At 72.2% G+C, this 115,343-nt stretch carries 98 protein-coding genes and 1 pseudogene (2 of these 99 only partly in view); 79 read left to right on the top strand and 20 right to left on the bottom strand.

What is annotated here, in order from left to right; all coding sequences use genetic code 11:
* From SKED_RS11850 to cofC, 6 genes are all read left to right on the top strand, one after another.
* Positions 1-446: the 3' portion of an ABC transporter substrate-binding protein gene (locus tag SKED_RS11850; RefSeq protein WP_012867398.1), read on the top strand. 703 nt of this gene lie to the left of the window's left edge; the window shows 446 of its 1,149 coding nt (coding positions 704-1,149); its start codon lies beyond the left edge, outside the window; it ends in the stop codon at positions 444-446.
* A gap of 155 nt (positions 447-601) precedes the next feature.
* Positions 602-1,963 (top strand): aspartate aminotransferase family protein, encoded by a 1,362-nt coding sequence (locus SKED_RS11845; RefSeq protein ID WP_012867397.1) that lies wholly within the window; start codon positions 602-604, stop codon positions 1,961-1,963.
* A 134-nt stretch (positions 1,964-2,097) separates the two neighbouring features.
* On the top strand, positions 2,098-2,898 hold the full coding sequence (locus SKED_RS11840) for an SDR family oxidoreductase (protein ID WP_012867396.1): 801 nt from the start codon (positions 2,098-2,100) through the stop codon (positions 2,896-2,898).
* 9 nt (positions 2,899-2,907) lie between these two features.
* The gene (locus tag SKED_RS11835) at positions 2,908-3,906 is read left to right on the top strand and encodes a TIGR03557 family F420-dependent LLM class oxidoreductase (RefSeq protein ID WP_012867395.1); all 999 of its coding nucleotides are present in this window, start codon (positions 2,908-2,910) and stop codon (positions 3,904-3,906) included.
* Positions 3,903-4,772, top strand: coding sequence for a coenzyme F420-0:L-glutamate ligase (locus SKED_RS11830; RefSeq protein WP_012867394.1), 870 nt, complete (start codon positions 3,903-3,905; stop codon positions 4,770-4,772). The genes SKED_RS11835 and SKED_RS11830 overlap by 4 nt, the downstream gene beginning before the upstream one ends.
* Complete coding sequence (gene cofC / locus SKED_RS11825; RefSeq protein ID WP_012867393.1) at positions 4,769-5,623, top strand: 2-phospho-L-lactate guanylyltransferase; 855 nt, start codon at positions 4,769-4,771, stop codon at positions 5,621-5,623. The genes SKED_RS11830 and cofC overlap by 4 nt, the downstream gene beginning before the upstream one ends.
* Positions 5,624-5,645: 22 nt before the next feature.
* On the opposite strand, the gene SKED_RS11820 is transcribed toward cofC, so the two are convergent.
* A complete protein-coding gene (locus SKED_RS11820; protein WP_012867392.1) occupies positions 5,646-6,989 on the bottom strand; it encodes an MFS transporter in 1,344 nt (447 codons plus the stop codon).
* A gap of 130 nt (positions 6,990-7,119) precedes the next feature.
* Between SKED_RS11820 and SKED_RS11815 the strand changes: the two genes are divergently transcribed.
* Entirely contained in the window at positions 7,120-7,542 is a 423-nt protein-coding gene (locus SKED_RS11815) for a MerR family transcriptional regulator (protein ID WP_012867391.1), read from the top strand.
* A 210-nt stretch (positions 7,543-7,752) separates the two neighbouring features.
* On the opposite strand, the gene SKED_RS19040 is transcribed toward SKED_RS11815, so the two are convergent.
* From SKED_RS19040 to SKED_RS11780, 7 genes are all read right to left on the bottom strand, one after another.
* Positions 7,753-8,658, bottom strand: coding sequence for a hypothetical protein (locus tag SKED_RS19040; protein ID WP_012867390.1), 906 nt, complete (start codon positions 8,656-8,658; stop codon positions 7,753-7,755).
* Between the two features lie 182 nt (positions 8,659-8,840).
* Positions 8,841-9,482 (bottom strand): SatD family protein, encoded by a 642-nt coding sequence (locus SKED_RS11805; protein WP_012867389.1) that lies wholly within the window; start codon positions 9,480-9,482, stop codon positions 8,841-8,843.
* 139 nt (positions 9,483-9,621) lie between these two features.
* Positions 9,622-10,680 (bottom strand): 2-phospho-L-lactate transferase, encoded by a 1,059-nt coding sequence (gene cofD / locus SKED_RS11800; RefSeq protein WP_012867388.1) that lies wholly within the window; start codon positions 10,678-10,680, stop codon positions 9,622-9,624.
* Positions 10,681-10,749: 69 nt separating this feature from the next.
* On the bottom strand, positions 10,750-16,221 hold the full coding sequence (locus SKED_RS11795; RefSeq protein WP_012867387.1) for a DUF3320 domain-containing protein: 5,472 nt from the start codon (positions 16,219-16,221) through the stop codon (positions 10,750-10,752).
* Positions 16,218-18,458: a HelD family protein gene (locus tag SKED_RS11790; RefSeq protein ID WP_052293889.1), complete on the bottom strand. Its 2,241-nt coding sequence runs from the start codon at positions 18,456-18,458 to the stop codon at positions 16,218-16,220. Before SKED_RS11790 ends, SKED_RS11795 begins: the two co-directional genes overlap by 4 nt.
* 283 nt (positions 18,459-18,741) lie before the next feature.
* Positions 18,742-19,326, bottom strand: a complete 585-nt coding sequence (locus tag SKED_RS11785) for an HhH-GPD-type base excision DNA repair protein (protein WP_012867385.1) — start codon at positions 19,324-19,326, stop codon at positions 18,742-18,744.
* On the bottom strand, positions 19,323-19,826 hold the full coding sequence (locus tag SKED_RS11780; protein ID WP_012867384.1) for a hypothetical protein: 504 nt from the start codon (positions 19,824-19,826) through the stop codon (positions 19,323-19,325). Before SKED_RS11780 ends, SKED_RS11785 begins: the two co-directional genes overlap by 4 nt.
* 283 nt (positions 19,827-20,109) lie before the next feature.
* Here SKED_RS11780 and SKED_RS11775 point away from each other — a divergent pair, with 283 nt between their 5' ends.
* The gene (locus SKED_RS11775) at positions 20,110-21,174 is read left to right on the top strand and encodes a glutathione S-transferase family protein (RefSeq protein ID WP_012867383.1); all 1,065 of its coding nucleotides are present in this window, start codon (positions 20,110-20,112) and stop codon (positions 21,172-21,174) included.
* Between the two features lie 89 nt (positions 21,175-21,263).
* On the opposite strand, the gene SKED_RS11770 is transcribed toward SKED_RS11775, so the two are convergent.
* The 5 genes from SKED_RS11770 to proC all read right to left on the bottom strand — a co-directional run bounded on the left by SKED_RS11770 (position 21,264) and on the right by proC (position 27,532).
* Entirely contained in the window at positions 21,264-22,823 is a 1,560-nt protein-coding gene (locus tag SKED_RS11770; protein ID WP_081448088.1) for an HNH endonuclease signature motif containing protein, read from the bottom strand.
* 336 nt (positions 22,824-23,159) lie between these two features.
* Positions 23,160-23,927, bottom strand: a complete 768-nt coding sequence (locus SKED_RS11765) for a putative F420-0 ABC transporter ATP-binding protein (RefSeq protein ID WP_342626439.1) — start codon at positions 23,925-23,927, stop codon at positions 23,160-23,162.
* A 248-nt stretch (positions 23,928-24,175) separates the two neighbouring features.
* On the bottom strand, positions 24,176-25,285 hold the full coding sequence (locus SKED_RS11760) for a putative F420-0 ABC transporter permease subunit (protein ID WP_012867380.1): 1,110 nt from the start codon (positions 25,283-25,285) through the stop codon (positions 24,176-24,178).
* A 10-nt stretch (positions 25,286-25,295) separates the two neighbouring features.
* Positions 25,296-26,480, bottom strand: coding sequence for a putative F420-0 ABC transporter substrate-binding protein (locus tag SKED_RS11755; protein ID WP_012867379.1), 1,185 nt, complete (start codon positions 26,478-26,480; stop codon positions 25,296-25,298).
* A 224-nt stretch (positions 26,481-26,704) separates the two neighbouring features.
* Positions 26,705-27,532 (bottom strand): pyrroline-5-carboxylate reductase, encoded by an 828-nt coding sequence (gene proC, locus SKED_RS11750; RefSeq protein ID WP_012867378.1) that lies wholly within the window; start codon positions 27,530-27,532, stop codon positions 26,705-26,707.
* A gap of 138 nt (positions 27,533-27,670) precedes the next feature.
* On the opposite strand from proC, the gene SKED_RS11745 reads away from it, so the two are divergent.
* From SKED_RS11745 to SKED_RS11590, 32 genes are all read left to right on the top strand, one after another.
* Positions 27,671-28,513, top strand: coding sequence for an SDR family oxidoreductase (locus tag SKED_RS11745; protein WP_012867377.1), 843 nt, complete (start codon positions 27,671-27,673; stop codon positions 28,511-28,513).
* Between the two features lie 307 nt (positions 28,514-28,820).
* Positions 28,821-29,027 (top strand): hypothetical protein, encoded by a 207-nt coding sequence (locus SKED_RS11740; protein WP_012867376.1) that lies wholly within the window; start codon positions 28,821-28,823, stop codon positions 29,025-29,027.
* Positions 29,028-29,310: 283 nt separating this feature from the next.
* Positions 29,311-32,679 (top strand): isoleucine--tRNA ligase, encoded by a 3,369-nt coding sequence (gene ileS, locus SKED_RS11735; protein WP_012867375.1) that lies wholly within the window; start codon positions 29,311-29,313, stop codon positions 32,677-32,679.
* On the top strand, positions 32,676-34,076 hold the full coding sequence (locus SKED_RS11730) for a bifunctional folylpolyglutamate synthase/dihydrofolate synthase (protein ID WP_012867374.1): 1,401 nt from the start codon (positions 32,676-32,678) through the stop codon (positions 34,074-34,076). The genes ileS and SKED_RS11730 overlap by 4 nt, the downstream gene beginning before the upstream one ends.
* Before the next feature lie 160 nt (positions 34,077-34,236).
* Positions 34,237-35,232 (top strand): dihydroxyacetone kinase subunit DhaK, encoded by a 996-nt coding sequence (dhaK, locus tag SKED_RS11725; protein WP_012867373.1) that lies wholly within the window; start codon positions 34,237-34,239, stop codon positions 35,230-35,232.
* 153 nt (positions 35,233-35,385) lie between these two features.
* On the top strand, positions 35,386-36,093 hold the full coding sequence (gene dhaL / locus SKED_RS11720) for a dihydroxyacetone kinase subunit DhaL (protein ID WP_042439137.1): 708 nt from the start codon (positions 35,386-35,388) through the stop codon (positions 36,091-36,093).
* A complete protein-coding gene (gene dhaM / locus SKED_RS11715; protein ID WP_012867371.1) occupies positions 36,090-36,785 on the top strand; it encodes a dihydroxyacetone kinase phosphoryl donor subunit DhaM in 696 nt (231 codons plus the stop codon). The genes dhaL and dhaM overlap by 4 nt, the downstream gene beginning before the upstream one ends.
* Positions 36,786-36,900: 115 nt before the next feature.
* Positions 36,901-37,542, top strand: coding sequence for a TetR/AcrR family transcriptional regulator (locus SKED_RS11710; RefSeq protein WP_012867370.1), 642 nt, complete (start codon positions 36,901-36,903; stop codon positions 37,540-37,542).
* Positions 37,543-37,556: 14 nt separating this feature from the next.
* On the top strand, positions 37,557-39,275 hold the full coding sequence (locus SKED_RS11705; RefSeq protein ID WP_012867369.1) for an MDR family MFS transporter: 1,719 nt from the start codon (positions 37,557-37,559) through the stop codon (positions 39,273-39,275).
* 5 nt (positions 39,276-39,280) lie between these two features.
* A complete protein-coding gene (locus SKED_RS11700; RefSeq protein WP_245534560.1) occupies positions 39,281-39,748 on the top strand; it encodes a DUF4233 domain-containing protein in 468 nt (155 codons plus the stop codon).
* 79 nt (positions 39,749-39,827) lie between these two features.
* On the top strand, positions 39,828-40,265 hold the full coding sequence (ndk, locus tag SKED_RS11695) for a nucleoside-diphosphate kinase (protein WP_012867367.1): 438 nt from the start codon (positions 39,828-39,830) through the stop codon (positions 40,263-40,265).
* A 124-nt stretch (positions 40,266-40,389) separates the two neighbouring features.
* Positions 40,390-44,031, top strand: a complete 3,642-nt coding sequence (gene smc, locus SKED_RS11690; protein ID WP_012867366.1) for a chromosome segregation protein SMC — start codon at positions 40,390-40,392, stop codon at positions 44,029-44,031.
* A 110-nt stretch (positions 44,032-44,141) separates the two neighbouring features.
* The gene (locus SKED_RS11685) at positions 44,142-44,501 is read left to right on the top strand and encodes a hypothetical protein (RefSeq protein WP_143755722.1); all 360 of its coding nucleotides are present in this window, start codon (positions 44,142-44,144) and stop codon (positions 44,499-44,501) included.
* Between the two features lie 71 nt (positions 44,502-44,572).
* Positions 44,573-45,790: a signal recognition particle-docking protein FtsY gene (ftsY, locus tag SKED_RS11680; RefSeq protein WP_012867364.1), complete on the top strand. Its 1,218-nt coding sequence runs from the start codon at positions 44,573-44,575 to the stop codon at positions 45,788-45,790.
* Positions 45,791-45,970: 180 nt separating this feature from the next.
* Entirely contained in the window at positions 45,971-47,281 is a 1,311-nt protein-coding gene (locus tag SKED_RS11675) for an ammonium transporter (RefSeq protein ID WP_042438013.1), read from the top strand.
* Positions 47,278-47,616 carry a P-II family nitrogen regulator gene (locus tag SKED_RS11670; protein WP_012867362.1) on the top strand — a complete coding sequence of 113 codons (339 nt, stop codon included), beginning with the start codon at positions 47,278-47,280 and terminating at the stop codon, positions 47,614-47,616. Before SKED_RS11675 ends, SKED_RS11670 begins: the two co-directional genes overlap by 4 nt.
* A 143-nt stretch (positions 47,617-47,759) precedes the next feature.
* Positions 47,760-49,682, top strand: a complete 1,923-nt coding sequence (locus tag SKED_RS11665; RefSeq protein ID WP_012867361.1) for a [protein-PII] uridylyltransferase — start codon at positions 47,760-47,762, stop codon at positions 49,680-49,682.
* A 39-nt stretch (positions 49,683-49,721) separates the two neighbouring features.
* Positions 49,722-51,305, top strand: coding sequence for a signal recognition particle protein (ffh, locus tag SKED_RS11660; protein WP_012867360.1), 1,584 nt, complete (start codon positions 49,722-49,724; stop codon positions 51,303-51,305).
* 13 nt (positions 51,306-51,318) lie between these two features.
* Positions 51,319-52,455: an amidohydrolase family protein gene (locus SKED_RS11655; protein WP_012867359.1), complete on the top strand. Its 1,137-nt coding sequence runs from the start codon at positions 51,319-51,321 to the stop codon at positions 52,453-52,455.
* Between the two features lie 190 nt (positions 52,456-52,645).
* On the top strand, positions 52,646-53,095 hold the full coding sequence (rpsP, locus tag SKED_RS11650; protein ID WP_012867358.1) for a 30S ribosomal protein S16: 450 nt from the start codon (positions 52,646-52,648) through the stop codon (positions 53,093-53,095).
* On the top strand, positions 53,095-53,334 hold the full coding sequence (locus tag SKED_RS11645; protein ID WP_012867357.1) for an RNA-binding protein: 240 nt from the start codon (positions 53,095-53,097) through the stop codon (positions 53,332-53,334). Before rpsP ends, SKED_RS11645 begins: the two co-directional genes overlap by 1 nt.
* A gap of 110 nt (positions 53,335-53,444) precedes the next feature.
* A complete protein-coding gene (rimM, locus tag SKED_RS11640) occupies positions 53,445-54,089 on the top strand; it encodes a ribosome maturation factor RimM (RefSeq protein WP_012867356.1) in 645 nt (214 codons plus the stop codon).
* Positions 54,090-54,866 carry a tRNA (guanosine(37)-N1)-methyltransferase TrmD gene (gene trmD, locus SKED_RS11635; RefSeq protein WP_012867355.1) on the top strand — a complete coding sequence of 259 codons (777 nt, stop codon included), beginning with the start codon at positions 54,090-54,092 and terminating at the stop codon, positions 54,864-54,866.
* 279 nt (positions 54,867-55,145) lie between these two features.
* Complete coding sequence (gene rplS, locus SKED_RS11630; RefSeq protein ID WP_012867354.1) at positions 55,146-55,502, top strand: 50S ribosomal protein L19; 357 nt, start codon at positions 55,146-55,148, stop codon at positions 55,500-55,502.
* A 172-nt stretch (positions 55,503-55,674) separates the two neighbouring features.
* Entirely contained in the window at positions 55,675-56,409 is a 735-nt protein-coding gene (lepB, locus tag SKED_RS11625) for a signal peptidase I (RefSeq protein WP_425358115.1), read from the top strand.
* On the top strand, positions 56,406-57,146 hold the full coding sequence (locus SKED_RS11620) for a ribonuclease HII (RefSeq protein WP_012867352.1): 741 nt from the start codon (positions 56,406-56,408) through the stop codon (positions 57,144-57,146). Before lepB ends, SKED_RS11620 begins: the two co-directional genes overlap by 4 nt.
* 7 nt (positions 57,147-57,153) lie before the next feature.
* Complete coding sequence (locus SKED_RS11615) at positions 57,154-57,453, top strand: DUF2469 domain-containing protein (protein ID WP_012867351.1); 300 nt, start codon at positions 57,154-57,156, stop codon at positions 57,451-57,453.
* Positions 57,454-57,644: 191 nt separating this feature from the next.
* Positions 57,645-58,028 (top strand): YraN family protein, encoded by a 384-nt coding sequence (locus SKED_RS11610; protein ID WP_012867350.1) that lies wholly within the window; start codon positions 57,645-57,647, stop codon positions 58,026-58,028.
* Positions 58,028-59,566, top strand: a complete 1,539-nt coding sequence (locus SKED_RS11605; RefSeq protein WP_012867349.1) for a YifB family Mg chelatase-like AAA ATPase — start codon at positions 58,028-58,030, stop codon at positions 59,564-59,566. The genes SKED_RS11610 and SKED_RS11605 overlap by 1 nt, the downstream gene beginning before the upstream one ends.
* Positions 59,563-60,837, top strand: a complete 1,275-nt coding sequence (locus tag SKED_RS11600; RefSeq protein ID WP_245534557.1) for a DNA-processing protein DprA — start codon at positions 59,563-59,565, stop codon at positions 60,835-60,837. Before SKED_RS11605 ends, SKED_RS11600 begins: the two co-directional genes overlap by 4 nt.
* Positions 60,838-61,035: 198 nt before the next feature.
* Positions 61,036-61,968 carry a tyrosine recombinase XerC gene (locus tag SKED_RS11595; RefSeq protein WP_012867347.1) on the top strand — a complete coding sequence of 311 codons (933 nt, stop codon included), beginning with the start codon at positions 61,036-61,038 and terminating at the stop codon, positions 61,966-61,968.
* Between the two features lie 17 nt (positions 61,969-61,985).
* Positions 61,986-63,023 (top strand): FliA/WhiG family RNA polymerase sigma factor, encoded by a 1,038-nt coding sequence (locus tag SKED_RS11590; protein WP_012867346.1) that lies wholly within the window; start codon positions 61,986-61,988, stop codon positions 63,021-63,023.
* A 60-nt stretch (positions 63,024-63,083) separates the two neighbouring features.
* On the opposite strand, the pseudogene SKED_RS19545 reads toward SKED_RS11590, so the two are convergent.
* Positions 63,084-63,698: pseudogene (locus SKED_RS19545) on the bottom strand (M23 family metallopeptidase); the annotation flags it as partial.
* 479 nt (positions 63,699-64,177) lie between these two features.
* Between SKED_RS19545 and rpsB the strand changes: the two are divergent.
* The 12 genes from rpsB (at position 64,178) to SKED_RS11530 (ending at position 76,852) form a co-directional block, all read left to right on the top strand.
* Complete coding sequence (gene rpsB, locus SKED_RS11585; protein ID WP_012867345.1) at positions 64,178-65,131, top strand: 30S ribosomal protein S2; 954 nt, start codon at positions 64,178-64,180, stop codon at positions 65,129-65,131.
* 89 nt (positions 65,132-65,220) lie between these two features.
* Positions 65,221-66,060, top strand: coding sequence for a translation elongation factor Ts (gene tsf / locus SKED_RS11580; protein ID WP_012867344.1), 840 nt, complete (start codon positions 65,221-65,223; stop codon positions 66,058-66,060).
* Between the two features lie 90 nt (positions 66,061-66,150).
* Positions 66,151-66,900, top strand: a complete 750-nt coding sequence (gene pyrH, locus SKED_RS11575; protein WP_012867343.1) for a UMP kinase — start codon at positions 66,151-66,153, stop codon at positions 66,898-66,900.
* Positions 66,901-66,974: 74 nt separating this feature from the next.
* Positions 66,975-67,532 (top strand): ribosome recycling factor, encoded by a 558-nt coding sequence (gene frr, locus SKED_RS11570; RefSeq protein ID WP_012867342.1) that lies wholly within the window; start codon positions 66,975-66,977, stop codon positions 67,530-67,532.
* Positions 67,532-68,386 (top strand): phosphatidate cytidylyltransferase, encoded by an 855-nt coding sequence (locus SKED_RS11565; protein WP_012867341.1) that lies wholly within the window; start codon positions 67,532-67,534, stop codon positions 68,384-68,386. The genes frr and SKED_RS11565 overlap by 1 nt, the downstream gene beginning before the upstream one ends.
* Positions 68,387-68,558: 172 nt before the next feature.
* Positions 68,559-69,653, top strand: coding sequence for a dual-specificity RNA methyltransferase RlmN (rlmN, locus tag SKED_RS11560; protein ID WP_012867340.1), 1,095 nt, complete (start codon positions 68,559-68,561; stop codon positions 69,651-69,653).
* The gene (locus SKED_RS11555; RefSeq protein ID WP_012867339.1) at positions 69,650-70,201 is read left to right on the top strand and encodes a DivIVA domain-containing protein; all 552 of its coding nucleotides are present in this window, start codon (positions 69,650-69,652) and stop codon (positions 70,199-70,201) included. Before rlmN ends, SKED_RS11555 begins: the two co-directional genes overlap by 4 nt.
* Positions 70,191-71,378, top strand: coding sequence for a 1-deoxy-D-xylulose-5-phosphate reductoisomerase (dxr, locus tag SKED_RS11550; RefSeq protein ID WP_012867338.1), 1,188 nt, complete (start codon positions 70,191-70,193; stop codon positions 71,376-71,378). The genes SKED_RS11555 and dxr overlap by 11 nt, the downstream gene beginning before the upstream one ends.
* A 117-nt stretch (positions 71,379-71,495) precedes the next feature.
* A complete protein-coding gene (locus tag SKED_RS11545; RefSeq protein WP_012867337.1) occupies positions 71,496-72,812 on the top strand; it encodes a M50 family metallopeptidase in 1,317 nt (438 codons plus the stop codon).
* 106 nt (positions 72,813-72,918) lie between these two features.
* Positions 72,919-74,052, top strand: a complete 1,134-nt coding sequence (ispG, locus tag SKED_RS11540) for a flavodoxin-dependent (E)-4-hydroxy-3-methylbut-2-enyl-diphosphate synthase (protein ID WP_012867336.1) — start codon at positions 72,919-72,921, stop codon at positions 74,050-74,052.
* A gap of 130 nt (positions 74,053-74,182) precedes the next feature.
* Positions 74,183-75,022, top strand: coding sequence for a GNAT family N-acetyltransferase (locus tag SKED_RS11535; protein ID WP_245534556.1), 840 nt, complete (start codon positions 74,183-74,185; stop codon positions 75,020-75,022).
* A gap of 54 nt (positions 75,023-75,076) precedes the next feature.
* Positions 75,077-76,852, top strand: coding sequence for a proline--tRNA ligase (locus SKED_RS11530; RefSeq protein ID WP_012867334.1), 1,776 nt, complete (start codon positions 75,077-75,079; stop codon positions 76,850-76,852).
* A gap of 108 nt (positions 76,853-76,960) precedes the next feature.
* On the opposite strand, the gene SKED_RS11525 is transcribed toward SKED_RS11530, so the two are convergent.
* Positions 76,961-78,163, bottom strand: coding sequence for a ferritin-like domain-containing protein (locus tag SKED_RS11525; protein WP_143755721.1), 1,203 nt, complete (start codon positions 78,161-78,163; stop codon positions 76,961-76,963).
* 191 nt (positions 78,164-78,354) lie between these two features.
* Between SKED_RS11525 and SKED_RS11520 the strand changes: the two genes are divergently transcribed.
* The 12 genes from SKED_RS11520 (at position 78,355) to SKED_RS11470 (ending at position 92,652) form a co-directional block, all read left to right on the top strand.
* Positions 78,355-78,900: a ribosome maturation factor RimP gene (locus SKED_RS11520; RefSeq protein WP_012867332.1), complete on the top strand. Its 546-nt coding sequence runs from the start codon at positions 78,355-78,357 to the stop codon at positions 78,898-78,900.
* A gap of 1 nt (position 78,901) precedes the next feature.
* Positions 78,902-79,999 carry a transcription termination factor NusA gene (nusA, locus tag SKED_RS11515; protein WP_012867331.1) on the top strand — a complete coding sequence of 366 codons (1,098 nt, stop codon included), beginning with the start codon at positions 78,902-78,904 and terminating at the stop codon, positions 79,997-79,999.
* A gap of 10 nt (positions 80,000-80,009) precedes the next feature.
* Positions 80,010-80,417: a YlxR family protein gene (locus SKED_RS19540; protein WP_012867330.1), complete on the top strand. Its 408-nt coding sequence runs from the start codon at positions 80,010-80,012 to the stop codon at positions 80,415-80,417.
* A 91-nt stretch (positions 80,418-80,508) separates the two neighbouring features.
* Positions 80,509-83,370, top strand: a complete 2,862-nt coding sequence (gene infB, locus SKED_RS11510; RefSeq protein ID WP_042438005.1) for a translation initiation factor IF-2 — start codon at positions 80,509-80,511, stop codon at positions 83,368-83,370.
* A 127-nt stretch (positions 83,371-83,497) separates the two neighbouring features.
* Positions 83,498-83,962: a 30S ribosome-binding factor RbfA gene (gene rbfA, locus SKED_RS11505; RefSeq protein ID WP_012867328.1), complete on the top strand. Its 465-nt coding sequence runs from the start codon at positions 83,498-83,500 to the stop codon at positions 83,960-83,962.
* A gap of 22 nt (positions 83,963-83,984) precedes the next feature.
* The gene (gene truB / locus SKED_RS11500; RefSeq protein ID WP_012867327.1) at positions 83,985-85,016 is read left to right on the top strand and encodes a tRNA pseudouridine(55) synthase TruB; all 1,032 of its coding nucleotides are present in this window, start codon (positions 83,985-83,987) and stop codon (positions 85,014-85,016) included.
* A gap of 140 nt (positions 85,017-85,156) precedes the next feature.
* Complete coding sequence (locus tag SKED_RS11495) at positions 85,157-86,146, top strand: bifunctional riboflavin kinase/FAD synthetase (protein WP_012867326.1); 990 nt, start codon at positions 85,157-85,159, stop codon at positions 86,144-86,146.
* An 18-nt stretch (positions 86,147-86,164) separates the two neighbouring features.
* Positions 86,165-86,851 carry an ABC transporter ATP-binding protein gene (locus SKED_RS11490; RefSeq protein ID WP_143755720.1) on the top strand — a complete coding sequence of 229 codons (687 nt, stop codon included), beginning with the start codon at positions 86,165-86,167 and terminating at the stop codon, positions 86,849-86,851.
* Positions 86,852-86,854: 3 nt separating this feature from the next.
* Positions 86,855-88,456, top strand: a complete 1,602-nt coding sequence (locus tag SKED_RS11485) for a DUF6297 family protein (protein ID WP_012867324.1) — start codon at positions 86,855-86,857, stop codon at positions 88,454-88,456.
* Between the two features lie 168 nt (positions 88,457-88,624).
* Positions 88,625-88,894: a 30S ribosomal protein S15 gene (rpsO, locus tag SKED_RS11480; protein WP_012867323.1), complete on the top strand. Its 270-nt coding sequence runs from the start codon at positions 88,625-88,627 to the stop codon at positions 88,892-88,894.
* A 223-nt stretch (positions 88,895-89,117) separates the two neighbouring features.
* Complete coding sequence (locus SKED_RS11475; RefSeq protein ID WP_012867322.1) at positions 89,118-91,325, top strand: polyribonucleotide nucleotidyltransferase; 2,208 nt, start codon at positions 89,118-89,120, stop codon at positions 91,323-91,325.
* 1 nt (position 91,326) lies between these two features.
* A complete protein-coding gene (locus SKED_RS11470; RefSeq protein WP_012867321.1) occupies positions 91,327-92,652 on the top strand; it encodes a M16 family metallopeptidase in 1,326 nt (441 codons plus the stop codon).
* A gap of 61 nt (positions 92,653-92,713) precedes the next feature.
* On the opposite strand, the gene SKED_RS11465 is transcribed toward SKED_RS11470, so the two are convergent.
* On the bottom strand, positions 92,714-93,160 hold the full coding sequence (locus tag SKED_RS11465; RefSeq protein WP_012867320.1) for a hypothetical protein: 447 nt from the start codon (positions 93,158-93,160) through the stop codon (positions 92,714-92,716).
* 58 nt (positions 93,161-93,218) lie between these two features.
* Between SKED_RS11465 and dapB the strand changes: the two genes are divergently transcribed.
* Both dapB and SKED_RS11455 read left to right on the top strand, forming a co-directional pair.
* On the top strand, positions 93,219-93,992 hold the full coding sequence (gene dapB / locus SKED_RS11460; RefSeq protein WP_281042664.1) for a 4-hydroxy-tetrahydrodipicolinate reductase: 774 nt from the start codon (positions 93,219-93,221) through the stop codon (positions 93,990-93,992).
* Positions 93,989-94,447, top strand: coding sequence for a hypothetical protein (locus SKED_RS11455; RefSeq protein ID WP_012867318.1), 459 nt, complete (start codon positions 93,989-93,991; stop codon positions 94,445-94,447). Before dapB ends, SKED_RS11455 begins: the two co-directional genes overlap by 4 nt.
* A gap of 44 nt (positions 94,448-94,491) precedes the next feature.
* On the opposite strand, the gene SKED_RS11450 is transcribed toward SKED_RS11455, so the two are convergent.
* Both SKED_RS11450 and SKED_RS11445 read right to left on the bottom strand, forming a co-directional pair.
* On the bottom strand, positions 94,492-95,007 hold the full coding sequence (locus SKED_RS11450; protein WP_012867317.1) for a GNAT family N-acetyltransferase: 516 nt from the start codon (positions 95,005-95,007) through the stop codon (positions 94,492-94,494).
* 23 nt (positions 95,008-95,030) lie between these two features.
* Positions 95,031-96,503 (bottom strand): NAD-dependent succinate-semialdehyde dehydrogenase, encoded by a 1,473-nt coding sequence (locus tag SKED_RS11445; protein ID WP_012867316.1) that lies wholly within the window; start codon positions 96,501-96,503, stop codon positions 95,031-95,033.
* A 112-nt stretch (positions 96,504-96,615) separates the two neighbouring features.
* Here SKED_RS11445 and SKED_RS11440 point away from each other — a divergent pair, with 112 nt between their 5' ends.
* The 8 genes from SKED_RS11440 (at position 96,616) to SKED_RS11405 (ending at position 105,136) form a co-directional block, all read left to right on the top strand.
* Positions 96,616-97,446, top strand: a complete 831-nt coding sequence (locus tag SKED_RS11440) for a thymidylate synthase (RefSeq protein WP_042438003.1) — start codon at positions 96,616-96,618, stop codon at positions 97,444-97,446.
* The gene (locus tag SKED_RS11435; RefSeq protein ID WP_052293888.1) at positions 97,443-98,027 is read left to right on the top strand and encodes a dihydrofolate reductase; all 585 of its coding nucleotides are present in this window, start codon (positions 97,443-97,445) and stop codon (positions 98,025-98,027) included. Before SKED_RS11440 ends, SKED_RS11435 begins: the two co-directional genes overlap by 4 nt.
* 51 nt (positions 98,028-98,078) lie before the next feature.
* Complete coding sequence (dapA, locus tag SKED_RS11430; RefSeq protein ID WP_042438001.1) at positions 98,079-98,999, top strand: 4-hydroxy-tetrahydrodipicolinate synthase; 921 nt, start codon at positions 98,079-98,081, stop codon at positions 98,997-98,999.
* A gap of 130 nt (positions 99,000-99,129) precedes the next feature.
* Positions 99,130-100,278 (top strand): hypothetical protein, encoded by a 1,149-nt coding sequence (locus SKED_RS20315; RefSeq protein WP_012867312.1) that lies wholly within the window; start codon positions 99,130-99,132, stop codon positions 100,276-100,278.
* A gap of 114 nt (positions 100,279-100,392) precedes the next feature.
* Entirely contained in the window at positions 100,393-103,191 is a 2,799-nt protein-coding gene (locus SKED_RS11420) for an FtsK/SpoIIIE family DNA translocase (protein WP_081447978.1), read from the top strand.
* Positions 103,192-103,263: 72 nt separating this feature from the next.
* On the top strand, positions 103,264-103,923 hold the full coding sequence (gene pgsA, locus SKED_RS11415; RefSeq protein ID WP_012867310.1) for a CDP-diacylglycerol--glycerol-3-phosphate 3-phosphatidyltransferase: 660 nt from the start codon (positions 103,264-103,266) through the stop codon (positions 103,921-103,923).
* Positions 103,920-104,435, top strand: a complete 516-nt coding sequence (locus SKED_RS11410; RefSeq protein WP_012867309.1) for a CinA family protein — start codon at positions 103,920-103,922, stop codon at positions 104,433-104,435. The genes pgsA and SKED_RS11410 overlap by 4 nt, the downstream gene beginning before the upstream one ends.
* A 260-nt stretch (positions 104,436-104,695) precedes the next feature.
* On the top strand, positions 104,696-105,136 hold the full coding sequence (locus tag SKED_RS11405; RefSeq protein ID WP_425358128.1) for a helix-turn-helix domain-containing protein: 441 nt from the start codon (positions 104,696-104,698) through the stop codon (positions 105,134-105,136).
* A gap of 141 nt (positions 105,137-105,277) precedes the next feature.
* On the opposite strand, the gene SKED_RS11400 is transcribed toward SKED_RS11405, so the two are convergent.
* Both SKED_RS11400 and SKED_RS11395 read right to left on the bottom strand, forming a co-directional pair.
* Positions 105,278-106,060, bottom strand: a complete 783-nt coding sequence (locus SKED_RS11400) for a DNA-formamidopyrimidine glycosylase family protein (RefSeq protein ID WP_012867307.1) — start codon at positions 106,058-106,060, stop codon at positions 105,278-105,280.
* Positions 106,053-110,954, bottom strand: coding sequence for a DEAD/DEAH box helicase (locus tag SKED_RS11395; protein WP_042439120.1), 4,902 nt, complete (start codon positions 110,952-110,954; stop codon positions 106,053-106,055). Before SKED_RS11395 ends, SKED_RS11400 begins: the two co-directional genes overlap by 8 nt.
* A gap of 102 nt (positions 110,955-111,056) precedes the next feature.
* Between SKED_RS11395 and SKED_RS11390 the strand changes: the two genes are divergently transcribed.
* From SKED_RS11390 to miaB, 5 genes are all read left to right on the top strand, one after another.
* Positions 111,057-111,290 (top strand): DUF3046 domain-containing protein, encoded by a 234-nt coding sequence (locus SKED_RS11390; RefSeq protein ID WP_042438000.1) that lies wholly within the window; start codon positions 111,057-111,059, stop codon positions 111,288-111,290.
* Between the two features lie 286 nt (positions 111,291-111,576).
* Positions 111,577-112,656 (top strand): recombinase RecA, encoded by a 1,080-nt coding sequence (gene recA, locus SKED_RS11385; RefSeq protein WP_012867304.1) that lies wholly within the window; start codon positions 111,577-111,579, stop codon positions 112,654-112,656.
* Complete coding sequence (locus tag SKED_RS11380) at positions 112,653-113,306, top strand: regulatory protein RecX (protein ID WP_012867303.1); 654 nt, start codon at positions 112,653-112,655, stop codon at positions 113,304-113,306. Before recA ends, SKED_RS11380 begins: the two co-directional genes overlap by 4 nt.
* A 50-nt stretch (positions 113,307-113,356) precedes the next feature.
* Positions 113,357-114,823 (top strand): ribonuclease Y, encoded by a 1,467-nt coding sequence (rny, locus tag SKED_RS11375; RefSeq protein ID WP_012867302.1) that lies wholly within the window; start codon positions 113,357-113,359, stop codon positions 114,821-114,823.
* A 120-nt stretch (positions 114,824-114,943) separates the two neighbouring features.
* Positions 114,944-115,343, top strand: the start of a protein-coding gene (gene miaB, locus SKED_RS11370; protein WP_012867301.1) for a tRNA (N6-isopentenyl adenosine(37)-C2)-methylthiotransferase MiaB. Its footprint extends 1,274 nt past the window's final position; only the first 400 of its 1,674 coding nucleotides appear in the window; the start codon lies at positions 114,944-114,946; the stop codon falls past the right edge of the window.

The following is a 115,343-nucleotide window of genomic DNA, read 5'->3' as shown; positions in this document are numbered from 1 at the left end:
ACGCCGTCTGGGCTGACACCGAGCGGCTCGAGTCCGACCCGGCGTACGAGGAGACCACCGTCAAGTTCCTCACCGCGACCCTCAAGGGGTGGGCCTACGCCCGCGACAACCCCCAGGAGGCCGCCGACATCGTGACGGCCGCCGGGTCCACCCTCGGGACGAGCCACCAGCTGTGGATGGCCAACGAGGTCAACAAGCTCATCTGGCCCAGCACCACCGGTGGCATCGGCCTCGTCGACCCCGCCGCGTGGGACAAGACCGTCGAGCTCGCCATGTCGACGCAGAACGAGACCGGCTCGAGCATCATCACCGAGGCACCGCCCGAGTCGGCCTACACCTCCGAGTACGTCCAGCAGGCCATCGACGCGCTCACCGAGGAAGGCGTCGACGTGGTCGGCGCCGACTACGCGCCGATCGACGTCACCCTCGCCGAGGGCGGCAACTGAGCACGGAGCCCCAGAACCACCGGGCACCGGAAGAGGGGGGGCGGGGCGGTCACCTGCCGGGATCGCCCCGCCCCCTCCTGCTACGTCTCATCTGCTGCGTCCTCCCGCACACCTGCCGCTCACGCACTCCCCTCCACCCACCCACGAGGAGCCCCATGCCCCCGCCCTCCCCGGCCGCCCCGTCACAGGGCTCGGCTCGTCAGACCGGTATCTCGTCTCCCAGCACAGCCCTCGAGCTCGACCGTGCCCACGTCTTCCACTCGTGGTCCGCGCAGGGGTCCCTGCAGCCCATGACCATCGAGGGCGGGCTCGGGTGCGAGGTGTGGGACGACACGGGACGCCGGTACCTCGACTTCTCGTCGCAGCTCGTCAACGTCAACATCGGGCACCAGCACCCCCGGGTCGTCGAGGCCATCGCGGAGCAGGCGCACCTGCTGACGACCGTCGCCCCCGGCCACGCCAACCTCACGCGCGGCCGCGCCGCACGGCTCATCACCGAGCGCGCCCCGGACGGGCTGGACAAGGTGTTCTTCACCAACGGCGGTGCCGACGCCAACGAGAACGCGATGCGCATGGCCCGCCTGCACACCGGGCGCTCCAAGGTCCTCTCGGCGTACCGCTCGTACCACGGCAACACCGGCTCGGCCGTGGTCGCCACGGGCGACTGGCGACGCATCCCCAACGAGCTCGCGCACGGGCACGTGCACTTCTTCACCCCGTACCTGTTCCGCTCCGACTTCTGGGCCTCGACCCCCGAGGAGGAGTGCGCCCGCGCTCTCGAGCACCTGGCCCGCGTCGTGGAGTGCGAGGGGCCGTCGTCGATCGCCGCGATCCTCCTCGAGACGGTGCCGGGCACCGCAGGGGTCCTCACCCCACCGCCCGGCTACCTCGCCGGGGTGCGCGAGATCGCCGACAGGCACGGCATCCTGCTGATCCTCGACGAGGTCATGGCCGGCTTCGGCCGGACGGGGCACTGGTTCGCCTTCGACGACCACGCCGTCCGCCCCGACCTCGTCACGTTCGCCAAGGGGGTCAACTCCGGGTACGTCCCCGCTGGCGGGGTGATCATCGACGCCCTCGTCGCCGCGACCTTCGACGACCGGGTGTTCCCCGGCGGCCTCACCTACTCCGGTCACCCCCTCGCCATGGCCGCGATCGTCGGGACCCTCGAGGCGATGGCCGACGAGGGCATCGTCGAGAACGCCCGCACCGTCGGCTCCGAGCACATCGGCCCGGGCCTGCGGGCGCTCGCGGACGCGCACCCGATGATCGGTGAGGTCCGGGGGAGCGGTGTCTTCTGGGCGCTCGAGCTCGTCGCCGACCCGGCGACGCGCCAGCCCGTCGCCCCGGCCGTCGTCGGTGCCGTGAAGAAGGGCTGCCTCGACCGCGGGCTGCTGCCCTTCGTCGCCGACAACCGCCTGCACGTGGTGCCGCCGTGCGTCGTCACACCCGCCGAGGTCGCGCGAGCGCTCGCGGTGTACGACGAGGTGCTCACCGAGGTCGAGGCGGGACTCTGACCGAGACGCTCGTCTGCACCGCCAGCACCCAGACCCGTCCCGCCACCCGTCTCAGCGAGACCGGACCCCTGCGGCCTGCCGCACCGGTCCGGCACCGACCGTCTGCCTCTCACCCCACATCCAGGAGCAACCCCATGCCTGACCAGCCCGTCAGCCCGTCCCAGCCCACCCCTCCGACCCCACGCCGCATCGTCGTGACCGGTGCCTCGTCGGGCATCGGCGCCGCGACCGTCGAGCTGCTCCGCGCGGAGGGCCACGACGTCGTCGCCGTCGCCCGCCGCGAGGACCGCCTGGAGGAGGTCGCGGAGCGTACCGGCGCGACCTACGTCGTCGCCGACATCACCTCGGACGACGACGTCGCGCGTCTGGTCTCCGAGGTCACGGCCGCCGGCCCGGTCGACGCGGTCGTCAACAACGCGGGCGGCGCGCTCGGCGCCGACCCCGTCGGTGCGGCCGACCTGGACCTCTGGCGCCGGATGTACGAGCTCAACGTCATCGGCACCTTCCGGGTGGTCAACGCGTTCCTCCCGGCGTTGCGGGAGGCGGAGGGCGACATCGTCGTCATCACGTCGACGGCCGCGCACGAGCCCTACGAGGGAGGCGGCGGGTACGTCGCCGCGAAGTTCGCCGAGCGGGTCGCGACACGCACGCTGCGCCTCGAGCTCGTGGGCGAGCCGGTGCGCGTCGTGGAGATCGCGCCGGGCATGGTGCACACCGAGGAGTTCTCGCTGACGCGCTTCGGCGGGGACTCGGCCAAGGCCGCCGCCGTGTACGACGGGGTGCCCGGGCCGCTGCTCGCGGGCGACGTCGCGGAGGCGGTGCGGTGGTCCCTCGCGCAGCCGCCGCACGTGAACGTCGACACCCTCATCCTGCGGCCGCGCGCCCAGGCGGCCTACACGAAGACGCACCGGGTGCCGTCCGGTGCTCAGGGATAGGGTGGACTCATGGACCTGACCATTGGCTATGCCGCCATGCTCGAGCAGTTTCACCCGACGGACATCATCAGCTACTCCGAGTACGCGGAGCAGCACGGTTTCTCCGGTGTGATGGCCGCGGACCACTTCCAGCCGTGGGTGCCTCAGCAGGGGCAGAGCGCCTTCGTGTGGAACGTGCTGTCGTCCCTGGGTGAGCGGACCCGCGGGGACATCGGCCCCGGCGTGACCGCCCCGACGTTCCGCTGGCACCCGGCGATGGTGGCGCAGGCGTCCGCGACGCTCGCCGCGATGTTCCCGGGACGCCACTGGCTCGGCCTGGGCTCCGGCGAGGCGCTCAACGAGCACATCATCGGGCAGTACTGGCCCGAGGCGCCCGAGCGCATCAACCGCATGTTCGAGGCGATCGACGTCATCAAGAAGCTCTTCGCGGCGTCGCTCGCCGGCAAGGACGTCAAGCACTCGGGGCCGTTCTACAAGCTCGAGTCGACCCGTCTGTGGACGATGCCCGAGGTCGCCCCCGAGATCCTCGTGGCGACCGCCGGGCCTGTCACGGCGAAGCGGGCCGGCAAGCACGCCGACGGCCTCATCACCGTCGGTGCTCCGCTCGAGAAGATCTCGATGCTCTTCGGCAAGTTCGACGACGGCGCCCGGGAGGTCGGCCGCGACCCCGAGGGTATGCCCAAGGTCCTGCAGATCCACCTGTCGTGGGCAGAGACCGACGAGGAGGCCCTCGCGAACGCCATGACCGAGTGGCCGAACGGTGGCATGAAGTTCCCGAAGGCCGACATCCGCTCGCCCTTCGAGTTCGAGCAGATCGCGAAGCTGGTGCGCCCGGAGGACTTCGAGGGCCGCATGGTGATCTCCTCCGACCCTGACGTGCACCGCGCGAACATCCAGAAGTACGTGGACCTCGGCTTCGACCGCATCTACCTGCACAACGTGGGACGCAACCAGCGCGAGTGGATCGACGTGTTCGGCCGCGACGTGCTGCCCAAGCTCGTCCGATGACCGGAAGCACGACCGGGGGCACGGCTGTGCCTTCTCCCTCTTCCGTCTCCGCGCCAGAGCTGCGCGTCTGGGCCCTCGACGGCATCGGCGAGGTCGTCCCGGGTGACGACCTCGTCGGCCTCGTGGCCGGTGCTCTGGGCGACCGCCCGCTCGAGGACGGCGACGTGGTCGTCGTGACGAGCAAGATCGTCTCGAAGGCCGAGGGGCGCGTCGTCTCGGCGGACGACCGCGAGCAGGCCATCACCGACGAGACCGTCCGGGTGGTCGCCTCGCGCGTCCACCCCGGCGGTGTCACCCGCATCGTGGAGAACCGCCTCGGCCTCGTCATGGCCGCGGCGGGCGTCGACGCGAGCAACACCCCGGACGGCACGGTCCTGCTGCTGCCCATCGACCCTGACGCCTCGGCGCGCGCGCTCCGCAGCGGACTCGCGGAGCGGCTGGGTGTCCAGGTGGGCATCGTCGTGACCGACACGGCCGGGCGCCCGTGGCGCGCTGGCCAGACCGACATCGCGATCGGTGCTGCGGGCGTGCAGGTGATGGACGACCTGCGCGGCCAGACCGACGCCCAGGGACGACCGCTGACGGTCACCGTCGCGGCTGTCGCCGACGAGATCGCCGCCGCCGCCGAGCTCGTCAAGGGCAAGACGAGCGGGCGGCCCGTCGCGGTCGTCCGCGGTCTGGCGCACCTCACCCTCGACGAGGACGGACCCGGCGCCCGGGCGCTCGTCCGCCTCGGCGACACCGACATGTTCGCCCAGGGGAGCGCCGAGGCCTACGAGCAGGGGTGGAAGGACGCCGTGGGTGCGGAGCCCGGGAGCGAGCGTCCGGGCGCCGCGCCGCACGGGACGCAGAGCCCGGCGTCATGAGCGCCGAGCAGCAGGCGGTGGTGAGCGCCGAGCAGCAGGCGGTGGTGAGCGCCGAGCAGCCTGCGGTGGTGAGCGCCGACCAGCCGGCGGTGACCTGGACCGTCGTCGTCCCGGTCAAGGTGACGTCGCAGGCGAAGACCCGCCTGGCCGGTGACCTCAGCCCGACGCAGCGCGTGGAGCTGGTCCGCGCGATGGTCGTCGACACGGTCGCCGCGGCGCGTGCGACGCCCACGGTCGACCGCGTCGTCGTGGTGACCGACGACCCGGACGTCGTGGCGGACCTGAGCGCCGACGAGCCTGCAGGCACCGACGCCGAGCGCCGTGCAGATCCCAGTGCCGAGAACCGTGCATCCACCAGCGCCCAGCATCCCTGCTTGCGCGCGCACCTCGACGTCGTCCCCGAGCCGTCGCCCGCGGCGGGTCTCAACGCCGCGATCCGCGCCGGGGTCGCCAGCGCGCGCTCCGGCGGCGGCCTGGCGGCTGTGTCGGTCGCCGTGCTGCTCGGCGACCTGCCGGCCCTGCGCCCGGGAGACCTGGGCGCTGCCCTCGAGGCAGCCTCCGCGCACCACCGCGCGGTCGTGACCGACGCCGACGGGTCGGGCACCACGTTGCTCACGGCGCGGTCCGGCGTCGAGCTGTACCCGGCCTTCGGGCCCGGGTCGGCGGCCGAGCACGCGGCCCGGGGTCACGTGGTGCTCGACGTGGCCGACGTGCCAGCGGTCTCAGGGCTGCGCCAGGACGTCGACCTGGCGAGGGACCTCGCCGCGGTCGCGGCCCTCGGTCCAGGACCTCGCACCACGGAGGTCCTGGACCGGTGGGCGAGGCTCGGGGAAGGCTCCTCCGCAGCCTGAGCCCCCGTGCTGGCTTCTGGGCTCAGCGCGGGAACGCGTGCCGTCGACCGACGACCACCACGGTGGCCGCGACGACCGCGAGCGGCACGCTGGCGAGGGGCAGGGTCGCTGCGCCGCTGACGGCGATGCCGATGCCGCCGAGCGCGCCCCCGGCGGCGATGGCGAGGTTCCAGACCGTGACGAGCAGGGACTGCGCGGTGTCGGCGGCGGGTCCTGCCGCGCGTGCCGAGGCGGTCTGGAGCAGCGGCGCGATGCTCCCGAAGACGGCGCCCCACACGACGGCGGCCGCGATCACGAGGGCTGGCTCGCGTACCGTCCCGAGGACCACGAGGGTGACGACGAGCGCAACGGTGCTGACCACGGAGAGCCGGCGCAGGTGGGAGTCCCCGTACGCCCCGACGAGGACAGCCCCGCCGATCGACCCGAGGCCGAAGGCGAGCAGCACGGTGCCCAGGGCCCCACCGAGTCCGACGTCGACCACGTAGGGCGCGACGTAGGTGTAGAGGAGGTTGTGGGCGACGATGACGGCGGCAGCCGCGGCGATGACCGACCGCACCCCGGGGACGCGCAGCGCGTCCGAGAGCCGGCCGCCCGCGGCGCGGGGCGTCCCGGGCAGGTCGACGACCCCGAGACGGACCCAGGCGACCAGGCCGAGCGCGACCACCGAGAGGACACCGAAGGTCCACCGCCAGCCGACCAGCTGGCCGAGGGCGGTCCCGGCGGGGACGCCGACGGCGAGGGCGAGCGTGCTGCCGAGCGCGGTGATCGCGATCGCGCGCCCGGCGAGGTGCGGCGGTGCGAGCCGGCGTGCGTAGCTGGGCACGAGAGCCCAGGTCATCCCCGCGCCGAGACCGGCGAGGAAGCGCATGGCGAGCAGGACGGGGAGCGACGGTGCGAGGGCGGTCGCGGTGTTGACGACGACGAACCCGACGAGCATGCCGACGACCACGGCGCGCCGGGGCAGCGTGGCCGCGAGGCGGGTGAGCGGGATGGCGCCGACGAGGCAGCCGATCGCGAAGACCGTGACGGTCTGCCCGGCGGTCGACGTGCTCACCCCGAGGTCGGCGCTCATCTGGAGCAGGAGCCCCGCGGGCAGGGTCTCGCTGAGCAGGGTGACGAAGCTGGTGACCGCGAGGGCGAGGAGGGAGCCGAGGGGGAGACGGACGGGGACGCGCGCTGGCGAGTCGACCGGGACGTCGTCGGCGGCGCTGTCCTGGACCGGCGGTTCGTCGGCCGGGTCCGGGCTGAGGGAGCCGCTGGGGTCGGGGGAGCGGTCTGGGGTGGGGGAGCAGTCTGCGTGCGGTGAGAGGGCTGGGCGGTGCGGACGGTCTGGGTGCGGTGAAGGATCAGCGGTGCGCGTGGTCATGGAGAGATCGTCGGACCCTGTCACTGGTGTGAGGGTCAAGCCGGGACTATCTCCGCTGGCTGTGACGTTGTGCACGCCATGACCAGCATGCTCGGCCAGCGGCCGTCTCTGCCCGGTAGCGGGGTGCTCCGTGCGTATCGGTGAGCTCGCCCGCAGGACCGGGACCACACCGCGCCTGCTGCGGTACTACGAGGAGCAGGGCCTCGTCTCGCCGACGCGTGAGCCGAACGGGTACCGCGACTACGACGAGCGGCTCGTGGCGCGGGTCGAGCACATCAGGGGCCTGCTGGCCGCCGGGATGTCGACACGCCTCATCCACCTGATCCTGCCGTGCCTCAACCGGCCTGACAGCATCATCGTCGACGACGTGGCGCCCGCGACCGTCGCCCTCCTCGAAGAGGAGCGGGCCCGGATGGACAGCCGGATCGAGTGCCTGGTCAAGAACCGCGACGCGATCTCGCGGTACCTCGACGCGGTGACCGCGGGCGCGGCGGAGATCCCGGTGGAGTGCTCAGCACCGCAGAGCGCCGCACGGCAGATGGTCGGGTCGTAGACGGTCGGGTCGTAGAGCGTCGCACGGCAGATCGTCGGGTCGCGGAGTGTCGGGCGCAGCCGGCCACGCCCCAGGCCATCTGCTCTCGACCCACGTCGCCTCGGACCACGGGCTGCTCGGAGAAGTCCCTGGCTGATATCAGGCGATGATCAGCCCAGGGCTGATGTCGGACGGGTCAGGTCGCATCCGACGGTGCGCTTCGGCGACCGGTCAGCCGGCGGCGACGAGCGCGACGTACGCGGCTCCCGCGGCGGCGATCATCCAGCTGGTCATGCTGCCGACGAGGAACTCCTCGGCCTTGCTGCCGGTCGCGCTGTCCTCGGCGATCTCCGGGAACCGCACGATGCCCTTCGCCGCCAGGAGCCCGGCGACCACGGGGTACGCACCCGCCAGGACGGCCGCGAGGACGAGGATCCTCTCGATGGGCCCGATGTGACGGCCGCCGCGCATCGCGGACGTGGGCGCGATCTCGGCGCGCGCACCGGTTGCCGGTATGCCAGGGGCTGGGCTGTCAGCCGGCTCGGGGTGCTCGGGGTACTCAGATTGTTCGGCGTGCCTGGAATCCCTGGAACCAGATGTCCGCTCTGCGGGCACGTCGACCGGCCTGGTCGCGGACGTCGGAGAGGTCGCGGAGGGGTCTCGCTGGACCGCCCCGATCGTCCGACCGCCTATGCGGACAGACCACCGGGCAGGGCTGGCCGGGGTCTCCGCGGCTGTCGACGACGATGACGTGCTGACCCCCGGCCGTCCGAGCCCTGTCCTGTCGCGGCCGAGCGCGGCACGGACGACGAGGTTGGCGGTCTGGGTCATGACCACGACGACCGCCAGGACTGCCAGCACCGTCTCCGCCGAGGTGCCGTGCAGGAGCGCGCGCGGCGACTCTCCGAGGACGTCGTCCAGGCCGGCAGGGAGGGCGACCGACGTGCGGTCGAAGGCCACGGTCGTCACCAGCAGCGCGAGGAGGGCGAGAGCCGGCCACAGAGGAGGTGCGTCGCGTGTACCGTCCTGGCCTGTCCCTGCGGGTCGTCCCACGGGGACGAGGGCGACCCATGCGAGCGTCGTCGCGAGGCAGGCGAGAGACCACGCGACTGCGAGGCCGAGAGCGGCGCTCGCCACGACTGCCAGGACGACCGCTGACACCGCGGCCGCGGCCGAGGCGACGGCAGGTCGACGGCCAGGCGCGTCTGCTGGTCGAGCGGCTGCACTCCGTACGGCTGCACTCCGTACAGGTGCAGTCCGGACCAGTGCGGTCCGGACGATGTCGGCGACCCCGATCATGAGCAGTGCCACGCTGACGATCACGAGAGGTCCCGGAGGAGGTCGATGCTGGCGACGAGCGCCCCGGCCCCGGACCGGGCGAGGTTCTGGGACACCGCGCTCTGGGTGATGCCCTCCGCCGCCGCGAGCTCTGCCTGGGTCCGGCCCATCAGCGTCCCCAGGGCGATCCTCCGTTGGCGGGGGTTCATCGCCGAGACGGTCATGTCTCGCAGGAGCAGGTGCGCGTCGACCATGCGCTCGACCGTAGGCGCGGGAGGCTCGGTGCCGTCGACGAACCACGACCTCAGGTACGGGCTCCCGGTGTCCTGGCGACGGTGGGCCTCGTCGATCGCGCGTCGGGCGGCCCACCAGCCGGGGCCGTCCTGGATCGGGGAGGCGCCCCGGGAGTCCACGTCCCAGGTCTCGCCCAGGCCGAGCCCGAACCTGAGGTCGACGCCGTCGGGCAGTGCGAGCCGGACGACCGCGGTCGTCCGGACCGCGGCCCCGACGGTGGGGAGCACCAGCTGGAACTCGTCACCGACCGTCGACCACACGGGGCTGACCGGGGCGTCCAGCGTCTCGGCCTGCGCGAAGGCGTCGAAGATCGCCGCCTGTGCTGCGGACCTGTCGGTGAGGTCGCGGGACTTCACGATGTCGGCGATCAGGCCGGTCTGCGTCGTCATGAGATCAGGCTATCGCTAATATCCTCTCGATATAAGCCCCGACGGATGGTCTTGAGGGACGGATAGCCCCGATGTCCGTTCAGCCCATCCCGACGAGCTCGGGGTCCGCTCAGCCCATCCCGACGAGCTCGATGTCCGCTCAGCCCATCCCGACGAGCCCGAGCGCTGCAGCGGCGATCTCCGCCGTCGCGGCGTCGTCGGTCATCAGCAACGGCACCGCGCGTGCACGGATCCCTGCGGACTCGAGCGCTGCGACGGCGTCGACGTCGCCCGAGTCGACGAGCCACCCGTCGAGGATGCCCAGCGGGGCGCCCTCGCCCGAGCCCTGGCCTGCTCCACGCGCGAGGTCGTCGTCCTCGAGGTCTTCCCTCGCCCCGTAGTGCAGCCCGACCGCGGCGGCACTCGTCTCGACCCCGATCGTCTGGAGGCACGCGTCGGCCATCCCGCGGACCGCAGCCCCGCCGACGATCGGCGAGATCCCGACCACCGGTGCCGGGGTGGCGTGCAGCGCCTCGCGGACGCGCGGCACGGCGAGGATCGTGCCGACCGACACGACAGGGTTCGACGGGGGGAGGAGCACGAGGTCGGCGGTCATGATCGCCTCGAGGACCTCAGGGGTCGCTGACGCCGCGTCGAGGCCGACCTGCTCGAAGCGTCGCGCCGGGATGCCTGCGCGGTGGCGCACCCACCACTCCTCGAAGTGGATGAGCCGCTCGGGGTCGTCGTCCGTGCCGTCGCCCACGACGACGTGCGTCTCGACCGGCTGGTCGCTCATCGGCAGCAGCGTCACCCCGGGCTGCCAGCGGCGGCACAGGTGCGCGGTCGCCTCGGTCAGGGTCCTGCCGGCGCGGAGCAGCTCGGTCCGGGCCAGGTGGGTCGCGAGGTCGAGGTCGCCGAGCGTGAACCACTCCCAGCCGAGGTCGTACGCAGCGAGGTCGGCCGAGACGCGGCTCGACTCGTCCTGGCGTCCCCAGCCCTGGCCCTCGTGGATCGCACCGCCGAGGGTGTACATCACGGTGTCGAGGTCTGGGCAGACCCGCACGCCGTGCAGCCACATGTCGTCGCCGGTGTTGGCGACCACCGTGACCTCGGCCGTCGTCCCGCCCTCACCGTCGGGGTAGCGCTCGGCGAGAAGGTGCAGCAGGCCACGGGTGAAGCGGGCGCCACCGACGCCGCCGGCGAGGAGAGTGATCTTCATGGGGTGGAGACTATCCAACGCTGGGCCGCTCGCCGGGACGAGGACTCGTGCGGACATGCACGCTGAGCCTCATGGCTTTCGGTACGAACGGCCCGCGAGGAGGACATCTCCCCTGTGGACCACTCGCGAGGTGGCGCTCTCGATCGCGGACACAGCCTCGCCCGTGAGGTTCCAGCCGAAGAGCTGCGAGACAGCTCGTCTCAGGTCGTCACCCTCGATGGCGATCGCGTCCTGCACGAGGCCCACCACTGCCAGGTCGAGCTCCTCGGGAGGCACGTGCCGGATCTTGCGGGCCTGACCTACGGCACCCGGCACACGGGGAGAGGGCAGCTCGGCCCCGGAGACCCGGATGAAGCCCGCGCCGTCGGTGGAGACACGCGCACCGTCGACCCGCGCCGCGTCGAGTGCCGCGTCGATGTTGCTGCGGATCCGTGCGCCGATGCGGCCGATGTCCATCACCTGACGCAGCGCCGCGTCGAGCAGGTCGCGGTGGACCGGAGCCTCGACGCTCAGGAAGTCCTCGGTGGCTCGCCGCAGAGCGGGCCTGGCCTCCGGCTCGTGCCACTGGTCGTGCTCGTAGCTCGGCCACACGTCGGCCGGCTCGTAGGCGACCGCCCAGGCGGGCGGAGCCGAGAGGTCCACGGTCTCGATCTCGACCTGGACGACGTCGCGCGCCAGCAGCACGGGACGAGGCGCCTCGCGCGCGTCGGTGGCCTCGGCGAGCGCGCGCCGGAGCCGCTCGACCTGGGTCCGTCGGTCTCGTGCCCAGCTGAGGCCCCAGATGCGGAAGACGGTCCAGCCGAGCCGGGTGAGCACACCTTCGCGGAGGCGATCACGGTCACGTGCGACCTTCGACGAGTGGTACGCAGCACCGTCGCACTCTACGGCGAGGATGAAACGGCCAGGTTCCGTCGGGTGGACCACTCCGATGTCGATGCGGTAGCCGGCGGTGCCGACCTGGGGGACGACGTCGTATCCCATGGCCTGGATCTCGCGGATCACGTCTTCCTCGAAAGGACTCTCCGGTTCGCCGAGGCTCTCTGCCGACTCGAGTGCGAGGGCCTGGACGCCGCGGTCAGCGAAGTCTAGGTAGCGCGCGAGCGCGACGACGCTGTCGTTCGACGACTGGATAGCCCCAGGCCGGAACGAGCTGATGACCTCGACCCGCCTGCGCGCACGGGTGATCGCCACGTTGAGCCGTTTCCAGCCACCTTCTTTGTTGAGCGGGCCGAAGTTGTTCGTCATCTTCCCGGCCTCGTCCGGGCCATAGCCGATCGAGAACAGGATGATGTCTCGTTCGTCTCCCTGGACGTTCTCAAGGCTCTTGACGAAGAAGCCGTCGAGCCTGTCGTGAGAGCTGAGGAGCCTGGAGACCTCGGGGTGGTCGACGGAGCGTCGTTCGAGCTCAGCGAGGATCGCGTCCTCTTGTGCCCCGGAGAAGGTCACAACCCCGACCGACAGCTCCGGGTGCTGGGTCGCGTGGAGGATGACGCGGTCCGCGATCGCGGCGGCCTCCACGGGGTTGTCGCGGGTCGTCCCGCGACGGTAGGTGCCGTCGACGACGAACGACTCCACGCCGACGTCGGCGCCGGTCCGCTGGGCGCTCGGGAAGGTGAACAGCTCCCCACGGTAGAAGCGGTAGTTGGAGAAGGCGATGAGGTCCTCGTGGTCGCTCCGGTAGTGCCACGACAGGGGGAGGGACGGGAGACCACCCGACCCCTTGCACAGGTCCAGCACAGAGCTGAAGTCGGCGAGGGCTTCGTCGTCGTCCTCCTCCTCGGACGCGGCGGACGCGAAGAAGCTGGTCGGGGGCAGCTGCTTCTGGTCACCGGCGACGATGAGCTGTCGAGCGCGGTAGATGCAGTTGATGGCGTCGGACGGGAGCACCTGGGACGCCTCGTCGAAGATGACGACGTCGAACCGCATGTCCGACGGCAGGTACTGCGAGACTGCGAGCGGGCTCATCATGAAGCACGGTTTGAGCGCGATCGCGACGTCCCCCGCCTCGGTGAGCACCTGTCGGATCGCCTTGTGCCGCGACTTCAGCTCCGCCTGGCGCCTGATGACCTGGGCGCCTCGGCTCGAGTCCGACACGGGGCGGCGTTGGTTGCATGCCGCGATCACGGCACCGTTGCTCTGGCTCACCAGACGCTCGTCCAGCTCTCTGAAACGACTGACCAGGGCGTCCCGGTCGTCGGGGCGGTAGTCGCTGAGTCGACGGTCCTCGGCGGAGACCGCGTCGACCCAGGCCTCGATCACGGCCCTGCGGACCACGAGGGCGACCTGGTCCGACGGGGTCTTCTCTCGCGCCATCTCGTCCACCAGCTCGCGGAGCTCGTTGTTCTCGAGCCAGTCGACCGACTCGGTGAACCGGAGCCACGTGTCGATCTCTGTCGTCGAGGTCTTGACCATGTCGTCGAGCAGCATCGACGCTTCGTCGAGGTCTGAGTCGAGGTCGGCGAGAAGGTCGGTCCCGCGCGATGGCGCGAATGACGAGACCAACCGGTCACGCGCCGTGACCCACCGGGTCAGTGTCGGCGCGAGATCGGTCGATGCCAGGGTCGGGGAGAAGAATCGATCTGCGCTCGCCGGAGACACGCTCGTACCGACGAGCGCACGGACCTTCTCGGCCCACTCGAGCGCCGACTCTAGGGCGTCCCAGTCGGTGTCTAGCCCGGTGTAAGCGGCCCCGAGGTCGAGCCGGTCGTCCGCATAGGAGTTGAGCACCTCTGCCTCCGCGTCGGAGGCCGCTCCGGCGCGCTCGAGCGCGGTGCAGGCAGATGCGACCGTCAGGTTGGCGCCTGCGACGGCGGCGATCTCCTGGAGGAGGGTGAGCCGTGGTCGGAGCCGGGACGTGAGGTCGACGAGCAGGTCGGCCACAGCGGTCAGCGGGAGCTCCGAGAGGCGGGACGCGGCCGCGTCGCCGAAGGCTCGCCGAGCGCCTTCCGCGAAGGACGACTGGCTCGACCGGAGCCGGCGAGCGGTCGACGGGATCGATGGGTCGGCGACCCGCTCGGTGCTCAGCTGGCGCCCAAGGACGGTCGGGTCCAGGTCGTCGCCGGCCAGCTGGACCGCGCGCTGCGCGACGCCCAGGGCCCTGCCGAGACGTTCGAAGTCCGTGTCGGTCCGCTGGTAGTAGGAACCGAGACGTGCGCCGTGCTCGCCTTCGCCCCGATCGAGCTGAGACGCTGACTGCTGCCACGCGACTGCGTCGTCGAGGGAGGAGAGGAGGACCTTGTCCACCTTTCCGCGGACAGAGACCCCGCGGAGTGTCTTGCGGTCAGCGCGGGCCTGGCTCGAGAAGCGACCGAAGCCGGTGTTCGGTCCCGCGAAACGTGTCTTGAGCCCGACGAGGTCGAGCTCGAGGACTTCGGGGGTGAACGTCGACGCCATCCGGTCACGGTTGGCGACGACGATGCTGACGAGGCCCGTGAGGACGCGCTGAGACTCTTCGATCGCGTGCGCGAGCACCGGGTTGAGCCAGTTGCTCTCCGGGAGTGCCGACTCCATGGTGAGATCGGCGAGGGCAGCCAGGTCTTCGGTCCGCCTCAGAGAGAGGGACGCCGGCTCTACTCCGAAGGCAGCAGCGAGGCGACGCCCGTCCTGGAGAACCTCAGCGATGACGAGAGGCAGGTTCTCTGCGATGTCGACCGCCTCGGCGAGCGCGGATGCTGTGAGGTCAGAGGGGACGGTCCAGAGGTCGTGCGGGGTCGTGATCCCCGCCAGCTGCTCGAGCCCGTCGGGCTCGAGCTGGATCCAGCCGGTTCCGATCGTGCTGAGAAGTTCCTGGATCACGGCTCGGTGCTCGGAGCAGGCTTCTCGGAGTACCGTCGCGCGTCGCGAGACGCCGTCGAGGTCTCGAGCGGTGAGGTGGGCTTGATCGGCCGAGGCGGGGCGCGCCTCGAGCACCGACAGCAGCGAGCCCCTGATCCCGGCGGCCTCGGAGGTGCGACCCAGCCTGACCTGGAGGTCGTGGTCGACCGCCTCGCAGAGCGAGGCGAGCTGCCCAGCCGCGTCGTGGGCGCCGACGACCTCTCGGCGCAGACGTGCCGGGTCCGCCGTGCCGGAGGCGACGCGGACGTCACGCCACATGAATCGGTCGCCGAGTGTCACGGGGTCCCAGGAACGGCCGAGAGCACCTGCGTGCTCTTCGATCTCCGCGAGGCGCTTGTCGGACAGCTGGCTCCAGCGGCGGTCCGCGGGCGCGCGGAGGTGAGCCAGGCGGTCGAGCGGGGAGATCTGTCCGAGAGCCCAGTGGATGCTGCGGTTGAAGGTCGGCCGCAGCTCGTTCATGGCCGCCGCGTACCCAGACAGCCGGCCGCGCGTGGTCGCGAGCGCGTTGAGGTCCGCTGCGGACAGGGCAGGCGGCGCCTTGACGCGGTTCTGGAGTGCTGTCCCCAGCACCTGGGAGAAGTGCTTGCGCGTGGTTGCGGCACTGTGCAGCTCGAGGACGAACGAGTCCAGGGACACCTGTGCCAGCCGGTTGCGCACGACGTCGAGCGCGGCGATCTTCTCGCTCACGAAGAGGACGCTCCGTCCGTTCGCCATGAGCTCCGCGATCATGTTCGCGATGGTCTGGCTCTTACCGGTCCCCGGAGGTCCGTCCATCACGAAGCTCTTGCCGTCGAGTGCAGCGATGATGCACTTCCGCTGGCTACCGTCTGCGTCGAGGATGTTGTGGAGGGTCTCGGGCGGAGTCGAGTCGTCCAGTGTGGCGTCGTCCGGGGGCGCGAAGCCGAAGGTGCCTGCCGAGGGGGCGTCGGGGCCCAGGGCGAGAACCTGCACCAGCCCGCTCTCTCCGATGGCTTGCTCGTTCTCCTGAAGGTCCTTGTAGATGGCCTCCTTGTGGAACGAGAAGGACGTCAGGACCGAACGGTCGTGGACGGTCCAGCCGTGCTGTGCGACGACCTTCTGGATGTCGAGAAGGAGGTCGTCGGCCTCGAAGTCGTCGGGGTCGACCTCGGGGAGGGCCACCCCGAAGTCTTCCTCGAGCTTGAAGCGGAGCACAGGGTTCACCAGGGCCTCGTCGTGGGTGCGCCGGACTGTGTACGGCTGGTCTGCTCCGTTCCGGCCGAGGACGACAGGCAGGAGCAGGAGAGGGCTGAGGACGGGCTTCCGGTCCTGAGGGTCCTCCCACTCGAGGATCCCGACGGTGAGGTAGAGCGTCCAGGTCCCTCGGTCGGCGAAGGTCTGCTGGGACACCTGGTCGAGACGACGCAGGCTCGAGCGCAGCTCGGACTCGGTCTTCCCCACCACGTGCAACGAGCTGTCGTCGTTGCGTCCGGCGGCGCTGTCGTCCGCGTGCCCGACCAGCTCCGTGCTCTGCTCTGGTCGCGGACGGATGAGGACCGGACCTTCGCTCACGAGATCGGTGAGGTGGCTCGGGTCCGTCATCTCGATCTCGAGCGACGCGCTCTTCGTGTGCTTGAAGTAGAGCAGCCTCTGGCGTCGGTCGAGGGTGATCAGTTCCCTGCGCCACCTGTCCAGCTGCTTCGCGAGCCGTTCGCCGGCGGTCGTGGAGAGGTCGGTCGTCGCAGTCACGGGTGATCCAGTCTTTCGGTGGGGGTAGCGAGCCGTTCGACGAGCGCGGCGACCAGCGTGAGGTCGTGGGGGGAGAGGCGACCCAGGTCGGACATCACCCTGGAGCGCAGCGCGTCGTCGGAGTCCGGGGCTGGTGCAGGCGGAGCGGCGTCGGGCACGGGGTCCCAGCCGGGACCATCCACGACGGACGTCGCATCGTCGTCGGCAGGGTGGTCGATCAGGTCCGAGAACCCTGAGGGTAGCGGCAGGGTGTGCAGGACATGGAGCTCGTGCGTGCACCGTGTCATGGCGACGTACAAGACCCGACGGCCGTGCGGAGACGACTCGACGATCTTCGCCGGTTCGACCAGGACGACTGCGTCGAACTCGAGCCCTTTGGCCAGCGATGCCGGGACGAGGGTGCAGGCGCTCGAGAAGTCGCCCGCCCGACCGTCTCCGTGGGGCACATCGAGCGTCGTGAGCTCGGCGTCCCACCGGTCGAAGTCGGTGTCGTCGACGACCACCGCCGTGCTCAACGAGTCAGCCAGGAGGGAGCCGACGAGACCGGCCAGCCGGGAGCCGAGCACCTCGGCGGGTGCGTGTCTCACCGAGGGGTCGTTCCTGCCGGGCCTGATAGAACGAGGTGCCGTGAGGCCTGGGGCGATGTAGCCCAGCTGACGGGCTGCGAGGTCGAGCGTCGTGGCAGGCACTCTGTAGCCGATCGACAGCTCCTCGACGATGTGGCTCGGTGGTGCGACGTGCAGCAGGAGCTCGTCCCACGTGTCGCGGACCCAAGGACCGGTGGCTTGCGCCAGGTCTCCGAGGAGGGTGAAGGAGCCTGTCGGGCACCTCCGGCTGAGTGATCGTGCCTGCATCGGGGAGAGGTCCTGTGCCTCGTCGACCACGATGTGCCCGTAGGAGACTGGCGGACCGTCGAGGAGGTGCGAGAGCTCGTCGAGGCAGAAGATGTCAGCGACCGACCAACGTTCCTCGCTGAGGGCGTTCTCCGGAGCGCGGTACAGCGCGGCGCGCTGGTCAACGGTGAGTACCCCGTCGCACGCCGAGACCAACCACGACTGGGTGCCGTAGAGCCCACGGAGCAGCTCCTCGGGGGTGAACCGCGGCCAGACGCGGTCGAGCAGGTTGGTGATGGTGTTGAGCCGGCGGATCGTCGATGCCGTCGCGACGGCAGGTCGTCCCATCTCTCTCTGGTGTGCGAGGTAGCTCGAGTGCGCGACCTGGGCCAGGGTCTGGCGGAGCACGTCACGGACGTCGTTGTGCGCGAGGTCGCGGGACAACGCGTCGGCCACCACGTCCCGCATCGATGCGGCAGGGATCGTGATCCGGTCGGCGCCGACCGTGAAGGTGACGTCCCCAGGGTCTCGGTCGACACGGTCGGACAGAGCTCGTCGGAGCACCTCGGCCATCGATGCGTCACCCTTGGTGCGGTCGCTCTCCCACCGCTCGACCCGGCCCACCACGGCGCTGCCTCCGTAGAGGGCAGGGAGGTGGATCTGCATGACGTCGCTGACACCGAGCAGAGGCAGCACGGCGCTGATGTACGTGAGGAGGTTCGGGGTGGGGGCGACGACGAGCATCCCCGTGCGACGAAGGCTCTCGACGTTGTACGCCAGCCATGCGGCGCGGTGGAGGCCGACGACGGTCTTGCCCGTCCCCGGACCGCCCTGGACCACCACGGTGCCCTCGGCCGCGCTGCGGATGATCCGGTACTGCTCGGCCTGGATGGTCGCGATCACGTCACGCATCGCCCCGTCGCGAGAGCGTTCCAGCTCGGCGAGCAGAGCGTCCCCGAAAGTCGACGGTGTGAGGTCGGGAGCATCAGAGCTCGCGGCGGCCACGATCTCGTCGATCAGACGGACGACACGCCGTTCTTCCTCGATGATGGTCCGTTTCAGGACGAGCCCTCGTGGATCGTCGACGGTCGCTGTGTAGAACGGCGCGGCTGCGGGAGCGTGCCAGCTGATGACCTTGAGGTCTCGTCCTTCGTCGTAGACCCTCTGCCGGCCGATGTACAGACGATCCTCGGGGGTGTCTGCCCGGCCGAAGATCAGCGTGCCGGTGCCCTTCGAGTCCCGGATGATGTCCAGGGCGCGGCGTAGTGCAGCGGCGCTCGCCTTGTCGTTCGGCACAAAGCCCGCGATCGTCGCCTCGGAGTCAGCATGGCCACGAGCCAGCAGGTCGTGCGCGTGATCGAGATACCTCTGCTCGTCCAGCAGATCCGGGTGGTGAGTCGACACCGGTTGTCCTTCCGTCCCCTGGGTAGCTGCACCGGGAAGCGTGCGAGCCGACATCCGACGGCGGACCTCGGCTCTTCTACCAGGGCAGAGCCTAGACGCGCTCGTGGTCGTCATCCGTGAGGTCGTCGGCTGAAGTTTGCGCGCGCTCCGTGCTCCGGCGACGGCGCGAGAAGCTACGCGCCCACGGGTACGGAGCAGCCGTTGGCATCCGCGGCCTCAGATCTTGCCCTAGCGCTGGCCTCGGCGCGGGACGGCGGAGTTGACATCGACGCTCGGCGGTGCGCTACGTAGCCTTCGCCGCCTTGGCCGCGGCCTTCGCGGCCTTCTTCGTCGTCCGCACCTCCTCGAGGCTCTGCTCGTCGGTGACGTCCGCGATGGAGCGTCGCGCGTCGGCGTCCCCGTAGGAACCCGCTGCCTCACGCCACCCTGCGGGCTGGACGCCGTACTGCTTGCCGAGGAGGGCGAGGAAGATCGACGCCTTCTGCGCCCCGAACCCCGGCAGGTCCTTGAGGCGGCGCAGCACGGTCGTGCCGTCGGGGTCGTCGTCGGTCCACAGCCGGGTGACGTCACCGCCGTACGTCGCCTGGACCTCCTGGGCGACGGCCTGGATCCGGCCGGCCATGGACCCGGGGTACCGGTGCACCGCAGGCTTGGTGGCGCAGAGCCCGGAGAACTCGTCCGGGTCGGCCTCGGCGATCTTCCGGACGTCGAGCCCGCCCATGCGCTCGGCGAGCTTCTGCGGCCCGGCGAAGGCGGACTCCATCGTCACCTGCTGGTCGAGAAGCATCCCCACCAGGAGCGCGAACGGGTCGTCAGACAGGAGCCGGTCGGCCTCGGGGTCGCCGGTGAGCCACAGGTCGAGAGTCATCTCCCCATCATGACACCGGAGGCGGAGCCAGGGGAGTCGACGGGGGCGGGGGAGTGTGGGGCAGTGGCGCACCCCGGGACGGCCGACGGCGGGTGCACGAGGCCGACGGCGTCGACCAGCAGGTCCTCCTCGGCCCACACCTCCATCGTGATCTTCGGTGTGACGACGAGCGAGACCTTGACCTCCGGCGAGAACCCGTAGGGCACCCCCTCACGGGAAGGCGGGCTCGTCGCGGGGTGAAGGGTGACCTCGTCGATGCTGATGGCACGGCCACGGTCGTCGCGACGTCGGCAGACCAGGGCCCCAGGGGACAGCTCGAGCTCGACGTCCGCGAGCTCTCTCGTCAGGCCGGGGACGCGACCGCTGACCATCCGGACGTGGCACCGGAGGACGCCTTCGTCCATCCGTCGGCGTGCGCGACGTCGACGTCCGCGACCCGAGCCTCCGCCGAAGACCGTCTCGACCAGGAGGCCGATGGCCTCGCCGATCAGCTCACCCATGATGCTCCTCTGATGGTCGGGTCGTGCGCGGTGGCGTCGTGACCGGTGTCTGTTGCCGGTGCCGGGTCTCAGCTGTCGGGAGGTCGCGGCGCTGGTAGGTCGACGACGAAGGTACCGGGCACCAGACCGGACGCCGGTGGAGGACGCGGAGGTCGTCCGGGTGATGTTCGGCGACAGCGACAGCCACATCTACATTCACGTCCACAGCCACAGCCACAGCCACCGGCGCAGCACCTCCAGGCCCCGGACTGCCAGCCGTCGCCAGGTAATGCAAGATTGCATCATGGCTGACGACGCGAACCCCACGACCGCAGACGACCAGAGCACGGCCGGTTCCTACGTGACCCCAGGCACCGAGTTCACCCGCGACGACCGGTACATCGCCACCCGCATCACCGCCGACGGCCGCGACGGGTACCCGGTCGAGGCAGGCCGCTACCGGCTCGTGGTGTCCCGCGCCTGCCCGTGGGCGAACCGGGCGATCATCGTCCGTCGCCTCCTCGGTCTCGAGGACGCGATCTCCATGGGAGTCACCGGCCCCACGCACGACGCGCGGTCCTGGACCTTCGACCTGGACCCTGACGGGCTCGACCCGGTCCTGGGGATCCCGCGCCTGCAGGACGCGTTCCTCGCACGGTTCCCCGACTACGAGCGCGGCATCACCGTGCCGGCCTTCGTCGACGAGACCACCGGGCAGGTGGTCACCAACGACTACGCGCAGATGACCCTCGACATGTCGACGGAGTGGTCGGCGCACCACCGCGAGGGCGCCCCCGACCTCTACCCGGAGGCCCTCCGGGCCGAGATCGACGAGGTGGCGCTCGCGGTCTTCAAGGACGTGAACAACGGGGTGTACCGCTGCGGTTTTGCCGGATCGCAGGAGGCGTACGACGCGGCATACGCGCGCCTCTTCTCGCGGCTCGACTGGTTGTCAGAGCGGCTCTCGACGCAGCGATACCTGGTCGGGGACACGATCACCGAGGCGGACGTCCGGCTCTTCACGACGCTGGTCCGTTTCGACGCGGTCTACCACGGTCACTTCAAGTGCAACCGCTCGAAGCTCACCGAGATGCCGGTGCTGTGGGACTACGCCCGTGACCTGTTCCAGACCCCGGGCTTCGGCGACACCATCGACTTCCAGCACATCAAGGACCACTACTACGTGGTGCAGACCGACATCAACCCGACGAGCATCGTGCCCCAGGGACCCGACCTGAGCGGCTGGCTCGCGCCGCACGACCGGGCCGCGCTCGGCGGCCGGCCGTTCGGTGACGGCACCCCTCCGGGACCCGTGCGTGCGGGCGAAGAGGTCGACCCTCAGCACACAGCAGACGCGATGCGCGGCTGAGTCGGAGGTCTGGAAGAACGCATGTGCGGTCCTGGTACCCCGAGGACCGCACCATGGTCGGAGCAACGGAGCCGCCGGGTCCCTGTGGCTCAGAACGGTGGGTCGTCAGGGAACTGAGACTCACCCCGATCGACATGTGTGGTGTGACGGGCCCCTGAGTCGACCGCGTGTCGACGAGCGAGCTCCTGTGCGGCGTGGTCGAGGTAGTCGCGCCCGGTGGGCGCGGTCCAGCGCACGACGTCGGCCGTGGGGGCTAGGTGCTCGTGGGTTTCGTGGTCGTGGGTTTCGTGGGTTTCGTGGTTGTCGTCGTTCTGGTCGTCGTGGTCTGGGTCGCGACCGCCTGAGCCGCGGTCCGGTGGCTGGGTCGGTGGTCGGTGTACTGGTTCGGTGCGGACGGTCCAGGTGGTGTGCTTGAGGCGGTGGTGGTGGCGGCAGAGGTGGATGAGGTTGTGGTGGTCTGTGGTTCCTCCGTGGGCCCAGTCCTTCACGTGGTCGATGTCGCAGCGTTGTGCTCGGCGGGAGCATCCGGGGAATCGGCAGGTCTCGTCGCGGATGCGCAGCCAGGACTTGAGGTCTGCGGGGACTGCGTAGCGGTCGCGGCCTACGGAGAGAACGGTGCCGGTCTCGGGGTGGGTCAGGATCCTCAGGAAGCTGGGTGCCTGGGCGGCGAGCCGGCGGGCGGTGTGAGCGTCGATGGGTCCGTGGCCGGCGAGGTCTCCGGGCTCGTCGGAGTGACCGAGCAGGGTCATGACGGGGATGGTGACGGCGACCTGGGGCTTGATGCCACCCAGGGAGACACGGTCGGCGATGCCCGCGATCGACTGACGGGGGTTGCCCGCGGTGTATTGCGCAGCGGTGTCGGCCTCGACGGTGCGGTCGTCGCTGCTGTCGTCCGCGCTCGTGACTGGGGCGGCAGTCAGGGCGGTCCGTGCGTCGTCGTCGAGCATCAGGTCGACGCTCGCGTCAGCGCGCAGTTGGGCCAGGGTGCGGGGCTCGTCGGGGCCTTGGACCGCCGTCGCGATGTCGGTCAGGCGGTGGAAGATCGCGGTGGCCTGGACCGCGGGCAGCAGATGGTGCAGCCACGCCATGCCGTCCCCGCACGGGTGCAGCTCGACGTGACGGTCTTGGGCTGCGACCTGGTGTCGCTCGACCAGCGGACGTGAGTCGCGGCGCTCACGCTCACGCCGGGCGACGGTCTTGAGGCGAGAGACCGTCAACGTCTGCGCCTTGAGGGCCAGCAACGCGTCCAGCTCGAGGACCGAAGGTTCGTCCAGGCCCACGGTCGCGTCCAGGACCGCCTGCGCGTGCCGGTAGGACACCTGCCCCTCACGCAGCGCAGCCATCGTGGCGGGGTGCTCGTGGACCAGTGCCTTCGACTCCGACACCAGGGCGCCCGCCGAACGTTCGGGCAGGCGCAGCGCGCACCCCAGCTCAGCAACCACAGACCGCTCCGCGTCACCAAGGTCTATCCCGTCGGCACACTTCTTACCGCGGTGCCGGGCGGCCACCTCAGCGACCACCGAAGACCACTGCCGCAGCTCCTCGACACGCTCAGCCGCCCGCGCCTGCGCAGCAGCCACCTCGGCGAACCCCGCCACCACCGCATCGAAGAGATCACCCAGGTGGGTGTTCGCCTGCGCGAGGGTCATGACATCCATACGAGTCATGTCACCCGAGCGATCGGCGGGCGACGCCATCGCGTTCGTCGCTCTCGCCGTTCGCTCAGCAGGCGCCGCTCGGTCATCGGCCGCCGCCCGATCGTCGCGCGGCGCGCGTGCCACGAGGCCAGGTCCCGGGGACGCGACCGACTCTGAGCCCGATGGCACAGCACGGCCGAGACCATGCGTTCCGCGAGGTTTCGGAGTTTCCGTCGACATATCCCGATTCTACGGATCGCCACTGACATCCACGGCGGACCGTGCCACCGCGCAGCCCGCACCGCGCACCCCGCCCCCACGCCCCGCCCCTCCCGCCCCGCCCGCCCCTCACGCCAGCGCGAACGACAGCACCGGTCTCCCCGTCTCCGGGTGTGTCAGCACCGTGCACCGCACGCCGTAGACCGCGTCGAGCACCTCGGGCACGAGCACCTCGCCGACCGGGCCCGCAGCCACCACACGGCCGCCGCCGAGCACGACCACGTGGTCGCACACGCTGGCCGCGAGCGAGAGGTCGTGCAGCGCCGCCAGCACGGTGACGCCCTCGTCGGCCAGCTCTCGGAGGAGGGCGACGGTCTCGAGCTGGGCACTGATGTCGAGGTGGTTGGTCGGCTCGTCGAGCACGAGCAGGCGGGGTCGCTGCGCGAGGGCTCGGGCCATGTGCACCCGCTGCCGCTCGCCCCCGGACAGCGTCGAGAGAGTCCGGTCGGCGAAGTGGCTCATCCCGGTCCGGGCCAGCGCCTCGTCGGCGATCGCGTGGTCGGCGGCACTGTCGCCCGCCAGCAGCGACCTGTGGGGGATCCGTCCGAGCAGCACGGCGTCGCGCACGGTGAGCGGGAGCTCGGCCGACGCGTCCTGCTCGACGACCGCGAGCTGGCGGGCGCGCTCCCGGCGCCGCAGGCCCAGCAGGTCTGAGCCGGCGAAGTCGACCTCGCCACGGTCTGCGCCCAGGACCCCCGTGAGCAGGCGCAGCAGGGTCGACTTCCCCGACCCGTTCGGACCGACGAGTCCGGTCAGGGCGCCCGCGGGCGCGGTGCAGTCGACGCCGTCCACGATCGTCCGCCCGTCGACGGACCACGTCATCCTCGACGCCCGCAGCCCGGCCTTCCCAGCCAGCTCGCCCTCCCCAGCTAGCTCGCCCTCCCCAGCTAGCTCGCCCTTCCCAGCCAGCCCGCCCTTCCCGTTCAGCCCGCCCTCGCGGTCCGTCGTCCTCGCCCGGGTCGCGCCGTTCTCCGCCCCGGTCGCACCGCCCTCCACTCCGGTCGCGCCGTTCTCCGCCCTGGTCGCACCGCCCTCCACCCCGGTCGCACCGCCCTCCACTCCGGTCGCACCGCCCTCCGCCCCGGTCACGCCGACCTCCGTCCGCGCCACAGCAGCAGCGCGAACACGGGCGCGCCGATAGCCGCGGTGATGATCCCGACGGGCACCTCTCGCGGCGCGAAGACCGTCCGGGCGATCGTGTCGGCCCACACGAGGAACGACGCCCCCGTCAGCGCGGCGAGCGGCAGCAGGAGCCGGTGCCGCGCCCCGGTGAGCAGTCGGACGGCGTGCGGCAGGATCAGCCCGACGAACCCCACCGCGCCGGAGACCGACACCAGCGCCCCGGTGAGCAGCGCGACACCGACGAGGAGCAGCCACCGGGTCCGCTCCACTGAGACGCCGAGCGCCGCCGCGGACGAGTCGCCGAAGGTGAAGGCGTCGAGCACCGACCCCGACAGTGCGAGCACCGAGCCGAGCACCAGCACGGCGATCCCCGCGATCGCGACCGAACCCCAGGTGGCACCGGCCACCGACCCCATGAGCCAGGACAGGATCTCCCGGTAGGAGTCGCCCGTCGCGGACCAGAAGATCACGAAGGACGTCGCGGCGGCGCAGAGCTGGCTGACCGCCAGGCCGGACAGGATGGTCCGCGTCGGGGTGATCGCGCCGAGAGCCCCGGCGAGCCCGAGAGCTGCGGCGAGGGCGAGGACCGCGCCCGCGAAGGCCGCGACCGGGAGCAGCACGCTGACCCCCAGGACCAGCACGAGGACGGCACCGAGGGACGCCCCGGAGGACAGGCCTAGCAGGTAGGGGTCGGCGAGCGGGTTGCGGGTGAGCGACTGCATCACCGCCCCGCACAGGGCGAGGCCGGCGCCGACGGCGGCCGCGGTGAGCACGCGCGGCAGCCGCAGCTCCCACACGATGCCGTCGCGCAGCACGCTCAACGGCTCGACGGAGAGGAGCCCGTCGACGCCGAGACCCCGGGTCACGTGCCACGCGACAGACCGCCACACCTCGCCGACCCCGAGGTCGGCCGAGCCGATGGTCACGGCGACGAGGACGGTCGCCACCAGGACGACGGTCGCCCCGAGCAGCCAGGGGACCGGTCGCGCACGACGACGCCCAGGGCTGGTCTCCCCAGACGGGCCCGCCTTCGCTGCAGGCCTCGCGTCCGCCTCCGGCGTCGAACCCGCCACCAGCCCCACGTCAGCCTGCTGCGGTCGCGCCGGCGGAGCCGGCCTCAGGCGCCTCGCCGGCCTCAGGCGCCGCGCCCGCCTCCGGCACCACCTCGCCGAGCCGCTCGACGAGGTCGACGACGGCCGACACGTTCCGGACGCCCGCCTCGGTCGCCGCGAAGGGGACCACGACGTAGCGCTGCTCGCGGACCGCCGTGAGGTTCGCGGTCGCGGCGTTCTCCTCGAGCATCTCGATCTTGCTGTCGGCGGTGTTCCACGCGGCGTCGACGAGCACGATCACGTCGGGGTCGGCGGCGACGACGTCCTCCCAGCCGAAGGGGGTCCAGGTGTCGTGCACGTCGGCGGCGATGTTCGTGAGGCCGGCGGCATCCATGATCATCTGCGGCGCGCCGATGCCCGCCCCGACGTAGGGGATGTCCGTCCCGGAGGAGTACCAGAGCACGGTGAGCCCGCGGTCGTCGGGCACGACGGCGTCGAGCTCGGAGCGCTGCTGCGCGACGAGCTCCTCCGCGGCCGCGGGTACGTCGAAGACGGTGCCGACCTCGGTGATGTCGGCGAACACATCGTCGAAGGTCAGCGGGTCCGGCATGTACGCCTCGCCCTTGCAGGCCGACGGTGACACGTAGCTGGACACCCCGAGCGTCGCGAGGGTCCCGCGGTCACCGGCGCTCTCTGCCGTGAGGTTCGACTCCCAGCCTGCGTAGACGAGGTCGGGCTCGACCTCGGTGACGGCCTCGGGCCCGGGCGCCTGCATGGTGAGCGGGGTGGCGACGGCGTCGTTACCAGCAGCGGCGTCGGCCAGCCACGCGGGCACCGGGCCGTCTGGGAAGGCCGTCGCGACGACCCGGTCCGACAGCCCGAGCGCGAGGAGCATCTCGGTCGTCGAGGACTTCACGGTGAGGACCCGTTGCGGCGCGGAGCCGAAGGTGACCTCGAACCCGCAGTTGTCGACGGTGACGGGGTAGGTGGTCGCGCCCTCGGTGCCGGCAGCACCGGCAGCCGTCTCGGACACGGCGCCCGCTGACGACGCACCGCCCGTCGGTGCTGAGCCGGAGCACCCGGCGAGCGTCAGGACGACGGCAGCGGCCAGCGCGACGGGCGCGAGAGCGGCGGAGGTCCGGGCGTGCCTCAGCCGGGTCGGCGGGAGAGCAGCGACGTCGGCGGCAGGCAGGGCGGTGGTGCGGTCGGGCAGCACGGGAGGGTCTCCAGGAGATGGTGGTCAACGGGAGGCGCGGCTACCTGCGCACCGACGATCAGCGCCCATCGCTCGCGGCGCGTCACCGGGCCACAGCAGGTCCGGGATCAGGCCACACACTCTACGCCGAGAGGTCACCGGGCTGCGTCGAGAGGTCACCGGGCTGCGTCGAGAGGTCGCAGCGCCGCCCCGCTCAGCCCCGCCCCGCTCAGCCCCCACCCCGCTCAGCCTCCGGCGTTCATCTCCTTGTCGCGGGCGATGGTCGCCCCGACGCCGTGCGCGACGGTCGACAGGAACCCGCGGTCCTCGAGGGCGAGCAGGCCCGCCACGGTCGTCCCGCCGGGGGAGCAGACGGTGTCGATGAGGTCCCAGGGGCTCTTGTCGGACTCCCGGACCATCTTCGCGGAGCCGAGCACGGCCTGGGCGGCGATCTGGGTCGCCTGGGCCTTGGGCATGCCGCCCGCGACGGCGGCCCGGGAGAGCGCGTCGATGAACAGGTAGGTGAAGGCGGGGGAGGACCCGGCGATCGCCGTGTAGGTGGAGAACTGCGACTCCGGGATCTCGACGACCTCGCCGACCGCCCGGAACACGTCCAGCACGGTCGCCACGTCCTCGGCCGTCGCCGCCTCGTTGCCGGTCACCGCCGACATGCCGGCGCCGATCATCGCGTTGACGTTGGGCATCACCCGGACCACCGCGGTCTGGGCACCCGGTGCGGCGTCGGTGGTGAGGAACGACTCGAGGCGCTCGAGCGGCGTCCCGGCGGCGATCGAGACGACCACCCGGCGTCGGTCGGCGATCTGGTCGGCCAGCCCGGTGAGCAGCGCGGGGATGCCCTGCGGCTTGACGGACACGACCACCACGTCCGACGCCTCCACGAGCTCCTCGGCGGAGGCGACCACGCGCACCCCGAGGTCGGAGCCCAGGAGGTCGCGCTTGCTGGCGTTGCGGTCGAAGACGACGACGTCCCCGGCGGGGAAACCGCCAGAGCCGACCATCCCGCGGACGATCGCGTTCGCCATGTTCCCGGTACCGATGAATCCGACGGTCATGAGCTGAGGACCTTCCTTGACGGGGAGGCGCGGGGTCTCGCGCAGGGGCGCGGTGGGACCGGCGGCGAGCACTGGACGCCCCGGTCAGCACCGACGTGCTAGACCAGTACGGTACCCGTCCGTCCCCGAGGAGAACCCGTGTCCCAGCAGCAGCCCGAGCCGTCTGAGCAGCACAGCGAGCACCCGGACGGGCAGGTCGCCCCGCCGACCACCGTCCCCGACGAGCGCCCGACCACGCCGCTCCGAGCGGTCGTCACCGGAGCCTCCTCCGGCATCGGTGCGGCGACGGTCCGGCACCTGCGTCGTGCTGGGTGGGACGTGGTCGCCGTCGCGCGCCGCGCCGACCGGCTGGCAGACCTCGCCGAGGAGACCGGGGCGCGGGTCGTCGTCGCCGACCTCACGGTCGCGGCCGACGTCGCGCGCCTCGCCGCCGAGGTCACGGCCGGCGGTCCGGTCCACGCGCTCGTCAACAACGCCGGCGGGGCGCTCGGCACCGACCGGGTCGAGGCCTCCGACGTCGAGCGCTGGCGCCGCATGTACGAGATCAACGTCCTCGGCACCCTCCAGGTGACCATGGCCCTGCTCCCGGCGCTGCGGGACTCGGGACGCGGGGACGTCGTCGTCCTCACCTCGACCGCCGCGCACGGCACCTACCCCGGCGGCGCCGGCTACGTCGCGGCGAAGCACGGCGAGCGGGTCATCGCCGACACCCTGCGCCTCGAGCTCGTGGGCGAGCCGGTCCGCGTCATCGAGATCGCCCCCGGCATGGTCCGCACCGAGGAGTTCTCGCTCACCCGCTTCGACGGCGACCAGGCGAAGGCCGACGCGGTCTACGCCGGGGTCGACGAGCCGCTCTCGGCCGACGACGTCGCCGACGCCATCACCTGGACGCTCACCCGTCCGCACCACGTCAACATCGACCACCTGATGATCCGACCGCGAGCGCAGGCGTCGAACACGCTGGTGGCGCGGAACACCTGAGCGGCACCGACAGCCGTCGGAGGACGAGCGCGAGGGAAGGCGGACGTGACGGTCCCGTCCTCCCTCTTGCGCTCTCCACGGCGCTCCTGGCACCATCTACTCGTGACCACCACCCAGACCATCGCCGCGCGTGCACCGCACGCGCCGGTCTGCGGTGCCGTGTGCACGGCTGCTGCGTGTTGTCGAGGCCTCTGACCTCCACCGCAGTGCATCTCGTCGACCACCCGCAGGTCACCTCAGCCCGCTGAGAGCCCGACCCGCACCAGGTCCGGGATGCGTCCAGCCACGCACACCCGAGGATCCCCGCATGTCTGTCACCGCTCTCGACCTCTCCGTCGTCACCATCGAGTCCCTCGTCGCCCAGGACATCTCCGACTACTCGCTGCGCCGTGCGCGCGGCGCAGCGGACGCCGCAGCGGCGCTGGCGCCCCTGCCGGTCGAACCAGCACCGGGCGAGCTGGCCCACCACCCGCGCCGCGTCGCTGCCGGCCGCCGCCTGGCGCAGGTACACTGACCGGACAGGCGTCGACCCGGCCATCACCGGCGAGCCTCCGGAAGAACAGGTCTCGCAGCACCGGACCGTGCACGTGCTCACGTGCTCGGTCCCTCGCAGCGCGGCCCCAGTAGAACCGGACGGGGACGGCCCGTCACAGCCAGCACGGTGGTCGCCCCGCAGGGGCGCCGGAAGAGCGGTCGTCCTCCGAGGGCGGCAAGCGGGGTGGTACCGCGGCTCGCGCGCACGCGCGCTGTCGTCCTCGCACGGCACGTGAACACCCGGACCACCCAGGAGCCCCGCCATGTCGAGCCACCCGGACACCAACGGCACTGACGACGCAACCACCACAGCGCCTCGTCCGTCGTCGTACCCGCAGCACCGCCCCGAGCAGTCGGGGGTGCCGGCGTCGCCGAACCTCCCCGCGCTCGAGGAGCAGGTCCTCGCGTACTGGAAGCAGGACGGCACCTTCCAGGCCTCGATCGACGCCCGGCCCGCCGGCGCCGACGGCGACAACGAGTTCGTCTTCTACGACGGCCCGCCCTTCGCCAACGGCCTGCCCCACTACGGCCACCTGCTCACCGGGTACGCCAAGGACGTCGTCCCGCGCTACCGCACCATGCGCGGCGAGCGGGTCGAGCGCCGCTTCGGCTGGGACACGCACGGTCTGCCGGCCGAGCTCGAGGCGGAGCGGATCCTCGGGATCACCGACAAGAGCCAGATCGAGGCCATGGGCATCGACGTCTTCAACGAGGCGTGCCGCACCTCGGTGATGAAGTACTCGGAGGAGTGGAAGCAGTACGTCACGCGTCAGGCGCGCTGGGTCGACTTCGACAAGGACTACAAGACCCTCGACGTCACCTTCATGGAGTCCGTCATCTGGGCCTTCAAGCAGCTGCACACCAAGGGCCTCGCCTACGAGGGCTACCGGGTGCTGCCCTACTGCTGGCGCGACGAGACCCCGCTGTCCAACCACGAGCTCCGCATGGACGACGACGTCTACCAGTCGCGCCAGGACCCGGCGCTGACCGTCGCGCTGCGCCTGCTCGACGCCGATTGTGCGCCCACCGCGCAGCGCCTCGTCATCTGGACCACGACCCCCTGGACCCTCCCGTCCAACCTCGCCGTGGCTGTCGGACCGGACGTCGACTACGTCGTGGTGCGTCCGGGCGAGGGCTCGGTCCTCGCGGGTGACGAGGTGGTCCTCGGTGCTGCTCGCCTCGGCGCGTACGCCAAGGAGCTCGACCTGGGCGATGACCCGTCGGCCCACGTGCTCCGCACCGTCAAGGGCTCCGAGCTCGCCGGCACCCGCTACGTCCCGGCCTTCGACCACTTCGCCGACGACGCGGAGAACCCGCACGCGCACCAGATCCTCGCGGCCGACTTCGTGACGGTCGACGACGGCACCGGCCTCGTGCACCTCGCCCCGGCCTTCGGCGAGGACGACATGGCGGTCTGCCTCGACGCGGGCATCCAGACCGTGGTGCCCGTCGACGGGCGTGGCCGCTTCACCACGCAGGTCCCCGAGTACGCGGGCCAGCAGGTGTTCGACGCGAACCCGCACGTGATCAAGGACCTCAAGGACGGCACCGGGCCGCTCGCCCGCACCGACGCCGTCAGCCGCGCCGTCGTGCTGCGCCACGAGACGTACCAGCACTCCTACCCGCACTGCTGGCGCTGCCGGAACCCGCTGATCTACAAGGCGGTCTCCAGCTGGTTCGTGCGCGTCACCGAGTTTCGCGACCGCATGGTCGAGCTCAACCAGGACATCACCTGGACCCCGGACCACATCCAGGACGGGCAGTTCGGCAAGTGGCTCGCGAACGCCCGCGACTGGTCGATCTCCCGTAACCGCTACTGGGGCACGCCCATCCCCGTGTGGGTCTCGGACGACCCCGCGTACCCGCGCACCGACGTCTACGGCTCGCTCGCCGAGCTCGAGGCGGACTTCGGCGTGCCGGTCACCGACCTGCACCGCCCGTACATCGACGAGCTCACCCGGCCCAACCCGGACGACCCGACGGGGGCGTCGACGATGCGTCGCATCCCCGACGTGCTCGACGTGTGGTTCGACTCCGGCTCGATGCCTTTCGCGCAGGTGCACTACCCCTTCGAGAACACCGAGTGGTTCGAGCACCACTACCCGGGTGACTTCATCGTCGAGTACATCGGGCAGACGCGCGGCTGGTTCTACACGCTGCACGTCCTGGCGACCGCGCTCTTCGACCGTCCGGCCTTCCGCAACGCCGTCTCGCACGGCATCGTGCTGGGGTCCGACGGCCGCAAGATGAGCAAGTCGCTGCGCAACTACCCCGACGTCTCCGAGGTCCTCGACCGCGACGGCTCGGACGCCATGCGCTGGTTCCTCATGAGCTCGCCGATCCTGCGCGGCGGCAACCTCGTGGTCACCGAGGAGGGCATCCGCGACTCGGTCCGCCAGGTGCTGCTGCCGGTGTGGAGCACGTACTACTTCTTCACGCTGTACGCGGGAGCCGCGGACGGCGGCGAGGGTCTCTCGGCACGCCGCGTCGAGCCCGACGAGGTCGCAGGCCTGGTCGACATGGACCGCTACCTGCTCGCCCTCACCGGCAACCTCGTCACCGACGTCCAGGCCCAGCTCGACGCCTTCGACGTCTCGGGCGCCTGCGAGTCGGTGCGCCAGTACCTCGACGTGCTCACCAACTGGTACGTCCGGACCCAGCGCGACAGGTTCTGGGGCGAGGACGCCGACGCGTTCAACACCCTGTGGACCGCGCTCGAGACGCTCTCCCGCGTCATGGCGCCGCTGGCCCCGCTGCTCACCGAAGAGGTGTGGCGCGGGCTCACCGGCGGACGCTCGGTGCACCTCACCGACTGGCCGACGCTGGTCGACCCGTCGGGCGAGCGCACCGAGCACGGTCAGGTGCTCGTCGCCGACGACGCGCTCGTCGCGTCGATGGACCGCGTCCGCTCGGTGGTCTCGCTGAGCCTCGGCCTGCGCAAGGCCAACCAGCTGCGGGTGCGCCAGCCCCTCGCGACCCTCACCGTCGTGGTCGACGACCCCGCGGCCCTGGCCCCGTACCGCGAGCTGCTCGCCGGGGAGCTCAACGTCAAGGCCGTCGACCTGCGTCCGCTCGACGAGGGGGCGGCCGAGAGCTTCGGCATCTCCCAGCGTCTCAACGTCAACGCCCGCGCCGCCGGCCCTCGCCTCGGCAAGGGCGTCCAGGCGGCCATCAAGGCCGCCAAGTCCGGCGCGTGGCGCCTGGACGGCGACGAGGTGGTCGTCACGACGGCCGACGGCGACGTCCCGCTCGTCGCGGGCGAGTACGACCTCGTCACGGTCGTCGGCACCGACTCCGACGCCCCGTCGACGGTCGCCGCAGCCGTGCTCCCGACCGGCGGGTTCGTCGTCCTCGACCTCGCGCTCGACGACGCGCTCCTCGCCGAGGGCTACGCCCGCGACGTCGTCCGTGACGTGCAGGACGCCCGCAAGGCCGCCGACCTCACCGTCGGAGACCGCATCCACCTGACCCTCGAGGTGCCCGCGGACCGGCTCGACGCCGTCGCCGCGCACCGCGAGCTCATCGCCAAGGAGACGCTCGCGGTCGAGATCACGGTCGAGACGTCGGCCGACGAGGAGCGCCGCGTCGCGGTCGCCCCAGCAGTGCCCTCGACAGGAGACCAGCCCGCATGAGCACCCGCCAGAACGGCCGCCGCCGCCCGACCGGGCCCGAGGTCCCGGCCGAGGTCAGGGCCGAGCTCGACTCGGTCTACCGCAGCATCATCTCGCGAGCCCCCGAGCACGACATCGACCCGACGCTCGACCGCGTCGCGCAGGTCTGCGAGCTGCTCGGCGACCCGCAGAAGGCCTTCCGCACCATCCACCTCACCGGGACCAACGGCAAGACGTCGACGGCGCGCATGACCGAGCGGCTCGTGCGTGAGCACGGCCTGCGCACGGGACGGTTCACGAGCCCGCACCTCACCTCGGTGACGGAGCGCATCGCGATCGACGGCGAGCCCATCAGCGCCGAGCGCTTCATCGAGGTGTGGAAGGACGTCGCGCCCTACGTCGAGATGGTCGACACCTCGTCGCAGGCCGCCGGCGGCCCGCGGCTGTCCTTCTTCGAGGTGCTCACGGTGATGGCCTTCGCGGCCTTCGCCGACGCCCCCGTCGACGTCGCGATCATCGAGGTCGGGCTCGGTGGCCGCTGGGACTCCACGAACGTGGTCGACGCGGAGATCGCGATCATCACGCCCGTGGCGCTCGACCACCAGCAGTGGCTCGGGGACACCGTCGAGGAGATCGCCGCGCAGAAGGCCGGCATCGTCAAGGACGGTGCGACCCTCGTGCTCGCCCAGCAGGACCCGATCGCCGAGGACGTCATCGTCGAGATCGCCGCCGCGCGCGGGGCGCACGTCGTCCGCGAGGGCACGGACATCGAGGTGGCCGAGCGCTTCGCCGCCGTCGGAGGTCAGCTGATGAGCCTGCGCACCCCGGCCGGTCTCTACACGGAGATCTTCATGCCCGTGTACGGCGCGCACCAGGCGCACAACGCGCTGCTCGCGCTCACCGCGACCGAGGCCCTGGTCTCGGGCGGCGGAGCCCTCGACGGCGACGTGGTCGGCGCGGCCTTCCAAGGCGTCGACTCGCCCGGGCGGCTCGAGGTCGTGCGCCGCAGCCCGACGATCCTCGTCGACGCCGCGCACAACGCCGCAGGCGCTCGCGCGCTCGTCGACGCCATCGAGGAGTCCTTCGACTTCACGCGTCTCGTCGGGGTCGTCGGCATCCTCGCCGACAAGGACGCCGAGACGATCCTGTCCCTCCTCGAGCCCGTGCTCGCCGAGGTCGTGGTCACCCAGTCGAGCTCCGTGCGCTCGCACGACGTCGACGACCTCGAGGAGATCGCCGTCGACATCTTCGGAGAGGACCGCGTCCGGTCGGCCGGCCGGCTCGACGAGGCGATCGACGTCGCTGCCGGCCGCGCCGAGAGCGAGGACCTCATCGGTGTCGGCACGGGGACCGGCGTGCTCGTCACCGGGTCCGTGATCCTCGCGGCCGAGGCGCGGACGCTCCTCGGGCTCGCCTGAGGCGGGTCGTCAGGGCCGGGCTCGCACCGCACAGGGTGAGGGCCCGGCTCGTCGTGGGGTGACGACCAGGTGACGTTCTGGCCCGCACGGCGCGTGCTCGCACCGTCGGTGCTTGAATGCTGTTGACAGGTCCACCACTTGCGCGACGAGGAGCAGTGCCGTGAAGAAGCTCATCAACGACCCGGAGAACGTCGTCGCGGAATCGGTCGAAGGGTTCGGGTGGGCCCACGACGACATCGTCGAGGTCCGCACCGACCCCCTGCTCGTCCTCCGCAAGGGTGGCGCCGTCGAGGGCCAGGTCGGCCTGGTCTCGGGCGGGGGAGCGGGCCACGAGCCCCTGCACGCCGGCTTCGTCGGCGAGGGGATGCTCACGGCGGCCGTCCCCGGCGCCGTGTTCACCTCCCCGACCCCTGACCAGATCCAGCCCGCCCTGACCGCCGCAGACAGCGGTCGGGGTGTGCTCGCGATCGTCAAGAACTACACGGGCGACGTCCTCAACTTCGAGACCGCCGTCGAGCTCGCCGAGGACGAGGGGACGACGGTGCGGACCGTCGTGGTGACCGACGACGTCGCGGTCGAGGACTCCCTGTACACGGCGGGTCGCCGAGGGGTCGCCGGCACGCTCGTCGTCGAGAAGATCGCCGGGGCCAGCGCGGCCCGTGGCGACGACCTCGACACCGTGACGGCCGTCGCGGCGCGCGTCTGCTCGCAGGTCCGGTCGATGGGTGTCGCGCTCGCCGCCCCCACCGTCCCGCACGTCGGCCGCCCGAGCTTCGACCTCGCGGACGACGAGGTCGAGATCGGCATCGGCATCCACGGGGAGCCCGGGCGGCACCGCATCCCCGCCGCCCCCGCCGACGAGATCGCGCAGATGCTCCTCGAGCCCGTGGTCGACGACCTCGACCTGCAGCCGGGGGAGCCCGTGTTGCTGTTCGTTAACGGAATGGGCGGCACCCCGCAGTCCGAGCTCTACGTGGTCTATCGTCAGGCTCGCCGGCTCCTCGAGGCACGAGGCGTCACGGTCGCACGGTCTCTCGTCGGGAGCTACGTCACGTCCCTCGAGATGCAGGGCGCGTCGGTGACGGTGCTCCGGCTCGACGACGAGCTCACCCACCTGTGGGACGCCCCTGTGCGGACCGCAGCGCTGCACTGGTGAGCCGTACGACGTCGAGCAGGTGCGCGAGGAGCAGGTGAGTCGCAGGTGACCGGCAGTGCGTCGGTGGCCCGCGCGCAGGACGAGACGGACCAGCACCACCAGGTGCGACCCCAGGTCGGCACCGGAGCAGTCGAGAGAGAGCGTGAGGTTGGCATGACCCTGGACGTGGCGTGGGCACAGCGGTGGGCGCGCGAGAGCGCAGCAGCGATCGCGGCAGCCCGGGACGAGCTCGTCGAGCTGGACCGTCAGATCGGCGACGGCGACCACGGGGAGAACCTCAACCGCGGCTTCCAGGCGGTCGTGGCCAAGGTCGACGCGGCCGACCAGCACCCCGAGCTCGTCTCGGACGTGCTCAGGACGGTCGCGACGACCCTCATGTCGTCCGTCGGCGGGGCGTCGGGACCGCTCTACGGGACGGCCTTCCTCCGGGCCGCGAAGGTCAGCGGGCTCGCCACCCTCGACGCGCACGCCGTCGTCGCGCTCCTCGAGGGGGCGCTCGAGGGCATCACGGCACGCGGCAAGGCCGCACCCGGCGAGAAGACGATGGTCGACGCCTGGGGTCCCGCCGTCGACGCGGCGGTCGACGCGGCGGACGCCGGCGCGTCCCCGGTCGAGGTCCTGCAGGCCGCCGCCCGCGCGGCGTCCGTGGGCGCGAGCCAGACGTCGTCCCTCGTGGCGACCAAGGGACGCGCGTCCTACCTCGGAGAGCGCAGCATCGGGCACGAGGACCCGGGCGCCGCGTCGTCAGCCCTGATCCTCCAGGCCGCGGTCGACGCCGCGGTCGGCACCGCGTCCGAGAGCACGCCCGACAGCACGACCGGCAGACCGGCCGACGTGCCTGTGACGGGAGACGAGGCATGAGCGCCCGCGTCGCCCTGGTCCTCGTCTCGCACTCGCGCCAGCTCGCCGAGGGCGTCGCGGAGCTCGCCGCGCAGATGGCGCCCGGCGTGCAGATCGTCGCCGCCGGGGGCACCGACACCGGCGGGCTCGGCACGAGCTACGACCGGGTCCTCGAGGCCGTCAGCACCGGGCTCGCCGCCGCCGGTGGTGTCGTGGTGCTCGCCGACCTGGGCTCGGCGATCCTCACGGTCGACTCGGTCCTCGAGGTGCTCGACGAGGGACCCGGCTCGGTCGTGCTCGCCGACGCACCGTTCGTCGAGGGAGCGGTCGCCGCAGCGGTGACCGCCCACGGCGGCGGGACCGTCGCCGAGGTGCTCGACTCCGCCGAGCACGCAGGCACCACCTTCGCGGTGCGCGAGCCCCGCCCGCCGCACTCGCCCGTCGACGACGCCGGCGACCTCTCGCAGCGCACGGTCGTGGTGCGCAACCCGCTCGGCCTGCACGCGCGACCCGCCGCCGTCCTCGCGCGGCTCATCGCGGGGCTCGACGCCGCGGTCACCATCAACGGGGCCAACGGCGCGAGCGTCCTGGAGATCATGAAGCTCGGCGCCACCGGGGGACAGGGCCTCGTCCTCAGCGCGACCGGGCCTGCTGCCGAGGAGGCGCTCGACGCCGTGGCGACCGCGATCGAGGGCGGGTTCGGCGAGGTCTGAGCAGCGCCGCACCGGGTCGCTCGACGGGGCAGCATCCCCGCCACGTGACCGACGCCACCCCCGCCCGAAGATTTATGCATTGACTGCAAAAGTGCAGCCGATGTAACGTCTCGCCGTGCCCACTCCTCCTCCCGACCCCGGTCCCGGACTGCGCGAGCGCAAGAAGGCGGCGCGCCGCGAGGCGCTCGTCTCCGCGTCTCACGACCTCGTGTCCCGGCTCGGCCTCGACGCCGTCACCGTCGAGATGATCTGCGACGAGGTCGGGGTCTCGCCCCGCACCTTCTTCAACTACTTCGCCTCGAAGGTCGACGCCGTCCTGGGGATCCAGGAGACGCCGCTCTCCGGCGAGACCGCCGAGGTCTTCGCCGGGGGCGGCCCGACGGGCGACCTCCTCGACGACTGCGCGGCCGTCGTCGGCTCCATGCTCGACAGCGCGCCGATCGACCTCGACCGCATGGCCCTGGTCATGGAGCTGTCGCAGCGCGAGCCGGCGCTGCTCGTCCGCCAGCTCGCCTGGTTCGAGGAGCGCACCGAAGAGCTCGCAGGTCTCGCCGCCCGCAGGACCGGCGCCGAGACCCCGGGCGCCACCGAGAAGATGATCAGCTCGTTGGTCCTCCTCGTGGTGCGCTCCACCCTCGCCCGGTGGGAGATCGCCGGCAGTGCCGGCCTCCCGTCCAGCCACCTCCCTGACGTCACCGCCGAGCTCCGGACGCTGGTCGCGCCCGCGCCCGACGCGCACACCTCGTCCCCCGCCTAGAGATCAGGTTCACCATGGCCTCCGCACCACCCTCCACCCCGTCCTCCGCAGCGGCCGACGCGCCGCTCGTGGTCCTGGACCAGCGCACCGTCTGGACGATCTTCGGCGCGCTGCTCGCCTCGATGTTCATGTCCTCGCTCGACCAGTCCATCCTCGGCACCGCGATGCCGACGATCGTCGGCGAGCTCAACGGCGTCGAGCACCAGGGCTGGCTCATGACGGCCTACATCCTCGCCATCGCCATCGTCATGCCGCTCTACGGCAAGTTCGGCGACATGTGGGGCCGACGCTGGCCCTTCATCATCGCGATCGGCCTCTTCACCGTCGCCTCCGCAGGAGCGGGCTTCGCGCAGAGCTTCGGCGAGCTGGTCGCCTGGCGCGGCGTCCAGGGGCTCGGCGGAGGTGGCCTCATGATCCTGTCGCAGGCGATCATCGCCGACATCGTCCCCGCCCGGGAGCGCGGCAAGTACATGGGCCCCATGGGTGCCCTCTTCGGCATCTCCGCCGTCATCGGCCCGCTGCTCGGCGGGCTCTTCACCGACCACGCCAACTGGCGCTGGTGCTTCTGGATCAACATCCCGATCGGCCTCGCCGCGATGATCGTCGCCTGGCGGACCCTGCGGCTCCCGACCCACCGCTCGGGCAAGAAGGTCGACGTGCTCGGCATCCTCTTCATGGTGCTCGCCACGTCGAGCCTCGTGCTCGTCACGAGCTGGCAGAGCTGGAGCGGGCAGAGCAGCTACGACTGGTCGCACGCCGGTCTGCTCGCGCTCGCCCTCACCTTCGCCGCGTCGACGGCGCTCTTCATCATCGTCGAGCACCGCGCCGAGGAGCCCCTCATCCCGCTGCACCTCTTCAAGAACCCGACCTTCACCATCTCCACGAGCGTCGGCCTGGTCATCGGCATGGGCATGTTCGCCGCCCTGAGCTTCCTGCCGACCTTCCTCCAGATGTCCGCAGGCGTGGGCGTCACGGCCTCCGGGTTCCTCATGCTGCCGATGATGGCCGGGCTGATGCTCACCGCCATCACCTCCGGAGTCCTCATCACCAAGACCGGCCGGTACAAGAAGTACCCGGTGGCCGGCATGGCGATCGCCACGATCGGGCTCGTCTCGCTCACCCAGATCTCCGGCGAGACCTCGATGGTCGTCTTCGGTCTCATGCTCTTCGTGCTCGGCGCCGGCCTCGGCCTCGTGATGCAGACCATCGTGCTGGCCGTGCAGAACGCGGTCGACCCGAAGGAGATCGGTACCGCGACGAGCTCGAACAACTTCTTCCGCGAGATCGGCGCAGCCGTCGGCGTCGCCGTCTTCTCGACCATCTTCACGGGGCGCCTCACGAGCAACCTCACCGAGGTCGCCGGGTCCGTGCCGCCCGAGCAGGCCGCGCAGCTCGACCCGACCGGCGTCACGCCCGAGGCTGTCGCCGCTCTGCCCGAACCCCTCAAGCAGGGGGTCATCGACGCCTTCGCCGACTCCCTCGCCCCGGCCTTCTGGTACCTCGTGCCGCTGCTGGTGATCGGGTTCCTGCTCACGCTGTTCCTCAAGGAGGTCACGCTCTCGACCGAGGCCGGCATGGTCGCCCGCGGCGAGGCCGTGGCCGGTGGAGGGGCGCCCGCTGCCGCGGCAGCCGCCGACCGGGCCCCCGCGCTCTCCGAGAGCGAGACCGTGGTGCTCGACACCGACGCGCACCCGGCCGACGACCCACAGGGCACGCGACCGTCGGTATCCTGACTCAGGTGAGCTCATCTTCGTCGCCAGCAGCCCCCGACCCGTCCGGCACGCCCGGAGGGGAGGGGGCTGCTGCGCATCAGCCCAGCGCCCCCAAGATCGTCCGCAAGAAGGCGGCCAAGCCGCAGTTCGCCGGGACCATGCTCGTGCTCGAGGCCTTCGTGGTGCTCTTCGCCACGCTCACGGCCTCGAAGCTCCTCGACGTCCCGGCGCTCACCGTGTGGATCATCGGTGGTGTCCTCGCGCTGGTGCTCATGATCCTCTCGCGCACCGTCACGGTCCCGGGTGGCTACGTGGCCGGCTCGGTCGTCCAGGTCCCGGTGCTCGCGATCGGCATCGCCATCCCGCTGATGATCCCGGTGGCCGTCGTCTTCATCGCGCTGTGGGCCGTCTCGCTGTGGCTCGGTGCCAAGATCGACCGGGAGCGCGCCGAGTACGACGCCGCCCACCCGGACGAGGCGCCGAACGTCGCCTGACAGCACGAGAGGTGCCACCGGTGCAGCACCGGCGGGCGACGACAGCGGACAGGACGACCACCGACGATAGGGTGTCGGCATGACCACGAACGCACCTGCTGTCTCCCGCACGCTCGTCCTCGTCAAGCCCGACGGTGTCCGTCGGGGTCTGTCCGGCGAGATCCTCCGCCGCATCGAGGCCAAGGGCTACACGCTCGCGGCCGTCCAGCTCGTGACGCCGTCGCGCGAGCTCCTCGAGGAGCACTACGCCGAGCACCAGGGCAAGCCCTTCTTCGAGCCGCTCGTCGAGTTCATGCTCTCCGGACCCGTGCTGGCCGTCGTCGCCGAGGGCCACGGCGTGATCCCTGGCTTCCGCTCGCTCGCCGGCGCGACCGACCCGACCGCGGCCGCCCCGGGCACGGTCCGCGGCGACCTCGGCCGCGACTGGGGCCTCAAGGTCACCCAGAACCTCGTGCACGGCTCGGACTCCGAGGAGTCCGCCGCGCGTGAGATCGCCCTCTGGTTCCCGGCAGCCTGACCCCCCGCCCTGAGCAGCCCGCGGGCCCGTCCACCGTCTGGTGGGCGGGCCCGCGCTCGTCGGCACAGGCCATGCAGGCCGTGCGGGCCGTGCGGACCAGGCGGCGCGTACTAGTCTCGGGTCCGTGCACCTCAAGACCCTCACCCTGCGCGGGTTCAAGTCGTTCGCCTCCGCGACGACGCTGAACCTCGAGCCCGGCGTGACCTGCGTCGTCGGCCCGAACGGCTCGGGAAAGTCGAACGTCGTCGACGCCCTCGCCTGGGTGATGGGGGAGCAGGGCGCCAAGACGTTGCGCGGCGGCAAGATGGAGGACGTGATCTTCGCCGGCACGTCGGGCCGGCCCCCGCTCGGCCGTGCCGAGGTGTCGCTGACGATCGACAACAGCGACGGGGCGCTGCCCATCGAGTACGCCGAGGTGACGATCAGCCGGACGTTGTTCCGCAACGGCGGCTCGGAGTACGCGATCAACGGGTCGTCGTGCCGGCTCCTCGACATCCAGGACCTGCTCTCGGACTCGGGTCTGGGGCGCGAGATGCACGTGATCGTGGGGCAGGGACAGCTCGACGCCGTGCTGCGCGCGACCCCGGAGGAGAGGCGCGGCTTCATCGAGGAGGCGGCGGGAGTCCTCAAGCACCGCAAGCGCAAGGAGAAGGCGCTCCGCAAGCTCGACGCCATGCAGGGCAACCTGCTGAGGCTCACCGACCTCACCGCCGAGATCCGGCGCCAGCTCGGCCCTCTCGGGCGGCAGGCCGAGGCGGCCCGTCGCGCCGCGGTGGTCCAGGCGGACCTCCGCGACGCGAGGTCGAGGCTGCTCGCCGACGACCTCGCCCAGCTCACGGCCTCGCTCGAGCAGGAGCTCGCGGACGAGAGCGCCCTGCGTGCTCGGCAGGCCGAGGCAGAGGCCGCCCTCGAGGTGGCCCGCACGTCGTTGCGCGAGGCCGAGGCCGGGCTCGCTGCGGCGGGCCCGGCCGCCGCCGCTGCGAGTGCCACCTGGTACGCCCTCGGGTCCGCGCGGGACCGGCTCGAGTCGACGCGGTCGCTGGCCGCCGAGCGGGTGCGTCTGCTGAGCGCCCCGGTCGAGCACCGCCGTGGCCAGGACCCGGAGGAGCTGGAGGCGCAGGCCGAGCGCGCGCGGGACACCGAGGACGAGCTCGTCGCCGAGGTCGCCGGGCACGAGGCTGCCCTGGCCCGGAGCACCGAGCGCCGCGCAGAGGCAGAGGCAGAGGTCGCGCTCCGTGAGCGGGAGCTCGCGACCCTGGTGCGGGGCGCGGCAGACCGCCGCGAGGGGGTCGCTCGCCTCGCCGGGCAGGTGGCGGCGAAGCAGTCGCGGGTGGACGCGACACGCGCCGAGATCGACCGGCTCGAGGACTCGCTGGCCGAGGCCTCGACCCGTCAGAGCGGAGCGAGCAGCGAGCTCGAGGACCTCGAGTCCGAGGTGATGGACGTCGAGCAGGGCCAGGAAGGGCTGGACGCCGCGCACGAGGAGGCGGTCGAGGCGCTCGAGGGTGCCCTGCACGCGCTGCGCGAGCTCGAGGCGGAGTCGAGGCAGGCAGCGCAGGACCACTCCACCTGGTCCGCGCGGAGCGAGACCCTCGACCTCAGCCTCACCCGCAAGGACGGCGCAGGCGCCGTGCTCGGGGCGGGCACCCTCGACGGTGTCGTGGGCTCGGTCGCGGCGCTGCTGACCGTCGAGACGGGCTACGCCGACGCGGTCGTGGCGGCCCTCGGTCCGCTGGCCGACGCGGTGGCGGTCGAGTCGGTGGGCGCGGCCGTCGAGGTGCTGCGCTACCTGCGGACCGAGGACGCCGGGCGCGCGAGCATCGTGCTCGGTGCGCCGGACCAGGCCCCGCAGACGGGCACCGCTGTGTCAGCCGCACCTCTGACACCTCCTGCGGACCTCCCGGACGGCGCGGTCGTCGCGTCCTCGGTGGTCTCGGCCGGGCGTGGTCTCGGCGCGGGCCTGGTCGGCGTGCTGGACCGGACGATCGTGGTCGACGACCTCGTGCAGGCCCGTCGCGTGGTCGAGGCCCACCCGGGGTGGACGGTGGTGACCCGTGCCGGTGACCTGCTGTCCTCCGACCGGGCCTGGGGAGGGTCTGCCGCGGCACCGAGCGTGCTGCACCTGCAGGCTGCGCTCGACGAGGCGCGTGCTGCCGCAGCGGACGCCCAGCGTCGTGGCGCGGACGCGGACCGCCGGCGGGAGACGGTCGAGCGTGCGGTGCAGTCTGCCCAGGAGCGTGCCGACGCCGCGCTCGACCGGCTGCACGCCTCGGACGCTGCGCACTCTGCGGTCGCCGAGCGCCTCGGGCAGCTCGGCGCGGCAGCCCGGTCGGCCGCCGCGGAGGCCGTCCGGACGCAGGAGCGGATCGACGCGGCCACCCGGACCCTCGCCGACGACGAGGCACAGCTCGTGGAGCTGGTCGCCCGGCTCGACGCGGCCGAGGCCGACCCCCAGGACACCGAGGACGCGATCGAGGACGCCACCCGGGCACGAGACGGTGCTGCCGACGACGCTGCGCAGGCACGCGCGGCGGAGACCGAGGCCCGGCTGGCCCTGCGCACGAGCGAGGAGCGCGCCCGTGCGCTCTCGGGACGCGCCCAGTCGCTCGAGCGGGCGGCTCGCGCCGAGCGGGAGGCCCGTGACCAGGCCGAGCGCCGCGAGGTCGCACGGAGGCGCCAGGTGGTGGTCGCCGAGGCGGTCCGCGACGGTGCGGCGTCGGCGGCGCGGTACTGCGACGTCTCGATCGGCCTCGCCACCGTGCGCCGGGACGAGGCGGAGGCAGACCGCGGGGCGCGGGACGCGGAGGTGGTGCGCGCCCGGCAGCGTCAGGACGCGCTCGCCGAAGAGCTGCGGTCGATCACCGACGTCGCGCACCGCGACGAGGTGGCACGTGCCCAGCAGCAGGCGCGGGTCGAGGCGCTGCGCCAGCGTGCGGTCGACGAGCTCGGCACCGACCCGGACGTGCTGGTCGAGGAGTTCGGTCCGCACCGGCTGGTGGTCGACGCAGAGGTCGCGGCGCAGCAGCGCGCGGACCACGGAGCGGGGGAGGGCGACGACCGTCCCGGGCAGCCCGCCGACGACGAGCCGGTCGGCCGCCCGTACGTCCGGGCGGAGCAGGAGAAGCGGCTGCAGTCCGCCGAGCGTGCCATGGCACGGCTGGGCCGGGTCAACCCGCTCGCCCTCGAGGAGTTCGCGGCCCTCGAGGAGCGGCACACCTTCCTCACGGAGCAGCTGGCCGACCTGAAGCGGTCTCGCGCCGACCTCCTCGAGATCGTCCGCGAGATCGACGAGCGGGTCGAGCGGGTCTTCACCGAGGCCTTCGAGGACACGAGCGCCCAGTTCGACGAGGTCTTCCCCCGGCTGTTCCCCGGCGGCGAGGGGCGCCTGGTCCTCACCGACCCGACGGACATGCTCACCACCGGCATCGAGGTCGAGGCGCGACCGGCCGGCAAGAAGGTCAAGCGGCTGTCCCTGCTCTCGGGCGGTGAGCGCTCCCTCACGGCGGTCGCGCTGCTCGTGTCGATCTTCAAGGCGCGCCCGAGCCCCTTCTACGTCATGGACGAGGTCGAGGCGGCGCTCGACGACACGAACCTGGGACGGCTGCTCGAGATCTTCGTCGAGCTCCAGCGCGACAGCCAGCTGATCGTCATCACGCACCAGAAGCGCACGATGGAGATCGCGGACGCCCTCTACGGGGTGACGATGCGCGGGGACGGTGTGACCACCGTCATCAGCCAGCGGATCCGGGAGCCCGTCGAGCGGTGAGGGGTGCGCGCCGAGGGCGCGGTGTAGAGGTTGGGTGTGGATCGCCCGACTCACCCTCGGCCCGGTCCCGACGTCCGGGTCGCGGGCCTGTGGAATGGTATGACTGGGTCATGATGAATGTGTACCTCTGGCTCCTGGTCGCGATCATCATCGCCGCTGCCGTGCTCGTCGCCGCCGGCATGATCGCCGCCGACGAGTCCGACGCCCGCGAGGAGACCGCGCCCACGGACCGCAGCCCCCGCGCCGTCCTCGGTCGGCTCGTCGCCGACGCGCGTGCCGGGGCGCGCTCGCTCACCACCTGGCGCCGCGACCGGGGACCGCGCCGCGACGTGCTCGACCTCGACAGCGAGTCCAGCACGACCGTCGAGGAGTTCTTCGAGGCCACCCGTACGGAAGAGCGTGCCTACCTCGACGCCGACGAGATCCAGCAGATCATCCAGCGCGTCCGACCGAAGACCGAGCGCCGCTGACCACGACGCTCGTCCGCCGCCTCGCGGCGCTGCGGGTGCCCACGGGCCGCGCCACCTGAGAGACTGCTCGGGTGAACGATCTTCTGCCACTCTGGATAACACTCGCCGTCCTCCTCCTCGCAGGCCTCGGCTTCGTCGGCGTCTCGGCGTCCCGTCGCTCCAAGACCCTCCCGCCAGCCGACCGCCGTCCGGAGATCGACGGCGCTGACGGGCACGCTGACCTCGACGAGGACCCCGCCGCCGCAGGAGCGGTCGACACCCTCCCGGGGCAGGACCGCCCGGACACCCTCGACCACCCTGCCGGTCCTGTCGCACCGACCGCCGAGCCCGAGGTCCTCGTCGACGTGCCCGAGCCGCCGGCCGGACGGCTCGTGCGGCTGCGCGAGCGCCTCGCCAGGTCAGGATCGCCGCTCGGCACGCGTCTGCTCGCGGTGCTCTCGCGGGACCACCTCACCGAGGACGACTGGGACGAGCTCGAGGAGACCCTCCTGCTCGCCGACATGGGAGCCGGCCCGGCGGGCGAGCTCATCGACGACCTGCGCACCCAGGTCCGCGTGCAGGGCGTCAAGGACGCGGCGGGCGTCCGTGCCATGCTCCGCGGCGCGCTCGTCACCCTGGTCGACCCCACGCTCGACCGCAGCCTGAGCACCACCGCGACCACGACCGACGGCACCAAGGTCCCGGCCGTCGTGCTCGTCGTCGGGGTCAACGGGACCGGCAAGACCACCACGGTCGGCAAGCTCACCCGGGTCCTCGTCGCCGACGGCAACCAGGTGGTCCTCGGTGCCGCCGACACCTTCCGCGCGGCGGCGGCCGACCAGCTGACCACCTGGGGCGCGCGCGTCGGCGTCGAGACCATCCGGTCCTTCAAGGACGGGGCAGACCCCGCAGCCGTCGCCTTCGACGCGGTGCGCGCCGGCAAGGAGCGCGGCGTCGACGTCGTCCTCGTCGACACGGCGGGGCGCCTGCAGAACAAGGCCGGCCTCATGGACGAGCTCGGCAAGATCTCCCGCGTGATCACCAAGGAGGCGCCGCTGTCCGAGGTGCTCCTCGTCCTCGACGCGACGACGGGGCAGAACGGCCTCAACCAGGCTCGCGTGTTCGCCGAGGTCGCCGGTGTCACCGGGATCGTGCTCACCAAGCTCGACGGGACCGCCAAGGGCGGCATCGTCGTGGCAGTCCAGCGCGAGCTCGGCGTGCCGGTCAAGCTCGTCGGCCTGGGGGAGGGGCCCGACGACCTCGCGCCCTTCGACCCGGAGGAGTTCGTCGACGGCCTGCTCCAGGGCTGAGACTCACCTGACCCACCCCTCGGACGGTCCCCGTCCGGCCCGGACGCCCCGCACGAAACACGATGTTTACGTGCGGGGCGTTCCTGTCACCTCCCCGTAACGCCCGGGCGCGCTCCCCGAAACGGCAGGCCTCGACAGTTGTCGTTGACCGGCCGCCGGGCTGGGATGGGAGATGATCCGATGGAATGGGATACCGGAGCAACTGCGTGGATGCTGGTCTCAGCATCTCTCGTGCTCCTCATGACGCCAGGGCTGGCCTTCTTCTACGGCGGCATGGTCCGCGCGAAGTCCGTCCTCAACATGATGATGATGTCGTTCGGTGCGATGGGCGTCATCGGCGTCGTCTACGTCCTCTGGGGCTGGTCGATGTCCTACGGCAGCGACGTGGGTGGCATCATCGGCAACCCCTTCGACCAGTTCGGCCTGTCCGGCACGATCTTCGACGAGACGGGTGCGGCGGTCGTCAGCGGCCTCGGCAACTACCCGCAGGTCGTCGACGTCGCCTTCCAGGTGACCTTCGCGATCATCACGACGGCGCTCATCAGCGGCGCCATCGCGGACCGCGTGAAGTACGGCAGCTGGCTCGTCTTCACCGCGATCTGGGTGACCCTCGCCTACTTCCCGCTCGCCCACATGGTGTGGGGCGGCGGATTCCTCAGCGGCTCTGAGGACGGCCTCGCGGCCATGATCTTCGGGGTGACCGACGGCGCGGCCACGGTCGCACCGGTCGACTTCGCCGGTGGCACCGTGGTCCACATCAACGCCGGTGTCGCCGGGCTCGTCCTCGTCCTCCTCATCGGTGCCCGCAAGGGCTTCGGCAAGGAGCCGATGCGCCCGCACAACCTGCCCTTCGTCATGCTCGGCGCGGCGCTCCTCTGGTTCGGCTGGTTCGGGTTCAACGCCGGGTCCGCCTTCGGCGCCAACGAGACCGCCGGTCTCGCCTGGGTCAACACGACCTCGGCAGCCGCCGCAGCGATCCTCGGCTGGCTCCTCACCGAGAAGATCCGTGACGGCCACGCCACCTCGCTCGGTGCCGCCTCGGGCATCGTCGCCGGTCTGGTCGCGATCACCCCGGCTGCCGGAGCGCTCAGCCCGGTCGGCGCGATCATCCTCGGCGCAGTCGCCGGTGCGCTCTGCGCCCTGGCCGTCGGCCTCAAGTACCGCTTCGGCTACGACGACTCGCTCGACGTCGTCGGCGTCCACCTCGTCGGTGGTCTCGTCGGCACCATCGGCATCGGCTTCCTCGCGACCGAGGGTGGTCTGTTCTACGGTGACGGTGGCAAGCTGCTCGTCATCCAGGTCGTCGTCGCACTCGCGGCAGTCATCTTCTCAGGTGTCGTCACCCTCGTCATCGGGCTGGCCATCAGGTCCACGCTCGGCTGGCGCATCACGGAAGACCAGGAGGTCGGCGGCATCGACCTCGCGGTCCACGGAGAGTCGGCATACGAGACCCTCGGCGGCGGCCGGGTCATCAAGGAGGTCAGGTCATGAAGCTCGTCACCGGAATCATCCAGCCCCACCGTCTCGACGACGTGAAGTCGGCGCTCGAGGCAGCAGGCGTCCGCGGCATGACCGTCAGCGAGGCCAGCGGCTACGGCCGTCAGAAGGGCCACACCGAGGTCTACCGCGGGGCCGAGTACACGGTCGACCTGGTCCCCAAGGTCCGCATCGAGGTCCTCGTCGAGGACGACGACGCACCGGTCGTCACCGGCGTGATCGTCCAGGCGGCGCAGACCGGCAAGATCGGAGACGGCAAGGTCTGGACCGTCCCGGTCGACGACGTCGCCCGCGTCCGCACCGGGGAGCACGGGGCCACGGCTCTCTAGCAGCCCGGCGCGAGCCGGCCCACTGCGTCGGCCCGGTCCACGGACCGGGCCGACGCAGCACCTCCCGCACCACCACGAGACGCAGCAGCACGGCGGCGTCGGGCGATCCCCACCCTGCCCGGCACGGCTGGACGAGGAGCACCATGTCGAACCAGCCCGGCCCGCAGCGCTCACCTGAGGTCCCGCACCCCGCCGGGGTGCGGGACCTCAGGTCCGAGATGATCGACCTCGCGGCCTCCCTCAGCGGGCCGACCGGCCCGGGAGCGGGACCCGCCCGTGGCACCGCAGCCACCGAGACGATGACCGCGGCGCTCCGCCCGGTCCCCGCCGAGCAGGGCCGGGGCCGCAGGGCGGCGCTGGTCGACCTCGCCAGCACCCGGCTCCGCGAGCTCTGGGACACGGCCACCGTCGGGACCGACACCGCAGGGATCGCCCTCGCCGCCGTCGGGAGCCTCGGACGCGGCGACCTCGGTCCGGTCTCGGACCTCGACCTCGTGCTCGTGCACGACGGGCGCTCCCACTCCGCCGAGGCCGTCCAGCGCCTCGCCGAAGGTCTCTGGTACCCGATCTGGGACGCGAGCCTCGAGCTCGACCACTCGGTGCGCACGCTGGCCCAGTGCCGGCAGATCGCCTCGAAGGACCTCCCCGCCGCGATGGGCATGCTCGACGTCCGGCCGATCGCCGGGGACACCGTCGTCGCCCACCGCGCGTCGTCGGCCGTCCTCGAGGACTGGCGGGCGGCAGCCAGACGACGCCTGCCCGAGCTGGTCGCGTCGACGAAGGCCCGTGCCAGCAGGCACGGTGAGCTGGCCTACCTCATCGAGCCAGACCTCAAGGAGGCGCGCGGCGGCATCCGGGACGCGGTCATCCTCACCGCCCTCGCCGCGACGTGGCTCACCGACCGTCCGCACGGCGCCGTCGACCGTGCGTACTCGCACCTGCTCGACGCCCGCGACGCGCTCCAGCTCACCACCCGGCGGCACACGAACCGGCTGGGGCTGGCCGACCTCGACGAGGTCGCCGTGCTCTGCGGGTACGCCGACCCCGACGACTTCCTCGCGAGCCTCGCCGACGCCGGGCGCGAGATCTCCTACGGCCTCGACACGACACTCCGCCGCGCGCGCCAGGCGCTGCAGCGGCCGCTCGTCACGCGGCCCTTCCTCGTCCGAGGTCGCAGGGCAGCACCGCGCCTGCGGTCCGTCGGCGACGGGCTCGTCGAGCACGACGGCGAGCTCGTGCTCGCCGTCGACGCAGTGCCGACCGCCGACCCGCTGCTCGCGCTGCGGGCCGCCGCGACGGCCGCCCGGACCGGGCTGGCGCTCTCGCCGGTGTCGGCGTCGAGCCTCGCCCAGTGCCCTCCGCTGCCACGGCCCTGGCCTCGGCAGGCCCGCGCGTCGCTGCTCACGCTGCTCGGCTCGGGTGCCGCCCAGGTGCCCGTGTGGGAGGCGCTCGACCGTGCCGGTGTCGTCACGTCGTGGATCCCCGAGTGGGTCGGCGTGCGCAACCGTCCCCAGCGGGCGGCGGTCCACCGGCACACCGTCGACCGGCACCTCATCGAGGTCGTCGCGCGTGCCCGTGGGTGGCGCAAGAACGTCGCCCTGCCCGACGTGCTGCTGCTCTCGGCGCTGCTCCACGACATCGGCAAGCGGGCGGGTGGCGAGGACCACTCGACGGCCGGCGCCCGCCTCGTGCCCGACGTCGTCGGGCGCATGGGCTTCGACGAGGGCGTGGTGTCCGACGTCCAGCGCATGGTCGCCCAGCACCTCACGCTCTCCCGGCTCGCCGTGAGCAGCGACCCCGACGACCCGGGCACCGTGACCGAGCTCCTCGAGGCCGTCGACCACCGCGGCGACCTCCTCGAGGTGCTCCGCGCGCTGACCGAGGCGGACTCCTCCTCGCTCGGCCCCAACGGCTGGACCACCTGGCGTGCGCGGCTCGTGGACGACCTCTACCGACGCGCCGCGCAGGCGCTCGGCGTCCCGGACGACGGTGCCCAGACCGGTGACCGCCCGCCCGCCGCGGCCGTCGAGGGTGCAGCAGGGGGCGACGATCACCCGGTAGTCTGACCCTTCAGCCACTTCCAGCGAACGGTGAGGATTGCAACGGTGTTCGCCACCCTGTCAGATCGACTGACGTCGACGTTCAAGAACCTGCGGACCAAGGGGCGCCTGTCCGAGGCCGACATCGACGCCACGGTCCGCGAGATCCGCCGTGCCCTCCTCGACGCGGACGTCGCCGTCCCCGTCGTCCGGGAGTTCACCGGCACCGTGCGAGAGCGCGCGCTCTCCGCCGAGGTCTCTGGGGCGCTCAACCCCGCCCAGCAGGTCGTCAAGATCGTCAACGAGGAGCTCGTCGCGATCCTCGGCGGGGAGAGCCGTGGGCTCAACCTCGCCAAGAACCCGCCGACGGTCATCATGCTCGCGGGACTCCAGGGTGCTGGTAAGACGACGCTCGCCGGCAAGCTGGCGCTCAACCTGCGGCAGCAGGGGCACACCCCGCTGCTCGTCGCGGCCGACCTCCAGCGTCCGAACGCCGTCACGCAGCTCAAGGTCGTCGGCGAGCGCGCCGGCGTCCCCGTCTACGCCCCCGACGCGGGCAACCAGGGCGCCGAGGGTCAGTCGGGCGTGTCGACGGGGGACCCGGTCACCGTCGCTCGCGCCGGTGTCGAGACCGCTCGGTCCCGTCAGCACGACGTCGTGATCATCGACACCGCCGGTCGCCTCGGCGTCGACGCCGAGCTCATGCAGCAGGCCGCGGACATCCGCGACGCCACGAGCCCCGACGAGATCCTCTTCGTCATCGACGCCATGATCGGCCAGGACGCCGTCGCCACGGCGCAGGCCTTCGCCGAGGGCGTGAGCTTCACCGGTGTCGTGCTCTCCAAGCTCGACGGCGACGCCCGTGGTGGCGCGGCGCTCTCGGTCGCGCGGGTCACCGGGCAGCCGATCCTCTTCGCGTCGACCGGTGAGAAGCTCACCGACTTCGAGGTGTTCCACCCCGACCGCATGGCCTCGCGCATCCTCGACATGGGTGACGTGCTCACCCTCATCGAGCAGGCCGAGAAGGCCTTCGACGCCGACCAGGCCCAGGACATGGCCGACAAGCTGGCGTCGGGCAAGGACTTCACCCTCGCCGACTTCCTCGTCCAGATGCAGCAGATGCGCAACATGGGCTCCATGAAGAAGATGCTCGGGATGCTCCCGGGCATGGGCCAGATGCGGGAGGCGCTCGACAACTTCGACGAGCGCGAGGTCGACCGCGTCGAGGCCATCGTCCGCTCGATGACCCCCGCCGAGCGCGAGAACCCCAAGATCATCAACGGGTCCCGCCGGTCGCGCATCGCCAAGGGCTCCGGCGTCACGACGACGGACGTCAACCAGCTGCTCGACCGGTTCGCCGGCGCGCAGAAGATGATGAAGCAGATGAGCCGCGGCGGCGGCATGCCGGGGATGCCGGGCATGGGCAACCTGCCGGGCATGGGCGGCAAGAAGCAGCGCGGACGCCAGCAGGCCCCCGCCAAGAAGAACAAGAAGGGCCGCTCGGGCAACCCCGCGAAGCGTGTCGCCGAGCAGCAGGGCCTCACCAGCGGTCCGGCCGCACCGTCGGGCTCTGCCTTCGGCGTCGGCAAGCCGGCCGACGAGGCTCCGCTCGAGCTGCCCCCGGGCCTCGACAAGTTCCTCGGTCGCTGACCGGTCTGCCGCTGTGGACGACCGGACCGACCAGACCGCGCGTCCCACGCTCCACCTGCACGGGACGGTGGTGCTCGGGGACGACCACGAGGTCGGCGACGCCTGGGTGGTCGACGGACGTCTGACGCTCGAGCGCCCGCACGGCGGCCGGGACGAGACCGTCCGCCTGGACGGCGTCGCCCTCCCCGGGCTGGTCGACGTGCACTGCCACGTCGGCCTCGGCCCGCACGGGGCGGTCGGCCGCGACGAGGCGGAGGCCCAGGCCGTCGCCGACCGCGACTCAGGCGTCCTCCTCGTGCGCGACGCCGGGTCGCCCGCGGACACCCGCTGGGTCGACGAGCGGGACGACCTGCCCCGGCTCCTCCGTGCCGGGCACCACCTGGCCCGTCCCAAGCGGTACCTGCGCGGCTACGGCCGCGAGCTCGACGACGTCGTCGACCTGCCCGCCGCCGTCGCGCAGGAGGCCGACCGCGGGGACGGCTGGGTCAAGCTCGTGGCCGACTGGATCGACCGCGAGGTCGGCGACCTCACCCCGCTCTGGCCCGCCGACCTGCTCGCCGAGGCCGTCGCCGTCGCGCACGGTCGCGGCGCCCGTGTCACCGCCCACACCTTCTCGACCGAGGCCGTCGACGACCTGCTCGCCGCCGGCGTCGACTGCCTCGAGCACGGGACCGGGCTCACCGACGACCAGGTCGCCGAGGTCGTCCGGCGCGGGGTCGCCGTCACGCCCACGCTGCTCCAGGTGGCGCGCTTCGAGGAGATCGCGGCGCAGGGGGACGCGAGGTTCCCGGTCTACGCGGCACGGATGCGCAGGATGCACTCGAGGCGCTACGAGCACGTCGCCGCGCTGCACGAGGCGGGCGTCCGGCTGCTCGTGGGCACCGACGCAGGCGGCACCCTCGGCCACGGCCTGGTGGCGCAAGAGTGCGCCGAGATGGTCCGTGCCGGTGTGCCTGCCCGTGACGTCGTGGCCGCCGCGAGCTGGCGGACCCGTACCTACCTCGGGGTGCCGGAGGTGCTCGCCGCGCCGTCGGCAGACCTCGTCGTGTACCCCGCAGACCCGCGGACCGACGTCGGGGTGCTCGCGGCACCCGCAGCGGTCGTGCTGCGGGGTGCGCTGGTGGCACCCGGGACGCGGGCTGCAGGGTGACGCGACCGACGCCAGGTCCGCGGTGCCCGGAGGTGGCGGGCACGCTCGCACGTCTGGCATAATCACCTCCGTACTCGGCATGCCCGGCCCCTCTCTCCGGACAGTGTCGTGTCTCGGACCAGCTCATCACCCGCACCCCGCCGGAGCGGTGAGCAGTCCACCACCTTCAGAACCAGGAGAGACCACCACAGTGGCCACCAAGATTCGTCTCAAGCGCCTCGGCAAGATCCGGGCTCCGTACTACCGTATCGTCGTCGCCGACTCGCGCACCAAGCGTGACGGTCGCGCGATCGAGGAGATCGGCAAGTACCACCCGACCGAGGAGCCGTCGCTCATCGAGATCACGTCGGAGCGCGCCCAGTACTGGCTCGGAGTCGGCGCTCAGCCGACCGAGCAGGTGCTCGCGCTCCTCAAGGTCACCGGTGACTGGCAGAAGTTCAAGGGCCTGCCCGGCGCAGAGGGAACCCTCCGCACCAAGCAGAAGCCGTCGGCCGAGTCTGTCGCAGAGGCTGTCGCCGCTGCTGCTGCCGACGCCGAGAAGTCGAAGGCCAAGGCCTCCGAGGCGAAGGCAGCCAAGGCTGCCGCCGCAGCTGCCGACGCCACCCCGGAGGCTGACGCCCCCGCGGAGGAGCAGGCCTGATGCTCGCCGATGCTCTCGAGCACCTGGTGCGCGGAATCGTGGACAACCCCGATGACGTGCAGGTGAACGCCAAGGCCCTGCGCCGTGGCGAGCTCCTCGAGGTCCGGGTTCATCCCGACGACCTCGGACGGGTGATCGGCCGAGGTGGACGCACCGCTCGCGCGCTGCGGACCGTCATCGGCGCGCTCGCCGGGGACTCCCCGGTGCGCGTAGACGTCGTCGACGTAGATCGTCGCTGACCGCCCCAGGCGGTCAGGAAAGTCTGAAGACCGAGGCCCGGCCACCACTGGTGAGCCGGGCCTCGGTGCGTCTGGAGCCCCGCGCCGCGGGGCGTGATGGAGGAGCAGGGATGGAACTGACAGTCGCCACGATCGGGCGGGCGCACGGGTTGCGCGGAGAGGTCGCGCTCGACCTCCGCACCGACGACCCCGAGGCCCGTCTGGCCGACGGGCAGGTGCTGCGCACCGTCCCGGCCTCCGCAGGACCGCTCACGGTCGTGTCGACGCGCATCCAGAACGGCCGGTGGCACGTCGCCTTCGCCGAGCTCGGGGACCGCACCGCAGCCGAGCAGGCCCGTGGCATCGAGCTCGTGGTCGACGTCGACGCCTCCGACGAGGAGGACGCCTGGTACCCCCACGAGCTGGCCGGCCTGCGCGCCGAGCTCCAGGACGGGACAGTCGTCGGCGAGGTCGTCGGGCTCGACCACCTGCCCGCCTACGACATGCTCGTCGTCCGCGAGACCGACGGCACCCGGACCCTGGTGCCCTTCGTCCGCGTCATGGTCCCGGTCGTCGACGTCGCCGGGGGGCGCGTCGTGCTCGACCCGCCCGGCGGGCTGCTCGCCCGGGACGCCGTGAACCTCGAGGTCGCCACGCCCGAGGAGGGCTCGGCTGCCGCTGCCGCTGCCGCTGCCGCTGCCGACGCCGCCGAGGCTGCCGAGGCCGGAGCCGTCTCGGACGAGCCGCAGGACGACCCGACCGAGGGTGGTCGCTGAGTGCGTATCGACGTCGTCTCGATCTTCCCCGACTACCTCGCGCCGCTCGAGCTCTCGCTCGTGGGCAAGGCGGTGCAGTCCGGGCTGCTCGAGCTCACCGTGCACGACCTCCGGGCCTGGGCCACGGACCGCCACCGGACGGTCGACGACACGCCGTTCGGCGGCGGGGCCGGCATGGTCATGCGCCCCGACGTCTGGGGCACGGCCCTGGCCGACGTCCTCACGCCCGAGGCCACGCTCGTCGTGCCGACGCCGTCGGGGGAGACCTTCACCCAGCGCGTCGCCGAGTCGCTCGCCCTCGAGCCGCAGCTGGTGTTCGCGTGCGGCCGCTACGAGGGCATCGACGCCCGGGTCGCCGAGCACCACCGTGCTGCGGGAGGCACGGTCCGCGAGCTCTCGATCGGCGACTACGTCCTCAACGGCGGTGAGGTCGCCTCGCTCGTGATGATCGAGGCCGTGGCCCGTCTGCTGCCCGGGGTCATCGGCAACCCCGAGTCCCTCGTCGAGGAGTCGCACGGCGAGGCGGGGCTGCTGGAGTACCCCGTGTACACCAAGCCGCCGACCTGGGAGGGGCTCGACGTCCCCGAGGTCCTGCTCTCCGGGCACCACGCCAAGATCGCCCGGTGGCGACGTGACCGTGCGCTCGAGCGCACGCTCGAGCGTCGCCCCGACATGGTCGAGGCGCTCGACCCGAGCGTGCTCGACAAGGCCGACCGAGCTCTGCTCGCCGGTCACGGCTGGGCGGCGGGCGACGACGGGCACCTCCGCCAGGGCTGAGGGTCAGACACCCCCGCAGGCACGCGCGCAGGGCGGGTAGTGCGCGGCGGTCCGACTGTGGCAGAATCATCCCTTGGTGCACGCCGGACCGGACACTGCCACAGGGGCGTCCAACTCGGCTGTTTCACTGCTCTGATCGATCGTCGCACGGCACGCTCTCACGGGATGCCGGACCTGCGACCGGTGAGGCACCACATCCACTCATCACCATGGGGGCGGACGCCGCGTGCGACCGCACCCACGAGACGTACCTGACCTGTGGCAGGACGGGGAGAGAACATGAACACGCTCGACAGCGTCGACGCAGCATCGCTGCGGTCCGACATCCCGGCCTTCCGCGCCGGTGACACCGTCAAGGTCAACGTCAAGGTCGTCGAGGGCACGCGCTCGCGTGTCCAGGCGTTCCAGGGTGTCGTCATCGCCCGCGTCGGCGGCGGCGTCCGCGAGACCTTCACCGTCCGCAAGATCAGCTTCGGTGTCGGGGTGGAGCGCACGTTCCCCGCCAACGCACCGTCGATCGAGTCGGTCGAGGTCATCACCCGCGGTGACGTCCGTCGCGCCAAGCTGTACTACCTCCGCAAGCTGCGCGGCAAGAAGGCGAAGATCAAGGAGAAGCGCGACTTCGTCTCCAAGTGATCGTGTCGTGGCTCGTCGTCTGACGAGCCACGGACGAGCAGCGTTCTCCACGAGGGCGGCCACCGAGGTGGCCGCCCTCGTGCGTGCCACGACCGTCGACGCCTCACGCGCCTCGCGCGACGACGCGCGGGGCGGGCAGCATTCGATGTTCACCTCGAGGAAGTGGGACAGTATGCGAGTGACTCCTGACGCAGCGCACCCAGACGGCACCACCAGCGACGGGGCGACCGGTGCCGAGCCGCGCAAGGGGTCGTTCCTCCGCGAGGTCGCCATCATCGTCATCAGCGCTCTGGTGCTCTCCTGGGTCATCAAGTCCTTCTTCGTGCAGGCCTTCTTCATCCCCAGCTCGTCCATGGAGGACACCCTCGTCGAGGGTGACCGCATCCTCGTCTCGAAGATGGTGCCCGGCGTGTTCGACGTCCACCGCGGCGACGTCGTGGTCTTCAAGGACCCGGGCACCTGGCTGGCCGGCACGCCGCAGCCGCAGCGCAACGCGTTCCAGCAGGGCGTCACCGACGTGCTCACCTTCGTCGGGCTGCTCCCGCAGGACTCGGGCGAGCACCTCGTCAAGCGTGTGATCGGCACCGAGGGGGACCGTGTCACCTGCTGCGACACCGCAGGTCACATCGCGGTCAACGGTCAGACCATCGACGAGCCGTACCTGAAGCCGGGCTCCGCCCCGTCGCTGCTCGAGTTCGACCAGACGGTCCCCGAGGGGTTCCTCTGGGTGATGGGCGACAACCGCGCCCACTCGAGCGACTCCCGGTACAACGCCGGCAGCCCCGGTGGCGGGTTCGTCCCCGTCGACAACGTGGTGGGGACGGCCTTCGTCAAGGTGTGGCCGCTGGACCACCTCGGGTGGCTGCGCAACCCCGGCGCCACCTTCGAGGACGTCCCGGCCCCGTGAGCCCGCGCACGACGGTCCCTCCGGTCTTCGCCGACCTCGAGGTCGAGACCGGCATGCTGGCCGCAGGGGCCCGACGGCTCGCCGGCATGGACGAGGTCGGGCGCGGTGCGCTCGCCGGCCCGGTGAGCGTGGGCGTGTGCGTCGTCGACCTCTCGACCGGGCCCTGCCCCGTCGGGCTCACCGACTCCAAGGTCCTCACCGCCCGGGCCCGGACCGAGTACCTCCCCCTCATCGACGACTGGTCCGTGGCGACGGCCGTCGGGTCGGCCAGCGCGGCCGAGATCGACGCGGTCGGCATCGTCCGGGCGCTGCGCCTCGCGGGGCAGCGTGCGCTCGTGGCGGTGGCGCGGACGGCGGGCCCGGTCGACACGGTGCTCCTCGACGGCTCGCACGACTGGTTGACCGAGCCGGAACCCGACCTCCTCACCATGCTCGAGGGCGAGGAGGTCGCGGCCCCTGACGGGTACCTCGCGCCGCGGGTGCAGACCCGCGTCAAGGCCGACCTGTCCTGCGCGTCCGTGGCCGCCGCGAGCGTCGTCGCCAAGTGCGAGCGCGACGCCTCGATGGTGCAGCTCGCCAAGGACCACCCGCACTACGGGTGGATCGGCAACAAGGGCTACGGCTCGGCGCAGCACGTCGCGGCGCTCGGCGAGCACGGCCCGAGCCCGTTCCACAGGGTGAGCTGGCGGCTGCCCGGGGTCGGTCCGGGGGCGAGCGCCGTGCTCGATGGTCCATGATGGTCCAGTGAGCGCTGAGGACCTGGAGAACTACGAGACCGACATGGAGCTCGCGCTGTACCGCGAGTACCGCGACGTGGTGAGGCTCTTCGCCTACGTGGTGGAGACCGAACGGCGGTTCTACCTCGCCAACAGCGTCGACCTGCAGGTGCGGTCGGCCGCTGGTGAGGTGTACTTCGAGCTGCGGCTGGGCGACGCCTGGGTGTGGGACGTCTACCGCTCCAAGCGCTTCGTCAAGGCGGTGCGCGTCGTCACCTTCAAGGACGTCAACGTCGAAGAGCTCGCGCAGGCGGAGCTCGACCTCTAGCAGCCTGGGCTCTGGGCTCTGGGCTCTGGGCTCTGGGCTCTGGGTTCTGGTGCCCGGACCCGCCGGACGTCCGCCCGGGCCTACCTGCTCGTCGTCCACAGCAGAGGCTGCACCGTCTCGGTCCACAGACGGCTGACGGCAGGTCGCCCCGCCACCCCTCGCACCGGCAACGTCTGTGCCGGAGGTGGCACATGGACGTGGACAGGACAGACCGGGCCGCAGTGGGCCGGTACGGAGAAGAGCTCGTCGCCCGGATGCTCGAGGGCGCCGGGTGGGTCGTGGTGGACCGGAACTGGCGCGGGACGGGTGGCGAGCTCGACCTCGTGGCTCTCGACGGGCGTGAGCTCGTGGTCATCGAGGTCAAGACCCGGACCGGGCTGGGGTACGGACACCCGTCGGAGGCGGTCACCCCGCGCAAGCTCGCCCGGCTCCGCCGGCTCGCGGGCGAGTGGTTGGCCGGCAGGGCCGCCGAGACGGTGCCGGAGCGGCCGACGTCGGTGCGGGTCGACGTGGTCGGGGTCCTGCTCGAGAAGGGTCGCCCGCCGCAGGTCGACCATCTCGTGGGCGTGCTCTGATGGCGCTCGGCACCACGCTCGCCGTGTGCCTGGTCGGGCTGACCGGGCACCTGGTCGAGGTCGAGGCGCACCTGGCCGCCTCGGTCCCGGGGTTCACCCTCGTCGGGCTCCCGGACACCGCGCTCGCCGAGTCCCGCGACCGCGTCCGGGCAGCAGTCGCGTCGACCGGTCTCGTGCTCCCGCAGCGCAAGGTGACGGTCAACCTGTCACCGGCGGCCCTCCCGAAGGCAGGGTCGGGCTACGACCTCGCGATCGCCGTCGCCGTGCTGGCGGGCGCCGGCATGATCCACCGGGAGGGGCTCGCCAGGACCGTGCACCTGGGCGAGCTCGGGCTGGACGGGCGTGTGCACCCCGTGCGGGGCGTGCTCCCTGCCGTGGCGGCGGCCGCCGCCGCCGGGGTCGAGCGCGTGGTCGTGCCTGCCGGCGACGCGGACGAGGCAGCACTCGTCCCTGGGATCGAGGTGGTCGGCGTGCGGTGGTTGGCCGAGGTCGTGGCCCGGTACGGGGCGGACGTCGTGGTCCCCGACGACGGCGCCCGAGGACGCCGGCCTCCTGCGGAGCGCGCGACGCAGACGGTCGACGTCGACCTCGACGAGGTCGTCGGGCAGTCCGCAGCGCGGGTCGCGCTCGAGGTGGCGGCCGCCGGCGGGCACCACCTCCTCATGGTCGGACCGCCGGGCACCGGCAAGACGATGCTGGCGGCGCGGCTCCCCGGTCTGCTGCCGGCGCTCACCGAGCGCGAGGCGATCGAGGTCACCTCGGTCCACTCGGTCGCAGGCACCTTCGACGCGGCCGGCGGGCTCCTCGTCCGGCCTCCTTTCGAGGACCCTCACCACACGGCGACCCCGGCGGCCGTCGTGGGGGGAGGCTCGGGGACACCTCGCCCGGGCGCAGCCTCGCGGGCGCACCGGGGGATCCTGTTCATGGACGAGGCGCCGGAGTTCTCGCCGCGGGTGCTGCAGACCCTCCGGCAGCCGCTCGAGCACGGCGAGCTCGTCATCGAACGGGCCAACGGCAGCGCCCGGTACCCCGCGCGGTTCCAGCTGGTGCTGGCCGCGAACCCCTGCCCGTGCGGGCTCGCGATCGGCAAGGGTCTCGACTGCTCCTGCACGCCGATGGCACGGAGACGCTACTTCGCGAGGCTCTCGGGCCCGCTGCTCGACCGCGTCGACCTCCAGGTCGAGGTGCACCCGGTGACCCGTCTCGACATGCTCGACGGCCGAGCGCGGGAGGGGACCGCTGTGGTCGCGCGTCGCGTGGCACAGGCGCGGGCCGCGTCCCGCGAGCGGTTGGCCTCGACTGCCTGGAGCACGAACAGCGAGGTCCCCGGAGGGTGGTTGCGCGCTCGCCTCGGCGCAGACCGTTCGCTCCTCGGCGACCTGGACGCGGCGATGGACCGGGGGACCCTGAGCCTGCGCGGGGCCGACCGCGTGCTCCGCGTCGCCTGGACCCTCGCCGACCTCGCCGGGCGGGACGCGCCCTGCGCCGACGACATCGGCCGGGCGCTCGTGCTCCGGACGCGGGGGCAAGGGCTGTGAGCGCGGGGCAGGCGGGAGGCAGGGCGAGCGCTGCGAGCAGCTGGCGCCCGGGGGAGGCGCGCACCTCGACCGTGCTGGCCCGGGCGGCCTGGAGCCGGATCGCGGAGCCGGCCGACCGGGCCGCCGGTGCGCTGCTGAGGACGGTCGGCCCGGTCGACGCCCTCGGCTGGCTGCAGAGTGCAGGGACCGGGGACGACGCCGTCCGGCACGCCGTCTCCCGGCTCTGCGAGGTGATCGGTGTGGACGACAGGACCACCGTGCGACGGCTCGCGGCTGCGGTCGCACGTTGGGCACCTCGGGTGGCGACCACCGACCCGGCCCGAGACCTCGACAACCTCGCGAGGCTCGGTGGGCGTCTCGTCGTCCCCGAGGACGACGAGTGGCCGACCGGGCTGCTCGACCTCGGTGACGAGGGCCCCGCGTGCCTGTGGGTGCGGGGGACCGGTCGGGTCGACGAGACGCTCAGGCGGACGGTCTCGGTCGTAGGGGCCCGGGCGAGCACCGACTACGGCGACCGGGTCGCCGGTGAGCTGTCGGTCGGCCTCGTCGCCGCGGGGTGCACGACCGTCTCCGGAGGCGCTTACGGGATCGACGCGGTGGTCCACCGGTCCACCCTGGCGGTCGACGGGACCACGGTCGCGTTCCTCGCCGGCGGACCTGACCGCCTCTACCCGGCCGGGAACGCGGACCTCCTGCGCGGGGTGCTGGACGGTGCGGGACTGGTGCTGAGCGAGCTCCCGCCCGGGTCGGTGCCGAGCCGGGTGCGGTTCCTGCGTCGCAACCGGCTCATCGCCGCGTCGGGTCGGTCCACGGTCGTCGTCGAGGCGGCGTGGCGCTCCGGCTCGTTGGTCACCGCGCGCCTGGCGGCGGGGATCGGTCGCCCGGTCGGTGCCGTCCCCGGACCGGTCACCGCGGCAGGGTCGGCCGGGTGCCACCGGCTGCTGCGCGAGGGTGTCGCCGTCTGCGTGACCGACGTGGACGAGGTGCTCGAGCTCTCCGGTGCCGCGGGCGAGGGCCTCGACGGCATCGCGGCGACGGGAGCGCTGCGGGACGACGCGGACACGCGTGAGACCGACGGGCTCGACGCACCCGGCAAGGCTGCCTACGACGCGCTCCCGCTGCGACGGCCCGTCCCGGTCGACGCGCTGGTCCGGTCCTCGGGTCTGGCGCCCCACGAGCTCATGGCAGCGCTCGGGGTGCTGGAGGTCCGCGGGCTCGCGGTCCGGAGCACCGGTGGATGGTCACGCGCGGCGTCGACGGGCTGGTCGTGAGGCACGGCAGTCTGGTGCACCGTCGACGAGCACCCGAGGAGGTCACCTGCGCAGAGGGTGAAGTTCATGTGCGCATCGTCTGTTCTCGGTGGATCTTCCGCAGTTTTCCAACGATGCCGTGGAGGAGCGGGGGGCTGGTGACAAACTCCATCCGTGTGGGTCCTTGAACGCGACGCGCCGACAGGTCACGGTATTGCCATGCACGAGAGCGCCGGAGATGCCCCGAGCCTCGACGACGTCCGCGTCCTCGAGGAGTTCTCGGCGCACCTGACGTCGCAGCGCGGGCTCTCCGAGCACACGGTCCGCGCCTACGCCTCCGACCTCGCCGGGCTGTCGTCCTTCGCCCACCAGGTCGGTGCCGGACCGCTCGCAGCGGTGGGCCTCGACACCCTGCGCGGCTGGCTCGCGCAGATGGCCGGTCGTGACCTGGCCCGGTCCACCGTGGCCCGCCGCGGTGCAGCCGTCCGGGCCTTCTACGGCTGGGCCGTCCGGAGCGGGAGGGTCGGGAGCGACCCGTCCGTGCGGCTCGGCAGCCCCACCGTCTCGAAGACGCTGCCGACGGTCCTCGCGGTGGACAGCGCGACCGCCCTCATGGAGACGGCCCGCACCGCTGCCGTCGACGGCGACCCCGCCGCGCTGCGCGCCTGGGCCTGCGTGGAGCTGCTCTACGCGACCGGGGTCCGTGTCGGCGAGCTGGTCTCCCTCGACCTGCAGGACGTCGACCTCGACACGCGGTCGGTCCGGGTCGTGGGCAAGGGCGACAAGGAGCGTGTCGTGCCCTTCGGCGTACCGGCGGCGACGGCGCTGCGCTCCTGGATCGAGGACGGACGTCCCGGCCTCGAGCGTGGGAGCGGTGCCACGGCGGTGTTCCTGGGGCAGCGCGGCCAGCGCTGGGGGCAGCGGCAGGTCCGCGAGACGGTCCACAGGCTCTCCGCCGCCGCTTCGGTCGACGACGTCGCCCCGCACGACCTGCGGCACAGCGCCGCGACCCACCTGCTCAACGGTGGCTCCGACCTGAGGACGGTCCAAGAGGTCCTCGGGCACTCCACGCTCTCCACCACCCAGAGATATACGCACGTGTCGGCCGAGCGACTCAGGTCGTCCTACCAGCTAGCGCACCCTCGCGCATGACCGAAGTCGAGAGCCTCATGACTGCATCGAGCCCCACCCTGCTCGACGAGAGCCACGTGACGGACCGGGTGACCCCGGGCGAGCCCGCCCTCGGGACCCCGGCCTCCGCCCTCGTGGCGACCCAGGACCTCGTGGCGACCCCCGACGTCGACCTCCAGCCCGGTGCCCCGGTCGCAGCCCGCCCGGCCGCCCGGTCCGGCATGCTGCACGAGCGCCTCGACCGCGCCGCCCAGCGTGGGCCGGCTCCGACGGCCGTGGTGGTCGACCAGGCAGCCGCCGCTGCGGCAGCGGTCGCGAGCGAGATCGCCGGCGTGTGGCGCGAGTACAAGGCCTGCGCCGACGCACCCACCCGCGAGCGCCTCATCCTGCACTACGCACCCCTCGTGACCTCGGTCGCGTCCCGGGTCGGGATGAAGCTCCCCAGCACCGTCGAGCACGCCGACCTCGTCTCGTACGGGATGTTCGGGCTCATCGACGCGATCGAGAAGTTCGAGCTCGACCGCGAGATCAAGTTCGAGACCTACGCCACGTCACGCATCCGGGGAGCGATCCTCGACGAGCTGCGCGCCAACGACTGGGTCCCGCGCTCGGTGCGCAGCAAGGCGCGCGCCGTCGACCGTGCGCACGCCGAGCTCGAGGCGCGCCTGCACCGGGCGCCGACCGACCCGGAGATCGCCGAGCACATGGAGATCGCGCTGAGCGAGCTCCGCTCGATCCGCCACCTCGTGTCGACGGTGAACCTCGTGGCGCTCGACGAGGTCTTCGGTGCGGGCGACCAGGTCGAGCCGGTCGGTCACCTCGACACCGGTCACGGCGCCCGCTCGACCGACCCGGCGCGGACCTTCGAGTCCAAGGAGACCAAGTTCCTGCTCTCGCAGGCCATGGACCAGCTCGGAGAGCGCGAGAAGATCATGCTGGTGCTCTACTACTACGAGGGCATGACCCTCGCCGAGATCGGCGCCGTGCTCGGGGTCACCGAGTCGCGGATCTCGCAGATGCACACTGCGGCCATGGGCCGGCTCCGTGAGAAGCTCTCCCGCAGCGAGAGCGCCTGAGGTCAGCGGCAGGAGCACCACTCGCTCGACCGCGCCCACCAGCGCGAGCGGGTCGAGGTAGACCTCCCCGCGCAGCACGCCCCAGTGCACGCAGGCCGCCGGGGCGCAGTGCGACAGGGCGGCAGCCCCCAGCAGCCCGACGGTCTCGCCCTGGCGCACGGCCGAGCCCACGGAGAGCGTGCCGTCCACCGGCTCGAGGGTCGACCTCAGGCCGCCGGCATGGGTCACCACGACCACCGGGCGGTCGACCACCACGTCGGCGAAGGTGACGACGCCGTCGGAGGGGGCTACGACCGGAGAGCCCTCCGGGCCGGCCAGGTCGACGCCCCGGTGGCCCGCGAGCCATGGTGCCGCGGGCGGGTCGAAGTCCGCGAGGAGCAGCCCGGAGGTGACGAGCGTCGACCTGTCGAAGGGCGCTGGAGGGGTCGTGCCGAGAGGCAGGACGTACCGTGCGGACGAGCCGTCCGTCACGGCAGCCACGTCGGTCACGCCGGTCACGGCAGTCACGGCAGTCAGGTCCTGCGGGGCTGGCGCCTCGGCTGCCGCCGGGTCTCCGAGCGTGACGGGCGTCGGGGGTGCCGGGACCACACTGAGCGCCGGGAGCACAGGCAGCGCCGGGAGCACTGCGAGCGCTGTGAGCACAGCCAGCGCCGTGAGCAGGGTCGCGCGCAGCATCGAGAGCACCCTCGACATCGGGACGGTCGCCGCGCCGGGGCGGCCCTGGGGCATGTGCACACCGGCATCGTGGCGGACGACGGGGGAGGGCTGCTGCCGTGGTGCTCGTGCCTGTGGACGCCGGTCGGGACAGGTGGACGTCCACAGGGTGGATGTCCGGTAGACTGATCGACGCGACCGCCGTGTTCGTGCTGCCTGCAGGTAGCCGTCGTGGCCCGGAGCGCAGGTCCGTGAGGACCTGCACCGAGGTGCGACGGACCGCGCAGGCACGGACGGGCGATCGACTTCACGCACCTGACCGACCGGCTCCGCCGGTCGCTGGACGTGGGCGCGGTCCGGGGTGACCCGGTGCTCATGTCTGAGGTGCTAGGGGCGTCTCCCACCGGGGAGCACGCCGACAACCGGAACGCGGCTCTGACGAGCCGCAGAACACTGAGCACGGCGCTGGGTTGGTCCCGGCCGTGCCGAAAGGAAGTGCCATGGCCGTCGTGACCATGCGCCAGCTCCTCGAGAGCGGTGTCCACTTCGGACACCAGACCCGTCGTTGGAACCCGAAGATGAAGCGCTTCATCTTCACGGAGCGCAACGGCATCTACATCGTCGACCTCCAGCAGTCGCTGTCCTACATCGACCGCGCCTACGAGTTCGTCAAGGAGACGGTCGCCCACGGTGGGTCGATCCTCTTCGTCGGTACGAAGAAGCAGGCTCAGGAGCCCGTCGCCGAGCAGGCCGCACGCGTGGGCATGCCCTACGTGAACCACCGCTGGCTCGGTGGCATGCTCACCAACTTCCAGACGGTGAACAAGCGCCTGCAGCGCCTCAAGGAGCTCGAGCAGATCGACTTCGACGACGTCGCGGGGAGCGCCTTCACCAAGAAGGAGCTGCTCATCATGCGTCGCGAGCGCGACAAGCTCGCCCGCACCCTCGGCGGCATCCGCGACATGGCGAAGATCCCCTCCGCCGTGTGGATCGTGGACACCAACAAGGAGCACCTCGCGGTCGACGAGGCGCGCAAGCTGCGCATCCCGATCGTCGCGATCCTCGACACCAACTGCGACCCTGACGTCGTGGACTACAAGATCCCGGGCAACGACGACGCCATCCGCGCCGTCGCGCTGCTGACGCGAGTCATCGCCGACGCCGTCGCCGAGGGCCTCATCGCCCGTCACGCCGGCAAGTCCGGTGGCGCCGAGGCCACCGAGGCCGAGCCGCTCGCCGAGTGGGAGCGCGAGCTCCTCGAGGGTGCGTCCAAGGACGCTGCGGCCCCGGCCGCCGAGGCGCCCGCTGCTGAGGCACCCGCTGCCGAGGCTCCGGCCGCTGCCGAGGCCCCCGCGGCCGAGGAGCCCGCCGCTGCCGAGGCACCCGCTGCTGAGGCTCCGGCCGAGGCTGCCGCCGAGGTCGAGGCTCCGGCCGCCGAGGCAGAGTCCAAGTAGTCGACAGCGCCGGTGGGCGGGCGGCCAGGTGAACCCCTGGCCGCCCGCCCCCACCCCGATACCGCTCCTACACCCGAAGGACACCACTTATGGCGAACTACACCGCCGCTGACATCAAGGCGCTCCGCGAGCGCACCGGTGCAGGCATGCTCGACGTCAAGAAGGCCCTCGACGAGGCCGACGGCAACGCCGAGAAGGCACTCGAGATCATCCGCATCAAGGGTCTCAAGGGCGTCTCCAAGCGCGAGGGCAACGCGACCTCCGAGGGCCTCGTCGCCCTCGTCGTGACCGCCGTCGACGGTGGAGAGGTCGGCACCGTCGTCGAGCTCAACTCCGAGACCGACTTCGTCGCCAAGTCCGACGCCTTCATCGCCCTGGCCGACCGCGTGCTCAACGCCGTCGCCGCCTCGGGTGCCGCAGACGTCGAGGCCGGGCTGGCCGCTGACGTCGACGGCGAGACCGTCGCCGAGCTCGTCGCCTCGACCGCCGCGACCCTGGGCGAGAAGATCGTCCTGCGCCGCGTCGCCCGCGTCGCCGCGCCGAAGGTCACGAGCTACCTGCACCGCACGAGCAAGGACCTCCCGCCGTCGATCGGTGTCCTCATCGGCACCGACGAGGCCGGAGCGGCCGTGGGCAAGGACATCGCGCAGCACATCGCCGCCATGTCGCCCACCTTCCTCAGCCGTGAGGACGTCCCCGAGGAGACCGTCGCCAACGAGCGTCGTATCGCCGAGGAGACCTCGCGCAACGAGGGCAAGCCCGAGGCTGCCCTCCCGAAGATCATCGAAGGCCGCCTCGGCGGGTTCTTCAAGGACGTCGTGCTCCTCGAGCAGCCCCTTGCCAAGGACCCGAAGAAGTCGGTCAAGAAGACCCTCGAAGAGGTCGGCGGGACCGCCACGGAGTTCGTGCGCTTCCGCGTCGGCTCCTGAACGACTGCATGACGGCGATGCCCGGCCCGCGCACCTCGCGGGCCGGGCATCGGCACAGGGTGGGGAAGTGATTCGACGATGGGAGCACACGTGACGGACGTCAGCATCGAGGACCAGCGGTCCGGCACCGGGGGAGCCCGCAGGGTCCTCCTCAAGCTGTCGGGCGAGGCCTTCGGCGGTGGGCAGATCGGGCTCGCGTCCGACGTGGTCCGCCGCGTCGCCGCCGAGATCGCCGCGGCGGTCGCCGAGGGTGTCCAGGTGGCCATCGTCGTCGGGGGAGGGAACTTCTTCCGCGGGGCCGAGCTCTCCCAGCAGGGCCTCGACCGGGCGCGCGCCGACTACATGGGCATGCTCGGGACCGTGATGAACTGCCTCGCCCTCCAGGACTTCCTCGAGCAGGCCGGCGTGAGCACGCGCGTGCAGACGGCGATCGCCATGGGCCAGGTCGCCGAGCCGTACATCCCGCTCCGGGCGATCCGGCACCTCGAGAAGGGCCGCGTCGTGATCTTCGGCGCCGGCGCCGGCATGCCGTACTTCTCGACGGACACCGTCGCCGCCCAGCGCGCTCTCGAGACGCACTGCGACGAGGTGCTCATGGGCAAGAACGGCGTCGACGGGGTCTACTCCGCAGACCCGCGCAAGGACCCGGACGCCGTGAAGCTCGACTCCCTGACCTACACCGACGCGCTCGTCAACGACCTTGCCGTCATGGACGCCACGGCCCTGAGCCTGTGCCGCGACAACGACGTGCACATGCGCGTGTTCGGCATGGACGAGCCCGGCAACGTCACCCGCGCGCTGCTGGGTGAGAAGATCGGAACGCTGGTCACCGCGGGCTGAGGCCCGCGACGACCTGCACGAACAGCCCTGCCATGCCGTGAGCGTGGCGCCGAGATCGTGATGAAGGAGTACCGGTGATCGACGACACCCTCCTCGAGGCTGAGGACAAGATGGACAAGGCGATCGAGGTCGCCAAGAACGGCTTCGCCAGCATCCGGACCGGACGCGCGAACTCCGCGATGTTCTCGCGGATCACGGTCGAGTACTACGGCGCCCAGACGCCCCTCCAGCAGCTCGCGTCCTTCAACACCCCGGAGGCGCGCACCATCCTCGTGGTGCCCTTCGACAAGACGGCGCTGCCGGCCATCGAGCGCGCCCTGCGCGACTCCGACCTCGGCGTCAACCCGAGCAACGACGGCAACGTCATCCGGATCGTCCTCCCGGTCCTCACGGCGGAGCGTCGCAAGGAGTACGTCAAGCTCGCCAAGACCCAGGCAGAGGACGCCCGTGTCTCGGTGCGCGCTGTCCGCCGCAAGGCGAAGGACACGCTCGACAAGCTCGTCAAGGACGGCGACGCCGGCGAGGACGAGGGCGTGCGCGCGGAGAAGGAGCTCGAGGCGATCACCAAGCGGCACGTCGACGTCGTCGACCAGCTGCTCGCCTCCAAGGAAGCCGAGCTGCTCGAAGTCTGATGGTCGACTCTCCCTCGTCCGAGGCCGTCGCCCGGGCTCCGCGCACAGGTCGCAACCTCCCGGTCGCGATCGGTGTCGGCGTCGCCCTGCTCCTGGCGGTGTTCGGGTCGCTGTTCATCCGCAAGGAGATCTTCATCGGCTTCGCGCTGCTGGCGATCGGTGCTGCTCTCTGGGAGCTCTCGAAGGCCTTCGGTCGTCGAGGGATCCACATCCCGCTGCTGCCGCTGTGGGTCGGCTCGGCCGGCATGCTCGTCTCGACCTACCGGGCGGGGTCCGAGGCCCTCATGGTCTCGTTCGTCCTGACCGCTGCGGGCCTGGTCGTCTGGCGTGTGGTCGACGGCGGCGGGACCGGAGCGGTGCGCGACGCCGCGTCCGGGATCTTCGCAGCCACGTACCTGCCGCTCATGGGCGGGTTCGTCATGCTCATGCTCGCGGCGGACGACGGTCACTGGCAGGTGCTCGTCTTCATCCTGCTGGCCGTCGCGAACGACGTCGGCGGGTTCGTGGCAGGGGTCCTCTTCGGACGGCACCCGCTGGCCCCGTCGGTCAGCCCGAAGAAGAGCTGGGAGGGGCTCGCCGGCTCCTTCGTCCTGGCCATGGCCGTCGGTCTCGTGGGGGCCGTCCTGCTGCTCGACCACAACCCGGTCATCGGTCTGGCGCTGGGTCTGCTGACACCGCTCACCGCGACCCTCGGGGACCTCGCGGAGTCGATGATCAAGCGCGACCTAGAATTGAAGGACATGGGGTCGCTGCTGCCCGGGCACGGCGGGGTCCTGGACCGTCTCGACTCGATGCTGCTCACCGCCCCGTTCGTGTACCTGCTGCTCTCGGTCGGCCCGGAGCTGGCCGCCTGAGCAGGCTCTGCACCACTACCTGCACGACCGCACGCACCGCCGCTCGACCTGCACCGCACATCACCAACCGACTGGATCTGTGACCATGGCTGTTCAACGCTCAACCACCGAGCGCCCGACCGGACTGAGCGCAGCCCAGCAGGCTGGCCTCAAGACTCCGCTGACCCTGCAGATGGCCGCGCCCCCGCGTCGCGGCAAGCCCCCGCGCCACTTCGCCGACCTCTCCCCGGAGGAGCGCGTGGCGGCAGTCACCGAGCTCGGCGAGAAGCCGTTCCGCGCCAAGCAGCTCGCGACGCACTACTTCTCCCACCTCACCGCGGACCCCCAGGACATGACGGACCTGCCCGCCGGCAGCCGCGACGTGCTGACCGACGCGCTGTTCCCGCCGCTGCTCACCAAGGTGCGCACCATGGAGGCCGACGGCGGCACGACCGTGAAGACCCTCTGGCACCTCTACGACCAGGTCAAGGTCGAGTCGGTGCTCATGCGCTACACGAGCCGCACGACGCTCTGCGTGTCGAGCCAGGCCGGCTGCGGCATGGCGTGCCCCTTCTGCGCGACCGGGCAGCTGGGCCTGACCCGCAACCTCTCGACCGCCGAGATCGTCGAGCAGGTCCGGCAGGCCGCCAAGTCGCTCGCCGACGGCGAGATCCCCGGCGGCCCCACCCGGCTCAACAACCTCGTGTTCATGGGGATGGGCGAGCCGCTCGCCAACTACAAGGCGGTCATCGGCACCGTGCGCCAGGCCGTCGCCCCGGCCCCCGACGGCCTCGGCATGTCGGCGCGCAACATCACCGTCTCCACGGTCGGCCTCGTCCCCGCGATGAACAAGCTGGCCAAGGAGGGCATCCCGGTGACGCTCGCGCTGTCGCTGCACGCCCCCGACGACGAGCTCCGCAGCGACCTGGTCCCGATCAACACGCGCTGGTCGGTCGACGAGGTCCTCGACGCGGCGCGTGGGTACTTCGACGCGACGGGTCGACGCGTGAGCATCGAGTACGCCCTCATCAAGGACATGAACGACCACGCGTGGCGCGCGGACCTGCTGGGCGAGAAGCTCACCGCCCGCGGCCAGGGCTGGGTGCACGTCAACCCCATCCCGCTCAACCCCACGCCCGGCTCCATCTGGACCGCGAGCGAGCAGGACGTCGAGGACGAGTTCGTCGCCCGGCTCCGTGGGCACGGCATCCCCACCACCATCCGGGACACTCGGGGAAGTGACATCGACGGCGCCTGCGGGCAGCTCGCAGCGGAGGAGTCAGCATGACGAAGATGTTCTCGACGGTGTCTCGGCTCAGGCTCGGCTACGAGCAGGAGGACGTCGACGACTTCTTCGCGCACGCCCGCCAGGTCTACGAGGGGCAGAGCGACGAGGACCTCTCGAGCCGTGACATCCGGTCGGCCGGCTTCGAGCTGGCCCGTGGCGGCTACGACACCGACGAGGTCGACGCCGCCCTCGACCGCCTCGAGAGCGCCTTCGTGGCCCGCGCGCGCCAGGAGGTGCTCGTGACAGGAGGCTCGGCCGCCTGGATGGAGCAGCTCGCGGAGAACGCACGCTCGCTCTACGGCAGGCTCGGGCGCCCGGACGGCGAGCGGTTCGAGCCGGCCCGGCGCGGGCAGCCCGCCTACGACCGCGACGACGTCGACGACCTGTGCGACCGGCTCGTCGAGTACTTCGACAAGACCGAGCCGATCACGGCGGACGAGATCCGGCGGGCACGGTTCCGCCGGCGCTCCGGTCGGCGCGGCTACGCCGAGGCACCGGTCGACGCGTTCTTCTCCCGGGCTGTCGAGGTGCTCCTCGGTGTCGAGTAGCAGCGTCCGCTCGGTCACCCTCCTCGGGTCGACGGGGTCCATCGGGACCCAGGCCGTCGACGTCCTCTCCCGGCACCGCGACAGGTACCGGGTGACAGCGCTCTCGGCCGGTGGGGCGCAGCCCGAGATGCTCGCCCAGCAGGCCGTCGACCTCGACGTCGAGGTCGTGGCGGTGTCTGACGAGGCGGCGGTACCGGCGCTCCGCGACCACCTCTCGCGCCTGCAGACCCCAGGCTCTCGCGCGATCGAGGTCCTCTCCGGCCCGGACGCCGCGACCACGCTCGCCGCGGGCGGCTCGGACGTCGTGCTCAACGGGATCACCGGCTCGGTCGGCCTCGGGCCGACGCTGGCCGCGCTGCGGTCGGGATCGACCCTCGCGCTCGCCAACAAGGAGTCCCTCGTGGTCGGGGGGCCGCTCGTCCAGGCGGCGCGCGTGCGCCCCGACCAGATCGTCCCGGTCGACTCCGAGCACTCGGCGATGGCGCAGAGCCTGCGCTCGGGTGCCCGCCACGAGGTCCGCCGGCTCGTGCTCACCGCGTCGGGCGGCCCGTTCCGCGGCTGGCACCGTGACGACGTCAAGGCCGTGACGGTGGACCAGGCGCTCGACCACCCCACGTGGTCGATGGGGCCGGTCGTCACGATCAACTCGGCGACGCTGGTCAACAAGGGGCTCGAGCTCATCGAGGCGCACCTGCTCTTCGACGTCCCGGTCGACGACATCACCGTGGTGGTCCACCCGCAGTCCGTCGTGCACTCGATGGTCGAGTTCCACGACGGGTCGACGATCGCCCAGGCCTCGCCACCGGACATGCGGCTGCCGATCGCGCTCGGCCTCAGCTGGCCCGAGCGTCTCGACGACGTGTCGACGCCGTGCGACTGGTCGAGGCCCGTCGCCTGGACCTTCGAGCCTCTCGACGAGACCCTCTTCGGTGCCGTCCGGCTCGCCAGGCAGGTCGCAGCCGCGGGTGCCACCCACCCGGCGGTCTTCAACGCCGCGAACGAGGAGTGCGTCGCAGCCTTCCTCGAGGGGCGCATCGGGTTCCTCGAGATCGTCGAGACCGTCGAGCGCGTGGTCGCCGAGCACGAGTCGAGCAGCGGTGTGCTCACCCTCGACGACGTGCTCGCAGCCGAGACGTGGGCGCGCGGGCGGGCGCGCGAGGTGCTCGCCGAGCGCTGAGTGGCTCGCAGGTGGCTCCCAGGCCGCTCGGGCACCATGTCCGCGGACCGAGCCGGTCCGCGCGCCCTGCGCGGTACCCTTCGACCAGCGCACCGTGCTGACCAGTCAGGAGTTCAGATGTCCTACCTCGTGGGCGTGCTCGTCATCCTCGCCGGGCTCCTCGTCTCGATCGCCCTCCACGAGGTCGGCCACATGGTCCCGGCCAAGAGGTTCGGCGTCCGCGTCAGCCAGTACATGGTCGGCTTCGGCCCGACGCTGTGGTCCCGCACGCGGGGCGAGACGGAGTACGGGCTCAAGGCCATCCCGCTCGGCGGGTACGTGCGCCTCGTCGGCATGTACCCCCCGGGGGACCCGCGTGCCGAGCGGAAGACGGGGCGCATCGCCGAGCTCGTCCAGTCGGCGCGCGACGCGAGCGCGGAGGAGATCGTCCCGGGGGAGGAGCACCGGGCCTTCTACAACCTCTCGGCCCCGAAGAAGCTCGTCGTCATGCTCGGCGGGCCGTTCATGAACCTCGTGATCGCCGCGGTGCTCTTCACCGTCGTCGTGGTCGGCTTCGGTGCCTTCGGCCCGACGACCACGCTGGCGTCGGTGTCCCAGTGCGTCCTGCCCGTGGGTGCCCCGGCCGACGCCGAGTGCACCGAGGGCTCAGAGCTGGCCCCGGCAGCGGCTGCGGGGCTGCTCCCGGGAGACACCATCGTCGAGTTCGGGGGGGTGGCCACGACCGGATGGGACGAGCTGGCCGCGCAGATCAGCGCCGCGGGCGGTACGCCCACGGAGGTGGTCGTCGAGCGTGACGGCCAGCGGGTCGAGTCGGTCGTCACCCCTGTCGTCGCAGACCGCCCCACCACGGACGCGTCCGGCGCCGCGGTGCTCGACAGCGACGGGGAGCCGGTGACCCGGAGCGTCGGCTTCCTCGGGATCAGCCCCACGCAGGGTCTCGAGCCGCAGCCGGTGACCGTCGTCCCGGGCATGCTCTGGGACCGGCTCGTCCAGACCGCACAGGTGATCGTCACCCTCCCCGAGCGCATGGTCGACATCACCCAGGTCGCCTTCGGCCTCGAGGAGCGCGACCCGACCTCCGTCGTGGGCCCCGTGGGCGTGGGACGGTTCGCGGGTGAGATCGCGTCGGTGCAGATCGACGGGTACGACACCGCGCTGCGCACCGCGGACCTCATCATGATGGTCGCGGGGCTCAACATCGCGCTGTTCGCCTTCAACCTCATCCCGCTGCTCCCGCTCGACGGGGGCCACGTCGTGGGTGCCCTGTACGAGGGGGCGCGCCGCCAGGTGGCGCGGGTCCGGGGCCGCCCGCGCCCGGCGCCTGCGGACACCGCCCGCATGATGCCGCTCGCCTACGGCGTGTTCGTGGTCATGGCGGCGATGGGCGCGCTCATCGCGTACGTCGACGTCGTCAGACCCGTCCAGCTCATGTGAGGTCTGTGGAGGACCGCGTCACATCGGACACAACGGCGCTGCCGGGGTGCGCCGGACCGCCACGGAGAGGGATACTGGTCAGGTGAGCCTCCCGATCAGCCTTGGTATGCCCGAAGCACCTCCGCCCGTCCTCGCCCCGCGACGACCCACCCGCAAGATCAAGGTGGGCAAGGTGGACGTCGGCGGCGACGCCCCGGTGAGCGTGCAGTCCATGTGCACCACGCCGACCACCGACATCAACGCGACCCTCCAGCAGATCGCGGAGCTGACGGCCTCGGGCTGCGACATCGTGCGTGTCGCGGTGCCGAGCCAGGACGACGCCCTCGCGCTCCCGGCGATCGCCAGGAAGTCGCAGATCCCCGTGATCGCGGACATCCACTTCCAGCCCAAGTACGTCTACGCGGCGATCGACGCCGGCTGTGCCGCGGTGCGCGTGAACCCGGGCAACATCCGCAAGTTCGACGACCAGGTCAAGCAGATCGCGAACGCCGCCCGTGACGCGGGCGTCTCGATCCGTATCGGCGTCAACGCCGGGTCGCTCGACCCGCGGATCATGGCCAAGTACGGCAAGGCGACTCCCGAGGCGCTCGTCGAGTCGGCCGTCTGGGAGGCGTCGCTCTTCGAGGAGCACGACTTCCACGACTTCAAGATCTCGGTCAAGCACAACGACCCCGTGGTCATGGTGCGCGCCTACGAGCTGCTCTCGCAGGCCGGCGACTGGCCGCTGCACCTCGGTGTCACCGAGGCAGGTCCGGCCTTCCAGGGCACCATCAAGTCCGCGACCGCCTTCGGCGCGCTGCTCTCGCAGGGCATCGGCGACACGATCCGCGTCTCGCTGTCCGCCCCGCCGGTCGAGGAGGTCAAGGTCGGCATCCAGATCCTCCAGTCGCTCAACCTCCGGCCCCGCAAGCTCGAGATCGTCTCGTGCCCGTCGTGCGGGCGCGCCCAGGTCGACGTGTACACGCTCGCCGAGAAGGTCACCGCCGGTCTCGAGGGCCTCGAGGTCCCGCTCCGCGTGGCCGTCATGGGCTGCGTCGTGAACGGCCCCGGCGAGGCTCGCGAGGCCGACCTGGGCGTGGCCTCGGGCAACGGCAAGGGACAGATCTTCGTCAAGGGCGAGGTCGTCAAGACCGTCCCCGAGGCGCTGATCGTCGAGACGCTCATCGAAGAGGCCATGCGCATCGCCGAGACCATGGAGCGCCCCGCCGAGGGCGGCGCCCCGGTCGTCTCGGTCGGCTGACCCACGGCCCGGGCGCCCGGGCCGAGCACCACACAGAGGCACCACGCCGCGCACCGTGCGCTGCGCCCGGCCGGAGGAGGTCGAGTTGACGAGCGTCCGTACGCGAACGCCTGACGTGAGCAGGCCCGCGGTGAGGATCCTGTCGGACGTGGACCTCCCCGAGATGATGGCGCTGTGCGCCGTCGACCCTGTCGGCTCTGTGCTCGCCGCGTCCCGCGTCGAGGCTGCCCTCGTCGACGGCTTCGCGCGGACCGGCGGGCAGGCCTGGGGCTTCCCCGCGCAGGGGCCGCTGGTGGCGACGTGCTGGGCGGGTGCCAACCTCGTGCCGGTGGTGCCGTCCCCCGACACGGAGGTGCTCGACGCCTTCGCCGCCCAGGCGCGGGCGCAGGGACGTCGGTGCTCGTCGATCGTGGGGCCGGCGGTCGCGGCCCTCGGGCTGTGGCGTCGGCTCGAGGCCGACTGGGGCCCGGCCCGCTCGGTGCGTACCGAGCAGCCGTCGATGGTCATGCAGGGGGAGCTTCTGGTCGAGCCCGACCCCGACGTGCGGACCTCGACCGCGGAGGACATGCCCGACCTCCTGCCCGCCTGCGTGCGCATGTTCGAGGAAGAGGTCGGCTACTCGCCCATGACCTACTCGGCACGTGCCTACGAAGAGCGCGTCGCGTCGCTGGTGCACGACCGGCGGTCCTTCCTCTCCCGCGCGCACGAGCCCGACGGCCGCATCGTCTTCAAGGCCGAGATCGGGGCGCTCACGCGTGACGTCGCCCAGGTCCAGGGGGTCTGGGTCGACCCGCTCGACCGCGGCACGGGCCGGGCAGCGCCCGGCATGGCAGCGGTCGTCCGGCACGTGCTCGCGGCGCCCGGCCGTACGGTGTCGCTCTACGTCAACAGCTTCAACGAGCGGGCTCTGGCGACCTATCGCAGGGTGGGCTTCGAGCAGGTCGGGACCTACGCGACCGTCCTGTTCTGAACATGCAGGACGAGCGTGTACAGACCTGCCACGCTCACGCACTAGGCTCGTCCCATGCTGCTGCGTCTCTCGACACTGTTCGTCCGTACCCTGCGTGAGGACCCGGCTGACGCCGAGGTCGCGAGCCACCGTCTGCTGGTGCGCGCGGGGTACATCCGCCGTGCCGCCCCCGGGATCTACACCTGGCTGCCGCTCGGCCTGCGGGTGCTCGCCAAGGTCGAGGCCGTGGTCCGCGAGGAGATGCAGGCGGCTGGTGCCCAGGAGGTCCACTTCCCGGCGCTCCTGCCCCGCGAGCCCTACGAGGCGACCGGGCGCTGGACCGAGTACGGCCCGAACCTCTTCCGCCTGAAGGACCGTCGTGACAACGACTACCTCCTGGCGCCCACCCACGAGGAGATGTTCACGCTCCTCGTCAAGGACCTGTACTCCTCGTACAAGGACCTCCCGGTGACGCTCTTCCAGGTGCAGACCAAGTACCGCGACGAGGCGCGCCCGCGCGCCGGGCTCATCCGCGGTCGTGAGTTCGTCATGAAGGACGCGTACTCCTTCGACGTCGACGACGCCGGGCTCGAGGCCTCGTACCTCGTGCAGCGTGCCGCGTACGAGAAGATCTTCACGCGGCTCGGCCTCGAGTACGTCGTGGTCGCGGCCACCTCCGGCGCTATGGGTGGCTCGCGCAGCGAGGAGTTCCTGCACCCGACCGCCATCGGTGAGGACACCTTCGTGCGCTCTCCCGGTGGCTACGCCGCCAACGTCGAGGCCGTGACGACCATCGTCCCGCCCGAGGTCGACGCCTCGGACGCCCCCGCCGCGCACGTCGAGGCCACGCCGGACACCCCCACCATCGAGTCGCTCGTGGCGGTCGCCAACGCCGAGCACCCCCGCTCGGACGGTCGCGCGTGGACCGCTGCCGACACGCTCAAGAACGTGGTCCTCGCCGTCGTCCAGCCCGACGGGACGCGCGAGCTCCTCGTCGTCGGCCTCCCGGGCGACCGCGAGGTCGACCTCAAGCGCCTCGAGGCGGCCCTCGCGCCCGCCGAGGCCGAGCCTGCCGGCGACGGCGACTTCGCCAAGAACCCGGTCCTGGTCAAGGGGTACATCGGCCCGCAGGTCCTCGGGCGTGCCCACACCGGTGACGAGACGGCGATCCGCTACCTCGTGGACCCCAGGGTCGTGGCCGGGACGCGCTGGATCACCGGGGCCAACGAGCCCGGCAAGCACGTGTTCGACCTGGTGGCCGGACGGGACTTCGTCGCCGACGGCACCGTCGAGTGCGCCGAGGTCCGGGCCGGCGACCCGGCCCCGGACGGCTCGGGCCCCCTCGAGCTCGCCCGTGGGATCGAGATCGGTCACATCTTCCAGCTCGGTCGCAAGTACGCGGACGCGCTCGGGCTCAAGGTGCTGGACGTCAACGGCAAGCAGGTCACCGTGACGATGGGCTCGTACGGCATCGGCGTGACGCGTGCGCTCGCCGCCCTGGCCGAGGCCAACCACGACGAGAAGGGCCTCGCCTGGCCGGCGCACGTCGCCCCGGCGCACGTGCACGTCGTGGCCACCGGCAAGGACCCGGCGGTCTTCGCGGCGGCCGAGACGATCGCGCAGGAGCTCTCGGCCCAGCGGGTCGAGGTGCTCTACGACGACCGCCCCAAGGTGTCGCCCGGCGTGAAGTTCGCGGACGCCGAGCTGCTCGGGGTGCCGCTCGTGGTGGTCGTGGGACGCGGGCTGGCCGACGGCGTGGTCGAGGTCCGGCCGCGGGTCGGCGGAGAGGCCGTCTCCGTGCCTGTCGCCGAGGCAGCCCAGCGCGTCGTGGAGATGGTCGAGGCTCTCTGAGCCACGGCTCAGCCACCGCTGCGCCTCAGCAGCACATGAGCAGCACATAAGCAGGGCCGGTCACGACGGACGTGACCGGCCCTGCTGGCGTCTCGGAGCGGCTCGGCGTCAGCCGGCGAGCTCGGGCATGCCGGGGAAGGTGCTCGCGGGTGCTCCCCAGGACCTCGAGGAGAGGTGTGCGTCCGCCAGGAGGTCGAGCATCGAGGACCGGGCGTCGGCGTCGACCTGGCCGACGAAGGTCGCGTAGGCGTCCGCGAGGTCGGCCTCGATCTCCGCGGCGCGCGTGACCATCGAGTCGCGCGAGGCGAGCGTCGGGGTCCCATCGGCGATCGTGCCGAGGTCGTAGGCCACCTCCCTCGGGTCGGTGGCCGCTCCGTCGAGCGAGGCGAGCACTGCCCAGCCCTGGGCCCGCTCACGGTGCTCTGCGGCGCGGTCGCGGGCCGCCGTCCGGTCACCGTCGGCCAGGCGGGCGGCCATGACCTCGTAGGCGTAGCCCGCGGCGTCCTCGGCCCGCACGACCGTGACGAGGTCGGCTGCGGAGAGGTTCTTGGGCAGCGTGGTCGGGAGCGTGGTCGTGAAGGACTCGGGTGCCGGGGCGTCGAGGCCGGAGAGGGCCGCGAGCGAGCGTGCCTGGTCGAGGTGCGAGGTCGCGACCGAGGCGTAGAGGCGGGCGAGCGCGGGGTCGCGCGGAGTACCGATCGAGGCCCGGGTGCGGTCGGCGGACTGCGTGAGGACGGTGAGCAGGCGGGGGACCGACGGTGCCGGGTCGGTCGTCGTCGAGCCGGTGGGCTCGTCGGTCGGGCTCGCCGCGACCGACGGGTCGATGGTGCCCTCGTCGTCGGTGACCGAGCCGGGCGCCAGGGCGGTCTGACCGTCTGCGGCGTCGTGCGAGCTGGTGCCGGCCGGGTCGCCGCCCTCACCCTCGACGCCCGAGACGTACTCCCCGCCGAGGGCCTCGGCCTGCGCGGTCGCGCTCGCGTCGATCTCCTCGAGCAGCGCGACCACGGGGGAGGCGGGGTCGACGGTCGGGATCGTCAGGCGGGCCTCCGGCCCCACGAGCAGGACGTCGGCGACGGCCGCCTGCCGCGAGATCTCGTCGGCGTCGGGGACGAGCGCGGCGGGCGCCGGGCTCTCGAGCCTGATGCCGCAGCCGGCCACGGTGGCGAGGGCGAGGACTGTGCTGATGATCACGGTCAGGAGCGTCCGTGCGCGGCGTCGCCGCGGTGCCGGGCGGGGGTGCCCGGAGGCGGCGTCGACGGCGGGCGGGGGCTGGATATCCGCGGCGGTGTTCATCGCCCCTGATGATGCCACGCCGTCGGTCCTGGGCCGGCTCGCCGTGCCGCGGTGCGCTGTCAGGCGGCGGCGCACCGGGCCCCGGCGAGGTCGTCGGCGGTCGGGCCGTCCGGCGTCGGTCGGAGGACTCGGTACGCTTGGTCCGAGAACAACAGCACACCGGTCTGATCCATGCCTGGTGGGCTGTGGAGCCGACAGGGAGTGAAGAGATGGCAGCATCGCCGATCGCTGAGCAGGTGGCGGACGCGGTCCGACCAGGGGTCGAGAGCGCAGGGCTCGTCCTGGAGGACGTCCAGGTGGCCCCGGCGGGCGCACGCACCGTCGTGCGGGTCGTGCTCGACCTCACGGAGGACCAGACGGGTGCCCTCGGCCTCGACCAGGTCGCCGAGGTCTCGCGGGTCATCTCCGACACGCTCGACACCCTCCCCGCGCTCCCCGGCAAGTTCACGCTCGAGGTGACCTCGCCCGGGACGAGCCGCCCGCTCACCGAGCTGCGCCACTTCAAGCGCGCGCGGACACGTCTCGTGGCGGTGACCCTCGTCGAGGGCGCGCCGTTCACCGAGCGCCTGACCTCGGTCGAGGACGAGGTCCTCGTGTTCGAGGGCGCCGACGGCGCACCGCACGAGGTGCCCTTCGCGGCCGTGAGCAGCGGGCAGGTCGAGGTCGAGCTCAAGCGGGCCGCCTCGGTCGACGAGAGCGACTTCGAAGACTTCGACGGTTCGGAAGACACCGACCGCACAGATGGTGAGGGCTGAGATGGACATCGACATGAGCGCGCTGCGCCTCCTCGAGCGCGAGCGGGAGATCAGCCTCGACGTGCTGGTCTCCGCGATCGAGCAGGCGCTGGCGCTGGCCTACCAGCGGACCCCGGGCGCGCAGCGCACCGCGCGGGTCGAGATCGACCGCAAGTCCGGCCACGTGACGGTCTGGGCGCGCGAGGACATCGAGACCGAGGAGCCGGTCGAGCCGCGCTACAGCGACGGAGACGACGCCGACGGCACGGAGGACGACGAGGCGCCGACGACCCGTGTCGTCCGCACCCTCGGTCCCGAGTTCGACGACACCCCGACGGACTTCGGCCGCATCGCGACCTCGACGGCTCGTCAGGTGATCATGCAGCGCCTGCGCGACGCCGAGGACGACCAGGTGCTCGGGCAGTTCCGCGACAAGGAGGGTGAGCTCGTCTCGGGCATCATCCAGCAGGGCCGCGACCCGCGCGTCGTGCTCGTGGACGTCGGCGGCACCGAGGCGGTCCTCGGGGCGCACGAGCAGGTGCCGACCGAGAAGTACACGCACGGCGAGCGTCTGCGGTCGTACGTCCTCGACGTGTCGCGCGGCATGAAGGGCCCGCAGATCTCGCTGAGCCGGACGCACCCCAACCTCGTGCGCAAGCTCTTCGAGATGGAGGTCCCCGAGGTCGCCGACGGCTCCGTGGAGATCGTCGCGATCGCCCGCGAGGCCGGGCACCGCACCAAGATGGCGGTGCGGGCACGGGTCTCCGGCCTCAACGCCAAGGGTGCCTGCATCGGCCCGATGGGCTCACGCGTGCGCGCCGTGATGGCCGAGCTGCACGACGAGAAGATCGACATCGTCGACTGGAACGACGACCCTGCGGCCTTCGTGGCGAGCGCGCTGTCGCCGGCGACTGTGATCTCCGTGACGGTCGTGGACGCCGACGCCCGCGCAGCCCGCGTCATCGTGCCGGACTTCCAGCTGTCGCTCGCGATCGGCAAGGAGGGCCAGAACGCCCGTCTGGCCGCGAAGCTCACCGGCTGGCGCATCGACATCCGCTCCGACGGCGGCGGCGCCGAGGGCTCCGACGACGCCTCGACGACGTCCTCGGACCCGCGGTAGGTCGGCACACGTGGGTCGGCACGCTAGACTGGACAGGTCTGGGTCACCACGCCCGGCCTCCTCACGTGTCCCCGTACGGTCCGCTGAGCCCCAGAACCCCGGTTCTGAGCCGGTCGGCCCGGTGCGGACGTGCGTCGGTTGCCGGCAGCGAGATGCCCAGTCGCAGATGATCCGGTTCGTGATGAGCCGGGGAGACGAGGACGGCGCCAGCCCTGGCGTGGTCGCAGACCCCCGGCGCGTACGGTCGGGACGCGGTGCCTGGCTGCACGACGACGCCGGGTGCGCCGAGCGAGCGATCGCCCGGAAGGCGTTCCAGCGTGCACTTCGCGTCCCGCACGACATCGCCATCAACGGCTTGACCATCCCGGTGGACCCATGTCCTCCGGGAGCACGACACGTCGACAAGGAAGCGGGTTAGAAGCCGATGGGCACCCGATGAGTACTCAGCGATGAGTTCCCAGCACTAACGACGGTCCTCCCTGCCTTGGGTGGACCAAGACAGGAGAGTTGTGGCAAAGGTCCGCGTCTACGAGCTCGCAAAAGAGCTCGGGGTGGAGAGCAAGACCATCATGACGAAGCTCACCGAGCTCGGTGAGTTCGTCCGTTCAGCGTCATCGACCATCGAGCCCCCCGTGGTTCGCAAGCTGCGCGACGCCTTCCCGGCGGCGCAGCAGGACGGTGCAGCCAAGCCCGCGGCGAGCAAGCCGTCCGGCCCTCGTCCCGGGAAGCCGGCCCCGGCCGCGCCCGCCCCGAGCGCGCCGGTCGAGCAGGCAGCCCCGGCTGCTGCGCCCGCAGCACCGTCGGCGCCCGCCCCGGCGGCCCCGGCACCCGCACCGGCCGCTCCTGCGGCCGAGAGCACCCCTGCTCCCGAGGCAGCGGCCGAGAAGCCTGCTGCCCCGGCACCGACCGAGACCCCGCGTCCGGCCGCACAGGGTGGCACGCCCGCCCCGCGCCCCGGCACGCCTCGTCCCGGCAACAACCCCTTCGCGACGAGCCAGGGGATGCCGCGTTCTGACAAGCCGCGCTCCGGCACGCCCCGCCCGGGGAACAACCCCTTCGCGACGAGCCAGGGCATGCCCCGGCCCGGACAGCGTCCCGAGCGCACCGAGCGCACGGAGAACGTCAACCCGGCGGCCCCGGCCGCCAACACCGGCGAGCGCACCGGCGGTCCTCGTCCCGGCGCACCGCGTCCGGGTGGGGCACGCCCCAACCCGGGCATGATGCCCGGCCGCAGCGCGGCCGTGGGTCGTCCCGGCGAGCGTGCCGGCGGCGGCGGTGGCCGTCCCGGTGGAGCACCGGGCGGCGCACGCGGTGGGTACCAGGGTCGCCCCGGCGGCGGCTCGGGTGGTCCCGGCGGCGCTCCGGGTGGAGCACCCGGCGGCTTCGCAGGTCGTCCTGGTGGCGGCGGTCGTCCCGGTGGTGCCGGTCGTGGCAGCACCCAGGGTGCCTTCGGCCGTGCCGGTGGGCGTCCCGTCCGAGGACGGAAGTCGAAGCGCGCGAAGCGTCAAGAGTTCGAGCAGATGCAGGCACCGTCGCTCGGTGGTGTGCAGGTCCCTCGCGGGAACGGCAGCACCGTCGTCCGTCTGCGTCACGGCTCGTCCCTCAACGACTTCGCCGACAAGATCGACGCGAACCCCGCGAGCCTCGTCACCGTGCTGTTCCACCTCGGTGAGATGGCCACGGCGACGCAGTCCCTCGACGAGGACACCTTCGGGTCGCTCGCCGCAGAGCTCGGCTACGTCATCGAGATGGTCTCGGCCGAGGAAGAGGACCGCGAGCTGCTCGGCGGCTTCGACATCGACCTCGACGCCGAGCTGGACGCCGAGGGCGACGACGAGCTCGAGGCCCGTCCGCCCGTCGTGACCGTCATGGGTCACGTCGACCACGGTAAGACGCGCCTCCTCGACGCCATCCGCAAGACGGACGTCGTCTCGGGCGAGGCCGGTGGCATCACCCAGCACATCGGTGCCTACCAGGTGCACCACGAGCACGAGGGCGTCGACCGCGCGCTGACCTTCATCGACACCCCGGGTCACGAGGCGTTCACCGCCATGCGTGCACGTGGTGCGCAGGTCACCGACATCGCGATCCTCGTGGTCGCGGCCGACGACGGCGTGATGCCGCAGACGATCGAGGCGCTCAACCACGCCCAGGCCGCCGGCGTGCCGATCGTGGTCGCGGTGAACAAGATCGACAAGGAGTCGGCCAACCCCGACAAGATCCGCCAGCAGCTCACGGAGTACAACCTCGTGGCCGAGGAGTACGGCGGCGACACCATGTTCGTCAACGTCTCCGCACGCCAGGGGCTGCACATCGAGGACCTCCTCGACGCCGTGCTGCTCACCGCCGACGCGGCCCTCGACCTGCGGGCCAACCCGGACAAGGACGCTCGCGGTGTCGCCATCGAGGCGAACCTCGACAAGGGACGCGGTGCCGTCGCGACGGTGCTCGTCCAGTCGGGCACGCTGCGCGTCGGCGACTCGATCGTCGCCGGGACGGCCTACGGCCGTGTCCGTGCGATGTTCGACGAGCACGGCGAGCCCGTCGAGGAAGCCACCCCGGCCCGCCCGGTCATGGTCCTCGGCCTCACGTCGGTGCCGCGCGCCGGTGACACGTTCCTCGTGGCTCCGGACGACCGCACGGCCCGTCAGATCGCCGAGAAGCGTGAGGCGGCCGAGCGTGCAGCCCTCCTGGCCAAGCGTCGCAAGCGCATCAGCCTCGAGGACTTCACCCAGGCGCTCCAGCAGGGCAAGGTCGAGACCCTCAACCTCGTCCTCAAGGGCGACGTCTCCGGTGCCGTCGAGGCGCTCGAGGACGCGCTGCTCAAGATCGACGTGGGCGACGAGGTCGACCTGCGTGTCATCCACCGCGGCGTCGGTGCGATCACGCAGAACGACGTCAACCTCGCGACGGTCGACAACGCGATCATCATCGGCTTCAACGTGAAGACCGGCGAGCGCGTGGCCGAGCTCGCCGACCGTGAGGGAGTGGACATCAAGTTCTACTCCGTCATCTACCAGGCGATCGACGACGTCGAGGCTGCTCTCAAGGGCATGCTCAAGCCGGAGTACGAAGAGGCTCAGCTCGGCACCGCCGAGGTCCGCGAGATCTTCCGTTCCTCGAAGTTCGGGAACATCGCGGGTTGCCTCGTCCGGTCCGGCACGATCCGTCGCAACACCAAGGCGCGCGTGCTCCGTGGTGGGACGGTCGTCGAGGACAACCTCTCGGTCGAGTCGCTCAAGCGCTTCAAGGACGACGCCACCGAGGTCCGCGAGGGCTACGAGTGCGGTATCGGCCTCGGGTCCTACAACGACCTGCGTGTCGACGACGTCATCGAGACCTTCGAGATGCGCGAGAAGCCGCGCTCGTAAGGCCTCACCCAGCCGGCCTGCGTCGGGCGCACCCTCGAGGTGCGCCCGACGCAGGCCGGCGTCTTCATCTCATCTGCCAGAAGTGCACGTGCAGCGCAGGACCGGCTGCAGGACGAAAGGAACCGTCATGGTCGACCACCCCAGGGCACGCAAGCTCGCCGACCGCATCCAGGTCATCGTCGCCCAGATGCTCGACACCCGGATCAAGGACCCGCGCCTGGGCTTCGTGACGGTGACGGACGTCCGCGTGACGGGCGACCTGCAGAACGCCTCGGTCTTCTACACCGTCATGGGTGACGAGGAGTCGCGGGCCGGGACGGCCGCCGCCCTCGAGAGCGCCAAGGGCATGATCCGCTCCGAGGTCGGCAAGCAGACCGGGATCCGCCTCACGCCGACCCTCGAGTTCCACCTCGACTCGGTCCCCGAGATCGCCGAGAAGTTCGGCGAGGCGCTGCTCGAGGCACGACGCCGCGACGCCGAGCTCGTCGCCCTGCGCGAGAACGCGACCTACGCCGGCGACGAGGACCCGTACAAGCACGGCGAGGACGAGGACGGCGAGGGCGACGTGCCCGCCCCCGCTCCCACCGCCTGAACCACGCAGGTACGGAGATCTCATGACGCACGAGACACCGACCACCGGCCCCCGTGCGCGGGCAGACCGTCCGGTCCGCCCGCGCAGGCCCACCGCGCCTGACGGGCTCGTGCTCGTCGACAAGCCGGCGGGCTGGACGAGCCACGACGTCGTCGCGCGGACCCGCGGACTGGCCGGGACCCGCAAGGTCGGCCACGCCGGGACCCTCGACCCGATGGCGACCGGGGTGCTGGTCCTCGGTGTCGGGCGCGCGACGCGGCTGCTGACGTACGTGGTCGGCACCGACAAGGAGTACACCGCGACGATCCGCCTCGGGCAGGCGACCACCACGGACGACGCCGAGGGCGAGATGCTGACCACCCCCGGTGCCGCGGGAGTCGCTGCCGACGCCGTCGCCGCAGGGATCGCCCGCCTCACCGGTGAGATCCAGCAGGTCCCGAGCTCGGTGAGCGCCATCAAGGTGGACGGCAAGCGCGCCTACGCGCTCGTCCGGTCGGGCGCCGACGTGGCCCTCGACGCCCGCACGGTGACGATCAGCCGCTTCGACGTGCACGCGGTGCGTGAGGTCGAGGTGACGGTCGAGGGCGACAGCGAGGCCGGGACGGCCACCACCACGACCACCGTGCTCGACGTCGACGTGACCGTGGTCTGCTCGTCGGGCACCTACATCCGTGCCCTGGCGCGTGACCTCGGGGCAGACCTGGGCGTCGGGGGCCACCTCACCGCGCTGCGCCGGACGCGCGTCGGCGGGTACACGCTCGACGCGGCCAGGTCGTTCGAGGAGCTGGAGTCCCAGGCCGACGCCGACGGCACGCTGGCGACCCTCCCGCTGGCCGACGCGGCCCGGGGGACCTTCCCGGTGCGGGTGCTCACGGCCGAGGAGGTCGTCGCGCTCTCGTACGGGCAGTGGCTCGAGCCGACCGGCGCCTCCGGGACGACCGCGGCGCTCTCGCCCGAGGACGAGCTCGTCGCCCTCGTCGAGGACGTCACGCGCAGCGGCCACGTCAAGGCGAAGCCGGTCATCGTCTTCGCGCCGTCCCAGGCGTCCACCTAGGTCGACGCCCGCCGCCCCGGCACGGGCGGATTGCGCCCCGTCGAGCCCGGCGTGGCACCCTAGTCCAGGCGTGCCTCGCACGCCGACCAGCCCGTCACCGGTCAGGGACACTGATCCGGACATCGCTCGAGGAGCCTTCAGTGCAGCTGTGGACCGACCTGGACCAGATCCCCGCGGGGGTCGGACCGTCCGTCGTGACGATCGGCAACTTCGACGGCGTCCACGCGGGTCACGTCGAGGTCCTGGGTCGCCTCGTCCAGCGCGCCGCCGAGCTCGAGGCGGTCTCCGTGGCCATCACCTTCGACCCGCACCCGGCCCAGGTGCATCGCCCCGACGAGGCCCCACCGCTCATCACCGGGCTCCAGGACCGCCTGCTGCTCCTCGAGGAGACCGGCATCGACGCGGTCCTCGTGCTGCCGTACTCGCTGGCCCTCGCCGGCCTGACGCCCGAGGAGTTCGTCTCGCGGTACATCGTCGACGCGCTCGGTGCCGTGTGCGTCGCCGTCGGCCGCGACGTCCGCTTCGGGCTCGGCAACTCAGGGTCGCTCGAGACCATGGTCTCGCTGGGGGAGCGCTACGGCTTCGTGGTCGACGTCATCCAGGACGTCGGAGACGGACCGGCCCCGCGCTGGTCGTCGAGCGCGGTCCGTGAGCTGCTGCTGGCCGGTGACGTCGCCGGTGCCGCGCAGATCCTCGGCCGCCCGCACCGCCTGCGCGGCGAGGTCGTGCACGGCGACGCCCGGGGCCGCGACCTCGGGTTCCCCACGGCGAACCTCAGCCAGGACGCGCAGGGCATCGTGCCGGCGGACGGCGTCTACGCAGGCTGGGTGCGTCGTCCCACGTCTGCAGACCCGACCCCGCTCCCTGCGGCGATCTCGATCGGGACCAACCCGACCTTCGACGGCCTCCAGCGCCGCGTCGAGGCCTACGTGCTCGACCGCACCGACCTCGACCTGTACGGCGAGGAGATCCTCGTCGAGCTCGTCGAGCGGCTGCGGCCGACCCTGAGGTTCGACGGGCTGGACGCGCTCGTCGAGCAGATGACGGCCGACGTGGTCCAGGCACGGGACATCCTGCTCCCTGTCGCGCCTGCGACCGACGGTTCCGGCACAGGCACCACGGAGGGCTAGCCCGTGCACGGCGGGGGCGTGGGCGATGTCGTCGTCGAGACGAGCGGCCTCGAGGTGGGATACGGCGACGTCCGGGTGTGCGCACCTGTCGACCTCGTCCTGCGCCGCGGGGAGAGCCTCGCGGTGATCGGGGCCAACGGCAGCGGGAAGTCCACCGTGCTGCGCACCGTCCTCGGCCTGCTGCCCCCGCTCGGAGGACAGGTCGAGGTCCTCGGCCGGGAGGTCGACGAGCGCGACCGGCGGTTCCGTGCTGCGGTCGCGGGGGTGCTCGACGCCGACGCGTACTTCCCCGGGCTCACCACGCGCGAGCACCTCGTCCTCACCGCCCGCGGCTTCGGCGTCGCCGAGGCGGGCCGTGTCGTGGACGAGGTCCTCGAGGTCGTCGGCATCGCCCACCAGGGCGACACGCTCCCCGACGCGCTGTCCTCGGGGCAGCGACGTCGCCTGCTCCTCGCGTCAGGGTTCGTCCGCCCCCGTGAGCTCCTCGTCCTCGACGAGCCCGAGCAGCGGCTGGACGTGCGGATGCGCCGGACCCTCGCCCGGCTGCTCCGGGACGAGACCGCTCGCGGGGGCGCCGTCCTCTACGCCACGCACGACGAGACGCTGCTGCGCGAGACCGGGAGCCCCGCCCTGCTCGTCGCCGAGGAGGAGTCGCGGGTGCTGTCCTCGGCAGAGGCCTGCGAGCTCCTCGCAGCCGGGCTCTGAGACGTGCACCCGCTGGTCACCGACCCGTCGGAGCAGCTCTCCGGGCGTGAGCTCCGCCGCCTCACGGCGCGGGCCGCCGCGGCGCGCTCCGGCTCGGGCGCGGCTGAGGTCCTCAGCACCGTCGCCTCCGCGGTCGTGTGCACGGCGGTCGTGGTCGGGCTGGTCGTGGGGGCCGCCGACGCGGTCCGCGGCGTCCTGACGCTCCCCGGAGCAGGGGACGCAGCGGCACCTGTCCTGTCCCTCGGCGTCGTGCGTCTCCTGCTCTGGGCCGCGGTCGCCGCGCTGGCGGGGAGCCTCGCCGCACGCCTCGGTCCGGTCGGGGTCTCGGACGCCGGGCTGCGCTGGTGGGTCCCCACCGCGGTGGACCGGTCGGGGCTGCTCGTCGGGAGCTGGTGGGCTGCGCTCGGGGCCTGGGCCGTCGGTACCTCTGTCGCCGCGACCCTGGTGGCGGTGGTCACCGGGATGCCGCCGACCCTGGGGACGCTCGGGGCAGTCTCGCTGCTCGGCGCGGCGACAGGGGCGCTGGTGGTCGCGTCGGTCGGCCTGCTCCAGGCCGGTGGTCGTGGGCGCCCTGCGCAGCGCGTCGCCGACGGGCTGGTCGCGCTCGTGCCGCTGCTCGGGGCGGTCGCCGTGGTGGTGGGTGGCGTCCGCCCGGACCTGGACGTGCCGGCTGCTGCCGACCGGGCCGGGGGAGCGGCAGGTCTCGACGCGCTGAGCCCACCCGTCGCCCTCGTCGTGACCCTCCTGGTCGCTGCGTCGGCTCTCGTGGCGGCGGTGGTCTGGCGGCGCACGCTCGGCCGCGTCGAGGCCTCTGTGCTGGCGGAGCGCGCCGGCACCGCGCAGCACGTGGGGGCGTCGGCGCTGTCGCTCGACACGCGCGAGCTCGCCCGGGCGCTCGGTCGCGGTCGTCCCGGCCGGCCTCGACGTGCGTCCCGTCGGCTGCGGCTCGCGCGCGGACCGGCGTCAGCGCTGCTGCACTCCGAGGTGCTCGCGCTCGTCCGGGCTCCGGGGGTGCTGCTCGGGACCGCCGCGCTCGCCGGCGCCGCCGTGGTGGCGCAGCAGGTCCCGGCGCTCGGTTCCGGAGGTGGCCTCGTGGTGGTGGCGGCCGTCGTGGGCCTGCGCGCCGCGCAGGCCGGCGCGCGCGGGGCGGCCGAGGCCGACGTCGTCCCGGCCCTCGACGCGATGCTGCCGCTCGGGTCGCGCAGCACCCGGCTGGTGCGGACCGTCGTGCCCGCCCTGACCTCGGCGGTCGTCGTGGTCACCTCGCTGGCCGCTGCGGTGCGCGGGCTCGACGGCGCGCTCTGGTCCTGGGTCCTGCTGCTCGCCCTCGCAGGGGCAGGGTTCGGGGCCGCCGCGGTGCGCGGCGCCTACCGGAAGCCGCCGGACTGGTCGGCGCCCCTGCTGGCGACCCCGGCGGGCGCGCTCCCCACAGGGGCGGTCGTCTCGGCCGCGCGCGGCCCGGACCTCGCGCTCCTCGTGGTGGTCCCGGTCGGTGTCGCGCTCGTCGCGGGGACCGTCACACCGGTGCTGCTGGTCGCGCAGACGCTCGTGGCCGTCGTCGCGGTGCTCGTGGCGTCGTCCGTGCCGGCGACGGACCAGCGGTAGCGTCCGGAGGAGAGCGTGTCCCGGGCCCTGCGCCGCTGCTCCTGAGCGCTGTCCTGCTGGCACCGCAGCCCTGCTAGACTTGCACAGCCGTTAGATCGGCCGCGGAACCAGAGAGCTCGGGTGGACATGCCCCGGAGCACCGCGCAACGAGAACACACAAGGAGAGCCGTGCCCCTCGACACTGCCACGAAGCAGCGCATCATGACCGAGTTCGCCACGACCGAGGGTGACACCGGTTCGCCCGAGGTCCAGGTCGCGATGCTCACGCAGCGCATCCTCGACCTCACCGAGCACCTCAAGGAGCACAAGCACGACCACCACTCCCGTCGTGGTCTGCTCCTCCTCGTCGGAAAGCGTCGTCGCCTCCTCGGATACCTCCAGAAGGTCGACATCGAGCGCTACCGTACGCTGATCGGCCGTCTCGGCCTGCGTCGCTGATAGCCTGATCACTAGCCCGGTCCCATCTTCTGGGGCCGGGCTAGTTCGGTATCACTGAGGAATCGCTGCACACTCATCACCCACCGTCCGCTTCCGACCGCGTCGTCCGGTCCTCGGTAGTGGCTCACGGACCCGCGCACGCGCGCGAGGAACGTCCGTGGACCTCGATCGAAGACCGCCGCGCGGTGTGCGCCGCGGACACTCGCAGAACAGGAGGGCACCCGTGGAGGGTCCCGAGATCGAGTTCGAAGAAGCAGTCATCGACAACGGGCGCTTCGGCACCCGCACCGTCCGTTTCGAGACGGGCCGCCTGGCCCGCCAGGCAGCCGGCTCGGCCGCCGCGTACCTCGACGGCGAGACGATGCTGCTGTCGGCCACCACGGTCGGCAAGCACCCCAAGGACCAGTTCGACTTCTTCCCGCTGACGGTCGACGTCGAAGAGCGCATGTACGCCGCGGGACGCATCCCCGGCTCGTTCTTCCGCCGCGAGGGTCGCCCCAGCACGGAGGCCATCCTCACGTGCCGCCTCATCGACCGCCCGCTCCGCCCGACCTTCGTCAAGGGCCTGCGCAACGAGGTCCAGGTTGTCGTGACCGTCCTCGCCGCACACCCTGACGACGCGTACGACACCCTCGCGATCAACGTCGCGTCGCTGTCCACCCAGCTCTCCGGCCTGCCGTTCTCCGGCCCGGTCGGCGCGGTGCGCATCGCCCTCGTCGACGGCCAGTGGGTCGCGTTCCCCAAGTACTCCGACAAGGAGAAGGCCGTCTTCGACATGGTCGTCGCCGGTCGTGTCGCCGGGGACGACGTCGCGATCATGATGGTCGAGGCCGAGGCCACCGACAACTCCTGGACCCTCATCAAGGACGAGGGCGTCGCCGCCCCGACCGAGGAGGTCGTGGCCGAGGGCCTCGAGGCCTCGAAGGTCTTCATCCGTCAGCTCTGCGAGGCGCAGGCCGCGCTCGCCGCCCGCGCTGCCAAGCCGGTCCGCGAGTTCCCGCTGTTCCTCGACTACCAGGACGACGCCTACGCCGCGATCGAGGCGCAGGTCGCCACGCCGCTCGGCCAGGCGCTCACCATCGCGGACAAGCAGGACCGCGAGAACCGCCTCGACGAGATCAAGGCAGAGGCCCTCGAGGCCCTCGCCGGTCAGTTCGAGGGGCGCGAGAAGGAACTGTCCGCAGCCGTCCGCTCCGTCACCAAGAAGCTCATCCGCCAGCGCGTCCTCACCGACGGCGTCCGGATCGACGGTCGTGGGCTCGCGGACATCCGCACCCTCTCGGCCGAGGTCGAGGTCGTCCCCCGCGTGCACGGCTCCGCGATCTTCGAGCGTGGCGAGACCCAGATCATGGGCATCACCACCCTCAACATGCTCCGCATGGAGCAGCAGATCGACTCGCTCGGCCCGGAGACGCGCAAGCGCTACATGCACAACTACAACTTCCCGCCGTACTCGACCGGTGAGACCGGCCGTGTGGGAAGCCCCAAGCGTCGTGAGATCGGGCACGGTGCCCTCGCCGAGCGCGCCCTCGTCCCCGTCCTGCCGACCCGCGAGGAGTTCCCCTACGCGATCCGTCAGGTCTCCGAGGCGCTCAGCTCCAACGGGTCCACCTCGATGGGCTCCGTCTGCGCCTCGACCCTCTCGCTGCTCAACGCCGGTGTGCCGCTGCGCGCCCCGGTCGCCGGCATCGCGATGGGCCTCATCTCCGACACGGTCGACGGGAAGCCCCGCTACGCGGCGCTCACCGACATCCTCGGAGCCGAGGACGCCTTCGGCGACATGGACTTCAAGGTCGCCGGTACCCGTGAGTTCGTCACGGCCATCCAGCTCGACACGAAGCTCGACGGCATCCCCGCGTCGGTCCTCGGCGGCGCGCTGACCCAGGCCCGCGACGCCCGCTTCGCCATCCTCGACGTGCTCGGCGAGGCCATCGACGTGCCCGACGAGATGAGCCCGCACGCTCCTCGCGTCATCGCGGTCAAGGTCCCCGTGGACAAGATCGGCGAGGTCATCGGCCCGAAGGGCAAGATGATCAACCAGATCCAGGAGGAGACGGGCGCGGACATCTCCATCGAGGACGACGGCACCGTGTACATCGGTGCCACCGACGGCCCCTCCGCAGAGGCCGCCCGCGCAGCGATCAACGCGATCGCCAACCCCCACGTGCCCGAGGTGGGCGAGCGCTTCGTCGGGACGGTCGTCAAGATCGCTCCCTTCGGTGCCTTCATCTCCCTCTCGCCGGGCAAGGACGGGCTGCTGCACATCAGCCAGATCCGCAAGCTCGTCGGTGGCAAGCGCGTGGAGAACGTCGAGGACGTCCTGTCCATCGGCCAGAAGGTCCAGGTCGAGATCGGCGAGGTCGACCCGCGCGGCAAGCTGTCGCTGCACGCCGTGGTCGACGAGGCCGAGGCTGGGCAGGCTGACACCTGACGTGCCCTGGAACCTGCCGCTCGACCCCGCCGGCTCACCGGCGAACGAGCTGACCGCCGGGCAGGACGGTGCGACGATCCGTCGCTCCGTCCTGCCCGGCGGGGTCCGGGTGCTCACCGAGCACATGCCGGGCCTGCGGTCAGCAACCCTCGGTGCCTGGGTGGGCGTCGGCTCTCGAGACGAGACCAGCGGCCACTTCGGATCGACACACTTCCTCGAGCACCTGCTCTTCAAGGGCACGCAGCGCCGCACCGCGATGGACATCGCGGAGGCCTTCGACGCCGTCGGTGGTGAGGCCAACGCCGCCACCGGCAAGGAGCACACCTGCTACTACGCGCGGGTGCTCGACTCCGACCTGCCCATGGCGGTCGACGTCATCACCGACATGGTGACCTCAGCGCGCCTCGACGAGGCCGAGCTCGAGACCGAGCGTGGCGTCATCCTCGAAGAGCTCGCGATGAACGACGACGACCCCGCGGACGTCGTCCACGAGGAGTTCGCGGCTGCGGTCCTCGCCGGCCACGCCCTCGGGCGCCCGATCGGCGGGACCCCCGACACCATCCGTGCCGTCCCGCGCGCCGCGGTGTGGGAGCACTACCAGTGGCACTACCGGCCCGAGACGCTCGTCATCTCGGCCGCCGGCGGCGTCGACCACGACGCGCTCTGCGCCCAGGTGGCGCAGGCGCTCACCGACGGTGGCTGGGACCTCGCAGCCGGGGCCTCGCCCCGGGCACGCCGCGACTCCGCCGACATCACCGGTGTCGGCGAGGTCGGGACGGAGCTCACCGTCCGCAGGTCCGTCGAGCAGGGCAACGTCATCATCGGCTCGACCGGGCTCTCGGCCACGGACGACCGCCGCTTCGTCATGTCGGTGCTCTCCGCCGTCCTCGGCGGCGGCATGTCGTCGCGGCTCTTCCAGGAGATCCGCGAGAAGCGGGGCCTGGCGTACTCGACGTACTCCTTCGCGTCCGGGCACGGCGGCATCGGGACCTTCGGTCTCTACGCCGGCTGCGCACCGGCCAAGATCGACGAAGTGAGCGAGCTCATGGTCGTCGAGCTCGAGAAGCTCGCCGACTCGGGGATCACCACCTCCGAGCTCGCACGCAGCATCGGGCAGCTCTCCGGCGGCCTCGTGCTCGGCCTCGAGGACTCCGGCTCGCGCATGAGCCGCCTCGGCAAGGCAGACCTCGTCACCGGCGAGCTCCTCAGCGTCGCCGAGTCGCTCGAGCGGATCCGCTCGGTCACCGCCGAGGAGGTCCAGGCTCTCGCCAAGGACCTCGCAGACCGCCCGCGGTCCACGGTCCGCGTCGGTCCCTTCGGAGACTGACGGCGCCCGTCGGCAGGACCGTTCCGGCCTCTGCAGCCGCCGTCGCCAGCACCGCTCTCGGTCAGAGAGGGGCGCTGCCGACGGCGGCTGCGCTGTGCTCCCAGGGGCGCTCCACGGGACGCAGCGGGTCAGCAGCGCGGGTCTCGGGAGAGTCCTGTGCGGCATGCTCTGCCTGTGCCTGTGCCTGTGCCTGTGCCTGTGCCTGTGCCTGTGCCTGTGCCTGTGCCTGGAGCTGGAGTGCTGTGGGCTCGGTGAGGAGCATCGAGAGGATGCTGGTGGACACCAGGCCGCGTGCTGCGGTCCCGGTGACCCCGATCCCGACCGCGACGACCGCCGTCATGCCGGCTGCCAGAGACGTCGAGGGCGCCTGCGGCGCACCCGGTGCCAGGAGGAGTGCGCCTGCCGCCACGGCGAGCGCCAGCCCCCAGGCCGCGACCGCGACGTTCCGTCGCAGGTCGCGCTCGAGCCGGCTGTCAGCGGCCGAGGTGTCGTGGTGTGAGGTGCGCACACCCCTCCATCGGCTCCCGGCGCACGCTACTTGAGCGCTGGCCTATAGGCTGGCGCCCGTGACTGGACAGCCCTCTCAGACGATCAGGGTCGCGGTGCTCGGCGCCGACGGCCGCATGGGACGCGCGGTCTGCGCCGCCGTCGACGCCGCCCCGGACCTGGAGCTCGTCGCGACGGTGCGCGCCGGCGACGACCTCGCGTCGAGCCTCGACGGTGTCGACGTCGCGGTCGACTTCACGGTGCCCTCCGTGACCGAGGGCAATGTGCGCACGCTCGTCGACGTCGGCGTCCACGCGGTGGTCGGCACCACTGGCTGGACGGACGAGAGCCGCGGGCGGATCCGTGACCAGCTCGCCGCACGGGCCGCCGACGGAGTCTCGGTCGGCGTGCTCATCGCCCCGAACTTCGGCCTCAGCGCCGTCCTCGCCATGACCTTCGCGGCCAAGGCGGCACGGTTCTTCGAGTCGGTCGAGGTCGTCGAGCTGCACCACCCCGACAAGATCGACGCCCCCAGCGGCACCGCGAGGCACACCGCCGCCGCGATCGCCGCTGCACGGCGCGAGGCCGGTGTCGCGCCGAGCCCTGACGCGACCGAGACGGGCCTGGAGGCCCGCGGCGTGGACGTCGACGGCGTGCGCGTGCACGCGGTACGCCTACGAGGGCTCGTCGCCCACGAGGAGATCTTGCTCGGCAACGAGGGGGAGCAGCTGGTCATCCGGCAGGACTCCTTCGACCGGGTCTCCTTCATGCCCGGGGTGCTGCTCGCGATCCGCGAGGTCGTCACCCGGCCCGGCCTCACGGTCGGCCTGGAGAACGTGCTCGACCTCTCGTGAAGATCCGCCCGCTCCTCGGGGCGATCGCCGTCACCGCGCTCCTCGCCCTCTACGTCGTGGCCGTGCTCGGCCGGGTCGTCGCGCTGGTCCAGACCGGTGAGCCGGTCGCCGTGGTCTTCGGCCTGGGCGTCGCCGTCCTGCCCGTCCTCGTCGTCGCGCTCCTGGTCCGTGAGTGGTGGACCGGCGTCACGGTGCAGCGCATGGCCGGTGTGCTCGCCGCGGACGGCGAGCTGCCGGTCGACACGCTGCCGCGCTCGCCCGGAGGTCGGATCGACCGCTCGGCCGCCGACGCGCAGTTCGGCGAGTACCGCGACCGTGTCGAGGCCGAGCCCGAGAGCTGGCGCGCCTGGTACCTGCTGGCCTTCGCCTACGACGCGTCGGGGGACCGCAAGCGCGCCCGGTCGTCGTTGCGGACCGCTGCCGGGTTCTTCCGGACCGAGCGACGCGCGCGCTGACGCGCAGACCTCGCCCTCGGCCGACGTGCCGACCTCGCCCGCGGTCAGCGGGCGAGCGACGCCGACCAGCGGCGCTCGGCCACGGGTCGCCCGGCCACGTCCAGGACGCGCGACCGGCCGTCCTCGGCCAGACCCGCACCGGCGAAGAACGCCTCGCGGGCGGTGTCGCCCTCGAGCACCCAGGTGGTGACGTCGTCGGCCCCGTCGGCGCGCAGGCGGTCGACGGCTGCCGCGAGCAGCCGTGAGCCGTGCCCCGCCCTCTGGGCGACAGGCAGCACCTCGAGCGCCACGACCTGTCCTGGCGCGACGGCCACGAAACCGACGACGTCTGCCCGCTCGCAGGCGACCAGCACCGCGAAGTCCCGGCCGGGCGGCGACGCGATCGCCGTCTCCCAGCGCTCGCGCATCTGCTCGACGTCGAGGGCGGCGAGCGCGTCGTCGCCCAGCGCCTCGCCGTGCGCCGCTCGCCACGCCTCGACCTGGACGCGGACCACGTGGTCGGCGTCCTCCGGGAGCGACGGGCGGACGGAGACGTCTGCGGACTCGGTGAACAGTGCCATGGCGCGACCCTACCGGCTGGCCGTCACATCGCGACGTAGACGGTCTCGAGGTACTCGTCGAGCCCGGCCTCGCCGCCCTCGCGGCCCAGACCGGACTGCTTGAGCCCGCCGAAGGGCGCGCTCGCGTCGGAGACCAGACCGCGGTTGATCCCGATCATCCCCGCCTCGAGGGAGTCGGACAGGCGCAGCGCACGGGCGAGGTCACGCGTGTAGGCGTACGCGACCAGCCCGTACTCCGTGCTGTTGGCGAGCTCGATGCCGTCGTCGTCCGAGCCGAAGGTGACGACGGGGGCGACCGGGCCGAAGGTCTCGTCCGTGACCACGGTGCTGTCGCGCGGCACCCGGTCGAGGACGGTCGGGAGGTAGAAGTGACCGCGGCCCGAGGGGGCGCTCCCGCCGGTGCGGACGCGGGCACCGGCGTCGACCGCGGACTGGACGACCGCGTCGACCGACTCGACCGCAGCCGCCTCGATGAGCGGCCCGACCGTCACGCCGTCCTGCGTGCCCGGACCGACCACCAGCGCGTCGAAGGCTGCGGTGAGCCGGTCGGTGAAGTCCTCGGCGACGGACTCGTGGACCAGGAAGCGGTTGGCCGCGACGCAGGTCTGGCCGGAGTTGCGCATCTTGGCGACCATCGCCCCCTCGACGGCGGCGTCGAGGTCGGCGTCGCCGAACACGAGGAAGGGCGCGTTGCCGCCCAGCTCCATCGAGGTCTTGAGCACCCCGCCCGCAGCGCTCTCAAGCAGAGAGCGGCCGACCGGCGTCGACCCGGTGAAGGAGAGCTTGCGGAGCCGTGGGTCCGCGAGCAGCGGTCCCGTGACCTCACGGGACGACGACGTCGGCACCACGTTGAGGATCCCGCCGGGGAGGCCGTGCGCCACGAGGGCCTCGCGCACGATCTCGGCCACGAAGAGCGTCGTGAGCGGGGTGAGCCGCGCAGGCTTGACCACCACGGTGCAGCCGGCCGCCAGCGCCGGGGCGATCTTGCGGGTGAGCATCGCGAGGGGGAAGTTCCAGGGGGTGATGAGCAGCGCGGGGCCGACGGGCCTGCGGTGGACCATCTGGGTGCCACCGCCGGCGGGGGAGGTGCGGACGAGACCGGGGACGCGGACGGCCTGCTCGGCGTACCACCGGACGAACTCGGCACCGTAGGTGACCTCGGCCCTCGACTCGGCGAGCGGCTTGCCGCACTCGGCGGTGATGATCGCGGCGACGTCCTCGGCGCGGTGGGTGAGGGCGTCGAAGACGTCCCGGAGGACGTCCGACCGGGTGCGGGGCGAGGCTCGGCGCCAGACCTCGGCGTGGGTGTGGGCGGCGTCGAGAGCGCGGACGCCGTCCTCGGGCGAGCCGTCCGCCACGTCGAAGAGCGTCTCCTCCGTCGACGGGTCGGAGACCTCGAAGGTCGCCCCGGTGCTCGACGGCTGCCACCGACCGTCGACGAGGAGCGTCGTGGGGAGGTGGGCTGCGACGGCGGGGGAGAGGGGTGAGCTGCTCATGCCCCAGTATGGGCACGGTGCGTCGACGAGCGCCCGGGGAGCACGGAGGGGCTGCACGGCAGGCTCGGGCCGCGTCGCCAGCCCTGGTGTCGCCAGGCCTAGACTGGTGGCCATGACTTCTACGCCCGTGGGGACACCAGCGTCCGACGTCCCGACGCAGTACGAGGACCTGCTCCGTCACGTGATGGCGCACGGCACCCGCAAGAGCGACCGTACCGGGACCGGCACACGGAGCGTCTTCGGCCACCAGATGCGTTTCGACCTGTCGGAGGGGTTCCCGCTCGTCACCACCAAGCGGGTGCACCTGCGCTCTGTGGTCGGCGAGCTCCTGTGGTTCCTGCGGGGCGACTCGAACGTCGGCTGGTTGCAGGAAAACGGCGTGCGCATCTGGAACGAGTGGGCCGACGACGACGGCGAGCTCGGTCCGGTGTACGGCGTGCAGTGGCGGTCGTGGCCCACCCCCGACGGCCAGCACGTCGACCAGGTCGCCCAGGTCCTCGAGACGCTGCGGACGAACCCGGACTCGCGCCGCATGATCGTCTCGGCGTGGAACGTCGCCGACCTCGACGCCATGGCCCTCATGCCGTGCCACGCCTTCTTCCAGTTCTACGTCGCGGACGGCCGGCTCTCGTGCCAGCTGTACCAGCGCTCGGCCGACCTCTTCCTCGGGGTGCCGTTCAACATCGCGAGCTATGCCCTGCTGACGCACATGGTGGCCCAGCAGGTCGGTCTTGAGGTCGGCGACTTCGTGTGGACGGGGGGCGACTGCCACGTCTACGACAACCACGTCGACCAGGTGGCGGAGCTGCTCGGCCGCGAGCCCTACCCGTTCCCGCGCCTCGAGCTGCGCCAGGCAGCCTCGCTGTTCGACTACACCTTCGACGACGTGACGGTCGAGGGGTACCAGCACCACCCCACGATCCCCGCGCCGGTCGCGGTATGACGGAGCCGTGCACGGGCGCGACGACGTCCGAGGTGCCGCAGCCGGTCCCCGCGCAGCGGGTGGGTCTCGTCTGGGCGCAGGCCCGGGACGGTGTCATCGGCGCCGGGGGGACCATGCCCTGGCACCTCCCCGAGGACGGGGCGCACTTCCGCAGGACGACCGCGGGGGCGGCCGTCGTCATGGGGCGCGCCACGTGGGACTCGCTCCCCGAGAGGTTCCGTCCGCTCCCCGGGCGCACCAACGTGGTGCTCACCCGGTCGCCGGGCCTCGAGCTGACCGGAGCGGTGGTGGTCGGGTCGCTCGACGAGGCGCTCGCGGTCGCCGCCGACGCGGCCCCGGGCCGGACCTGGGTCATGGGTGGCGGCGAGGTCTACCGCCAGGCGCTGGCTCAGGCCGACCTGCTGGTCGTCACCGAGATCGACACGGAGGTCGAGGGGGACACCCGGGCCCCGGAGATCGGCGACGGGTGGGACGCGGAACCCGTCGTGGGTGACTCGACCGACGCGGACGGGTGGTCGACCTCGCGGACCGGGCTGCGGTTCAGGTTCGTCGAGCACCGCAGGACCGGCACGACCGCCTGAGCGCGGTCGCGCGGTGCCGTGGTCGGGGGAGCGGCCGGGTAGGTTATGACCATGGCGCACCCGACCTCCCCCTCCCGCCCCTTCGGCACGATGCTCACCGCGATGGTGACCCCGTTCACCGCCGACGGCGCGGTCGACCTGGAGGCTGCGGTCTCCCTCGCGACGCACCTCGTGGACGTCGGTCACGACGGCCTGGTCCTCAACGGGACCACGGGGGAGTCGCCCACCACGCACGCGCCCGAGAAGGCCGACCTCGTCCGCGCCGTCGTCGACGCGGTCGGGGACCGCGCGGTGGTGGTGGCCGGCGCGGGCTCCAACGACACCGACCACTCGATCCGCATGGCCGAGCAGTCTGCCGCGGCCGGGGCGCACGGGCTGCTCGTGGTGTCGCCGTACTACTCGCGCCCCTCGCAGGAGGGCATCGTCCAGCACACCGTCGCGATCGCCGACTCGACCGACCTGCCGGTGATGGTCTACGACATCCCTGGCCGGTCTGGTGTCCGGCTGACCGGCGACACCTACGCGCGCCTCGCCGAGCACGAGAAGATCGTGGCCGTGAAGGACGCCACCGGGGACGTCTACGCCGCCGCGCAGCACATCTCGCGCACCGGTCTGGCCTGGTACAGCGGTGACGACGCCCTGTACCTCGCCTTCCTGGCGCACGGTGCCGTGGGGCTCGTGAGCGTCGTCGGCCACGTGGTCGGCCGTGAGCTCGTCGAGATCGGCGCCGCCTTCCAGGCCGGCGACCACGCGCGGGCGACCGGGCTGTTCGTCGGCATCGTCCCCGTGATCGACGCGGTCATGGGCGGGGGCTTCGGCGTCGTCATGATCAAGTCGGCCCTCGTCGCCCTCGGCCTCGTCCCGGACGGGCGCCTGCGGCTCCCGCAGGTCGACGCCACGCCCGCCGAGGCGGCCGCGGTGCGCGAGGCGCTGCGCACCGTCGGCCTGCTCGACGGCCCCACGTCGCGCTGACCGGTACCGACCACCGCGGTCGGCCAGGTGGGGACCTCTCCCCGTCCCCGCGACGGGCCCGGATCTGTGCGTATACCCTGGCAGCGATTCCGCCACGCTTGCCGAGCACGACCTTCCGGGAGGACCCCCCATGACCGCACGCTTCAACCCCCCTCCCGGCTGGCCTCCCGCTCCGGCCGGGTGGACACCACCTCCCGGGTGGAGCCCGGACCCCTCGTGGCCGGCCCCGCCCGCGGGCTGGCAGCTCTGGGTCGAGGACGCTCCCGGCGCGCCGCAGGGCGACGACGTCTCCAGGTTCTCCAAGCCTGACCCCTCGTCGGCGCCGACCACGGCGATGCCGACCTACCAGGCACCCGGCGCGCCGGGTGCGCCGAACCACGGCGCGGTGCCGCCGAGCGGTCCCGTCCCGACCGGACCCGGTGCGGCGTGGTCGGGCTCGCCCGAGGCGCCGTCCTGGCAGCAGCAGGGGTCGCAGGGACCCGGCGGGCCCGGTGGCCCGAACGGCTTCGGCGGTCCGGGTGGCCCCGGTGGCCAGCAGCCCGGCCGGGCTGCAGGCCGGCAGTGGCTCATCCCCGTGATCATCGCCCTCGTCGCGATCGGCGCGATCATCGCCGTGCTCTTCGCGACCGGGGTGCTCGGAGGCTCGGACGAGCCTGACGCGTCGCCCACCAGCTCCGCACCGACGTCGGCCAGCCCTGAGCCGACGGACGAGGCGACCGAGGAGCCGACGGACGACCCGACCACGGACGACGCCACGGACGAGCCGACGGTCGCCCCGAGCGACGACGCGTCGGACGAGCCGACCGACGAGGCCACCGGCTCCGTCTCCGGCGACGGCGGCTCGCGCACCTCGCCGCTCGCACCGGGCGAGACCGCGCCGCTGGGCGACTGGACGGTCTCCTTCGCAGCGACGAACTCCGATGCCTGGGCCGAGATCTCCGAGTCGAGCAGCAGCGTGTCGAGCTTCTACGAGCCCGCCGACGGCGACAGCTACCTCATGTCGCCGCTGACCATCACCTACCTCGGTGAGGGCAGCGAGCCGCTGTACATGCTCGACTACGTCTTCGTGTCGTCGGACGGCGTCACGTACAAAGACAAGTGCGGCTACGTGCCGCTGCCCAACCAGCTCGAGACCGGCCAGGAGCTCTACACCGACGCGACCGTGACCGGGAACGTCTGCGTCACCGTCCCGACCGACAAGATCGACGGCGGCGTGTGGCGCATCAGCGGCTGGGACCGGGTCAACAAGGACACCGAGGCGTTCTTCGCCCTCAGCTGACCTGGACGACCTGTCGACGCACCCGGCCTGCACCCACCGGTCGCAGGCCGGGTGCGTGGACACGCACCGCCCGGATCCGGCGATCCCGGGCCCGGCACCGATAGATTGACGGTCATGGCTACGCGGACGACACCCACCCCTCGCTCGACCTCGGGTGGCACGAGAGGCGGCACCAAGGCCGCCCCACGGACCGCTGCCAGGAAGCCTCCGGCGAAGGCGCCCGAGCCGACCCGGCCCGCGTGGCCCGTCAGGGCGGTGCGCGGCTTCTTCATGGGCATCGCCCATCTCTTCGGCGGGACGGCCCGCCGCGTCGGTCGAGGGGCACGCGACCTCGACCCCGCGCACCGCCGGGACGGGCTGGCCTTCGTGCTGCTCGCGCTCTCCCTCGTGGTCGCCGCGCGCGAGTGGTGGGGGGTCGAGGGCTCCGTCGCCGAGGGTCTGCACGTGCTCGTGGCGGGGACCGTCGGCGTCGTCGCCATCGCCATCCCGGTGGTGCTGCTCGGCATGGCCGTGCGGATCATGCGGCACCCGGACCGCGAGCAGGCGAACTCCCGGATGACCATCGGCCTGTGCGCCGTGACCGTCGCCGTCTGCGGCATCGTGCACATCGGCTCGGGGCGTCCCGTCCCGGCCGACGGCTTCGAGCAGCTCCGCGAGGCCGGGGGCATCGTCGGCTACGCCGTCGGGCACCCGCTCTCCGCCGGCCTGAGCACCTGGGTCGCCGTGCCCATCCTGCTGCTGCTCGCCTTCTTCGGCGTGCTCGTGGTCACCGCGACCCCGGTCCACGCCATCCCCACCCGTCTGCGCTCCGTCTACGACCGCCTCACGGGCAACGAGGCGCCCCGGCACGACGACGAGCACGACGACCTCGACGACCTCCGCCTCGCCGAGGGCGTGTCCCGGCACGACGGCACCGACCCCGAGCCGGCACCGGTCAAGAAGACCCGGCGGACGCGCAAGGCACGCAAGGACGCCGACGACGACGCCACGGCCGTGCTGCACGGCGGGTACGTGGGCGACGAGGCCTTCGAGCGTGCCGCCGCCCTCGAGCGCGAGCTGCTCGAGAGCGCCTCCGACGGCGGGGACGTCTACGCGGACCCGGAGACGGAGCTCATGGCTCCGGCCGTGGTCTACGGCGAGGACACCCCTGACGCGCCCACGGCGTCGTCGGCCGAGGCGCCGACCGCCGCGATCGAGACGGTGCCTGCCGCGCCCGCGGCGCGGGTCTTCGACGCCCCGCCCACGACCTCTCTGCCCCCGGGCGAGCAGCCCATGCTCGACGGCGACACGGTCTACGTGCTCCCCGACGAGGACGCGCTCGTCAAGGGCGCCCCCCACAAGGTGCGCTCGGCGGCCAACGACCGCGTGGTCGAGGCCCTCACCGGGGTCTTCGACCAGTTCGACATCGCCGCCAAGGTCACCGGCTTCACGCGTGGCCCGACCGTCACCCGGTACGAGGTCGAGGTCGGCCCCGGTCTCAAGGTCGAGCGGGTCACCGCGCTCAGCAAGAACATCGCCTACGCCGTGGCCTCGGCAGACGTCCGCATCCTCTCGCCGATCCCCGGCAAGTCCGCGATCGGGATCGAGATCCCCAACACCGACCGCGAGACCGTGGTGCTCGGCGACGTCCTGCGCTCGGCCGTCGCGCGCCGGTCCGAGCACCCCATGATCATGGGCGTCGGCAAGGACGTCGAGGGAGGCTACGTGGTGGCCAACCTCGCCAAGATGCCGCACATCCTCGTCGCCGGAGCCACCGGCGCCGGGAAGTCCAGCTTCGTCAACTCGATGATCACCTCGATCCTCATGCGCGCCACCCCCGACGAGGTGCGCATGGTGCTCGTCGACCCCAAGCGCGTCGAGCTGACGATCTACGAGGGCATCCCGCACCTCATCACCCCGATCATCACCAACCCGAAGAAGGCCGCGGAGGCCCTCGAGTGGGTGGTCCGCGAGATGGACTCCCGCTACGACGACCTCGCGATGTTCGGCTTCAAGCACATCGACGACTTCAACGCCGCGGTGCGGTCGGGCAAGGTCAAGCCGCTGCCCGGCTCCGAGCGCAAGATCGCGCCCTACCCGTACCTGCTCGTCGTGGTCGACGAGCTCGCCGACCTCATGATGGTCGCGCCGCGTGACGTCGAGGCCTCGATCCAGCGCATCACCCAGCTCGCCCGCGCCGCCGGCATCCACCTCGTGCTCGCCACGCAGCGTCCGAGCGTCGACGTGGTCACCGGCCTCATCAAGGCCAACGTGCCCTCCCGGCTCGCCTTCGCGACGTCGTCCCTCGCCGACTCGCGCGTCGTCCTCGACCAGCCCGGCGCGGAGAAGCTCGTCGGCCAGGGAGACGCGCTGTTCCTCCCGATGGGCGCCTCGAAGCCCATCCGCGTCCAGGGTGCCTGGGTCGGGGAGAGCGAGGTCCACGCCGTCGTCGAGCACGTGAAGTCCCAGCTGAAGCCCGTCTACCGGGCAGACGTCGCCGTGACGGCCACCAAGAAGCAGGTCGACGAGGACATCGGCGACGACCTCGACCTGCTGCTCCAGGCAGCCGAGCTCGTGGTGACCACCCAGTTCGGCTCGACGTCCATGCTCCAGCGCAAGCTGCGTGTGGGCTTCGCCAAGGCCGGCCGGCTCATGGACCTGCTGGAGTCCCGCGAGATCGTCGGCCCGTCGGAGGGCTCGAAGGCGCGTGACGTGCTCGTCCAGCCCGACGACCTGCCCGGCACGCTCGCCATGCTCCGCGGCGACGGGACGGGCGGCCCGGCACAGGCCCCGGGAGACCCCTTCGACGGGCAGGCGGAGGACCCCCCGGTCTCGCACTACGAGGACCTCGGCGCGAACATGCCACCCGAGGCCGTCGACTACCACGACAGCGCCGACACCGACGACGACGGCTGGGGCAACCCGGTCCGCTGACGCCCCTGGCTCACGACGCCCCCGGGGGACGGCCTGGGCGCGGACCGTCGGTCGAGCGCCTACGCTGGTCGGGTGAGCACCCAGACAGCGTCGCCGTGGAACATCGCGAACATCATCACGATGGTGCGCATCGCCCTCGTCCCCGTCTTCGGGTGGGCGTTGCTCCAGGACGGTGGTGACGACGTCACCTGGCGGCTCGTCGCGGTCGCCATCTTCGGGGTCGCGGCGATCACCGACCGGCTCGACGGCTACCTCGCCCGCAAGAACGACCTCGTCACCGACCTCGGCAAGATCCTCGACCCGATCGCCGACAAGGTCCTCATCGGGACCGCGCTCGTGCTGCTCTCGGCGCTCGGAGAGCTGTGGTGGTGGGTGACCATCGCGATCCTCGCCCGGGAGCTGGGCATCACCCTCATGCGCATGGTGATCCTGCGCTACGTCGTCATGCCGGCCTCGCGGGGCGGCAAGCTCAAGACGGTGCTCCAGTCCGTCGCGATCCCGATCCTCCTGCTGCCCCTCGACCACCTGCCGACCTTCGTCGGGTGGGTCGGGACGGTGGCGATGGGCGCCGCTCTCGTGGTCACCCTCGCGACCGGCGTCGACTACGCCCTGCAGGGGTGGCGCGTCGTCCGCGAGCACCGCGCCGAGGTGGCGCGGTCGCAGACCGCCTCCCCGACCGCCTCCCCGACCGGCGAGCCCGAGGGCATCGCCCACGACACCCGTCGCCCATGACCGGGGTGACGGCTGACGGTGCTGGTGGACCCGGCCCCGACCGGACCGTCGAGAGGCTGGTGGCGACGATGACGCGCGCCGGTCTCACCCTCGCGACCGCCGAGTCGCTCACCGGGGGAGGGCTCGCCGCCCGTGTGGTCGACGTCCCCGGGGCGTCCGCCGTCCTGCGCGGCGGCGTCGTCGCGTACGCGACCGACCTCAAGGCGCGGCTCCTCGGCGTGGACGAGGAGCTGCTGTCGCGGCGTGGAGCGGTCGACCCCGACGTCGCCCTCGCGATGGCGTCCGGCGTCCGACTCCTGCTCGGGGCCGACGTCGGTGTGTCGACCACCGGTGTGGCCGGTCCCGAACCGCAGGACGGGGTCGCGCCAGGGACCGTGTACATCGCCGTCGACGACGGGCGTGGCCGGCCGCTGGTCCGGCGTCTCGAGCTCGAGGGCGCGCGCGACGCGGTGCGGTCGCAGACGGTGGCTGCTGCGCTCCACCTCGTCCTCGAGGTGGTCGACCACGCCTGACGCCTCGCCGGCGACGGGTGTCGCCGCAGCCGCGGGTGACCGGCGCCACCGGGTGAGACCGGCTCCGTCGGGCTCGCGACGGGAACAACCCGGGGGGGCGTCGCGTTGGACAGGACGTGATGACAAATCGTGGCGAGCGCCGGACCGATGTGACGAGACCGTCGAGATCTGGCGTCGGTCTGCCCTTCACCGGGCAGCCTGTCGGCCGATCAGGGTACGGTAGGGGCGACGTGACGTCGACGTCGGTGGCACCCGCTGGCATGTCGAGCAGGACAGACAGGTCAGGCCGGGCAGGCACCAGGCAGCCGGACCGTCGACGAGACGTCACCACGAGACCACAGCCAGCACCGGACACGAGAGGGGGCCGTCAGATGGTCGTACTGCGCCGAGAGATCGGGGACGTACTGCGAGATGCTCGCCAGCTACAGGGACGCACGCTCCGCGAGGTGTCCTCAGCAGCACGGGTGTCGCTCGGGTACCTCAGCGAGGTCGAGCGTGGCCAGAAGGAAGCGTCGTCTGAGCTCCTCGGCTCGATCTGCGAGGCCCTCGACATCCCGCTCTCGTCGATCCTGCGAGAGGTGAGCGACCGCATCGCGGTCGCCGAGGGTCTGCTCATCCCGGACACCGTCCCGGCGGACCTCGCCGCGATGGGCCGCGACGCCCTGGGCCGCACCGCGAAGGACCTCCAGCCGATCGGCTGAGCGACGAGTGCACGAGGCCACGGCCTCGACCGACGACAGGCTGCGCACCGGACGGTGCGCAGCCTGTCGTGCGTCTGCGGGCCACCCGGCTCCGCACGCGCCGTGCTGCTGGGCGTGGGCTGCTCCAGCGGCGAGGTCAGGTCACCGAGGCGGTTCGGGCTGGCAGACGGGGCAGTAGAACATCGGCCGCTCCATCGGGGCGACCCCGGCCAGACCACGGACGATGGTGGTCCCGCAGCGGTGGCACGGAGAGCCCGACCGGGAGTGGACGTGCACCACCCGGCCGTCGACCGGACGGGCGACGCCGCGCAGCAGGTTCCGTCGGATGCTGCCCAGCAGCGGGACCAGGTCGACCTCGGCCGCCGGGGTCCAGGGCCACACCTGGCGGTCGAACAGTCCCTCCGCCGCGAACAGGGTCCCCACACCGGCCATGAGCGTCTGGTCGAGCAGGCAGTCGCCGACCGGCCGAGCACCCTGCGCCTGGTAGGTCCGCAGGACGGCTGCGAGCCCGTCCGGGGAGCTGCCGAAGTCCGGTGCGAGGATGTCCGGGCCCAGGTGGTCGAGCAGGGTGTGCTCGTCACGGGTCCGGACCAGGTCCATCATCCCGAGCCTGTCGCCGACGCAGGTCCACGTCTCGTTGGCCAGCACGGCACGGACGGTCGGGCGCCGGGCGAGCCGGGCTGCGGGGTCGGTACGGTGCACCCGCCACGTCCCGTCCATGCGCAGGTGCGTGTGCAGCGTCCACCCGCTGTCCACCGTCGTGAGGACGTGCTTGCCGTAGGCGCGCGAGCGCAGCACCGTCGTCCCGGCGAGCGCCGTCGGGTCGAGGTTCGGCCAGCGGAGCTCGGCCCACGTGAGCACCGTCCCGCTGAGCGCCTCGTCGAGCCGGCGCGCGGTGAGGAAGACGGTGTCGCCCTCAGGCACGGGCACCGCCCGCGGACCGGCGACCTGCCGGGAGACCGGAGAGCCGGAGCCCGGAGGGTGTCGGACCGAAGCCTGCTGCGACCAGCGCGGCGACCCCGGCGGTGCGGCTGGCACCGGCCACGGTCAGCGACTCGTCCCCGTCGACCCGGCGCAGCGTGACCTTGCCGAGGCGGCCGTCCGCCACGGACAGCGCCAGTGCACGGGTCGCAGGCTCGAGGAGCGTCTGGTCGTCGGAGAACGTCAGGAGGCTGCGCCCGCCGCGCTCGAGGTAGAGGACGAGCTCTCCACGGACCACGACCACGTGCGCACCGGCCTTCCGGCCGGGACGGTGACCCGAGCGCCCCGCCTCCTCCGCGCCGGGGGAGGGCGGCCACGCCAGCGCCGCCCCGTACGGCTGGGCGGGGTCGGTCGCGGCGAGGCACAGCGCCGTCGGCGGGTCGGTCCGCTCGGCCTCCCGGACCCTGTCGTTCTCCGCGGTGCGCAGCTGGTCCACCGCGCCAGGCAGGGCGAACTGCGAGCCACCGAGGTGCTCCACGAAGTACCCGCGACGCACCTGGCCCGCCGTCTCGAGCGCGCCGAGGACCTTGTAGACCCCGCGGTACTCGGAGGTGACCTGCTCGGCGCCGGTGACCGCGCGGGTGAGCACGCCGTGCCGGTCGAGCAGGACCGTGGCGAGCGCGTGCGCGCGCCGGGTGGTGTCGACGTCGCGGACCGGCAGCGCCGACCACCGGCCGCCGCCCGACGGGTCTGCGGCAGCCTCTCGGATCGAGCTCGCGGTCGCACCGAGAGAGGAGAAGCGGGGTCGGCGGCTCAGGGGGCGCGGTCTCGCGGCCGGGCTCGACCGGCTCGTCGCGCGACGGCCGCTGAGCCGTCCACGGAGGGGGCCCAGGGTGTCGTTGGTGACGTGGCCGGACCAGACGAGCTCCCACAGCGCAGCGAGGACCTCGGGGCCGGGGTGCTCGAGCGAGGACGCGAGCCGTGGGTAGAAGAACCCTCCCGAGGCCTCGAGCAGCCCGAGGACCGCCGCCTGCAGGTCGGTGAGCGGGGCGTCGTCCGCCTCGACTGGGCGCAGGGTCAGGTGCGCCGAGTCGGCGAGGTGCAGGCTGATCATGGCGTCCGCCGCGCCGCGCCCGCCCGGGAGCTCGTGGTGCCCGCACCAGAGGACCTCGCCCGACGTCGTCAGCTCGTCGAGCATCGAGGGCCGGTAGTCGACCACGCGCGCCGGGAGGATCTGCGACTCGAGCGCGGAGACCGGTACCGGGGCGCCCGAGAGCTGCTCGACCACCCGGTAGAGCCCGTCGACCCCGCGGAGACCGCCCACCGACTGCCACCGGGGCAAGAACACCCCGAGCGCCGGGTGCTGGACGGGCTCGACCTCGGCGCGCAGCGCGGCCAGGGACCGACGACGCAGCGTCCGCAGCACGTCGGCGTCGCAGTAGTCCTCGCCCGTCCCGCCGAGGACGTCCGGCCGCAGCCTGCCCGTGACCAGCTGCCCGGCCTGCACGTGGCGACGCAGCACGTCCGCGACCACGGCGACGCCGAGCCCGTAGCGGCCGGCGAGGTCCCGGGCGGCGAAGGGGCCGTGGGTGCGCGAGTACCGGCGGACGAGGTCGCCGAGCGGGTCGGGCACCAGCTCCGTGACGCTCTCCGGCAGCCCCACGGGCAGCGCGACTCCGAGCGCGTCCCGCAGACGCCCGGCGTCCTCGGCGACGGCCCACCGCTCTGCGGGCTCGACGCCGGCGATGCGCACCTGGACGACCCGGCGGCTGGCGGCGAGCGCGTCGAGCCACTGCTCGGCCTCGCCGCGGACGTCCTCGCGGGTCCGCTCGACAACCTCCGCCGTGGTGAGCGGTCCGGTCCTGCGCAGCAGGTCCCAGAGGTCCTCCGCGTGCCGGGCGTGCCGCTCGGGAGCCAGGCCGGACAGCTCCTGCTCGGTCCGCACCACGGCGTCGGGGTCGAGGAGGTCGGCGATCTGCGAGCTGCCGTCGCTGCCGAGGAGCTCGGCCAGCAGGTCCGGGTCGAGGGTCAGCGCGGCAGCGCGGCGCTCGGCGAGCGGCGCGTCCCCGTCGTAGAGGAACTGCGCCGTGTACCCGAACAGCAGGGACTGGGCGAAGGGCGACGGGGTGCGGGTCGTGACCTCGACGACCTGGACCCGCCCGTCCTCGACGTCCTTCATGAGGGAGACGAGCGACGCGACGTCGAAGTCGTCCTGGAGGCACTCCCGGACGGCCTCGAGGACGATCGGGAAGTCGGGGAACCCGGACGCGACGCTCAGCAGCTGGGCCGAGCGGTGACGCTGCTGCCACAGCGGCTGGCGACGGTCGGGACGTCGGCGGGGGAGCAGCAGGGCGCGGGCCGCGGCCTCCCGGAAGCGTGCCCCGAAGAGGTTGGACCCGCTGAGCTCGGACCGCACCGCGGTCTCGACCGCCTCGGGGTCGAGCAGCAGCTCGGCCAGGTCGACCTGGTCGCGCGAGGCGTCGGTGCTCGTCCCGTCTGGCAGCTCGGCGAAGGGGTCCGAGACGTCGGGCATGCGCAGCACGATGCCGTCGTCGGAGTGCATCGCGGCGGCGTCGATGCCGAAGCGCTCCCGGATGCGCGCGGCGAGCACGAGAGCCCACGGCGCGTGGACCTTGGCGCCGTAGGGGGAGTGGATCACCACGCGCCAGTCGCCGAGCTCGTCACGGAACCTCTCGACCAGGAGGGTCTTGTCGTCGGGGACGACGCCGGTGGCCTCGCGCTGCTCGTCGAGGTAAGCCCGGAGGTTGTCGGTGGCCCAGGGGTCGAGCCCCGCCCAGGGAGTGCTGGAGCCTGTGCCTGCTGTGCCGGCCTGCTGGCTCGCCTCGCGGACCCAGGCGCCGATCGCCCGCCCGAGCTCGGCGGGGCGCCCGGGGGAGTCGCCCTTCCAGAAGGGCAGCCGCCCGGGCACGCCCGGGGCAGGGCTCACGAGCACCTGGTCGGGGGTGATGTCCTCGATCCGCCACGTGCTCGACCCGAGGGTGAAGGTGTCGCCGACCCGGGACTCGTAGACCATCTCCTCGTCGAGCTCGCCGACGCGCTTCCCGCCTCTCGGGCTCCCGGAGTCGCCCGTGGCGCCGCTCGCGCCCGTCGCGAGGAAGACCCCGTAGAGACCACGGTCCGGGATGGTGCCTCCGCTGGTGACCGCCAGGCGCAGCGCGCCGGGGCGTGCGGAGAGCGTGTCGGTCACCCGGTCCCACACGATGCGCGCGCGGAGCTCACCGAAGTCCTCGCTCGGGTAGCGACCGGCGAGCATGTCCAGCACGGCGCGCAGCGTGCGGTCCCCGAGGGTGGTGTACGGGTCGGCGCGCCGGAGGACGGTCGCGAGCTCCTCGATGTGCCAGTCCTCGGTCGCGACCATGGCGACGACCTGCTGGGCCAGCACGTCGAGCGGGTTGCGCATGACGTGGACGGGCTCGATGCTCCCGGTCCGCATCCGCTCGGCGATGACGGTCGACGGGACCAGGTCTCCGCGGTGCATCGGGAAGACGACCCCGTGGGAGACAGCCCCGACCTGGTGGCCGGCGCGGCCGATCCGCTGGAGGCCGCTCGCGACCGACGGCGGCGAGCCGATCTGCACCACGAGGTCGATCGCGCCCATGTCGATGCCGAGCTCGAGCGACGAGGTCGAGACCACGGCGGGCAGCCGTCCCTCCTTGAGCTCGGTCTCGGTGTGGGTGCGCTCGGCACGGCTCATCGACCCGTGGTGGGCGCGGGCGAGCACGCCGGGCGCCCCCGTCGAGGCGCCGGACTGGCCCTGCACGAGCGCCGGGTGCGCCTCGCCCGGGTCGGTGTGGTCGGCACCCTCGCGCTCGGCCCACACCTCGTTCATGCGAGAGGTGAGCCGCTCCGCGCCCCGGCGCGAGTTCGTGAAGACGAGCGTCGAACGGTGGGCGGCGACCAGGTCGACCACCCGCTCCTCGATGTGCGGCCAGACGGACGGCCGGGCGCGGGGTCCGGCAGCCGCCCCCGAGAGGTCGGGCACGCCGGGTGCGAGGGTGGCGGGCCCTCCGGCGCCCGGAGGCTGCGTCCCCGGTGCCGGTGCTCCCTGAGCCTGCGGGCCGTCGGTGGCGCCGGCGGTCGGCGCCGAGCGCAGGTCGGCGAGGTCGGGCACCGGCACGACCACGTCGACCTCGATGGTCTTCGACGCGGGCGGCTGGACCACGTCGACGGTGCGTCCGCCGTCTGCGGGCGTCCTGCTGCCGGCCAGGAAGGCCGCGACGGAGGAGACCGGAGTCACGGTGGCCGACAGCCCGATGCGCTGGACGGGCGTCTCGACGAGGGCGTCGAGACGTTCGAGCGAGACCGCCAGGTGGGCCCCGCGCTTGGTCCCCGCGACCGCGTGGATCTCGTCGAGGATCACCGTGGTGACACCGCGGAGCCCTTCCCGGGCGCCCGAGGTGAGGATGAGGAACAGCGACTCCGGCGTCGTGATGAGGATGTCCGGCGGGGTGGTCGCGAAGGCGCGACGCTCGCTCGCCGGGGTGTCACCGGTACGGGTGCCGACGCGTACCTCCCGGATGGCCTCCCCGCGGCGAGCGGCCGACTGCCGCACACCGGCGAGCGGGGAGCGCAGGTTCCGCTCGACGTCAGCGGCGAGCGCCTTGAGGGGCGAGACGTACACGACCCGGCAGCGGGCCGGTGGCTCGGGCTCGGGGCCGGAGGGGTCGAGCAGGCCGTCGAGGGCCCAGAGGAAGGCCGCGAGGGTCTTGCCCGACCCGGTCGGCGCGACGACGAGCGCGTGGTGGCCGTCCGCGACGGCGTCCCAGGTGCCGGTCTGCGCCGCCGTGGGGGCGTGGAAGGCCCCGGCGAACCACGCCTGGGTCGCCGGGCTGAAGCGCTCGAGCGCAGGGCGCCGGGCGTCCGGGTCGTGCGCGATGTCGCGGGCGGCCCGCGCCGCGGTGTCGTCCTGCTGTCCTGTGGCCACCGTGACATTGTGTCTGGTTCCGCCGACACGCGTCGGTCGTGGCACCCTGTGAGGGTGCGCAACAGAGAGTTCTGGGACCTGGTCGACGACGTCTTCGGCCGCGCCTACGGCAGGACGCTGGCCGACGACCAGGTGCTCACGGCCCTGGGCGACCGGACCGCCGCCCAGGCGGTCGAGGCCGGGGTCGAGCCCCGCGTCGTGTGGCACGCGCTCTGCGACGCGATGGACGTCCCCGACGCACGGCGCTGGGGGAGCGACCTCTTCCGGCAGGCGCCACCGGCCCGCTGACGGCGAGGTCGAGAGATGCCGCCGGGCTGCGGGCGCGGTGCACCGAGACGCGTGAGACGCACGGAGACGCACCGACACGCACGGAGGCTCTCGGGACACGCCGGGGCGCGGGTGGATCTTCGAACAGATGTTCGGTTATCGTTGTCCGCAGGGCGCCTCTTCAGATGCGTCGTCCACACGAGGGCTCGTTCCCGGCGCTCGTGTCAGAGGTAGGACGTAGCGTCCTCGTCATACGACAGGCACCACACCGAGCGGGCGACCGCTCTCAGACGGAGAGGCGGCAGACATGCCCGCACCAGCAGATCGCGAGAAGGCGCTCGAGGCCGCGCTCGCGCAGATCGACCGGAACTTCGGCAAGGGCTCGATCATGCGTCTCGGCGAGGACGGCAGGGCGCCCGTCGAGGTGATCCCCACCGGGTCGATCGCCCTCGACATCGCGCTCGGCATCGGCGGGCTGCCCCGCGGCCGCGTCGTCGAGGTCTACGGCCCCGAGTCGAGCGGTAAGACCACCGTCGCGCTGCACGCCGTCGCGAGCGCCCAGCGCAACGGCGGCATCGCCGCCTTCATCGACGCCGAGCACGCCCTCGACCCCGACTACGCCAAGAAGCTCGGCGTGGACACCGACGCCCTCCTCGTCTCGCAGCCGGACACCGGCGAGCAGGCGCTCGAGATCGCGGACATGCTCATCCGGTCGGGTGCGATCGACATCATCGTCATCGACTCCGTCGCCGCGCTCGTGCCCAAGGCCGAGATCGAGGGCGAGATGGGTGACAGCCACGTCGGCCTCCAGGCGCGACTCATGTCGCAGGCGCTGCGCAAGATCACCGGTGCGCTGAGCTCCTCCGGCACCACCGCGATCTTCATCAACCAGCTCCGCGAGAAGATCGGTGTGATGTTCGGCTCGCCCGAGACCACCACCGGTGGCAAGGCTCTGAAGTTCTACGCCTCGGTGCGCCTCGACATCCGTCGGATCGAGACCCTCAAGGAGGGCACCGAGCCGGTCGGTAACCGCACCCGCGTCAAGGTCGTCAAGAACAAGATGGCCCCGCCCTTCAAGCAGGCGGAGTTCGACATCCTCTACGGGCACGGGATCTCCCGCGAGGGTGGCCTCATCGACATGGGTGTCGAGCACGGCTTCGTGCGCAAGTCCGGCTCGTGGTTCACCTACGACGGCGACCAGCTCGGCCAGGGCAAGGAGAACGCCCGGACCTTCCTCAAGGACAACCCCGACCTCGCCAACGAGCTCGAGAAGCGCATCAAGGAGAAGCTCGGCGTCGGCGCGCAGGTCGACGCCCCGGCTACCCCTGCGCCGATCGACGCAGCGCCCGCCAAGGCCGCTGCCAAGGGGAAGAAGAGCGACTCCTGAGTCGCTCGACACGCTCGCAGAGACCGCGGACCGCTCCTGGGGAAGAGGAGGGGACCGCGGTCTCTGCGCCGTCCCGCGTCGAGCAGGTCGAGCGGGCGCGCAACCGGGCGCTCAAGATCCTCACCGCCGCCCCCAAGAGCCGGAGGCAGGTCGAAGAGCGCCTGCTCGCCGCAGGTGACGAGCCCGACGTCGTCACCGAGCTGCTCGACCGCCTCGAGAACGTCGGCCTGCTCGACGACGCCGAGCTCGCGGCCATGATCGTCCGCACGAGGTTCACCGAGCGAGGGCAGAGCCGACGGGCGATCGCCCAAGAGCTCCGGCGCAAGGGCATCGACGACGAGACCGCTGCGCAGGCCCTCGCCCAGGTCGACGAGGACGACGAGACCGAGGCGGCCCTCGACGTCGCTCGGGCCCGGCTGCGCCGGACCAGCTCGCTCGAGCACGCCGTCAGGGTGCGCCGCGCCCTCGGCGCCCTGGGGCGCAAGGGCTACTCGTCTGCCGTCGCGATGCAGGCGATCCGGGCCGCGCTCGCCGAAGAGCCTGCCCGCGACGACGGCCTGGACGCCGGCGTCGAGGACCCCGCGGGCGACACGTCCGCGGATGACACCTGGATGCAGCCCGACGTCGGTCATGATGGAGCACCCGGGTGACCAGCGACGACAGCTGAACGACGGGTCCCAGACACGCAGGAGGATCGACGGTGACCGGTGCAGAGCTCGGGACCCTGCTCGCGCTGCTCGTCACCTGCCTCGTCGCCCTGCTCCTCGTCCAGACGGCCCGCCGCGAGGCGGCCGCCGTCCGGTCCCGTGCCGCAGCAGACGTCGACGAGCTCCGCAACGACACCCGACGCCGTGACGACGAGTCGCGGGTCCGGCTCGACGAGGCCCGGGCCCTCGAGAAGGACCTCTCGTCCCGGCGCGCGCGCCTCGAAGAGGCCGAGGAGCGTCTCCAGGCCCTCGCAGCCCAGGCGGTCGTCGACGCAGCAGGCGCCGCGGCGGAGCGCGGACGGCTCCGCGACGACCTGGTCCGTGAGCTCGAGGAGAGCTCCGGCCTGAGCCGCGAGCAGGCCGTCGCACGGCTCTCCGAGGTGCTGCGTGCCGACGCCGAGCACGAGGCCAGCGGCGCCGTACGACGTGTCGAGGCGGCCGCCCGCCGGACCGCCGACCAGTCTGCCCGTCGGATCGTCGCGACCGCGGTCCAGCGCCTCAGCGTGCCGACCAGCTCGGCTGTCGCGGTCACGATCGTGCCGCTCCCCACGGACGACCTCCGTGGTCGGATCATCGGCCGCGAGGGGCGCAACATCCGGACCTTCGAGGCTGTCACGGGAGTCAACCTGCTGGTCGAGGACGACTCGAGCACGGTCCAGCTCTCGTCCTTCGACGCCGAGCGCCGCGAGGTAGCCCAGGCGACTCTCCAGGCGCTCATCGACGACGGGCGCATCCACCCGCAGCGCATCGAGTCCGCCTACGCGCAGGCTCTCGCCGACGCCCCCGCACGGACCGCTGCCGCCGGCCACGACGCTGCGGAGCGAGCCGGCGTCGCCCGGCTGCCGCACGAGCTCGTCCTCGCCGTCGGCGCGCTACGGCACCGCACCTCCTACGGGCAGAGCGTGCTCGAGCACAGCGTGGAGACGGCGCTCGTCGCAGCGAGCCTGGCGGCCGAGGTCGGTGCTGACGTCGAGACGGCGCGGCGGGCCGCCTTCCTGCACGACGTCGGCAAGGGCGTCAGCGCCTCCGCCGGCGGGTCGCACGCCGCCGCCGGTGCACGCCTGCTGAGCGCGGCGGGCGAGACGCACGCGGTCGTCAACGCCGTCGCCGCGCACCACGACGAGGTCCCCGCCGAGACGGTCGAGGCGGTGCTCGTCCAGGCCGCCGACGCCTGCTCCGCCGCCCGGCCGGGCGCGCGACGCGACGAGCTCGACCGGTACGTCGAGCGCATGGAACGGCTCGAGGGCGTCGCCGTGGCCCACCCCGGGGTCACCCGTGCGCTCGCCCTCGCGAGCGGTCACGAGCTCCGGGTGGTGGTCGAGCCCTCGGCGGTGACCGACGACGACCTCCCGGGCCTCGCCCGAGATATCGCGAAGGACATCGAGGCCGCGCTGAGCTACCCCGGCGAGATCTCGATCACCGTCGTGCGTGAGCTGCGCGCACAGGCGACCGCCGGCTGACGCCACGGCTGCGGTGTGACGGCGGGACCCGGGCCCGACGCCGGGGCAGTCGGTCGACCGCAGGGTCCCCGGGCCGGCAGACGTCACCGCCCAGGGCGCGCGAGCCGTAAACTTGGCCGGATGTCGACGAGAACCCTCCCGCTGGACGCCGGGCACGACCCGCAGCCTGGCCTCCCGCGCGAGACGGCGGACGCCGGGACCCGTACCTACGTCGTCCGGACCCTCGGGTGCCAGATGAACGTCCACGACTCCGAGCACATGTCCGGCATGCTCGAGCAGGCCGGCTACCAGAGGGCGACTGCCGAGGCCGCAGCCCGCGACGAGGCCGACGTGGTCGTCATCAACACCTGCGCGGTCCGTGAGAACGCCGCGACGAGGCTCTACGGCAACCTCGGACAGCTCGCCGGTGCGAAGAAGCGACGTGCCGGCATGCAGATCGCCGTCGGCGGGTGCCTCGCGCAGAAGGACCGCTCGACCATCGTCGAGCGGGCCCCGTGGGTCGACGTCGTGTTCGGGACCC

Source organism: Sanguibacter keddieii DSM 10542 (assembly GCF_000024925.1).
GTDB lineage: Bacteria > Actinomycetota > Actinomycetes > Actinomycetales > Cellulomonadaceae > Sanguibacter > Sanguibacter keddieii.
This window is presented reverse-complemented; position numbering and strand designations above follow the sequence as displayed.

Excerpts from the sequence above, each read along its gene's own strand:
- SKED_RS11845 (WP_012867397.1), top strand. The coding sequence starts at position 602 with ATGCCCCCGCCCTCCCCGGCCGCCCCGTCACAGGGCTCGGCTCGTCAG.
- SKED_RS11840 (WP_012867396.1), top strand. The coding sequence starts at position 2,098 with ATGCCTGACCAGCCCGTCAGCCCGTCCCAGCCCACCCCTCCGACCCCA.
- SKED_RS11835 (WP_012867395.1), top strand. The coding sequence starts at position 2,908 with ATGGACCTGACCATTGGCTATGCCGCCATGCTCGAGCAGTTTCACCCG.
- SKED_RS11830 (WP_012867394.1), top strand. The coding sequence starts at position 3,903 with ATGACCGGAAGCACGACCGGGGGCACGGCTGTGCCTTCTCCCTCTTCC.
- cofC (WP_012867393.1), top strand. The coding sequence starts at position 4,769 with ATGAGCGCCGAGCAGCAGGCGGTGGTGAGCGCCGAGCAGCAGGCGGTG.
- SKED_RS11820 (WP_012867392.1), bottom strand. The coding sequence starts at position 6,989 with ATGACCACGCGCACCGCTGATCCTTCACCGCACCCAGACCGTCCGCAC.
- SKED_RS11805 (WP_012867389.1), bottom strand. The coding sequence starts at position 9,482 with ATGACGACGCAGACCGGCCTGATCGCCGACATCGTGAAGTCCCGCGAC.
- cofD (WP_012867388.1), bottom strand. The coding sequence starts at position 10,680 with ATGAAGATCACTCTCCTCGCCGGCGGCGTCGGTGGCGCCCGCTTCACC.
- SKED_RS11785 (WP_012867385.1), bottom strand. The coding sequence starts at position 19,326 with ATGACTCTCGACCTGTGGCTCACCGGCGACCCCGAGGCCGACCGGCTC.
- SKED_RS11780 (WP_012867384.1), bottom strand. The coding sequence starts at position 19,826 with ATGGGTGAGCTGATCGGCGAGGCCATCGGCCTCCTGGTCGAGACGGTC.
- SKED_RS11775 (WP_012867383.1), top strand. The coding sequence starts at position 20,110 with ATGGCTGACGACGCGAACCCCACGACCGCAGACGACCAGAGCACGGCC.
- SKED_RS11770 (WP_081448088.1), bottom strand. The coding sequence starts at position 22,823 with ATGACCCTCGCGCAGGCGAACACCCACCTGGGTGATCTCTTCGATGCG.
- proC (WP_012867378.1), bottom strand. The coding sequence starts at position 27,532 with ATGACCGTCGGATTCATCGGTACCGGGAACATGGCGAACGCGATCGTC.
- SKED_RS11740 (WP_012867376.1), top strand. The coding sequence starts at position 28,821 with ATGTCTGTCACCGCTCTCGACCTCTCCGTCGTCACCATCGAGTCCCTC.
- ileS (WP_012867375.1), top strand. The coding sequence starts at position 29,311 with ATGTCGAGCCACCCGGACACCAACGGCACTGACGACGCAACCACCACA.
- SKED_RS11730 (WP_012867374.1), top strand. The coding sequence starts at position 32,676 with ATGAGCACCCGCCAGAACGGCCGCCGCCGCCCGACCGGGCCCGAGGTC.
- dhaL (WP_042439137.1), top strand. The coding sequence starts at position 35,386 with ATGACCCTGGACGTGGCGTGGGCACAGCGGTGGGCGCGCGAGAGCGCA.
- dhaM (WP_012867371.1), top strand. The coding sequence starts at position 36,090 with ATGAGCGCCCGCGTCGCCCTGGTCCTCGTCTCGCACTCGCGCCAGCTC.
- SKED_RS11705 (WP_012867369.1), top strand. The coding sequence starts at position 37,557 with ATGGCCTCCGCACCACCCTCCACCCCGTCCTCCGCAGCGGCCGACGCG.
- ndk (WP_012867367.1), top strand. The coding sequence starts at position 39,828 with ATGACCACGAACGCACCTGCTGTCTCCCGCACGCTCGTCCTCGTCAAG.
- SKED_RS11685 (WP_143755722.1), top strand. The coding sequence starts at position 44,142 with ATGATGAATGTGTACCTCTGGCTCCTGGTCGCGATCATCATCGCCGCT.
- SKED_RS11675 (WP_042438013.1), top strand. The coding sequence starts at position 45,971 with ATGGAATGGGATACCGGAGCAACTGCGTGGATGCTGGTCTCAGCATCT.
- SKED_RS11670 (WP_012867362.1), top strand. The coding sequence starts at position 47,278 with ATGAAGCTCGTCACCGGAATCATCCAGCCCCACCGTCTCGACGACGTG.
- SKED_RS11665 (WP_012867361.1), top strand. The coding sequence starts at position 47,760 with ATGTCGAACCAGCCCGGCCCGCAGCGCTCACCTGAGGTCCCGCACCCC.
- SKED_RS11645 (WP_012867357.1), top strand. The coding sequence starts at position 53,095 with ATGCTCGCCGATGCTCTCGAGCACCTGGTGCGCGGAATCGTGGACAAC.
- rimM (WP_012867356.1), top strand. The coding sequence starts at position 53,445 with ATGGAACTGACAGTCGCCACGATCGGGCGGGCGCACGGGTTGCGCGGA.
- rplS (WP_012867354.1), top strand. The coding sequence starts at position 55,146 with ATGAACACGCTCGACAGCGTCGACGCAGCATCGCTGCGGTCCGACATC.
- lepB (WP_425358115.1), top strand. The coding sequence starts at position 55,675 with ATGCGAGTGACTCCTGACGCAGCGCACCCAGACGGCACCACCAGCGAC.
- SKED_RS11610 (WP_012867350.1), top strand. The coding sequence starts at position 57,645 with ATGGACGTGGACAGGACAGACCGGGCCGCAGTGGGCCGGTACGGAGAA.
- SKED_RS11605 (WP_012867349.1), top strand. The coding sequence starts at position 58,028 with ATGGCGCTCGGCACCACGCTCGCCGTGTGCCTGGTCGGGCTGACCGGG.
- SKED_RS11595 (WP_012867347.1), top strand. The coding sequence starts at position 61,036 with ATGCACGAGAGCGCCGGAGATGCCCCGAGCCTCGACGACGTCCGCGTC.
- SKED_RS11590 (WP_012867346.1), top strand. The coding sequence starts at position 61,986 with ATGACTGCATCGAGCCCCACCCTGCTCGACGAGAGCCACGTGACGGAC.
- rpsB (WP_012867345.1), top strand. The coding sequence starts at position 64,178 with ATGGCCGTCGTGACCATGCGCCAGCTCCTCGAGAGCGGTGTCCACTTC.
- tsf (WP_012867344.1), top strand. The coding sequence starts at position 65,221 with ATGGCGAACTACACCGCCGCTGACATCAAGGCGCTCCGCGAGCGCACC.
- SKED_RS11565 (WP_012867341.1), top strand. The coding sequence starts at position 67,532 with ATGGTCGACTCTCCCTCGTCCGAGGCCGTCGCCCGGGCTCCGCGCACA.
- rlmN (WP_012867340.1), top strand. The coding sequence starts at position 68,559 with ATGGCCGCGCCCCCGCGTCGCGGCAAGCCCCCGCGCCACTTCGCCGAC.
- SKED_RS11555 (WP_012867339.1), top strand. The coding sequence starts at position 69,650 with ATGACGAAGATGTTCTCGACGGTGTCTCGGCTCAGGCTCGGCTACGAG.
- SKED_RS11545 (WP_012867337.1), top strand. The coding sequence starts at position 71,496 with ATGTCCTACCTCGTGGGCGTGCTCGTCATCCTCGCCGGGCTCCTCGTC.
- ispG (WP_012867336.1), top strand. The coding sequence starts at position 72,919 with ATGCCCGAAGCACCTCCGCCCGTCCTCGCCCCGCGACGACCCACCCGC.
- SKED_RS11530 (WP_012867334.1), top strand. The coding sequence starts at position 75,077 with ATGCTGCTGCGTCTCTCGACACTGTTCGTCCGTACCCTGCGTGAGGAC.
- SKED_RS11520 (WP_012867332.1), top strand. The coding sequence starts at position 78,355 with ATGGCAGCATCGCCGATCGCTGAGCAGGTGGCGGACGCGGTCCGACCA.
- nusA (WP_012867331.1), top strand. The coding sequence starts at position 78,902 with ATGGACATCGACATGAGCGCGCTGCGCCTCCTCGAGCGCGAGCGGGAG.
- rbfA (WP_012867328.1), top strand. The coding sequence starts at position 83,498 with ATGGTCGACCACCCCAGGGCACGCAAGCTCGCCGACCGCATCCAGGTC.
- truB (WP_012867327.1), top strand. The coding sequence starts at position 83,985 with ATGACGCACGAGACACCGACCACCGGCCCCCGTGCGCGGGCAGACCGT.
- SKED_RS11450 (WP_012867317.1), bottom strand. The coding sequence starts at position 95,007 with ATGGCACTGTTCACCGAGTCCGCAGACGTCTCCGTCCGCCCGTCGCTC.
- SKED_RS11445 (WP_012867316.1), bottom strand. The coding sequence starts at position 96,503 with ATGAGCAGCTCACCCCTCTCCCCCGCCGTCGCAGCCCACCTCCCCACG.
- SKED_RS11440 (WP_042438003.1), top strand. The coding sequence starts at position 96,616 with ATGACTTCTACGCCCGTGGGGACACCAGCGTCCGACGTCCCGACGCAG.
- SKED_RS11435 (WP_052293888.1), top strand. The coding sequence starts at position 97,443 with ATGACGGAGCCGTGCACGGGCGCGACGACGTCCGAGGTGCCGCAGCCG.
- dapA (WP_042438001.1), top strand. The coding sequence starts at position 98,079 with ATGGCGCACCCGACCTCCCCCTCCCGCCCCTTCGGCACGATGCTCACC.
- SKED_RS20315 (WP_012867312.1), top strand. The coding sequence starts at position 99,130 with ATGACCGCACGCTTCAACCCCCCTCCCGGCTGGCCTCCCGCTCCGGCC.
- SKED_RS11420 (WP_081447978.1), top strand. The coding sequence starts at position 100,393 with ATGGCTACGCGGACGACACCCACCCCTCGCTCGACCTCGGGTGGCACG.
- SKED_RS11410 (WP_012867309.1), top strand. The coding sequence starts at position 103,920 with ATGACCGGGGTGACGGCTGACGGTGCTGGTGGACCCGGCCCCGACCGG.
- SKED_RS11405 (WP_425358128.1), top strand. The coding sequence starts at position 104,696 with ATGTCGAGCAGGACAGACAGGTCAGGCCGGGCAGGCACCAGGCAGCCG.
- recA (WP_012867304.1), top strand. The coding sequence starts at position 111,577 with ATGCCCGCACCAGCAGATCGCGAGAAGGCGCTCGAGGCCGCGCTCGCG.